Source organism: Fodinibius sp. SL11, assembly GCF_052060035.1.
GTDB lineage: Bacteria > Bacteroidota > Rhodothermia > Balneolales > Balneolaceae > Fodinibius.
In genome coordinates, this window is the sequence record NZ_JBPOEA010000003.1 from 1 (window position 1) to 115,343 (window position 115,343).

General features: G+C 42.3%; 99 protein-coding genes (1 of these 99 running past the window's edge). 47 read left to right on the forward strand and 52 right to left on the reverse strand.

From position 1 onward, the window contains the following. Window positions 1–279: 279 nt before the first annotated feature. Window positions 280–1,050, reverse strand: coding sequence for a queuosine precursor transporter (locus tag ACQ76V_RS05485; RefSeq protein WP_440999478.1), 771 nt, complete (start codon window positions 1,048–1,050; stop codon window positions 280–282). Between the two features lie 104 nt (window positions 1,051–1,154). Here ACQ76V_RS05485 and ACQ76V_RS05490 point away from each other — a divergent pair, with 104 nt between their 5' ends. Beyond that, window positions 1,155–2,438: a Y-family DNA polymerase gene (locus ACQ76V_RS05490; RefSeq protein ID WP_440999479.1), complete on the forward strand. Its 1,284-nt coding sequence runs from the start codon at window positions 1,155–1,157 to the stop codon at window positions 2,436–2,438. A 10-nt stretch (window positions 2,439–2,448) separates the two neighbouring features. Here ACQ76V_RS05490 and ACQ76V_RS05495 read toward each other — a convergent pair whose 3' ends face one another. Continuing rightward, window positions 2,449–2,955, reverse strand: a complete 507-nt coding sequence (locus tag ACQ76V_RS05495) for a DUF4174 domain-containing protein (RefSeq protein WP_440999480.1) — start codon at window positions 2,953–2,955, stop codon at window positions 2,449–2,451. A gap of 2 nt (window positions 2,956–2,957) precedes the next feature. Here ACQ76V_RS05495 and ACQ76V_RS05500 point away from each other — a divergent pair, with 2 nt between their 5' ends. Continuing rightward, window positions 2,958–3,887 (forward strand): 2-hydroxyacid dehydrogenase, encoded by a 930-nt coding sequence (locus ACQ76V_RS05500; RefSeq protein ID WP_440999481.1) that lies wholly within the window; start codon window positions 2,958–2,960, stop codon window positions 3,885–3,887. A 10-nt stretch (window positions 3,888–3,897) separates the two neighbouring features. On the opposite strand, the gene ACQ76V_RS05505 is transcribed toward ACQ76V_RS05500, so the two are convergent. Then, window positions 3,898–4,971: a branched-chain amino acid aminotransferase gene (locus tag ACQ76V_RS05505; protein WP_440999482.1), complete on the reverse strand. Its 1,074-nt coding sequence runs from the start codon at window positions 4,969–4,971 to the stop codon at window positions 3,898–3,900. A 216-nt stretch (window positions 4,972–5,187) separates the two neighbouring features. On the opposite strand from ACQ76V_RS05505, the gene ACQ76V_RS05510 reads away from it, so the two are divergent. Further along, window positions 5,188–6,537, forward strand: coding sequence for a M24 family metallopeptidase (locus ACQ76V_RS05510; RefSeq protein WP_440999483.1), 1,350 nt, complete (start codon window positions 5,188–5,190; stop codon window positions 6,535–6,537). A gap of 81 nt (window positions 6,538–6,618) precedes the next feature. Next, complete coding sequence (locus ACQ76V_RS05515; protein ID WP_440999484.1) at window positions 6,619–7,305, forward strand: uracil-DNA glycosylase; 687 nt, start codon at window positions 6,619–6,621, stop codon at window positions 7,303–7,305. Between the two features lie 44 nt (window positions 7,306–7,349). Here the strand turns inward: ACQ76V_RS05515 and ppc are convergent, their stop codons facing one another. Beyond that, window positions 7,350–10,145, reverse strand: coding sequence for a phosphoenolpyruvate carboxylase (gene ppc / locus ACQ76V_RS05520; protein ID WP_440999485.1), 2,796 nt, complete (start codon window positions 10,143–10,145; stop codon window positions 7,350–7,352). 69 nt (window positions 10,146–10,214) lie between these two features. Between ppc and ACQ76V_RS05525 the strand changes: the two genes are divergently transcribed. Beyond that, complete coding sequence (locus ACQ76V_RS05525; RefSeq protein WP_440999486.1) at window positions 10,215–10,790, forward strand: DNA-3-methyladenine glycosylase I; 576 nt, start codon at window positions 10,215–10,217, stop codon at window positions 10,788–10,790. Between the two features lie 141 nt (window positions 10,791–10,931). Next, window positions 10,932–11,141, forward strand: coding sequence for a hypothetical protein (locus ACQ76V_RS05530; RefSeq protein WP_440999487.1), 210 nt, complete (start codon window positions 10,932–10,934; stop codon window positions 11,139–11,141). Window positions 11,142–11,187: 46 nt separating this feature from the next. On the opposite strand, the gene ACQ76V_RS05535 is transcribed toward ACQ76V_RS05530, so the two are convergent. Then, window positions 11,188–12,615, reverse strand: coding sequence for an MBL fold metallo-hydrolase (locus ACQ76V_RS05535; protein ID WP_440999488.1), 1,428 nt, complete (start codon window positions 12,613–12,615; stop codon window positions 11,188–11,190). 191 nt (window positions 12,616–12,806) lie between these two features. Here ACQ76V_RS05535 and ACQ76V_RS05540 point away from each other — a divergent pair, with 191 nt between their 5' ends. The 4 genes from ACQ76V_RS05540 (at window position 12,807) to ACQ76V_RS05555 (ending at window position 17,679) form a co-directional block, all read left to right on the forward strand. Beyond that, window positions 12,807–14,342, forward strand: a complete 1,536-nt coding sequence (locus ACQ76V_RS05540; protein WP_440999489.1) for a M16 family metallopeptidase — start codon at window positions 12,807–12,809, stop codon at window positions 14,340–14,342. 43 nt (window positions 14,343–14,385) lie between these two features. Beyond that, entirely contained in the window at window positions 14,386–16,485 is a 2,100-nt protein-coding gene (locus ACQ76V_RS05545; RefSeq protein WP_440999490.1) for a M16 family metallopeptidase, read from the forward strand. Between the two features lie 125 nt (window positions 16,486–16,610). Further along, window positions 16,611–17,159, forward strand: a complete 549-nt coding sequence (locus ACQ76V_RS05550; protein ID WP_440999491.1) for a DinB family protein — start codon at window positions 16,611–16,613, stop codon at window positions 17,157–17,159. Window positions 17,160–17,220: 61 nt separating this feature from the next. Continuing rightward, window positions 17,221–17,679, forward strand: a complete 459-nt coding sequence (locus ACQ76V_RS05555; RefSeq protein ID WP_440999492.1) for an OsmC family protein — start codon at window positions 17,221–17,223, stop codon at window positions 17,677–17,679. A gap of 64 nt (window positions 17,680–17,743) precedes the next feature. Here the strand turns inward: ACQ76V_RS05555 and gcvP are convergent, their stop codons facing one another. Continuing rightward, a complete protein-coding gene (gene gcvP, locus ACQ76V_RS05560) occupies window positions 17,744–20,656 on the reverse strand; it encodes an aminomethyl-transferring glycine dehydrogenase (protein WP_440999493.1) in 2,913 nt (970 codons plus the stop codon). A 307-nt stretch (window positions 20,657–20,963) separates the two neighbouring features. On the opposite strand from gcvP, the gene ACQ76V_RS05565 reads away from it, so the two are divergent. Both ACQ76V_RS05565 and ACQ76V_RS05570 read left to right on the forward strand, forming a co-directional pair. After that, window positions 20,964–21,803, forward strand: a complete 840-nt coding sequence (locus ACQ76V_RS05565) for a ZIP family metal transporter (RefSeq protein WP_440999494.1) — start codon at window positions 20,964–20,966, stop codon at window positions 21,801–21,803. Between the two features lie 81 nt (window positions 21,804–21,884). Continuing rightward, a complete protein-coding gene (locus tag ACQ76V_RS05570) occupies window positions 21,885–22,274 on the forward strand; it encodes a response regulator (protein WP_440999495.1) in 390 nt (129 codons plus the stop codon). An 83-nt stretch (window positions 22,275–22,357) separates the two neighbouring features. Here the strand turns inward: ACQ76V_RS05570 and ACQ76V_RS05575 are convergent, their stop codons facing one another. The 4 genes from ACQ76V_RS05575 to ACQ76V_RS05590 form a co-directional block, all read right to left on the reverse strand. Continuing rightward, window positions 22,358–23,845: a PH domain-containing protein gene (locus tag ACQ76V_RS05575; protein ID WP_440999496.1), complete on the reverse strand. Its 1,488-nt coding sequence runs from the start codon at window positions 23,843–23,845 to the stop codon at window positions 22,358–22,360. Continuing rightward, the gene (locus tag ACQ76V_RS05580) at window positions 23,838–24,329 is read right to left on the reverse strand and encodes a PH domain-containing protein (protein ID WP_440999497.1); all 492 of its coding nucleotides are present in this window, start codon (window positions 24,327–24,329) and stop codon (window positions 23,838–23,840) included. The genes ACQ76V_RS05575 and ACQ76V_RS05580 overlap by 8 nt, the downstream gene beginning before the upstream one ends. Before the next feature lie 92 nt (window positions 24,330–24,421). Then, window positions 24,422–24,598 carry a histone H1 gene (locus tag ACQ76V_RS05585; RefSeq protein ID WP_440999498.1) on the reverse strand — a complete coding sequence of 59 codons (177 nt, stop codon included), beginning with the start codon at window positions 24,596–24,598 and terminating at the stop codon, window positions 24,422–24,424. A gap of 122 nt (window positions 24,599–24,720) precedes the next feature. Further along, a complete protein-coding gene (locus ACQ76V_RS05590; RefSeq protein WP_440999499.1) occupies window positions 24,721–26,013 on the reverse strand; it encodes an MFS transporter in 1,293 nt (430 codons plus the stop codon). A gap of 102 nt (window positions 26,014–26,115) precedes the next feature. On the opposite strand from ACQ76V_RS05590, the gene ACQ76V_RS05595 reads away from it, so the two are divergent. Next, window positions 26,116–26,688, forward strand: a complete 573-nt coding sequence (locus tag ACQ76V_RS05595) for a hypothetical protein (protein ID WP_440999500.1) — start codon at window positions 26,116–26,118, stop codon at window positions 26,686–26,688. Between the two features lie 118 nt (window positions 26,689–26,806). Beyond that, complete coding sequence (locus ACQ76V_RS05600; protein ID WP_440999501.1) at window positions 26,807–27,940, forward strand: adenylate/guanylate cyclase domain-containing protein; 1,134 nt, start codon at window positions 26,807–26,809, stop codon at window positions 27,938–27,940. Between the two features lie 23 nt (window positions 27,941–27,963). On the opposite strand, the gene ACQ76V_RS05605 is transcribed toward ACQ76V_RS05600, so the two are convergent. Beyond that, on the reverse strand, window positions 27,964–29,439 hold the full coding sequence (locus ACQ76V_RS05605; RefSeq protein WP_440999502.1) for a sensor histidine kinase: 1,476 nt from the start codon (window positions 29,437–29,439) through the stop codon (window positions 27,964–27,966). 174 nt (window positions 29,440–29,613) lie between these two features. On the opposite strand from ACQ76V_RS05605, the gene ACQ76V_RS05610 reads away from it, so the two are divergent. Together ACQ76V_RS05610 and ACQ76V_RS05615 are read left to right on the forward strand one after the other, a co-directional pair. Continuing rightward, window positions 29,614–31,080, forward strand: coding sequence for an SDR family oxidoreductase (locus ACQ76V_RS05610; protein ID WP_440999503.1), 1,467 nt, complete (start codon window positions 29,614–29,616; stop codon window positions 31,078–31,080). A gap of 81 nt (window positions 31,081–31,161) precedes the next feature. Beyond that, the gene (locus ACQ76V_RS05615; protein WP_440999504.1) at window positions 31,162–31,962 is read left to right on the forward strand and encodes an alpha/beta fold hydrolase; all 801 of its coding nucleotides are present in this window, start codon (window positions 31,162–31,164) and stop codon (window positions 31,960–31,962) included. A 32-nt stretch (window positions 31,963–31,994) separates the two neighbouring features. Here the strand turns inward: ACQ76V_RS05615 and ACQ76V_RS05620 are convergent, their stop codons facing one another. After that, window positions 31,995–32,435, reverse strand: a complete 441-nt coding sequence (locus ACQ76V_RS05620; RefSeq protein ID WP_440999505.1) for a 5' nucleotidase, NT5C type — start codon at window positions 32,433–32,435, stop codon at window positions 31,995–31,997. A gap of 16 nt (window positions 32,436–32,451) precedes the next feature. Continuing rightward, window positions 32,452–33,477, reverse strand: coding sequence for a zinc-binding dehydrogenase (locus tag ACQ76V_RS05625; protein ID WP_440999506.1), 1,026 nt, complete (start codon window positions 33,475–33,477; stop codon window positions 32,452–32,454). Between the two features lie 171 nt (window positions 33,478–33,648). Between ACQ76V_RS05625 and ACQ76V_RS05630 the strand changes: the two genes are divergently transcribed. Then, window positions 33,649–34,845: a CynX/NimT family MFS transporter gene (locus ACQ76V_RS05630; RefSeq protein WP_440999507.1), complete on the forward strand. Its 1,197-nt coding sequence runs from the start codon at window positions 33,649–33,651 to the stop codon at window positions 34,843–34,845. Between the two features lie 69 nt (window positions 34,846–34,914). Here the strand turns inward: ACQ76V_RS05630 and ACQ76V_RS05635 are convergent, their stop codons facing one another. Both ACQ76V_RS05635 and ACQ76V_RS05640 read right to left on the reverse strand, forming a co-directional pair. After that, entirely contained in the window at window positions 34,915–36,480 is a 1,566-nt protein-coding gene (locus tag ACQ76V_RS05635) for a DEAD/DEAH box helicase (RefSeq protein WP_440999508.1), read from the reverse strand. Between the two features lie 571 nt (window positions 36,481–37,051). Beyond that, a complete protein-coding gene (locus ACQ76V_RS05640; protein WP_440999509.1) occupies window positions 37,052–37,615 on the reverse strand; it encodes a DUF420 domain-containing protein in 564 nt (187 codons plus the stop codon). A 329-nt stretch (window positions 37,616–37,944) separates the two neighbouring features. Here ACQ76V_RS05640 and ACQ76V_RS05645 point away from each other — a divergent pair, with 329 nt between their 5' ends. The 15 genes from ACQ76V_RS05645 (at window position 37,945) to ACQ76V_RS05715 (ending at window position 54,873) form a co-directional block, all read left to right on the forward strand. After that, window positions 37,945–38,598: a cytochrome c3 family protein gene (locus tag ACQ76V_RS05645; RefSeq protein WP_440999510.1), complete on the forward strand. Its 654-nt coding sequence runs from the start codon at window positions 37,945–37,947 to the stop codon at window positions 38,596–38,598. 51 nt (window positions 38,599–38,649) lie between these two features. Continuing rightward, the gene (locus tag ACQ76V_RS05650) at window positions 38,650–41,700 is read left to right on the forward strand and encodes a TAT-variant-translocated molybdopterin oxidoreductase (RefSeq protein WP_440999511.1); all 3,051 of its coding nucleotides are present in this window, start codon (window positions 38,650–38,652) and stop codon (window positions 41,698–41,700) included. An 18-nt stretch (window positions 41,701–41,718) separates the two neighbouring features. Beyond that, the gene (nrfD, locus tag ACQ76V_RS05655) at window positions 41,719–43,152 is read left to right on the forward strand and encodes an NrfD/PsrC family molybdoenzyme membrane anchor subunit (protein WP_440999512.1); all 1,434 of its coding nucleotides are present in this window, start codon (window positions 41,719–41,721) and stop codon (window positions 43,150–43,152) included. A gap of 12 nt (window positions 43,153–43,164) precedes the next feature. Continuing rightward, window positions 43,165–43,713, forward strand: coding sequence for a DUF3341 domain-containing protein (locus tag ACQ76V_RS05660; protein WP_440999513.1), 549 nt, complete (start codon window positions 43,165–43,167; stop codon window positions 43,711–43,713). 36 nt (window positions 43,714–43,749) lie between these two features. Then, window positions 43,750–44,739, forward strand: a complete 990-nt coding sequence (locus ACQ76V_RS05665; protein ID WP_440999514.1) for a c-type cytochrome — start codon at window positions 43,750–43,752, stop codon at window positions 44,737–44,739. Between the two features lie 44 nt (window positions 44,740–44,783). Then, window positions 44,784–45,968: a hypothetical protein gene (locus tag ACQ76V_RS05670; RefSeq protein WP_440999515.1), complete on the forward strand. Its 1,185-nt coding sequence runs from the start codon at window positions 44,784–44,786 to the stop codon at window positions 45,966–45,968. Window positions 45,969–46,026: 58 nt separating this feature from the next. Continuing rightward, complete coding sequence (locus ACQ76V_RS05675; protein WP_440999516.1) at window positions 46,027–46,581, forward strand: transposase; 555 nt, start codon at window positions 46,027–46,029, stop codon at window positions 46,579–46,581. A 10-nt stretch (window positions 46,582–46,591) separates the two neighbouring features. Beyond that, the gene (locus tag ACQ76V_RS05680) at window positions 46,592–47,431 is read left to right on the forward strand and encodes an SCO family protein (RefSeq protein ID WP_440999517.1); all 840 of its coding nucleotides are present in this window, start codon (window positions 46,592–46,594) and stop codon (window positions 47,429–47,431) included. After that, complete coding sequence (gene coxB / locus ACQ76V_RS05685; RefSeq protein WP_440999518.1) at window positions 47,418–48,368, forward strand: cytochrome c oxidase subunit II; 951 nt, start codon at window positions 47,418–47,420, stop codon at window positions 48,366–48,368. The genes ACQ76V_RS05680 and coxB overlap by 14 nt, the downstream gene beginning before the upstream one ends. Before the next feature lies 1 nt (window position 48,369). Next, on the forward strand, window positions 48,370–50,115 hold the full coding sequence (gene ctaD, locus ACQ76V_RS05690; RefSeq protein ID WP_440999519.1) for a cytochrome c oxidase subunit I: 1,746 nt from the start codon (window positions 48,370–48,372) through the stop codon (window positions 50,113–50,115). A gap of 37 nt (window positions 50,116–50,152) precedes the next feature. Then, window positions 50,153–50,806, forward strand: coding sequence for a cytochrome c oxidase subunit 3 family protein (locus ACQ76V_RS05695; RefSeq protein ID WP_440999520.1), 654 nt, complete (start codon window positions 50,153–50,155; stop codon window positions 50,804–50,806). Window positions 50,807–50,829: 23 nt separating this feature from the next. Continuing rightward, on the forward strand, window positions 50,830–51,132 hold the full coding sequence (locus ACQ76V_RS05700; RefSeq protein ID WP_440999521.1) for a cytochrome C oxidase subunit IV family protein: 303 nt from the start codon (window positions 50,830–50,832) through the stop codon (window positions 51,130–51,132). 203 nt (window positions 51,133–51,335) lie between these two features. Beyond that, window positions 51,336–52,241 (forward strand): heme o synthase, encoded by a 906-nt coding sequence (cyoE, locus tag ACQ76V_RS05705; RefSeq protein ID WP_440999522.1) that lies wholly within the window; start codon window positions 51,336–51,338, stop codon window positions 52,239–52,241. Between the two features lie 73 nt (window positions 52,242–52,314). Then, on the forward strand, window positions 52,315–53,520 hold the full coding sequence (locus tag ACQ76V_RS05710; RefSeq protein WP_440999523.1) for an FG-GAP repeat domain-containing protein: 1,206 nt from the start codon (window positions 52,315–52,317) through the stop codon (window positions 53,518–53,520). 192 nt (window positions 53,521–53,712) lie between these two features. Next, window positions 53,713–54,873 carry a serine hydrolase domain-containing protein gene (locus tag ACQ76V_RS05715; protein WP_440999524.1) on the forward strand — a complete coding sequence of 387 codons (1,161 nt, stop codon included), beginning with the start codon at window positions 53,713–53,715 and terminating at the stop codon, window positions 54,871–54,873. A gap of 60 nt (window positions 54,874–54,933) precedes the next feature. On the opposite strand, the gene ACQ76V_RS05720 is transcribed toward ACQ76V_RS05715, so the two are convergent. The 6 genes from ACQ76V_RS05720 to ACQ76V_RS05745 all read right to left on the reverse strand — a co-directional run bounded on the left by ACQ76V_RS05720 (window position 54,934) and on the right by ACQ76V_RS05745 (window position 63,788). Continuing rightward, window positions 54,934–57,375 carry an alpha-ketoacid dehydrogenase subunit alpha/beta gene (locus ACQ76V_RS05720; RefSeq protein WP_440999525.1) on the reverse strand — a complete coding sequence of 814 codons (2,442 nt, stop codon included), beginning with the start codon at window positions 57,373–57,375 and terminating at the stop codon, window positions 54,934–54,936. A gap of 67 nt (window positions 57,376–57,442) precedes the next feature. Beyond that, a complete protein-coding gene (locus tag ACQ76V_RS05725; RefSeq protein ID WP_440999526.1) occupies window positions 57,443–58,837 on the reverse strand; it encodes a class II fumarate hydratase in 1,395 nt (464 codons plus the stop codon). A 168-nt stretch (window positions 58,838–59,005) separates the two neighbouring features. Then, the gene (locus ACQ76V_RS05730) at window positions 59,006–60,139 is read right to left on the reverse strand and encodes an N-acetyltransferase family protein (protein WP_440999527.1); all 1,134 of its coding nucleotides are present in this window, start codon (window positions 60,137–60,139) and stop codon (window positions 59,006–59,008) included. 3 nt (window positions 60,140–60,142) lie between these two features. Then, the gene (locus tag ACQ76V_RS05735) at window positions 60,143–61,387 is read right to left on the reverse strand and encodes an aminotransferase class I/II-fold pyridoxal phosphate-dependent enzyme (RefSeq protein ID WP_440999528.1); all 1,245 of its coding nucleotides are present in this window, start codon (window positions 61,385–61,387) and stop codon (window positions 60,143–60,145) included. 89 nt (window positions 61,388–61,476) lie between these two features. After that, the gene (locus tag ACQ76V_RS05740; RefSeq protein ID WP_440999529.1) at window positions 61,477–62,616 is read right to left on the reverse strand and encodes a glycosyltransferase family 4 protein; all 1,140 of its coding nucleotides are present in this window, start codon (window positions 62,614–62,616) and stop codon (window positions 61,477–61,479) included. Window positions 62,617–62,633: 17 nt separating this feature from the next. Then, window positions 62,634–63,788, reverse strand: coding sequence for a glycosyltransferase family 4 protein (locus ACQ76V_RS05745; protein WP_440999530.1), 1,155 nt, complete (start codon window positions 63,786–63,788; stop codon window positions 62,634–62,636). A gap of 103 nt (window positions 63,789–63,891) precedes the next feature. Between ACQ76V_RS05745 and ACQ76V_RS05750 the strand changes: the two genes are divergently transcribed. The 7 genes from ACQ76V_RS05750 (at window position 63,892) to rpsU (ending at window position 70,167) form a co-directional block, all read left to right on the forward strand. Further along, window positions 63,892–64,866, forward strand: a complete 975-nt coding sequence (locus ACQ76V_RS05750) for an NAD-dependent epimerase/dehydratase family protein (protein WP_440999531.1) — start codon at window positions 63,892–63,894, stop codon at window positions 64,864–64,866. A gap of 4 nt (window positions 64,867–64,870) precedes the next feature. Continuing rightward, the gene (locus ACQ76V_RS05755) at window positions 64,871–66,430 is read left to right on the forward strand and encodes a putative Ig domain-containing protein (RefSeq protein ID WP_440999532.1); all 1,560 of its coding nucleotides are present in this window, start codon (window positions 64,871–64,873) and stop codon (window positions 66,428–66,430) included. 34 nt (window positions 66,431–66,464) lie between these two features. Then, entirely contained in the window at window positions 66,465–67,559 is a 1,095-nt protein-coding gene (gene mutY / locus ACQ76V_RS05760; RefSeq protein WP_440999533.1) for an A/G-specific adenine glycosylase, read from the forward strand. Between the two features lie 48 nt (window positions 67,560–67,607). Continuing rightward, the gene (locus tag ACQ76V_RS05765; protein WP_440999534.1) at window positions 67,608–68,450 is read left to right on the forward strand and encodes a TIGR02757 family protein; all 843 of its coding nucleotides are present in this window, start codon (window positions 67,608–67,610) and stop codon (window positions 68,448–68,450) included. Between the two features lie 207 nt (window positions 68,451–68,657). Next, the gene (locus ACQ76V_RS05770; protein ID WP_440999535.1) at window positions 68,658–69,251 is read left to right on the forward strand and encodes a hypothetical protein; all 594 of its coding nucleotides are present in this window, start codon (window positions 68,658–68,660) and stop codon (window positions 69,249–69,251) included. A gap of 2 nt (window positions 69,252–69,253) precedes the next feature. Then, complete coding sequence (locus ACQ76V_RS05775) at window positions 69,254–69,874, forward strand: hypothetical protein (protein WP_440999536.1); 621 nt, start codon at window positions 69,254–69,256, stop codon at window positions 69,872–69,874. Between the two features lie 98 nt (window positions 69,875–69,972). Then, complete coding sequence (gene rpsU / locus ACQ76V_RS05780) at window positions 69,973–70,167, forward strand: 30S ribosomal protein S21 (protein ID WP_095607056.1); 195 nt, start codon at window positions 69,973–69,975, stop codon at window positions 70,165–70,167. A 40-nt stretch (window positions 70,168–70,207) separates the two neighbouring features. Here the strand turns inward: rpsU and radA are convergent, their stop codons facing one another. From radA to ACQ76V_RS05795, 3 genes are all read right to left on the reverse strand, one after another. Continuing rightward, window positions 70,208–71,572 carry a DNA repair protein RadA gene (gene radA / locus ACQ76V_RS05785; protein WP_440999537.1) on the reverse strand — a complete coding sequence of 455 codons (1,365 nt, stop codon included), beginning with the start codon at window positions 71,570–71,572 and terminating at the stop codon, window positions 70,208–70,210. A gap of 15 nt (window positions 71,573–71,587) precedes the next feature. After that, on the reverse strand, window positions 71,588–72,670 hold the full coding sequence (locus ACQ76V_RS05790; RefSeq protein ID WP_440999538.1) for a lysylphosphatidylglycerol synthase transmembrane domain-containing protein: 1,083 nt from the start codon (window positions 72,668–72,670) through the stop codon (window positions 71,588–71,590). 165 nt (window positions 72,671–72,835) lie between these two features. Beyond that, window positions 72,836–73,912, reverse strand: a complete 1,077-nt coding sequence (locus tag ACQ76V_RS05795) for a class I fructose-bisphosphate aldolase (RefSeq protein WP_440999539.1) — start codon at window positions 73,910–73,912, stop codon at window positions 72,836–72,838. A 190-nt stretch (window positions 73,913–74,102) separates the two neighbouring features. On the opposite strand from ACQ76V_RS05795, the gene dusB reads away from it, so the two are divergent. After that, a complete protein-coding gene (dusB, locus tag ACQ76V_RS05800; RefSeq protein ID WP_440999540.1) occupies window positions 74,103–75,095 on the forward strand; it encodes a tRNA dihydrouridine synthase DusB in 993 nt (330 codons plus the stop codon). A gap of 34 nt (window positions 75,096–75,129) precedes the next feature. On the opposite strand, the gene ACQ76V_RS05805 is transcribed toward dusB, so the two are convergent. From ACQ76V_RS05805 to serS, 4 genes are all read right to left on the reverse strand, one after another. Beyond that, complete coding sequence (locus ACQ76V_RS05805; RefSeq protein WP_440999541.1) at window positions 75,130–75,843, reverse strand: DUF72 domain-containing protein; 714 nt, start codon at window positions 75,841–75,843, stop codon at window positions 75,130–75,132. 307 nt (window positions 75,844–76,150) lie between these two features. Continuing rightward, complete coding sequence (locus ACQ76V_RS05810; protein ID WP_440999542.1) at window positions 76,151–77,014, reverse strand: mechanosensitive ion channel family protein; 864 nt, start codon at window positions 77,012–77,014, stop codon at window positions 76,151–76,153. Window positions 77,015–77,037: 23 nt separating this feature from the next. Beyond that, entirely contained in the window at window positions 77,038–77,808 is a 771-nt protein-coding gene (locus tag ACQ76V_RS05815) for a DUF432 domain-containing protein (RefSeq protein ID WP_440999543.1), read from the reverse strand. A 20-nt stretch (window positions 77,809–77,828) separates the two neighbouring features. Next, window positions 77,829–79,109 carry a serine--tRNA ligase gene (gene serS / locus ACQ76V_RS05820; RefSeq protein WP_440999544.1) on the reverse strand — a complete coding sequence of 427 codons (1,281 nt, stop codon included), beginning with the start codon at window positions 79,107–79,109 and terminating at the stop codon, window positions 77,829–77,831. Window positions 79,110–79,331: 222 nt separating this feature from the next. Here serS and ACQ76V_RS05825 point away from each other — a divergent pair, with 222 nt between their 5' ends. Beyond that, entirely contained in the window at window positions 79,332–79,808 is a 477-nt protein-coding gene (locus tag ACQ76V_RS05825; RefSeq protein WP_440999545.1) for an Lrp/AsnC family transcriptional regulator, read from the forward strand. A 14-nt stretch (window positions 79,809–79,822) separates the two neighbouring features. Then, on the forward strand, window positions 79,823–81,319 hold the full coding sequence (locus ACQ76V_RS05830) for a hypothetical protein (RefSeq protein WP_440999546.1): 1,497 nt from the start codon (window positions 79,823–79,825) through the stop codon (window positions 81,317–81,319). Here the strand turns inward: ACQ76V_RS05830 and rpoN are convergent. From rpoN to ACQ76V_RS05880, 10 genes are all read right to left on the reverse strand, one after another. Beyond that, window positions 81,312–82,808: an RNA polymerase factor sigma-54 gene (gene rpoN, locus ACQ76V_RS05835; RefSeq protein ID WP_440999547.1), complete on the reverse strand. Its 1,497-nt coding sequence runs from the start codon at window positions 82,806–82,808 to the stop codon at window positions 81,312–81,314. The genes ACQ76V_RS05830 and rpoN overlap by 8 nt on opposite strands. A 17-nt stretch (window positions 82,809–82,825) precedes the next feature. Beyond that, window positions 82,826–83,416, reverse strand: coding sequence for a DUF3109 family protein (locus ACQ76V_RS05840; RefSeq protein ID WP_440999548.1), 591 nt, complete (start codon window positions 83,414–83,416; stop codon window positions 82,826–82,828). 61 nt (window positions 83,417–83,477) lie between these two features. Further along, a complete protein-coding gene (gene dprA / locus ACQ76V_RS05845; RefSeq protein ID WP_440999549.1) occupies window positions 83,478–84,626 on the reverse strand; it encodes a DNA-processing protein DprA in 1,149 nt (382 codons plus the stop codon). Continuing rightward, window positions 84,601–85,611, reverse strand: coding sequence for a GTPase ObgE (gene obgE, locus ACQ76V_RS05850; RefSeq protein WP_440999550.1), 1,011 nt, complete (start codon window positions 85,609–85,611; stop codon window positions 84,601–84,603). The genes dprA and obgE overlap by 26 nt, the downstream gene beginning before the upstream one ends. 2 nt (window positions 85,612–85,613) lie before the next feature. Next, window positions 85,614–87,803, reverse strand: coding sequence for a S9 family peptidase (locus tag ACQ76V_RS05855; RefSeq protein WP_440999551.1), 2,190 nt, complete (start codon window positions 87,801–87,803; stop codon window positions 85,614–85,616). A gap of 102 nt (window positions 87,804–87,905) precedes the next feature. After that, window positions 87,906–88,757, reverse strand: coding sequence for an acetyl-CoA carboxylase, carboxyltransferase subunit beta (gene accD, locus ACQ76V_RS05860; protein ID WP_440999552.1), 852 nt, complete (start codon window positions 88,755–88,757; stop codon window positions 87,906–87,908). A 201-nt stretch (window positions 88,758–88,958) separates the two neighbouring features. Continuing rightward, a complete protein-coding gene (locus ACQ76V_RS05865; RefSeq protein WP_440999553.1) occupies window positions 88,959–91,550 on the reverse strand; it encodes a M14 family metallopeptidase in 2,592 nt (863 codons plus the stop codon). A gap of 236 nt (window positions 91,551–91,786) precedes the next feature. Then, complete coding sequence (gene tsaB, locus ACQ76V_RS05870; RefSeq protein ID WP_440999554.1) at window positions 91,787–92,446, reverse strand: tRNA (adenosine(37)-N6)-threonylcarbamoyltransferase complex dimerization subunit type 1 TsaB; 660 nt, start codon at window positions 92,444–92,446, stop codon at window positions 91,787–91,789. Between the two features lie 34 nt (window positions 92,447–92,480). Further along, window positions 92,481–94,445, reverse strand: coding sequence for a DUF3857 domain-containing protein (locus tag ACQ76V_RS05875; RefSeq protein ID WP_440999555.1), 1,965 nt, complete (start codon window positions 94,443–94,445; stop codon window positions 92,481–92,483). A gap of 65 nt (window positions 94,446–94,510) precedes the next feature. Next, window positions 94,511–95,809, reverse strand: coding sequence for a dihydroorotase (locus tag ACQ76V_RS05880; protein ID WP_440999556.1), 1,299 nt, complete (start codon window positions 95,807–95,809; stop codon window positions 94,511–94,513). A 124-nt stretch (window positions 95,810–95,933) separates the two neighbouring features. Here ACQ76V_RS05880 and xseA point away from each other — a divergent pair, with 124 nt between their 5' ends. The 3 genes from xseA to ACQ76V_RS05895 all read left to right on the forward strand — a co-directional run bounded on the left by xseA (window position 95,934) and on the right by ACQ76V_RS05895 (window position 98,326). Beyond that, a complete protein-coding gene (gene xseA, locus ACQ76V_RS05885; protein WP_440999557.1) occupies window positions 95,934–97,127 on the forward strand; it encodes an exodeoxyribonuclease VII large subunit in 1,194 nt (397 codons plus the stop codon). Between the two features lie 57 nt (window positions 97,128–97,184). After that, window positions 97,185–97,667, forward strand: a complete 483-nt coding sequence (locus tag ACQ76V_RS05890; protein WP_440999558.1) for a hypothetical protein — start codon at window positions 97,185–97,187, stop codon at window positions 97,665–97,667. A gap of 104 nt (window positions 97,668–97,771) precedes the next feature. After that, a complete protein-coding gene (locus ACQ76V_RS05895; RefSeq protein WP_440999559.1) occupies window positions 97,772–98,326 on the forward strand; it encodes an HDIG domain-containing metalloprotein in 555 nt (184 codons plus the stop codon). A 6-nt stretch (window positions 98,327–98,332) separates the two neighbouring features. Here the strand turns inward: ACQ76V_RS05895 and pheA are convergent, their stop codons facing one another. From pheA to ACQ76V_RS05965, 14 genes are all read right to left on the reverse strand, one after another. Then, window positions 98,333–99,484, reverse strand: a complete 1,152-nt coding sequence (gene pheA, locus ACQ76V_RS05900) for a prephenate dehydratase (protein WP_440999560.1) — start codon at window positions 99,482–99,484, stop codon at window positions 98,333–98,335. A 192-nt stretch (window positions 99,485–99,676) separates the two neighbouring features. Continuing rightward, on the reverse strand, window positions 99,677–100,795 hold the full coding sequence (locus ACQ76V_RS05905; RefSeq protein ID WP_440999561.1) for an ABC transporter permease: 1,119 nt from the start codon (window positions 100,793–100,795) through the stop codon (window positions 99,677–99,679). After that, window positions 100,792–101,901, reverse strand: coding sequence for an ABC transporter permease (locus ACQ76V_RS05910; protein ID WP_440999562.1), 1,110 nt, complete (start codon window positions 101,899–101,901; stop codon window positions 100,792–100,794). The genes ACQ76V_RS05905 and ACQ76V_RS05910 overlap by 4 nt, the downstream gene beginning before the upstream one ends. 25 nt (window positions 101,902–101,926) lie before the next feature. Then, window positions 101,927–102,673 carry an ABC transporter ATP-binding protein gene (locus ACQ76V_RS05915; RefSeq protein ID WP_440999563.1) on the reverse strand — a complete coding sequence of 249 codons (747 nt, stop codon included), beginning with the start codon at window positions 102,671–102,673 and terminating at the stop codon, window positions 101,927–101,929. Then, a complete protein-coding gene (locus ACQ76V_RS05920; protein ID WP_440999564.1) occupies window positions 102,663–103,586 on the reverse strand; it encodes an ABC transporter ATP-binding protein in 924 nt (307 codons plus the stop codon). The genes ACQ76V_RS05915 and ACQ76V_RS05920 overlap by 11 nt, the downstream gene beginning before the upstream one ends. A gap of 111 nt (window positions 103,587–103,697) precedes the next feature. Continuing rightward, window positions 103,698–104,600 (reverse strand): HlyD family secretion protein, encoded by a 903-nt coding sequence (locus ACQ76V_RS05925; protein ID WP_440999565.1) that lies wholly within the window; start codon window positions 104,598–104,600, stop codon window positions 103,698–103,700. 7 nt (window positions 104,601–104,607) lie between these two features. Beyond that, a complete protein-coding gene (locus ACQ76V_RS05930; protein ID WP_440999566.1) occupies window positions 104,608–105,888 on the reverse strand; it encodes a TolC family protein in 1,281 nt (426 codons plus the stop codon). Window positions 105,889–105,894: 6 nt separating this feature from the next. Beyond that, window positions 105,895–106,500, reverse strand: a complete 606-nt coding sequence (locus ACQ76V_RS05935) for a TetR/AcrR family transcriptional regulator (RefSeq protein ID WP_440999567.1) — start codon at window positions 106,498–106,500, stop codon at window positions 105,895–105,897. A 264-nt stretch (window positions 106,501–106,764) separates the two neighbouring features. Beyond that, entirely contained in the window at window positions 106,765–108,477 is a 1,713-nt protein-coding gene (locus ACQ76V_RS05940) for an ATP-binding protein (RefSeq protein ID WP_440999568.1), read from the reverse strand. Window positions 108,478–108,600: 123 nt separating this feature from the next. After that, complete coding sequence (locus ACQ76V_RS05945) at window positions 108,601–109,875, reverse strand: hemolysin family protein (protein WP_440999569.1); 1,275 nt, start codon at window positions 109,873–109,875, stop codon at window positions 108,601–108,603. A 92-nt stretch (window positions 109,876–109,967) separates the two neighbouring features. Continuing rightward, the gene (locus ACQ76V_RS05950) at window positions 109,968–110,744 is read right to left on the reverse strand and encodes an enoyl-CoA hydratase/isomerase family protein (RefSeq protein WP_440999570.1); all 777 of its coding nucleotides are present in this window, start codon (window positions 110,742–110,744) and stop codon (window positions 109,968–109,970) included. A gap of 8 nt (window positions 110,745–110,752) precedes the next feature. After that, the gene (locus ACQ76V_RS05955) at window positions 110,753–111,649 is read right to left on the reverse strand and encodes a hypothetical protein (protein ID WP_440999571.1); all 897 of its coding nucleotides are present in this window, start codon (window positions 111,647–111,649) and stop codon (window positions 110,753–110,755) included. 6 nt (window positions 111,650–111,655) lie between these two features. Then, window positions 111,656–112,111 (reverse strand): hypothetical protein, encoded by a 456-nt coding sequence (locus ACQ76V_RS05960; RefSeq protein WP_440999572.1) that lies wholly within the window; start codon window positions 112,109–112,111, stop codon window positions 111,656–111,658. A gap of 17 nt (window positions 112,112–112,128) precedes the next feature. Next, entirely contained in the window at window positions 112,129–112,917 is a 789-nt protein-coding gene (locus tag ACQ76V_RS05965; protein ID WP_440999573.1) for a PspA/IM30 family protein, read from the reverse strand. A 654-nt stretch (window positions 112,918–113,571) separates the two neighbouring features. Between ACQ76V_RS05965 and ACQ76V_RS05970 the strand changes: the two genes are divergently transcribed. Both ACQ76V_RS05970 and ACQ76V_RS05975 read left to right on the forward strand, forming a co-directional pair. Continuing rightward, window positions 113,572–114,522 carry an NADP-dependent oxidoreductase gene (locus ACQ76V_RS05970; protein WP_440999574.1) on the forward strand — a complete coding sequence of 317 codons (951 nt, stop codon included), beginning with the start codon at window positions 113,572–113,574 and terminating at the stop codon, window positions 114,520–114,522. 111 nt (window positions 114,523–114,633) lie between these two features. Continuing rightward, window positions 114,634–115,343, forward strand: partial view of an aldo/keto reductase gene (locus tag ACQ76V_RS05975; RefSeq protein WP_440999575.1) — the 5' portion only. It continues 328 nt past the right edge of the window; the window shows 710 of its 1,038 coding nt (coding positions 1–710); it begins with the start codon at window positions 114,634–114,636; its stop codon lies off the right edge, out of view.

A 115,343-nucleotide genomic window follows, 5' to 3' on the forward strand; every position in this document is an offset into this window, starting at 1 on the left:
TCCGCCCCGCCTAAACGGGGCTGACAAGGGCTCGACGTGCGATCGTCTGTATGTTCTCAGTCTGTCAAAGAACGAATTGTTCTTCCCAATTTTTGGCCTATTTCTTTGAGCCAAAAAAACGGAGTTGAACTCATTTGCTGCTGGGCTCAACCCCGTTTCAAATTGGAATCCTAATGTAAGACCAAACCGGGGTATATGTCAATCTTTTTTTGGTATTTATTTTACTTTTTTTGCCAACCTTAGCCAGCATCTCTTAAACCCCATTTACCATCTCTAAAACTACTCATATAGGCTATTACCACTCGGATCTTCCTCGAATTCTTGGAAGATTTTTACCCCTAAATAACAAAGTGGAGTATCGAACAGTGCGAAAAAGAATTTAAAGAGGTAAGAATTGATAATTAAGATAGCTAATTTGCCTATTGTATTTATATCCTGCCCCAGATTTCCGGCAAAATAAAGGATTGATAAAATCGCTGTTGAGTCAACTAATTGACTTACCGTTGTTGATGCATTATTGCGTAACCAAAGATGTTTTCCATCCGTCAAATCTTTCCAAAAATGAAATAATCGAACATCTACCGTTTGTGCAGTCAAATATGCAATCATACTGGCAATAGTATTGCCAATCATAAATTCATAGACTCCCTCGAACAGCTGGAGCCCACCGCTTACCCCAGCAGTACTAGGCAGCCAATGATTAACGGTCATCAGAAATAGCATAAAAGCATTCATCCAAAACCCAACCCAAACAACTAATTGGGCTTTCTTTCGCCCATATAGCTCAGATAACAAATCGGTTGCCAAAAACGTAAACGGATAGGCAATAACTCCGACGGGGACACTCATCGTGTAGATGCTGTTATCGCGAACAAGTTCCGGAACCAGCGCCAGCATCCAGTCCGAAAGTTCTACCGAAAATAAGGTGACAAACTTGGTTGTTCCTATGACATTACCAAGTACGAGCGAGGTTAAAAAGATACCGGCTAATGATAAAAACAAAGCATCTCTTTTATAGGTAGCAACTGGGGGCGTTTTTTCACCGTCCATCGTAAAAGTAATTAATTACCTCAATTTGAGATTTCTTTTTCTAATAATTGTTTCCAATAATAAATTAAATAAAAGCAATTTCCACTCTTATCGTTCAACTAACTATGAGCAAATCCGTTTACGCGCTGATCGACTGCAATAACTTTTATGCTTCGTGCGAACGTGTATTTGATCCACAGCTACGCGCCAAACCTATTGCCATACTTTCTAACAATGACGGATGTGTAATTGCCCGCTCTGATGAAGCTAAAAAAGCAGGCGTTGAAATGGGCATTCCTGAATTTAAAATTCGGGATCTAATCAAAGAAAAAAACATTGTATTAAAATCCTCGAACTATGCTTTATACGGGGATATGTCGCGGCGGGTGATGGAAACGCTCCGACATCTAACACCCAAGGTAGAACCATATAGCATAGATGAAGCCTTTATGGAATTTCCAAAACTCATTGTCGAAGACCTGCAAACTTTTGGGAACAAGATTAAATCAACAGTTAAACAATGGACCGGGCTTCCCGTGTCTGTAGGCATTGCGACTTCGAAGACACTTGCAAAAATTGCGAATGAAACCGCTAAATCAGATCCTCAATATGATGGCGTATTAAACCTGGTTGATAATCCCAAACTTGATGCCTTGTTGAAAAACACAAAACTTACTGACATTTGGGGGATGGGGGCAGGTTTATCACAACGTTTATTCAAAGAAGGAATCCAGAATGCCTTTCAGCTAAAACAGCAAATAAGTCGAAAGGAATGGGTACGCAGCAAGTTGAGTGTAACCGGCCTGCGGACAGTCATGGAGCTCAATGGCGAACCCTGCCTGGAGATTGAAAATATTGTAGATCCGCGAAAAGGCATTATGACTTCTCGATCGTTTGGAAAAGCCGTTACGGATTTTGGGGATTTAAGCGAAGCAATTGCCCAGTTTACAAGTATTGCTGCCGAAAAACTTCGTGCCCAAAATTCTGTAGCCTCCCTGCTGCATGTCACGCTCCGCACTAATAAGTATTCCGATTATAAATCCAAGTATAAATATGGTATGGAATTTCCCTTGCATGTGCCAACGGCTAACACCTCCCATCTCATAAAATGTGGACACGCCTGTCTGGATAAACTTTATCAGAATGACTTACGATATAAAAAGGCAGCTGTTATACTTACAGGAATCTTGCCAAAATCAGAGGTCCAGCAAGATCTGTTTAGCAAAAATCAATATACGGCAAGCGAGCACAACCTGATGCAAAAAGTAGATGACATCAACACAAAATATGGTTCCGATACCACACACTTTGCATCTACGGGTATTAATAAATCCTGGCAAATGAAACAACAATTTTTGTCTCCCAGATATACTTCACGGTGGGATGATATTAAGCAAGCACAAACTTAAATCATTCATGCTACTGCTTCATTTCTCGCTGTCGCATGGGCATGGCATCAATAACATTGAAAAGCTTATCCGTTAATAACAGCTCTTCCTCTCGCAACTTTTCAGTGCCATCTTTTCCAAGCAAAATAACACTAAAACGGCTTGACTCAACATTAAATTGCTCCTGTAGGTTTATGGTCTCCTGCCTGCTGATATCCTGACCTGCTACAAAAGAATTACCATCTGAAAACAAATGAAGCGTTATCAAGTCACGATCCTGAAATCCTGCTTCATGGCCGCTAAATTCTTTTAATTGTTTTTGATACTGCTCGTTTTCCTTAGAATCAGCAAAAACAAGGATTACCCGGTGCTGCCACTGATACTGGTCAAGATTAGCAGGAGAACCATCAGATTGTGCCATTAAAATCGGACAACAAGAAAGAAATAAAATAATGTAACTGGCAATTGCTTTTAGCATGAGGGCTCGGCCTTTATTATACTTTGGCTCTAAAACAGCAATATCAAAAAGACAGTTCATTAATGTCTCTTCTTTTTATCGCCCCCGATCGAGACCTTTCTTCCTGGGAAAATGCCATTCAAGATATTGATCCCAATATTGAAATTGATATTTGGCCGGCTATACAAGACAAAGAACGAGTTCAGTTTGCCGTGTGCTGGAATCATCCCAAGCATGTATTGGACCAATTCCCAAACCTTAAAGCCGTCTCTTCACTTGGTGCCGGTGCTGATCATCTGATTAACGACGAGCATCTTCCTTCTTCAGTTGATATTTCTCGTGTTGTTTCGCCTTCGCTTGTTCAGCAGATGAGAGAATATATCACGGCAGCAGTTCTTAACATTCAACGGAACTTTGTGCAATATCTCAGACAAAACGATCAGGGAAGATGGCAACCCCATAATCATCCATTGGCAACAGATTTACAGGTGGGAATTATGGGATTGGGAGAACTCGGCAGACCGACTGCCAAGCAATTAGCTCAGATGGGGTACCAAGTTTCGGGATGGGCACAATCAGACAAAAAAATCAAAGGGGTAAACATCTTTATCGGCCCAGATCAGTTGGACGCATTTCTCAATGACACACAAATTCTTATTTGCCTGCTTCCCCTTACCGATAAAACGGAAGGGATTTTAAATCTCGATACCTTTAAACAACTCAAGAATAATGCATGGATTATCAACGCGGCTCGTGGGGAACACCTAGTGGATGAAGATTTAATTTATGCGTTGGACAGTAATATCCTGCAAGGGGCATGGTTAGATGTATTTTCAGAAGAACCGCTGCCCGACAAGCATGCTTTCTGGAATCGGCAAAATATTATTATCACGCCTCATGTTGCCAGTATTACCAAACCAAGTGAAGTTGCCGATCAAATTGTGGAGAATTATAAGCGAGCGCTATCTGGTATGGAGCTAAATTATACCGTTGACCGGGCAAAAGGGTATTAAATAACGAAAGTCACTCAACCTCAACAGAAGTCACCCAGCCAAAAGGATCTTCAGCCTGCCCGCGCTGAATATCCGTAATAGCATCATAAAATTTCTGTCCCACCGGACCTCGTCCATCAATATCAAAAGTTACTGATTGCCCGTTGTGATGGACTTCTGCTACCGGAGCCACAACGGCAGCGGTGCCTGCTCCAAATACCTCATCCAACGTATCTTTTTTTCCGGCTTCCATTACTTCATCAATACTGATTCGACGCTCTTCGACCGGCATATCCCAATGCTTCGCCAGCTGTACGACCGAATCGCGTGTAACGCCCGGCAAAATGGTACCCCGTAAATTGGGGGTAACCAAGGTTCCATCAATCACAAAAAAGATATTCATGGTCCCCACTTCTTCAACATATTTGTGCTCCTCAGCATCCAGCCACAGCACCTGGTCAAACCCATCCTTTTTGGCCTGCTGCGCCGGATACAAGCTGGCTGCATAATTACCGGCTGTTTTGGCAGCGCCGACGCCTCCTTTTACTGCTCGAACATACTGCTGGGTAGTTGTTAGCTTCACCGGCCGATCATAATATGAACCAACAGGTGACATAATAATAAAGAATCGATAGGTATCTGATACTCGTGCTGAGATCACCGGATCAAAAGCACAGGCAAAAGGTCGTATGTAAAGGGTATTGCCTTCTTTTTCCGGAACCCATTGATGGTCAAGTCGAATCAATTCTTTAATGCCTTCCAAGAATATATCACGGTCTATTGTGGGAATACACATCCGTTCACAGGAACGCACCATACGCTCATAATTTTTTTCCGGTCGAAAAAGGTTGACCGATTCCCCATCTACATAATAAGCCTTGGTTCCTTCAAATACTGATTGGGCATAATGCAAAGTATTTAAAGCCGGTGTAATCTCAATCGGGCCATACGGTTTTATTTCAGGCTGCTGCCACTTTCCATCCCGGTATTCCATCTCAAGCATATGGTCTGCAAACTCACGGCCAAATCCAGGCTTATCCAAATCCACATTTTCAATTCGACTCGACGACGTTTTGGTAATATTGAAAATAGTATCAGTAGTCATAATAAATTCGTTAATTCAAACTGTGCTAAAAATACAATTTTTGTGGCAAAATCTCTTCACAAAATAAACCCTGTAACCGTATCACGATTTTTGCTCTGGCATTGATTCCTCATACTGGGCGTAACTATTTGAATGTAAATTTTGAATGTTGACAAACTTCTTTGCTTTCCGCTATTTAAAAGTCAGCTACTAATTATTAATCACTATCTAACCCTGATGAAAATATTCGCCAAATACCTATTCCTGATTTTAGTTTTCTTCGGTCCAACTCAGATCGCATCGGCACAACAAACTGCACCACCCAAAATATTGTCGATGCAGGAACGAGCCCATGTAACAAACAACTGGCTTGAATATCGCCTCAACAATATAATTCCCGAGCTGATGCAAAGGGAAAATGTTGATATGTGGATTATCATTGCTCGAGAATATAATGAAGATCCCGTTATCAAAACGATGCTTCCTGCCACATGGCAATCTGCGCGCCGTCGAACAATACTTGTTTTTTCTGACAACGGCAAAGAGACAGAGCGGATGGCCGTAGCTCGCTATGATATTGGCCAATTTTTTAAAACCGCTTGGGATAAGGACAAAGAACCCAACCAGTGGAAACGTCTGGTAGAGATTATCAAAGAAAAAGAGCCGAAAAATATTGCCCTTAACTACTCCCCTACTTTTGCCCTGGCCGATGGAATCAGCCATTCAGAATATAAAGCTTTCTCATCTGCTCTCCCCAAGAAATATCAAAAACGTATCACATCAGGCGAAGATCTGGCCATAGGATGGCTCGAGACCCGCACCGAGCCCGAGATGCAGGTATATCCAATGATCTGTCATATTGCTCACGATATTATTGCCGAAGGTTTTTCTGAAAAAGTAATTCAACCGGGCATAACCACAACAAAAGATGTAGAATGGTGGTATCGCGAGCGTATACGTGATCTCAATCTAACGGCTTGGTTTCATCCCAGCGTATCGGTTCAACGTGCCGCTGATCCAGATACTTCATTCCTAGCCAACTTTTCCAAACGACCCGCAGAAAATATTATCCGCCCCGGTGACTTGCTCCATGTTGATTTTGGCATAACCTACCTGGGACTCAGTACTGACACCCAACAACATGCCTATATTCTTAAGCCCGGCGAAAAGCATGCTCCCAAAGGATTGCAGGTTGCATTGAAGAAAGGTAATCGCCTGCAAGATATTTTGACAGATAACTTCAAGGAAGGTCGCAGCGGTAATCAAATTCTCGCTCAAAGCCGCAAGCAAGCAATAAGTGAAGGAATAAAACCCAGCATCTATACCCATCCAATTGGCTATCACGGGCACGGTGCCGGAACAACGATCGGACTTTGGGATCAGCAGGATGGCGTACCCGGTAAAGGCGATTACCCGCTTTATGCAAATACGGCCCACTCTATTGAACTCAATGCCACAGTTGATATACCCGAATGGGATAAAGAAATTCGCATTATGCTTGAAGAAGATGCCTTTTTTGATGGCGATTCAGTTCGATATATTGACGGGCGCCAAACGGAACTTTGGCTCATTCCGCGACAAGACTAAACATTGCCGTATTATCTTATCCATGTAGATGCTGAATTTTACAATCAATTCCACTATTAATAGAGAAATAGAATTTAAATAATGAGCAGTATAGATTCCTTATTGAACCTTCTTAAAGATACTCCTGATGGTGCTTTTTTTAACCCTTGGTACCAGAATGATTCTCAACATGATGTAGTTAATAAAGCGCCGGAGATCCGTAAAAATCAGCTCAAACATTATCTCGAAGAGCGGCTTGCCACTGCAAAATACCTGTTTATCGCTGAGGCGCTTGGCTATCAGGGAGGGCACTTTACCGGTATTGCGATGACCTCCGAACGAATTCTCCTTGGACATCACGAGTCGGTGCACGGCATTCCTGCCGATGGGGCTTTTCAATCTATTGAGCCAAAACGCACCAGTAAACCGGAAGTGAACGAAAAAGGGATGTCGGAACCTACTGCCACCATCATGTGGAAAGCTATCTATCAGCTGGGGATCGACCCGTATGAAACTGTGCTGTGGAATGCCCTGCCCTGGCATCCGTATGATTCTGATGATGGACTTCTCAGCAATCGTACCCCCACTGACCGTGAGCTTGAAAAAGGGTATTCCTCACTGAAATCATTTCTGAAACTTTTCCCCGATGGAGAAATTATCGCGGTAGGACGAAAGTGCGAACAGAGCTTAGATGCTTTTGGGATATCTGACTATACCCCGGTCCGCCACCCCGCCAACGGTGGTGCACCTAAGTTCCGGCGCCAAATGAAAGATTTAATTAATAGTTAGCAATTTTGAATTAGGAATATGAGCATGTTGTGAATTCCTAATTATCATCCCGTGCTTTGCATCGCGGCCGCTACCCCATTGATGCTTAAAAACAAGGCATCACGCAGCTGTTCTTCACTGTTTTCAACATCGGACTTACTTTTCCAGCGATCCAATAGTTCGGTTTGCATCATATTTAACGGATAGGTGAACGGATTTCTAAATCGAATCGATCTCTTGATTACAGGATTAATTTCGAGGATTTCATCTTGTTCTGTAATCTGCTTTATAGCATCCACTGCTTTGTCAAAATCTTCCGTAATTCGCCTGTGAAATTGCCCGCCATCGTTATCTTCATAAATATTCGCCGTTGGAATATGGGTGCGAGCCATTTCGCGCTGAGCATTATCAAGTACCGTCTTAAAAAAGATGGCATTATCATACCATTGCTGAAATTGTCCAAGCATTCCCTCTTTCTGTAGCATCTGCTGCAAAGCTTGGCCAATACCATACCATCCGGGCACATTATATCGTACCTGGGTCCATGCAAATACCCATGGAATCGCCCGCAAATTTTCAAAGTCAGCAGCTTTGGCACTGCCTCGTGATACCGGTCGCGAAGCAATTGGCAACCGACTAATATGCTCAATGGGAGTCTTAGCGGTATACCAGCTCCAGAAATCCTCATCATCAATAAGGTTGCGGTATCCTTGCATGGATTCGGCCGCCAGCTGTTCCATGGTTTCATCAAATTGTGACTGCTGCTTCATATCGGATTGCTCTGAGACCGTAATTCGAATCATCGCATTGACAATCTGCTCCAGATGTCGTCGCGTTATGGGCGCCAGTGAATATCGGAATGAAATCACTTCTCCTTGCTCAGTAAAACGAATACGACCATTATTACTAATGGGGGGTAATGCCAGAATTGCCTGATTTGAACGTCCACCTCCACGACCAACAGTGCCACCCCTGCCGTGAAACAGTCGGAAATCAATATTATACTCCCGGCATACCTTTCCCAGACTACGCTGCGCCTTTTCCAGAGCCCAATTAGCCATCCAATATCCTCCGTCTTTATTCGAGTCGGAATAGCCAAGCATAATTTCTTGAAGATTATCCCGTGCCGTAAGCTGCTTTTGATAAAGTGGGCTCTCATAAATGTCAGTCATTAACCGTCCGCACTCTTCCAGATCTTCAATCGTCTCAAAAAGTGGAACTACATCAATCTGACTTTCTACCCTGCCCTCCTCATAACTCCAAAGACCGGTTTCTTTAGCAAGAATTAATACTTCCAGCATATCGCTTACCCCATGGGTCATACTGATGATATAATTGCCAAAGCTGTTGGCATCGAGTATCAACATCCGATCAATAATTTCAAACACCTGCAACATCTGTTTGGTATTCTCATCCAAATGAGCCTGCACGGGAGAAAGCGGACGCGGATTTTTTAGCTCTTGGGTCAAAAGTTCAACTTTTTCTTCTTCCTGAAGGGATCGGTAGTTGTCGGTCACCTGCCCTATCTTGAGTAATTCCGCTACGGCCGCTTCGTGTTTTTCGCTGTGCTGTCGGATATCTAATCCTGCCAGGTGAAAACCAAATGTTTGAGCCCGCACCTGTAAATGCTTCAGCTTACCCTGAGATGCCACACACTGCAATCCCGACTTTTTTAAGCTTGTTGATATTAACTGTAAATCATTAAGAAAGTCTGACAGGCTGTATTTTTGTGCTTCCTCCAAGACTTCGTTCGGGCGTCCGTTTTTTATCATACTTAGCTGATGCTGGAGCTTGTGCATCATGTGGGTAACCTTTCGACGGTAGGGCTCTTGATTATACAGCCGTTTATAGCGATCTGAAAGCGGATCTGCCTGCTCCTCCTTTTCCAAAGAAGCTGATAATTCATCCGCTATCACAAACTTGTTTTGAGATATACTAAGGTAGCGGCGCAAGTCGTCAAGCTCCTCGAGATATAACTCCATTACATTTTTACGCTGCTCCAATATCGTTTGCCAGGTCACCTCTGGAGTAACATTGGGGTTTCCATCCCGATCACTTCCAATCCACGACCGGTACTGTAAAATGGTATCAAAATCGGGCACTTCATTGTAATAGGTTTCAAACGCGTTACAAATATCATCATACAAAACCGGGATAGTCTGCCAGATAGCATTACGGAAATAAAAAATCCCGTTTTCGACCTCATCCTCAACAGTTACGCGTTCCGTACGGACTTCATCGGTGGCAAGCAGCAAATGTATCTCATTAAAGATATCCAACTTTAACGCCTTACGCTCATCCGGGGTCAAATCACCGGCTTTAAGCTGCTCAATCATCTCTGTAATATGTTGCTGCTTGATAAGTACGCTGTGGCGCCGAGCTTCGGTGGGATGGGCTGTTATCGTAGGCTGGATATCGAGCTTAGCTATTACATCGACAGCTTCATCAGCCGAGAAGCCCTGTTCTTTTAAGTGATAGATAGCTTCAGCTATACTTTCGCTGCGCGGTGTATCGGGATCTGATTTCATAGCCCGTTCCCGGTTAATACGCGTAATTTCTCGTTGCTCCTGAGAATTCATCAAGTGAAAAAATACCGTAAAATATCGCAGGAACTGGGCTATTTGATCGGTGGAAAGATCCGTTATCTCAGATTCCAGCCTTGCCAAGGCATCCTCATCCTCCTCATCAAAGGCTTGGTGGGCAACCTTGGGAAATGCAACAAGTAACTCTAAAAACTTAGCATCTTCTTTATCTTCAATAATTCGCTCCAGAAAATCAGTCAACAGTTCCAACCGCGCCGTAAGCTTTTCACTAATGCCACTTTGATTGCTGCGTTCCTTAATCAGTTTATCCCACTTCATGACTTTACTTTTTTGTATTTTTTAAATGCCTACATCTAAGATGATGTTTTAATTGCTAAAAACACAATTATGCCTAAACGATGCGACTGGTGTGAAAATACTTTTGAAAAGTATATACGTTACCACGATGAAGAATGGGGTGTTCCTGTTAGAGATGACCAGACCCAATTTGAATTTTTGGTACTCGAAAGCTCTCAAGCGGGATTAAGCTGGAGTACCATCCTCAAAAAACGTGAGGGCTACCAACGCGCATTTGCTAACTTTGATCCACAGAAAGTAGGCAAATTTGACGAACCGAAAGTACAAGAGCTGCTCTCAAATCCTAATATCATTCGCAATGAAAACAAGATTCGTTCAACCATTAATAATGCCCGTCAATTTTTGCAGATCCAGGAAACGTACGGAAGCTTTTGCAACTACATCTGGGATTTTGTCGGTGGCAAATCTAAACACAATCACTGGAGAACAATGGAACAAGTTCCAACAACCACAGAAACTTCGGACCAACTAAGCAAAGACCTAAAAAAACGTGGATTTAAATTTATTGGCAGTACTACAATATATGCTCATATGCAAGCTACAGGTCTGGTTAATGACCATTTGGTATCATGCTTCCGACATGAGCAGATTATAGATGAATATTAATCCCGTAAATAATGCACAGAATTTGTACTTATTTTAATATTTGTTCTAAAATGGCCTTTTAAGGGGTAGCAAAAAAGTTGATTTTTTCTATATTTGAGGCAAAATAACTTAACCGGCTAACTTTAAAGAGATACTATCGTTATGCGCTCAATGTTTTCACTGGAAGAGGTTGGAGAAATGTTGGATATGAAGACCAGTGATGTGGAAAAAGAAATTGAAAGTGGTCATCTAACATACTCGTTCCACGAGGGTGAAAAAATGATCACACTCTACGATCTGGAAAAATATATGGGAGCCGAACAAACACGTAAAATAACCAACGAATATTTGGAGGAACAAGATACCGAATAAACCGAGTTAATATCCTTTTACTGCATCTTAGCAGGATAGTACACATCTATTCTTTTACTTTTGCCAACTCCTTATTAGCCAGCCACGGCTCAACATTATCATCTACATACTTAACGTCAAAGCCATCCCGGCGTAACAGGGATGAAGCTACCGATGCCCGTGCTCCCGTCCGGCAATAAACAAGCCAGGTTTTATCTTTATCCAATTCTTTTTTGCGCTCTAACAAACGGGTATGGGCAATATTTAATGCCCCTTCAATATGTCCCTCATTATACTCCGTCAATTTTCTCACATCCAGCGCCTGATATCGGCTGTCTTCAATCAGCTTAGCCACATCATCGAAGGTGATGGTTTCTATTTGTTCTGCATGCTCACTGCTATCTAAATACTGCTCCAATTCATCCGGTGTCACATATCCTTTTATGTCATCCAAACCAATTCTGATCAGATCGCGGACCGCCTCCTCCAAATTATCTTCACTAATGATCAAGTAAATATCCTCATCCTCTGTGACATACGAACCTACCACCGTATTAAATGCGCTGTTAAAAGTCGATAGTAATGATCCCTTCACGTGTCCATTCATAAAGGCAGTGCGTTCGCGGGTATCAACCACTGCACTTCCCGCTTGTTCAGCACGATTCACCAATCCTTCAACGGTCACTTTTTGTGGATTGGGAAGACTCCCAAGCACCTTGGGTCCGCCCCGGTTATCACGCTTCATGCGAGCAAAATAAAGGGGCGGTTCGGGCTGCCCTTCCAAAATAAAATCGACAAACGCTTGCTCACTTTCCGACGCTCTAATTGATGGATTAAAGCGAAGTTCGTAGCCTACGGTTGATTCAGGCACAGAACCCAACGCTTTTCCACATGCACTGCCCGATCCGTGTCCCGGCCATACCTGTAAATACTCGGGCATGGACTTAAATTTCTCAACTGAATTAAATAGGGTTTGCGCCGATGATTGCATAACCCCTTTTTGACCAGCCGCCGTTTCAAGCAGGTCGGGGCGCCCCACATCGCCAACAAAAACAAAGTCACCAGTCAGCATACCCATGGGACCACTTGCAGCAGCTCCGTCCGTAACAGTGTAACTAACATGCTCCGGCGTATGTCCCGGAGTATGTTTTACTTCAAAATGGATATTCCCAATACTAAATTGGTTTCCGTCTTTAACTAACTCATAATTGTACTCGCTGTCTTTGAGCCACTCATATTTCCAATCCTCATCACCTTCATCAGAAGCATATACCTTTACGCCTTCTTCGGCGAACTCTCGCAAGCCGGTCAAATAATCTGCGTGGATATGAGTATCGGCGGCAGCAACAATTTCCAACTCTTCATCCTCCGCCATTTTTTTGTACCGATCGATGTCTCGCATGGGATCAATAATAATGGCTTCTCCCGTAGCCTGACATCCAATTAAGTAGGAATATTGTGCTAATTTTTCCTCAAAAATCTGCTCGAAATACATAAGTAACAACTGCAACTGGGTTCAAAATTTCGGTGTAAATATAACATTCCAATATGAACTTAACACATTGGGTTCTTTTGTAAAGGTTAAAACTATTTTATACTCTTGTCGTTCATTTCAAAATTCAATATTGTACAACACTACTGGATTTATAATATCATTCATTTAATCATTAATTAAACAGGAGAAAAATGCTACGACGCGTTCTCATGTCGCTTACGGCAGTGCTGCTTGGCTTCTATCTCGCTACGCCGCCTGTAAATGCGCAATCATTAGACGAATTTGAAGAAAAAGTTACTAAATTTACACTTGATAACGGTTTAACCTTTATCATTATTGAGCGGCCGGTCGCTCCGGTTGTCAGCTTTGCCACTTATGTAAATGTAGGTGGTGTCAACGAACCGGTGGGGCATACCGGCATGGCTCATATTTTTGAGCACATGGCCTTTAAAGGCACCCACACCGTAGGGACCACTAATTGGGAAGAAGAAAAGAAAGTACTTGATAAACTTGATAGTACTTATCAGGAATGGTTAGCTGAAAAGTATAGTACCCAACCCGATTCTGCCCGTATGGATACCCTGTGGAAACAATTTGAGAGCCTACAGAAAAAAGCAGGCGAATATGTTGTCAATAATGAATTTTCACAAATTATTGACCGTAATGGTGGAACGGGTATGAATGCCAGTACCAGCCAAGACCGGACTAACTACTTTTACAGCCTGCCCGAGAATAGATTGGAACTGTGGTTTAGCCTCGAATCCGATCGATTTAAAAATCCAGTGTTCCGTGAGTTTTATAAAGAAAAAGAAGTCGTCCGCGAAGAACGGCGTATGCGCTCCGAATCACAACCCATTGGCCGACTGATTGAAGAGTTTGCGGCTGTAGCATTTACAGCTCATCCGTATGGACGTCCAACCGTTGGCTGGCATTCTGATATTACGGCCACGACCATGGAAGATGCCCGGAAATTTTATGACACTTACTATGTCCCCAATAACATTACATTTGCTATTGCCGGTGATGTAGACCCCCAAGAAGCAAAACGGTTAGCCGAAGAGTATTTTAGTGATATGGAAGAAGGGCCAAAACCGCCTCCCGTTTATACCCAAGAACCAGAGCAGCGCGGAGAACGTCGATTTACCATTCAAGGGCAATCACAACCATTTTTCATCATGGGATATCACACGGTAGCACAGGATCATCCCGATTCAAAAGCCCTTCAGCTTTTGGGAAGCATTCTTTCCGGCGGACGAACCTCCATCCTATACAAGCGGATGGTCGAAGAAGAGCAAACCGCCCTGCAGGTTAGCGCATTTAATGGATATCCCGGCCAAAAATATGAAACGCTCTTTGCAACACTTGCTATCCCAAATCAGGGAGTAGGTGTTGATACGATGGAAACCTCCATTTTAGAAGAAATTGAGAAAATTAAAAATGGAGAAATATCGCAAGAGGCGTTGGATCGAGCCCGCACAAATGCTCGTGCCAACCTCATTCGTAGTTTGGATTCTAATTCAGGATTGGCTTCCGCTCTTGCATCCGCCGAAAACCTACGTGGTGACTGGAAAAAAGTATTTACCGACATCGAAGAACTCAATGAGGTAACGGTTGATGATATCCAGCGCGTAGCCAATGAATACCTCACCAAAGACAATCGAACGGTGGGAGCTATCGTCACCAAAGAAAATAGTTCATCTGAGGAGGTTGCCGATGCAAATAACTAACTCATCATTTTCAAAAATTTTGAACAACCATAATACAACTATTATGAAGCGGTTAAGCTTATTTTTACTTATGGCTGTTTTTGCATTCGCCTGTTCGCAAACCGAACAAGTGGCTGATTCGCAACAGTCTGACAATAATTCAACGAATCCATATGAGAATATGGACTTCCCGGAACTCAATGACTTCCAGAAACCACAGGTAGAAACCTTTACGACCGAAAATGGCATGACATTTTATTTGGTGGAAGATAAAGAACTTCCCCTCATAAATGTTAGTGCTCGTGTTCGTACCGGTGGGGTCCTTAATTCCAACGAAAAAACAGGCCTTGCTTCTATCACCGGTACTGTGATGCGCTCCGGCGGTACAGAAACTTACCCTGCCGATTCGCTTAATACGCTGCTTGAAAACCGTGCTGCCAGCATTGAAACCGGCATCAGTTTTACCAGCGGTAATGCCAGCATGGATGTTCTGAAGGAGGATTTCGATGCTCTTCTTCCCGTATTCATCGATGTGTTAACGAATCCTGCATTTCCAAAGGATAAGATTGAGCTGGCTAAGACACAGCAAAAATCTTCCATCTCGCGCCGGAATGATAATCCCCAGCAGATTGGTATCCGTGAATTCCAGGCTTTAATCTACGGCGAAGATTCTCCCTACGGCCGAACAACGGAATATGCCACCATCAACGAAATTACGCGGGAAGATTTAGTCAATTTCCATGACAAACACTTCTCAGCGAGTAATATGATGGTTGGCATTGTTGGTGATTTCGAAATAAAAGAGATGAAACAGAAACTCCGGAAGACCTTTGGTGAGCTCCCGTCCGGAGATGAAACTACCCTCAAGTTCCCCAAGGTAGATTACGAACCTCAAAGCTCTATTAACTTTATTGAAAAATCCGACGTGAACCAGAGCTTTGTAATGTTAGGGCACATCGGCGGAATGCGTAACAACCCCGACTATGCCAAAGTACAGGTTATGAATCGTGTACTTAGTGGTGGGTTTTCCGGTCGACTCATGCAGGTTGTTCGTACCGAAATGGGACTGGCTTACTCGGTATTTGGCCAATATGGAATGAACAGCTTTTATCCCGGAATGTTTTATGCCGGTGTAATGACTAAAAGCTCTACAACAGCCGAAGCTATCGATGCTATCATTGAACAAATTGAACGCTTGCAAAACGAACCCATCACAAAACAAGAATTACAGGATGTTAAAGATCAGATTCTGAACTCCTCCGTTTTTGAGTATGACAGCTACGAAGAAGTACTAAACGAACGCATGTCGAATGAATATCGGGGGCTCCCTGCTGATGCCTTTGAACAGTATATCGAAGGTGTTAAAAACACAACGATTGAAGATGTACAATCGGTGGCACAAGAATATTTAGACCCCGGAAATCTTCAAATTCTTGTGGTCGGGAATAAAGAGGAAATCGGAGATCAGCTCAAAAAATACGGAGATGTTAATGAGATAGATATTAGTATTCCTGAACCCGTCAGTGGCGAACAACAAATGGTTGAAGGGGATGCTAAAAAAGGCAAAGAGTGGTTATCTAAAATGACCGGTGCTGTTATTGATGGCGATACAGACCTTAACAGTATTTCTCTTAATGGTGAAATGAATATGCAAGGTCGAAAAATGCCGATGTCGACAACAATCACCTATCCCGATGCCATTGAACAAACGATTAAAGGCCCCATGGGCGAAATAAAAATAACCTACAAAGATGGATCGGGTAAAATGATTGCCGGTGGACAGGAACGCCCCATCCCTCCACAAATGGCTAAAAATCTAAAAAGCACCCTTAACCGAAGCTTTTTGTCTATTGCTCTCAATGCCGATAAACTCAATCCTCAATACACTGGTGAAGAAGAGGTTGACGGAACGAGTTACGCCAAAGTAAATGTGACTGTGGATAATTCAAATATTACCCTCTTACTGGATAAGGAAACATACTATCCGGATGTGATCCGCTACAAGCAATTTAATCCGCAGATGGGTGAACAGGTCACTGTAGAAAACCACCATTCTAACTGGCATGTTGTGGATGGGGTTGCCTATCCATATCTGCAGAAAACAATGGTTGATGGCAATAAATCTGGTGAGGCTGTATACGAAAGCCACGATGTTAATGAGTAACAAGACGTCTCACATGCATTAATTTTCTAAAGGCCGAAATATTTCGGCCTTTTTTTATTTTACATTGAGGCTAATTCAGAAGTACTTTCACCAAAGATCACATTATATAAAATCAACAGATACCAATGGCACTTTTAGATTGGGAAGATAATAGGCCCCAACCCGACGAATATGGCGATTTCTATGAAGGTTATATTAACCTTGTTAACGAACCAAACGTGATTGAAGCACTAATTCGGCAGGGCCAAAAAGTATATGCCCTCATTCAACAACTCACTGATGAGGAGGCAAAGTACCGTTATAGGGATGATAAATGGAGTGTTCAGGAGATTATCGGGCACCTGGTAGATACCGAACGCATAATGGCGTACCGAGCACTGTGTATCAGTCGCGGAGAACAATCCCCACTGCCGGGTTACGATCATGAATCCTACGTGGAGCAGGGTAACTTTGATCAACGAAGTCTGCAAAGCCTGTCTACAGAATATGATGCTTTGAGAAATGCCAACATCAGCATGTTCAGCAGTTTTACAGAAGAGCAAATATCTCGCAAAGGAACAGCTAATGGGGTTCCTGTTTCGGTACGTGGTTTAGCTTTTATCATTGCGGGACATGAAAGACATCATCTGAATATCTTGGAGAACAAATATGAAATAACCATCGATCATAAATAGTAGCAACTGATTTTGTACGTTTGTTGATCCTAATTCATCACTTCAATCAAATACAAAAACCATGGCTAAAGATCCTGACAAAAAGAAAATTGTCCACGCTCACCTACCCAAAAAGGAAACCTACACCACAACACTCACAGCCGGCAAGCATGAATTTATGGGAGATGAACCTAAATCTGTTGATGGCGGCAAAGATAAAGGGCCTGATCCCTACGATTACCTGTTGATGTCTCTTGGATCATGTACGGTAATGACTATAAAAATGTACGTCAACCACAAAGGATGGGATCAGGTTGACGATATCTACATGGAGTTACGCCATAACAAACACCATGATGAGGATTGCAAAAACTGTGAAGATCCCAAAAGCCGAATTGATGTCATTGAAAAGGAAGTGGTCGTGGAAGGTGATGTGACCGATGAACAGCTCGACAAAATTCTGGACATCTCTCAAAAATGTCCCGTTCATCGTACCTTGATGAGTGATATACAATTAGAAAGTTCGATCACACGTAAATAAGTTTAGCCACAGATTTACACAGATAAAACCTGTTATAATCAGTATAATTCTGCGGCTATCAATATTACTCTACCGCTGCTGGTTCTTGTCCTTCACTATACGCATCAATAGGTACACAATTGCACATCAAGTTGCGATCACCATAGGCATCGTCAACGCGACTGACGGCCGGCCAGAATTTATTAAATCGCAGATAATCGAGCGGAAATATTGCCTTTTCACGGCTATAGGGTCGACTCCAATCCTCAGCCATTGCAACACGCATCGTATGGGGCGCATGCTTAAGCACATTATTTTCGGGATCGACATTGCCCTCTTCGACCTCTCGAATCTCTTCGCGAATAGAAATCATCGCCTCACAAAAACGATCAAGCTCTCCTTTGGTTTCACTTTCGGTTGGCTCAATCATCAAGGTTCCCGGCACCGGAAATGACATCGTAGGTGCGTGAAATCCATAATCCATAAGACGCTTGGCCACATCAATCGACTCAACCCCGGCCGACTGTTTAAAAGGACGTATATCCACAATAAATTCGTGGGCCGTTCGCCCATTTTTACCGGTATATAAAATCGGATAATGATCTTTCAATCGCTCCTTTAGATAGTTCGCATTCAAAATTGCGGTCTCCGAAACTTTAGTTAATCCTTCCGCTCCCATCATTTTGATATACGCATACGAAATGGACAAAATACTGGCGCTGCCCCACGGCGCCGCCGATATACTTTTTATAGCATGCTCTCCCCCTGTATCAACAACGGGATTACCCGGCAAAAACGGAGCTAACTCTTTTGTTGCAGCAATAGGTCCCATTCCCGGTCCACCACCACCGTGAGGAATGCAGAATGTTTTATGCAAATTAAGGTGACAAACATCTGCCCCAATTTCGGCGGGACTCGTAAGCCCAACCTGTGCATTCATATTAGCTCCATCCATATATACCAATCCACCATTATCATGGATAATCTGGCAAATCTCTTTGATATCTTCCTCAAAAACACCATGTGTTGACGGATAGGTAACCATCAGCGCAGCCAGATTCTCCTTGTTGGCCTCCACTTTTTCACGAAGATCATCAAGAGCGATATTACCGTGTTCATCACACTCCGTAACCACCACATCCATGCCAGCCATAACAGCACTGGCAGGATTTGTGCCGTGAGCAGAATCGGGTACAATAATCACATTGCGATGTCCTTCACCGTGATGTTTGTGATAAGCGCGAATGGTCATCAATCCAGAAAACTCGCCTTGAGCGCCCGAGTTGGGTTGTAGCGAAACAGCCGGAAATCCGGTAATTGCTGCAAGCTGATGCTCTAATTTATCGAACAATTCATGATATCCTTCGGCCTGATCTTCGGGGGCAAACGGATGTAATTTACCAAACTTGGGCCAGGTAAGAGGAATCATCTCCGAGGTGGCATTGAGCTTCATCGTGCATGAGCCCAGCGAAATCATCGAATGAACCAATGATAAATCTTTATTCTCCAGCTTCTTCATGTATCGAAGCATTTCATGCTCAGAGTGATATAAATTAAATACCGGGTGTTCTAAATAATCAGATGTCCGAACTAAGGACTCCGGATAGTCAACCTCTACCGTTTCCGACAATTGATCAATATTGATTGCATCACCGGATGTGAGTGAAGAAAAAATATCAAGCAGTGTTTGAACATGATCCAAGTCCTTAACCTCATCGAAAGCAATACCGACTGCAGGTTCATCGAAATAGCGAAGGTTAATATTCTGATCAAGTGCCTTCTGGCGAAGTTTTTCTTTCTGATCATCAGACTTCAGTGAAACCTTCAACGTATCAAAATAAAGATCATTGGTCACCTCAAAGCCGAGCTTTGTAAGACCTTTATCCATTACTTTCGCTAACCCGTGAATACGTTCTGCTATTCGTCGCAGCCCTTTGGGACCGTGATAAACGGCATAAAATCCAGCTATTACCGCAAGCAATACCTGGGCCGTGCAAATATTGGAAGTTGCTTTTTCGCGCCGGATATGCTGTTCCCGTGTTTGCAGTGCCATCCGGTATACAGGATTCTCTTCCGTATCCTGGGTAACCCCGATTATTCGTCCCGGCAGCTTGCGCTTGTACTTTTCACGGGTCGCAAAATAGGCGGCATGCGGTCCTCCATAACCCATAGGCACTCCAAAACGCTGAGTAGAACCAACCACAACATCGGCTCCCATTTCTCCGGGCGGTGTTAACAACGTAAGACTCAATAAATCAGCAGCGACCACTGATTGCACATTATTCTCTTCGCAGGCAGCAATTAAATCCGAATAATCTTCTACCGTACCATCCGTAGCAGGATACTGTAATAATATTCCAAATAGCTCTTCATCCGTGACATCAAGCTCATGGTGGTCGCCGACAACAACCTCAATATCAAGCGGTTCGGCACGTCCCTCTACAACATCTATCGTTTGGGGATGACATAACTCTGATACAAAAAACTTTTCGGCATTCTTACGTTTGGCTCCGCGTCGCATGGAATAAAGCATCGACATCGCTTCGGCTGCTGCTGTTCCCTCATCTAATAGCGAAGCATTAGCCAATTCGCACCCTGTTAAATCTGAAACCATGGTCTGGAAGTTGATCAACGCTTCGAGACGCCCCTGGGCAATTTCAGCCTGGTATGGCGTATAAGCCGTATACCATCCGGGATTCTCAAGCACATTACGCAGAATCACATTGGGCGTTAACGTATCATGATACCCCATCCCAATGAAGGATTCATAAATTTCATTCTTGTCAGCCAATGCTCGAAACTCTTCCAAAAATCGATATTCGCTCATCGGTTCCTCCAGATCCATCTGGTCTTTGAGTCGAATACCTTTGGGAATGGTCTCATCAATTAGTTCATCAACTGAGGAAGCCCCGATGGCCGATAGCATTTCACGCTCCTGCTCTTCATCAGGACCGTTGTGGCGGTGCATAAAACGTTCTTTATCGAAATTGATACTCATTTAGCGCAATTTTAGAATTGGATTTTTCTCGAAATGGAGCTACTGCCGATTTAAGTTTTGGTAATATTTCTAAGTACATTTAATATGGCAATATAAATGTAAATACAAGTGCGGGAAACTAAGCAAAACTGATAAAAATTAACAGCTAATTTCCGTGATTTTAATGGCCTGACAAGCTTTTATAAAAAGTCAAACTGAGTTCCCAAAGTTCCATTTTTATGCTTTTTAGTCTTGGCTAAATATTTTTTTAATATCTATTACACTTTGTATATTTTAGTTATTTAATAACAAAGAAAAAGATTGACTAATGTTTGATCCGATTGCTATTAAAGAAACCTTTTATGGATTGGATCCCATAACTCAAAGTTTATTTGGAGGATTGTTCACCTATGGATTGACCGCCATGGGCGCAGCGCTTGTATTTTTTACCAAATCTGTAAGTTACAAGGTGCTCGATGCAATGATGGGATTTGCAGCAGGAGTAATGATTGCCGCCAGCTTTTGGTCGTTGCTGGTTCCATCTATTGACATGGCCGGTGCGCAAGGCATGATCGAATGGCTTCCCGCAGTAATTGGATTTCTCTCGGGCGGTATTTTTCTTCGAGTTTGTGATGCCTACCTGCCCCACCTGCATATTGGACTACCGGTAGAAGAAGCAGAGGGAGTTAAAACCTCCTGGCGACGAGCAACACTTTTAGTTCTTGCTATTACACTTCATAATATTCCAGAAGGGCTTGCTATTGGGGTTCTCTTTGGGGCTGCAGCATCCGGTATTGAAGCTGCGGGCGGTGCTACTGTGATTGGAGCGATCACTTTGGCCATTGGGATTGGTATTCAAAACTTTCCGGAAGGAACGGCCGTTTCAATGCCCTTGCGCCGCGAAGGGTTATCCGTAGGAAAAAGTTTTTGGTATGGGCAACTTTCAGGTATTGTTGAACCTATTTCAGCTGTTATCGGGGCCGCTGCTGTATTAATGGTGCAACCTCTCTTGCCTTATGCCCTTGCTTTTGCGGCTGGTGCTATGATTTATGTAGTCGTCGAAGAACTTATCCCTGAATCTCAACTTCATGGTAACACCGATATAGCCACATTGGGCACAATGATCGGTTTTAGTGTTATGATGATTTTAGATGTTGCCTTAGGTTAAATACAAAAAAATTATCTTTTTACTTCCCAATTTATTTTATTACTTCCTAATTGTTAAAGACGGGATTAGGTTTTAAAAAAGATGAGTGATTCATTAACGGGTAAAAAAGTTCTCATTGTTGAAGATGATATGATCATCTCGATGGTGTTAGAACGGATGATCAAGAAACTCGGACATCAAGTAGTCAATAAAGTCATTGCCGGACAGGATGCAATCGACTCTGCCTTAGAACTTGAGCCCGATCTTATCCTAATGGATATACAGCTTAAGGACAATATTGACGGCATTACAGCGATGCAAAATATTCGTGAACAGTCGGATGTGCATGTAATTTATATTACTGGAAACTCGGACCAGTATAACCTTGAGCGTGCAAAGAAGACCGATTTTGTAGACTATCTGATTAAGCCCATTCAAATGAGTCACTTGAAGAAATCAATCAATAAAGCTTTTGCTGAGCAAATGTCTTGATTGTACTCCCCGCTCGATGTCCTAAGGATTTTTAGACCTTCGTTTCATTTCTGTAAAGAATTCCTTAATTCCTCACTGAAACTTTACTGTGGAGTATCTGATTTGTGACAATTCTCATTTGCGGTTTTATATTCATCATGGGCCGGTAACTTATTATTCCCATTGGATAACCATCGTCGATAACCTGTTGCCTTGTCACTATCAATATCTCTTACAGTAAATGCCCGCCCTTGATTTCCACTGGCAACATGTACAGTCAGATTACTCAAGCCCAATCTTTTTTGGAAGGGATTTTGCTGGACCTGGCACGACTGCATACGATATTTTTTAACGACAGCAGTTGTTTTGCTCAATAACCGAAAAGTCAAAATCAACGTATCTTCTCCTCTGGCTATCTCCGCATCTCTATACTGCTGATATCCTAACAGTAAAGCGGGTATCAACAAAAACCAGCTATATACGCCATAAGGAATACTGTTCCAGGCAATTAAAATCACTGGCACTGATATCCAAAGCATTCGAAACAGATAGCGACGCAGGGCTACGGATGGCACCTTACTACTTTTTGATATTTCGGTATTGTAATCCGGAATAACTTCATCAACAAAGTTGTAAATTTGCGGCTTTGCCAATAAGGGAAATAGCGTGGTAGAATTCCCTTCGCTTTCCCCATAACCGGCACTTTCAATAACTAACGAAGCGTATCCCAGCGGCTGACGCAGTAGTTCTTCTTTAATTTGCACTGCCTGTATACGATTAAAAGGGATGGTCAGTTGTGTGCGCTCAAAAAGTCCACGACTTATTAACAACTCAGTTTCGCGAACCTCGACTACAAAGTCATAATATTTAATAATAGTGCTGGCGAATGAAAACAGCCATGCTATAGCAATAATCGCAAAAATAGACACGGCAATCATCGTTGCATCAGTGCTTTGGGGTATAACTTTTTCTACGAAATAAATTATCTGCTCCTCAGAAATAAGCTGCTCAACCTGAGAAAAAGCAACACCAACTACCGATAGAGCCACTCCAAATCGTCCCGATGTAGATGCCGCGATGAGCAGGTCTTTCGTATCTAATGCATACACTTTCCGCTGTTCAACAGACTCAGCATGCTTCGCTTCATCCGTATTGTTAGATTTCTTGCGGAGTAGTGCTTTTAGTTTTTCCGCTTTATTCCGGCTGATAGCACTAATCTTTGCCTGTTTTGAACTACTGCCTGCAGTTTTAACTTCAACGGCAACTAATCCGAATAATCGCTGGATTACTCCTGCCGAAATATCAATCACCTGGATGCGATCAGAAGTAAGATATAACTTCTTTCGTACAAAGACTCCCTGCTCAATCCGAAGTTCTCCTTCTTCAACACTAAATTGAAATCGATACCATGAAATAGATCCCCAAATCAACAAAAATAGGAAAGTGCCTAAAATCCAGTAAAGCGTAAAGTTTGCTTCCCGACCTCCACTTCCCACAAAAACAAGAATCACGATAGTAATAAAGTTCGCCCGGATAATATCGAAGGCATTCGCCAGGGCTGCCGCAGGGTGTTGTCGTTGTAATTCAAACATCTTCTTCGGCCAATCGGGCAAATTTAGAAATTTGATCGCGTACCTGATCTGCAACCGTTTCATCTAAAGCCGGAATGCGATGTGTTGTAGCCGCCGTGGAAATTGTCACATCTGCCAAGTTATAAGATCGTAAAATAGGCCCCTGACGAGTATCCACGTGCTGTACCCTTTTGATAGGAACTAATGTTCGGGTGATAATAAAAATACCGCTCTGCAGATCAATTTCATGTTCATCAACCTGGTAAGACCACCGTTGCCAGCGAATTTTGGGAATAAAAAATATCCCAAGAGCTGTAATTACAACCAGCGTTAAGGATATGGCTATGAGAGTCCATGTTGAAATAAAACCCGATTCCGGCGATAGCAATTTATATCCCCAAAGAAAAAATAATCCCAAGACTAAAAAGAAAATAAATATTGACAAGGAAACTCGCCATGCTTTAATGGCATCTTTTGATAATTTCTTTTCCGGAGATGAGCGCATAAGCTGTGATTATTCAAAAGTTTTGCAGCGAAAAAAGCGTATATAAAAAAAGCCACTATCAGGTGGCTTTTCAAAGAAAGATAGGAAAAATATCATCCGTTATTTTTGATATCTTGAATTTCAAGACGGACTTCCTGAGCAAGTTTTTTCAATCCTTGTAATTCTTTGCGTGCACGAGTTCCGGCCGCTTTATTTCCTTTCTCATAAAATTTTACCATATCATCTTCCATTCCTGTGATGATCCCTTTAATTTCGTCTAATCGACTCATTTTATTCTCGGTTAATTGGTTAATAGTTAAATGGAGATTTTCTCCACCCCGGATTCTTACATCCTGAAAAATATGGGCCTAAGTTAGCATTTTCCGGATTAAAAACACGTTTTATTTTAAAATTATGCAGTTTGCCCTTCTGGACGTGCGTCTTCGGCATCGGGCACGAAATAGAGAATTGTAAAACCTATCACAAATAAAACCACAATTACGCTCATTCCAATACGCTGGCTATCCGCAATAAAGGTGAGCCAACCTACCAACAAGGGTCCTGCAAAAGAGGTTACCTTGCCCGAAAGCGCCATTAACCCAAACATCTGGTTTTCTAAATTTGGTGGAGATACACGAGCCATATATGTTCGACTGGCGGCTTGCACGGGACCTACAAATATTCCTAACACCAAACCAAATACCCAAAACCACTTAAGCTGTGTTACGATCAAAACACCGGAGGTTGTAATAATAAGTCCAATCAATGATAGTAACATGGTTGTGCGGCTGCCCAGTTTATCATCCAGCCAAGCGAATAGAACCGCTCCCAGCCCGGCCGTTACATTCAGTCCAATACCAAATATTAATACCTCTCGTTCGCTAAAATCAAAGGTTCCGGCCGCATAAATACCTCCAAAGGCAAAAACAGTAGCAAGCGCATCAATAAAAATCATTCTTGCAATCAGAAATCGGACGATATATTTATACTTGCGCACATTTGCTATGGATTTTTTAAGCTGCTGCCATCCCGATTTAGCCGCTTTTTTCAATGAAATACCTGTTCGCGGACGATCGTCTGAAAAACTAAACAATGGGAGAGAAAACAGGGCATACCAAACAGCAACCATCAAGAACGTAGCCCGTACATGTTCAGCCATCCCTTTATCCAATCCAAAGGGTGGACTTTCCACATCCACAAAAACAAACAGCGCTACAACCAAGCAGGCAAGACCACCGGCATACCCCAACCCCCATGCCCAACCGGACCATCGCCCCATTCGTTCTTTCGAAGCTAAATCAGGCAGCATAGCATTATAAAATATGACGGCAAACTCAGAACCGACCGTTCCTATGAATACTAACACTAATGCCAATATCACAAAATCTTGCGACGGTTCTACGAACCAAAGGCCGGCAGTAGCCAAGATGCAAAGCAGTGAAAACCAGGCTATCCACGGTTTCCGGCGTCCCATTTGATCAGCAATAGCCCCGACAAAAGGAGCAGAAATAGCAATTAAAATACCAGCGGCACCGATGGTATTTCCCCATAATGTACTACCCAATGTTTCGTCTTGCACCACCGATTGCATAAAATAGGTAGCAAAAACAAAGGTCTGTATAACCGTAAAAAAGGCACTATTCGCCCAATCAAAAAGCGCCCATGAAAACAGAGAGCGTGTCTGATCTTTTTTATGTTGAGACATTTTAAAATCTAAGTTTCTAATTCTGACATATTATGGATGGAATAGTTGGGAAATGCAATTTGTTATTGTAAACTCAAACACAAGCGAAGAAACAAATTTTTTATGAAGCACAAAAAGCAAGATCTGATTTACATATACGATACGGAACATCACAAAATTATTGTGATTGATGGTGAGACAGGAGATCGTATTAAAGAAGAAGATGATCAAGTTACCTCATTACTTAAATATCTGTACCAACAAGACCATCCCATTCTTCTGCGTAAATTTGCCGTATGGTGTGCCCGCCAAATAAATGATGAATTAAAGCCCATACAGAAAAAAATACTTGATCTTGCAGAAAAAGCTATACAGGAAGAAACGGATAATAAAGCACTGCAAGAACTTTACGAGGAAACCGAGGGCACTGCTATTGCTACTGACACTACAGGACTGATGCAGGGTAATGAAAATGCACCGGCTTACCTCGCTGCCCGTGAATCTATCAATCCTGATCCTCTTGATGGTGCTATACAGGCTGCTCGCTTTCACCGACTTTGGGCTGAGATGCAAGATAAAGAAAACGAACTTGACGATGCGGCTCTAAAAGAAGTAAAAGCCAAAGCAACAAAATCCACAATTCAACAAACAGAGCAACAACAAATCGACTATCTGCTTGATTTGATGAATGAATAGTCGAACTATCCGGAAATCAGTCTTCGAAGCCTATAATCGGCCATTTCCCGAAAATTGGTAAAATAAACCCCTTTACCTATATTTGTGGATACGTATATATTTATCATTCGTGGACTATATGTACCAAAACAGCGGAAACATATTATTTATTGCTGATGAACAGCCGTCTTTAAGCCGGTTCCGACAGGCCTATGTTGATTCATATAATGTGTTTACGGCATCTTCTATCAAGGAAGCACACCAAATCTTGACCGAATATGATATTCATGTAACCGTTGTGCAACAGATGATGCCGCAAATGAGCGGATTGCAATTCTGCGAAAGTATTTCTCACGAGTTCCCGGACTTGACGAATATCATCATTAGCTCATCAGAAGATACCAACTCCCTTCAACGAGCTTATAAAACAGGACTTATTTTTAGATTTATTTCTGAGCCGTTTTCAAACCTGGATCTACAGATGGCCATTGATAATGCATTACAGATTCAGAAAGCTAAATTTGAGAATAACTTGCTTTCACAAAAAATTTCTTCATACGAAGACAAACAGCAAGATATTCTCGATCTCTTTAAGAAATACGTCCCGGGCGAAGTAGTCTCTCAAGCGTTAAATACCAAAAAGGAAGATATGATGAAACCCGGGGAATCGCGGGTTGTATCAGTTCTTTTTGCAGATATGCGTGACTTCACTAAGATGACGAGCGATTTACCTCCCTCAGAAGTTGTTCGATTTTTAAATGATTATTGGGATATCCTGTCTGTAGCCATCAAGGATAACAAAGGATCAATTAATAAATATATCGGTGATGGATTGCTTGCTGTGTTTGGAGCTCCTGTCTCTTACATTAATAATCATGAGAATGCCATATCAGCAGCGCTTCAAATGGTCGCCGCACTTGAGGAGGTCAACAAAAAATACAGTGAAAAGTTAGGCAAAGAAATTAGTATTGGCATTGGTATTAACAGCGGAGAAGTAATTGTCGGTAATGTGGGAACAGACGATTTTATGGAATATACTGTTATCGGCAATACCGTTAACACGGCCTCAAGATTGGAAAAAATCAGCAAGGATAAGTCGAACTCTATTATTATAAGTGAGCGAACCTATAATCTCGTAAAAGACTCGTTCCAAACATCGGAGTTTCAAGAAGTAACACTTTCCGAAAAGAATGAGGTTATAAAATATTGCGAAATAATCGGCCCAAACCCCCGCAATGTTTTCCCGATGAACTCAAAGAGTAATATGCATTAGCTGGCACCTCGTCTTCTGTTTCATTAGTTCTTGGAAAAGGTGAAAACAAATTTTGATCCCTTCTCTGTATTTTCAATATCTATCTCTGCATCTAATTGCGAAGCAAAAGTATCAATAAGCATTGATCCAAGATTACCTTCCCCTTTAAAGTCAAAATCCTTGGGAAGTCCAGGGCCATTATCAGCCACACTTAACGTTATACTTCCGTTTTCTTTGGAAAGACCTACCTCTAATACTCCCTTTTTATTCTTGTTAAATGCATGTTTAAATGCATTTACTACAAGCTCATTAACCAAAAGTCCGCAGGGAATAACACGATCAACATCCAGCTCAATCTTATCCAGGTCAAACTTCAAGTCGACCGCTTTTTTATATTCTGTAAACGTGCCATGGATAGCTTCTACCAACTCTTTTAAATAAATATCCAACTCAATATCCGAAAGTGATTTAGTCTGATAGAGTTTTTCATGAATCAAAGCCATTGATCGTATGCGTGTTTGGCTATCCTGAAGGATATGTTTTGCCTCGTCACTATCCGTGCCATCCAACTGGAGCTCAATAAGACCCGATACAATAGCCAAACTATTTTTTACACGATGATGTATTTCCTGAAGCAATACCTCTTTCTGTTGCAGTGACTGCTGAATTTCACTTGTTTTATTATCTACTTGTTTGCGCAATACCAAGACCCAACCCACGATAAGTGCTGTTACTATTCCTAAGCCTCCAAGTAGCAGGAACATGTAATACTTTGGGAAATCCACATATTCCAGATCTTCAGGTGTTCGCAAAAAAAGTTTATAGGTTCGTTCTTCCGGAAATTCGGGATTATATTCAGATATTATACCCTTGACCGATATTTTATCCCCAACACTCAACACATCAAAATTGAAATCTCCATACATTGGGTGAAAATTGGAAACATACACCATGATAGTGCCACCCGTTAGCTCTCCTGGTGATATCCTCAGATACTTCCCATTAAAGGTACTTCCTTTTTCTATAATATTTCCATCCCCTTTCACCAGCATCCCCAAATACTCAAGCGGATTGGCGATAGCCTTTTTTAGGGATTTGGGTTCCGGTACGTTGGCTGCATTTCTAAAAACCTTGTACGAATCCACATTCACTTCTGCCAAGCCGTTGTAGCGCTGTATTTTACCGCTTGCAACCAAACTGTCACCGGGTTGAAAGGGATTGTCAATTGCCATCGAAAAAATTGAGATCCCGGCACTGTCGTTTTGAACAAATGCCTGCAGGTAATGCTCATGAAGCAGACCACTACTGATATTAGCAATTCCCGTTATAGTTACTTGTTTTCCAAGAAAATCGAGCTCATTATCAGCATTAATGTCAGCTCTTATTTTGGGATATGACCAAAGAGAATCATCAGATACCTGGCCAATGCAGTAGTCAATTGAAGATAAAAACACTATTAAAAATAATACCAGATATAGTCCTATCTCCGGTAAGTATTTTTGCCAACCTATTTTTTTCATAGCCAATGATGATAAAATTCTCCTAAAGCAAATACTTTAACTAATAGTAAAATTGTATTTGCTAAAAGTCGAGCATCTATTAAAAATAGAAGCAATAATATTATTTTTATTCTACAGGACTTTTTTTACCCATCCTGCTGTTACATTTTTCAACCATAACTAACCAAGTTTATCTTGAAAGAAAATTTACGCTGTCTTGTTACTGGAGTCACTGGCTATATCGGTGGACGCCTTGTCCCGGAACTGCTCAAAAAAGGATATCAGGTTCGTGTACTGTCTCGAGACACCGATCGCTTGCAAGGACGTCCCTGGATTAACGATGTTGAAGTAGTAGAAGCAGATGTTTTGCAAGCTGAGACATTGCCAACAGCCTTACAAGATATTGATGTTGCTTATTACCTCATTCACAGCATGAGCGGAAAAAGCAGCTCAGAGTTTTATAACCGAGACATTCAAGCTGCCCGCAATTTTGGCCAGGCCGCCAGCCAACAAAATGTAGATCGAATTATCTATTTAGGGGGGCTTGGTGATCCTGATGATGAATTATCTGAACATCTGGCCTCGCGACAAAAAACGGGTTCTATCTTAAGGGAGTCCGGTATTGCAGTAACTGAATTTCGTGCAGCCATTGTGGTAGGTTCCGGCAGTAAGTCCTTCGAAATGGTCCGTTACTTAACAGAGCGCGTACCTATTATGATCTGTCCCTCATGGGTATACAGCAAGGTGCAACCTATTGCCATTCGCAACGTTTTGCAGTATTTGATATCTGCTATTGATAAACCGAAAACCAAAGACATGATTGTTGAGATCGGGGGCAGTAGTGTTATTACCTATGCTGATATGATGAAAATTTATGCAAGTGTAAATGGTCTAAAACGAATTTTAATTCCTGTACCCGTTCTCTCACCAACTCTTTCTTCGCACTGGGTGCACTGGATGACCCCGATTCCTGCCTCGTTGGCACGACCACTGATTGAAGGCTTAAAGAATGATGTGATTGTTCAAAGTGAAAAGGCAAAAGAACTTTTCCCCGAAATAACTCCTCTTTCCTACAAAAGAGCTGTAGAACTTGCTATGGCTCGCATTGATACCGACGATGTGGAAACGACATGGAATGATGCTCTGATCAGTAGTAAGGGGGATGAAGAACCTGTCATATTAAAAACAAAAGAGGGGCTTACCATTGAACGACGAATCCGAACTATACACAGCTCACCACAACGGGTTTTTGAAACCTTTTCAAGTTTGGGTGGAGAAAAGGGCTGGCCGGTTTTCCAATGGGCTTGGAAGCTGCGTGGGATCATGGATCGGCTTGTCGGGGGAGTAGGTTTTCGGCGCGGTCGTCGACATCCAACCGAATTGCGTGTAGGTGATGCCCTTGATTTTTGGCGCGTCGAAACTATTAATCCAGGTAAATTACTACGCCTGCGAGCCGAAATGAAGGTCCCCGGAAAAGCATGGCTCGAATTTCAGGCTATTGAACAAGATGCCCAGACAACAAAGTTAGTACAAACAGCTTATTTTGCCCCAAAGGGATTATTTGGTCTTGTTTACTGGTATGGATTATATCCATTCCACTCGCTAATATTTTCTCGAATGATTGAAGCACTTGCCCGACAGGCAGAAAACAATGAATCATAATTCACCTTTGGTAAGCGGACAAGCTTGTCATTTGAAACCTAACCAGCAATTTGTAGCTTTCAGGTCATTTAAAGAATAGCCATGCTTTATTACAAAACATTTTTTAAAAACGACGAAACCGACTGGGTCGTGTTTGTGCACGGTGCGGGAGGCAGCTCTTCGATCTGGTTTAAACAACTGCGAGCATACAAAGAAGAGTTTAATGTATTGATGGTGGACCTACGAGGCCATGGAAAGTCAAAAGGGATGCTTCAGAAATATTATGAGGATGAATACTCTTTCAAACTGGCCAGTCAGGATATTATTGATGTTCTGGACGAGATCGGTATTGAGAAAGCACATTTTGTAGGCGTTTCACTGGGTACCATTATCATCAGAACAATTGGCGAAATGCAGCCTGATCGCGTGCAATCGCTGGTAATGAGCGGCGCCATTATGCGCCTTAATGTGCGGTCGCGATTTTTAGTATGGCTGGGACACAAATTCAAAAAAATTGTTCCCTTTATCTGGCTCTACAAACTTTTTGCCTGGATCATCATGCCTCGGAAACGGCATTCCGAATCCCGAAATCTTTTTATCCGTGAAGCCAAAAAACTCTATAAAAAGGAGTTTTTAAAATGGTTCAATATGACTCACGAAGTAAATCCACTCTTGAAATACTTTCGGGAAAAAGAACTCAAAATCCGCACATTATATATTATGGGGAGTGAAGATTACCTGTTTTTACCCCCAGTTAAGAATGTGGTTAAAGAGCATACCAAATCTGTGCTCGAAGTTGTGGATAAGTGTGGACACGTCGTAAATGTAGAAAAGCCCGAGGTTTTTAACCGCATATCTCTTAATTTTCTCAAATCTGACACCGTAGCTACCAATACGCAGTAAGAGGGACAACATTGAATCTGATCCCAAAAAACCTATGGTAGCAGGTACTCAAGCACCGCATCCCAATCCTGAAAGGGCTCTTCCCCAAAATGAATATGTTCACCCGTAAACTCTCCCGCACCGTTCGCCGTTCGGTCATCGATAAGGTAGTCGCCTCGATTCAGGTGTTTGTTATGACTTAAAATTAGACGTTTGTGAGCAGCATCGGGCAAATGTTTTTTAACCCAGAGCAATTTGTCAATCCAAGCAGAGGGGTTTCGCCACGGAGCAGTGGATAAAATATAGAGATCATAGTGCTCGCTTAACTTGTGAAAAGCTTCAAGGGCTCCCTCTATAGGCGGCAGATCTCGAAAGAAACCGGGCACTTCGTCAAGGTCATCCTCATATTCCCGGTAGGTTTCCTTGGAAAGCTGACCAACTCCGCGTTCGAAATCGACCAATACGTTATCCATATCTATGTACACAATTTCCATACCTGATAATTGTATGCTACGGTCTTAAAATAACTTTTCCGATATTTTTACGCTCTTCGATATAGCGATGCGCCTCAGCCACTTGGTCAAACTGGAAAGTCGCATCCACATGGGGATTAACCCAGTCTTCTTCTACTCCTTTTAGTATTTGATTCATCCATATCTTTGCTTTTTTCGGCTCGTGCCATAAGTGACCCAGATTAACACCGAACACACCGCGATTTTTCCCCAGTAAGGGTAGCGGATGAAAAATGGGCATTTGCAGTACGGTTTTGAGCATACTCCACATTGCTCCAATTCCACCGCCGGTCCCTTCACTGGCCGATGAGATTCCAAACATACCTAATCGTCCTGTAGCACGAAGCGCTTTATAGCTTCGCTTCCATTCTTTTCCGCCCAATGGATCGGTAATCAACTCAACACCCCTACCGTTAGTCAGATCCATCAACTCCTCGTACCAATCCTTGTTGCGATAGTCAATGGCATAATCCAATCCGCGATCGGCTAAAAAATCGTGCTTTCGTTTACTGGCAGTGCCATAGGTTTTGGCACCAATGTGCCGTGCGATATCCAAAGCAGCAATACCTACCCCTCCACCAACATTATGAATCAGAATAGATTCATAAGATTGCAGAGATCCCATAACCGTTATCAAAATATAAGCTGTTAAATAATTAACCGGCAGAGCGGCCGCTTCCTCGAAGGATAATCGTTCCGGCTTTTCAAATAATTGTGATTCTTGAACTACCACTTGTTCGGCCTGACCTTTGAACCGTGTAGTGGCGATGACCTCTTTCCCGAGCCATTCCTTATTAATCGCATCGCCAACCGAACCGACCACACCCGACACTTCATATCCCATAACGCAGGGTTTCGAAGGCCCATCGGGATACTGTCCTTTACGAGCCAGGATATCCGCAAAATTCAACCCCGATGCTTTTACGTTAATTACAACTTCATTTGATTCAGGCTCGACGTCAGCAACTTCCTGTACTTCCAGCACTTCGTATCCTCCATTCGACGTATTTACAATTTGTCTCATAAATATTCAGTTCTTATATGTCTGTTTAACTTGGGATTTTACAGAGCAATTGTATCTGCGATACACTGCCAAATAGTAGAAACAATATTACTCATGATTACTTATTTCAGTTTTGTATCTTTGGCCCGCTTTATAATAACCATATAAATCTTAGATTCCCGAATATTACAAATGGCAGCTTCCTCCCCATTTGAGCAAAATACTCGTTTCAAAAATATTTTACTTATATCCGGCATTGTGCTTATTGCCTTAAATCTACGTCCCGCACTTGCCGGTGTTGGACCATTAGTAAGCACGATTCGAGAAGCAACCGGACTGTCTAATGCCATGTTGGGATTACTTACCACTCTGCCCCTGCTGGCTTTTGGCGTTCTTTCAACTCTGACTCCCCTATTTACAAAACGGTTGGGAATCGAAGGAACCTTGGCTCTGGCCATGGCTTTGCTTACCGGTGGCATTCTTCTTCGAGTTATTCCTGCAAACTGGGCTCTTTTTGCAGGTACGTTATTATTAGGCATTGCAATCGCTTTTGGAAATGTATTGCTTCCCAGCTTGGTAAAACGCGACTTTCCCAATCACACCGGTATTATGACGAGCGTCTATTCCAGTATGCTGGGACTTGGAGCCACTTTAGCAGCTGGTGTTAGCGTACCATTGGCAGATGATTTAGGATGGGGCTGGCGATGGTCTCTCGGTTCATGGGCTGCACTTTCTATTTTTGCCTTTTTTATCTGGCTTCCTCAGCTAAAAGATTTGACAGTACCAAAACAAGAGCGAAACTTTTTAACCTCCATGAAAGAGCTTGGGGGATCACTTGTAGCCTGGCAAGTAGCACTTTTTATGGGACTGCAATCTTTAGCTTTCTATGTGATATTGGCATGGCTTCCTGAAATTCTACAAGATCGGGGCCTTTCTCCAAATAATGCCGGATGGATGCTTTCTCTTTCGCAGGCTATGGGAGTGGTTGGAACTATCTTTATCCCGGTATGGGCTGAAAAAGTTAACGATCAGCGAAAGTTAGTCTGGGCCCTAATGATTGCTGAATCCATAAGCTTGGTCGGATTGATGTTCCCCGATCCGTTTTTGGTTGCGGTCTGGGCATCATTAATTGGGCTGGCACTTGGGGGGAGCTTTGGATTAGCCCTCTTGTTTATTGTGCTTCGGTCATCCAACAGCGAAACCGCTACTGAGCTTTCAGGCATGGCACAATCTATAGGTTATTTACTTGCCGCCATTGGGCCTACGCTATTTGGGGCTATGCACGACTTTACCGGAGCATGGTTTGTACCGCTGCTATTTCTGCTAATTATTGTGGGAGCTAAGCTTATCTTTGGCCTGGGAGCCGCCAAACCCCAAGAAGTAAAATAGCAACCATAAAAAAAGTGGATACCCGTTGCCGGATATCCACTATAAAAAAATTACAAAAATATGCGGGTGCTAAGCGACCTTAACGTGCACCTTTTTGCCCTTCACTCTGTTTTTATTCATCCCACTAAGCACCTGATTGACATATTGCCCCGGAACATCCACAAAAGAGTGCTTGGGAAAAATATCGATATTGCCGATTACTTTTCCTGGGATTCCAGATTCACCTGCAATTGCTCCTACTAAATCGCCGGGATACACATTATTCTTTTTCCCCACGCTAAAGTGAATTTTGATCATAGCCGAATCATCATACTGTGTAGCCTGAGAATCATCCTCTGCAATTTCTGCGACTGCAGTATTCATTTTAAGTAATGCAGCTGCAATTTCGATGGTCGTAAAACGATCATCAGTAAAACCTTCAAGCTGTTCTATATAGGGTCGCAAACCTCCCTTTTCAAGCACTTCGACGACTTCTTCCATACGACCGGCCATTTGTGATATTCGAACATCGGCTGTTGAAGGCATTTCCAATGGATTTAACTGATTTTTAATCTGTTTTTCAATGGCGTGCAATTCCTTCCTTTTACGACGTGTTGTAAATGTAATAGCCATGCCTGATCGCCCAGCACGTCCCGTTCGTCCAATGCGGTGTACATAATATTCTGGATCTTGTGGAATATCATAATTAAACACTGCCTCGATATCATCGATATCCAAGCCACGGGCAGCCACATCGGTGCCAACCAAAATATCAATGGCGCCGGAACGAAATTTTGCCATCACACGGTCACGCTGATTCTGATTTAAATCACCATTAATATAGTCAGATGAATACCCTCGTGACTTAAGTTCCCGCGTTACCTGCTCAGTTTTACGTTTCGTGTTACAAAAAACCAGTGCCAGTTTAAAATCATTAATATCCATAAACCGGCAAATGGCTTCGGTACGCACCGAGTCGCGCACTTCTACCACATACTGCTCAATATTAGGTGCCGTAACTTTCTTGCGTTCAATCGTTATAGTCTGCGGATTGTTCATGTAGCGATTCATAATCTTGCGAATCCCTTTCGACATTGTTGCAGAAAACATGATGGTCTGAACCGGCTGATCTGCATAAGAAAGAATCTGTTCCATATCATCCCGAAAACCCATATTGAGCATTTCGTCGGCCTCATCAAAAACAACGCGTTGCAGGTTGTTCAACTTCATTGTACCCCGACGAAGGTGATCAATGGTTCGACCCGGTGTCCCCACAACGATATGGGCACCACGCTTCAGCGCTTTTATCTGTCGTGATATGGATTGGCCGCCATAAATGGGAATGACATTCAGTCCATTAAGATGCTTCCCGATTTTGATAAGTTCTCCCGTAACCTGAATCGCAAGTTCACGAGTAGGACACATAATAATGGTCTGCACATCTAAAATCTCAAGATCGGTCTTTTGTACTACCGGAATACCGAATGCGGCTGTTTTTCCTGTACCCGTCTGGGCTTGCCCTACAACGTCTTTACCTTCTAAAAGTGAAGGGATACATTGGGCCTGGACCGGCGTTGGACTTTCGAACCCCATCTGTTCAATGCCTTTTAGAATGGGATCGGAAATATTAAGGTTATTAAAATCTAAATTGGTCATAAATAAAATTAAATGAGTATTAATGAATATCTGACGCCACAAAAACATACTTATAGTACCGGTCTTCTAAACCGCTATCCAAAAACCGTATATATTAGAGGCGCCGACAGACCAAAGAAAGGATTGTAAGAACCTGTTTAACGAGTAGGTGGGATAATTAAGCAACACCAGTAAACGAGGAGAAGATAAGGAAATATATACAAAAGAACACTTTAATTATTTATCAGGAAAAATAGGCCCCAAAATGATGAGGTTTTATTCTTTATATATTTCGTAATTATTACTGAATAATTCTATTTAACACTCATATAGGGGACAACAGCAACTGCTTTTAGTCATTTTAATAACTGTTCTCGTGGAAGTAGCAGCCGTCGTTACTATTGATGCGATGCAAAAAGCGTATAGCAATTCAAATAAATCGGCAGTTGGTCAACATATTTTGACGGCGATAAATGATGCTCAAATCTATTATAAGAAACCTCAAATAATAAGCAGAGAGGCAACTCTTCTGACGGAATGGAAGTCGTATGGCCCACTCCATAGATCGCGATTGAATTGCAACTCTATATTCTCAGGAATACGCTCGTAACATAAAGAAAATCATTACTCCCGTTACCGAAACATACAACCATACCGGTAAGGTGACTTTTGAAACTTTGCGATGCAACTTCAACTTTCCGGAAAATGCCAGGTAAAAGCTGGACAAGATCATTGGTACTACCAGAGCTGATAGTATAATATGTGATATCAGGATAAAGAAATAGATGGGACGAATTATGCCCTGCCCCGTAAATGGCGTGCTGCCATGAAAATTGTGATAGATCACATAACTGATCAGAAATAATGTAGAGGTTACAAATGCGGTAAGGTTAAACTTCATATGCCGACTAAAATCTCGCTGGCGAATAGCTTGGTAACCAAATAACAAAAGAACAGTGCTTGCACTATTCAATAAAGCATTCAAGGCAGGCAGGCTTGTAATAATATTTGAACTATAATCACTTCCTCCTTTATAATAAATAAGCCAAATTAAAAAACCGAAGGCTACAGCACTGATTAATAGTATTACACCAACCGCCTTAGCTAAGCTGATGTTTTTTAAAAGGTCAATCGTAACCGGTTTCTCTGAATTCATACACTGATATTCTATCAAACAATTCTAAGAAGGCAGAAGATACATATTATTCATTATTTCTACAGGTTCATTTCAGTCTTAAAAGACTGTCAAGATTACAGATATAATTCCTGCGATTTCTCAAATTCAATTAGACATTTTTGATAAATAGATTATATTTTAAGCCACTAATTTTCGGGCATGAATCGGCGACCCATTCTATTTAGATTCGATTTAAATATGATAAAGGTCATTTTTAATGGTTCTAAAAGAGTTGGATTTTCCATACTTTCATGCCGAAACTTTTTGAGGACAACTGTATAAAAGTAACGATAAATTTTACTTAACCCATGGCTCAGATTTTTCCCCGATGGGCAAATGAAGTTCCCCAACGTATTTTGCTCGGGCTTATTATTTTCGCGACGGCAACAGTAGCAGGAGTTTGGTATTACTTTTCTCCCGAATATACCGATGTAGGCTATGCTCCCGAGCAGCCCATCCAATACAGCCATAAACTGCACGCCGGGCAGCTCGATATTGATTGTCAATACTGCCATACTAATGTTTTTGATTCAAAACATTCTAATGTGCCGGCTACCCAAACTTGCATGAACTGTCACAACCAAATTGATGGCAGAAAAAATCCGGAGGAAGTCCAAAAAGTTCGTGACAGTTGGCAAAATGATGAGTCTATTGAATGGGTTCGCGTGCACAACCTGCCGGATTATGCTTACTTCAATCACGCAGCGCATGTTAACGTTGGCGTAGGTTGTGAAACATGCCACGGGCGTGTAGACCGTATGGAAGTGGTCTTCCAAAAAGAACCTTTGAGTATGAGTTGGTGTCTTGATTGTCACCGAAATCCGGAACAAAATGTTCGTCCGGTTGAAGAAGTCACCACAATGGGATATGAACCGGAAAAAGATCAGATTGAAATGGGACGCGAGCTTGTAGCAAAACACAATATTGCTCCCCCTACCTATTGTCAAAGTTGCCACTATTAGTAAGAAGGAATATTTAACCGAACGAATCTGAATTAACGCAATCGTAACGGAATGAGCGAAGAAGTAAAAAATCCCAACTATTGGAAAAGTCTTGGCGAACTTGCTCGTAACGAAGAGTATGAAAAGTTTGTTGAGCGTGAATTTCCTGAAAATGCCACTGAACTTAATGATAAAGTATCACGACGCAGTTTTCTGCGTGTGATGGGCGCTTCTATTGCGCTTGCGGGATTTGCTGCCTGCCGACGACCGGTGCAAAAAATTATTCCCTTCAATAAACAACCTGAAGATCTCGTAGAAGGCGTACCTGAGTTTTATGCCTCCGCATCACCGTTTCAAGATGCCTTGAATGGTATTGTTGTTGAAAATAATGAAGGCCGACCGTCCAAGATTGAAGGAAACGAGATGCACCCGGCCAGTAGCGGGAATACCAGCATCTTTAGTCAGGCGGAAATACTAAATATGTTCGATCCTGACCGGTCGCGTTACGTCCGAGAAGACGGTGAGCGCTCTTCGGTTAATGCTTTTGCAGAATTTTGCAGCAATCATTTTTCTAACACTGATCAAAACATCACTTTTGTTTCTGAAGCAAATTCTTCTCCTACTTACAATAGGATGAAGGAGCAGGTATTGAATCAATTTTCCAATGCGGATTGGGTTACGTACGAACCTTTTGGTGAAGACAATGCCCTTGAAGGCACTAATCTTGCATTTGGTCAGCGATTACGCACATATAATAAGTATGATGAAGCTGATGTGATCGTAAGTTTTGACGATGATTTTTTAAATCCGGCAGCTGACAAAAATAGTGTTGAAAACACCAAGCGTTTTACCGATCGACGTCGAGTAATGTCTGAAGATGACGACATGTCTCGATTCTATGCTGTTGAAAGCACTTTTAGTCTTACCGGTTCCAACGCTGATAACCGCTTGCGTATTAAATCAGGCGAAATTGAACTCTTTATATATGCCCTGGCTGCTAAGCTTTCCAATTCAGTAAATGGCTTATCGGCATTTAGTGGTTACAGCAACAAGTTTTCTGATCACGAATGGATTCCGGTTCTGATTGAAGAGCTGCTCGATAATAGAGGTAATTCTATTTTAACCGTCGGGCGCGACCATAAGCCGGAACTTCATGCCACAGTTGCTGCTATTAACGTGGCTCTTGAAAACGAAGGGCAGACAGTTGATTATCTTGAACTTCCACATGCTGATGATCAAAGTAACCGTGAAGCTTTTGCCGGATTGGTTGAAGACCTTAATAGCGGCAATGTTGATACCGTGGTTCTTGTTGGAACGAATCCTGTATTTACAGCACCGGCTGATTTGAATTTTGATGAAGCCCTTGACAAGGCCGGACAGGTAGTTCATCTCTCTAATTATTACGATGAAACTTCAAAACAAGCCAACTGGCATATAAATCGGGCTCATTTCCTTGAAGCCTGGGGCGACGGTTACTCTTATTCCGGAACCCGTTCTATTATTCAGCCTCAAATTGAGCCGCTGTACTCTGGAATCAGTGAAATCGAATTTCTGAATATCATTCTGACCGGGAACCAACAAAAAGGTTATGACTTGGTTCAGAATACATGGAAAGATTATTACTCAAATAACTTCGAGAGTCAGTGGAATAAAGCGCTCCATGACGGATTAGCGGCTGAAGAAACATTTTCTGCTGCTTCTGTAAGTATTTCAAGTGCTTTTAATTCGCAAGTTAACAACTTCATTAGCAATGCAGGATCTGCTGATGGTATGGAGCTTGTCATTAGACCTGACTCAACCGTTTTTGACGGTCGCTTCGCTAATAATGGCTGGCTGCAAGAGCTTCCCAAACCCATGACAAAGATTACTTGGGACAACGTTGCGCTGATGAGCAAGAAAACAGCCGACGAACTGGGCGTTAAAGAAGCCGGCCTTGGAAAATCAGAAGTTGAAGTTGTTTCTATTACTGTTGACGGTACCACTATTGAAATTCCGGCCTGGGTTCAACCCGGTCATGCCGATGACAGTATCACTATTACAGTGGGATATGGTCGCGAAGGCGTTGGCAGCGTAGCTAATAAAACAGGTGTTGACACCTATCCACTTCGCACAACAGCTAATATGCATTTTGCCAGTAATGTATCAGTCGAAAAAACGGGCAAAACATATGAAATAGCCTGTACGCAAGACCATAACACTATGGAAGGGCGATCGCTACTGCGACATGCTACCCTTCAAGAATATCGTGAGGATCCCAACTTCTCGTCATACGAATCTTCTTATGATGCCGAAATGCCGGGTGTAGCTTTTGCGGAAGAACATGGCGAAGATGAACCGGTATCCATTTTTAATTCAATTGATGAGCAACAATATCCCGAAGAAGAACCACAATGGGGTATGTCTATCGACCTAAATACCTGTACCGGGTGTGGGGTCTGTACTATTGCATGTACGGCTGAAAATAACATACCGGTCGTAGGTAAACGCGAAGTAAGTCGCGGTCGTGAAATGCACTGGATCAGAAATGATCGCTATTTTGATGGTGATGTCAATGATCCGAACGCTTTACACCAGCCTGTGCCCTGTATGCACTGTGAGCTGGCACCTTGTGAGCAGGTATGTCCGGTAGCGGCAACCACCCACAGCGATGACGGTATGAACCAAATGACCTACAATCGCTGTATTGGAACCCGTTATTGTGCAAACAACTGCCCATACAAGGTTCGTCGATTTAACTTCTTCAACTATTCAAAAGAATTTTTGACAGGTGGAGATGATCCGGAAATTATCCAGATGGCAATGAATCCGGAAGTAACCGTACGTTTCCGCGGTGTGATGGAGAAATGCACCTATTGTGTACAGCGTGTTAACCGCGCCAAAATCAATCGCAGCATTGAAACAAACGGGGAAACCAAGAAGCCCGAAGATGGCACTGTAGAAACAGCTTGTCAGCAAGCTTGTCCAGCAGATGCTATCTACTTTGGCGATCTGACCGATCCTGAAAGCGAAGTGGTGAAAACAAAGAAGAACAACAGAAACTACTTGCTACTTGAAGAAGTTAACACGCGACCCAGAACGTCGTATCTTGCTAAAGTTCGTAATCCCAATCCCAAATTGGCTTAATTTTCAACATACTTTACGATGAGCACAGATTATCAATACGTACCAGAGCCAAAACTCGTAAAAGGAGACCATTCTTTTGGGAGCATAACTGATCTTATTGCAAAGACTCCCCTATCTCCTACTCCTAAATTATGGTATTTAGCATTTGGCCTTGCCAACATTCTTCTTATTACACTTTTAGGAGCTATCGGATATCTCATTTGGGATGGTGTCGGAATTTGGGGACTTAACAACCCGGCCGGATGGGGTTGGGCTATCATTAACTTTGTTTGGTGGGTTGGTATTGGCCACGCCGGAACACTTATTTCTGCTATTCTTTTTCTCTTTAGGCAAGGGTGGCGAACGGCTATTAACCGTTTTGCGGAGGCCATGACTATATTTGCCGTAATGTGTGCCGGAATCTTTCCGGCCATTCACGTGGGACGTATCTGGGTTATCTACTGGGTATTCCCGATTCCCAACCAAATGGCGGCTTGGCCGAACTTTTCAAGTCCACTGCTTTGGGATGTTTTTGCTGTCAGTACTTATTTTACTGTTTCACTACTCTTCTGGTATGTTGGATTAATACCTGACTTTGCCACACTACGTGACAAGGCTAAGAGCAAGGTTGCCAAAATTTCATATGGAATTGCCTCGCTGGGCTGGACAGGCAGTTTTCGTAATTGGTGGAACTACGAAAAGGCCTACATGATTCTTGCTGGCCTTGCAACTCCACTCGTACTCTCGGTTCACACTATTGTATCTTTTGACTTTGCCGTTTCGGTTATTCCGGGCTGGCACAGTACTATATTCCCACCCTACTTTGTTGCCGGTGCTATTTATTCCGGTTTTGCCATGGTATTAACGCTGATGTTGATCGCTCGAAAAATATACAAGCTTGAAGACATCATGAACATCGATATCATGGAAAAAATGAACCTTGTAATGATGATAACAGGTAACCTGGTTGCTTTTGCTTACCTGATGGAAGGTTTTGTAGCCTGGTATAGTGGGTACATTTATGAACAAGGAATTTTTTGGCTTTATGTCGTTGGCCCCTATGCTTGGGGATTCTGGATCCTGATGTTCTGCAACGTGGTAACCCCGCAGTTCCTCTGGTTTAAGAAAATACGACGTAACGTTGCTATCACATTTGTTATTTCTATCATTGTAAACATCGGAATGTGGTTCGAACGCTTTATGATTTCTGTTGCTTCACTTTCAACAGACTTTATGCCTTCTGCGTGGGATTATTATTCTCCCACCTTCTGGGATATCATAACGTATGTAGGAACATTTGGATTATTCTTCACTTTCTTCCTGCTATTCCTGCGCTTCTTGCCAATGGTTGCCATTGCAGAAGTAAAAGGAGTTATGCCGCAGGCCGATCCGCATAATTACGATGAAGAAACCAACGAATTTGATATAGAGAAAACCAAACCTGTTGTTGTTCAACAAGAGCAAACTGTTTAGTAACTGATATTTATGGACGCAGAAAACAAACAAATATACGGTGTGTTAGCCGAGTTCAGAAATCCCAAGGAACTCGTTGATGCTGCTTCTTCGGTTAAAAAGTCCGGTTACAAGGATTTTGACACCTATGCTCCCTTTCCCATTCATGGGATGGAAAAAGCCATGGGATTAAAGAAATCTCCCCTTGGTTGGATTGTATTGGGTGGAGCCCTAACCGGTATGATTGGTGCATTAACGTTAATGATATGGGTGATGGGCTATGAGTACCCGATGAATATTAGCGGTAAGCCCTTTATAAATTTTCCAATTTATATACCTATAACATTTGAGTTAACTGTTCTGCTGGCTGCTTTTGCCACAACATTTGGAATGCTTGCTCTTAACAAGCTTCCACGTTTGCATAATCCGTTATTCAGCGTAGAACGATTCTCTAAAGCGTCGGATGATGGCTTCTTTGTCCACATTGAGGCTTCTGATGATCTTTTCTCTGAAGAAAAGGTAAAAAAACTGTTCCAAGATAATGGGGCAACACATATTGAAACCGTTTACGATTCGGAATAATTGACCACAAAAATCTTTAGTTCGCAAAACGATCCGATGAAAGTTTCTAAGTACTTATTATTTGTAGTAATTGTTCTTCCACTGGCTTTAGCCGGGTGTAGGGGTGAAAAGTTCCAATCTCAGCCGGTCCACCCGAACCTGAATATGGATCAACAAAAACGCTTTGAGCAACAAGAAAAAAATAAGTTCTTTGCTGATAACCGTGCCATGCGTATGCCGGTTGAGGGGACCATCGCACGAGGAAACCTTAAAGAAGACAAGGCATTATATCAGGGAATTAATGAAGACAGCAGCTTTGTAAATGAAATTCCTGTCGATGTTACGAAGTCCTTTATTTATCGTGGAAAGGATCGCTATGAAGTTTTTTGCACACCCTGTCATGGGATTGCAGGGGACGGTAACGGCATTGTAATGGCCAACAACTATGGATATGTGCCTGCACCAAGCTTCCATATTGATCGTTTAAGAAATCAAAGCGATGGATATTTTTATTCTGCTATTGCCAATGGAATTCGGAATATGCCCTCATATGCTACTCAAATACCTGTAAAAGATCGATGGGCTATTGTGGCTTACGTTCGTGCATTACAGCAAAGTCAGAACGTTTCTGAAGATGAAATTCAAGAATACGATGTAGATCTTTCTGCCCTTGAAGATGACTTTCAGGAAAAATTAGCTGCAGAACAAGCTCAAAAAGAAGCACAGGCTGCAAGCGGGGGCGGGGAAGTTTCTGTTGATCGTGGTAAAACGGTAGCACAAAATAACGGTTGCGCCACCTGTCACTCAACTGATGGCACAAAATTAGTAGGACCAACATGGCAAAACCTTTATGGATCAGAAAGAACTTTTGATGATGGATCAACAACTACCGCCGATGAAGACTACCTGAGAGAATCCATCATGGAACCATCAGCCAAGGTTGTAGAAGGATTTCCACCATCGATGGTTCCCTATGATTATTTAAGTGATAGTGAAATTAACTCGCTGGTTGCATACATAAAATCATTGAGTGAAAACGCAGAATAATATTTTAAAACGATTTTAACGCATACAAACGATTGGTTTAATCTATGAGCAAGCCCAAATTAACTGACACACTGGATTTTCCTTCTGATCTGAATGTAACCAAATCTTTATTTGGAGTGGGGATCGTAGGTCTGCTGGCTACCGGTGTCGGATATTTTCTAAATCATGACCAGTTTTTCTTCTCCTACCTCGTTAGTTTTGCCTTTTTCTCCAGCATAGCGCTGGGAAGTTTGTTTTTTGTGATGGTTCAGCATTTAACACGATCAGAATGGAGTGCTGTACTGCGACGAATTCCCGAAACATTTTCATCTTATTTCTGGATCTGGGGATTGTTTTTTATCCCCCTCCTATTTGGAATGCATTCTCTCTACCACTGGACCCACGCAGATGCTGTTGCTGCCGATCCGGTATTACAGGGTAAAGAGCCTTATTTGAATACAACCTTCTTTATCATTCGCCAAGTTATTTATTTTGCTCTTTGGAGCTTCCTTGGTTACCGCCTGTATTCAAAATCAGTTGAAATGGATAACACCGGCGACTGGGGACTGCAAACCTTATTACGGCGAACCAGTGGCCCAGGACTGTTTTTCTTTGCTATAACGCTTGCTTTTGCCTCTTTCGATTGGTTGATGTCGCTCGATCCTCACTGGTATTCTACCATATTTGGTGTTTATTACTTTGCAATGAGCTTTCAGGGATTATTTGCAGCAATTATTCTTGTAGTATTTTTCTTGTGGAAGCATAACTTGCTTACCAATACCATCCAGAAAGGACATATATATGATCTGGGCGTGCAAATGTTCGGCTTTACCGTATTTTATGCCTACATAGCGTTCAGCCAATTTTTGTTGATTTACTATGCTAACATCCCCGAAGAAACCGTTTGGTATTTAGAGCGGCTTACCGGCGGATATGAGTATCTTGCATGGTTCTACCTGTTTGGTCGTTTTGTAATTCCATTTGTGGTTTTACTCCCCAAAGGACCCAAATCCAATTCGAAAATTGTTGGAAGTATCGCTGGTTTGATTTTAGTGTCACATCTAGTTGAACTTTATTGGCTTGTAATGCCAGTACTCAACCACCATGGATTCCATCTTAACTGGATGACTATTACAAGCTTTATTGGGCTTGGGGGTATCTTTTTAGGATTGTTTTTCCACAAGTTTAAGCAAAATAAAATGGTACCCGTTAACGATCCAAAATTAGGAGATTCTCTAAACAAACATTAATCCTATAGCTAACACACTAACGCAGTAAAGCTGTCACTGCTAAAAAGCTTTTATCTTCATGGCTAACGAGAAGCAAAATTATTCTGCTGATTTTAAAAAGGAAGTTGCGCAAAAAGCATTAGATCAGTCCAAAAAAAATCTGGACAAATTAGCTGAAAAGTATGAGGTCCCAGTTTCAGTTATTTTGATGTGGGCAACTGAACTGGAGAAAGGTGGCAACGATGTTTTTGAAACTGCAGAAGAAGATGATACCTCCTCTTCTGAAGAATCTGCTGAAACTGTTGAGGTTGAAATCAATGATGATGAGTTAGCCGATTCTGTTGAGCATGGCGTTATGGCAGACAAGCTCAATTATAAAAGACTCATTTTTTGGAGTGTTGTCGGTACAATTTTAGTTATAGTATTTGTACGCGGTCTTATTGAGATGTATCAATACAATGTGGAAGTTACTCAAGACCGTGTATCATCCGAAAGTGAATATTACCAAGTCAATCAGATGAAACAAGAATCAAGACAACAACTCGATAGTTTTGGTGTTGTTGATCTTGAAAATGGTATTTACAGAATTCCTATCGACAGTGCAATCAACCAGATGGCTGCCGATGAAGATTAGATAGCAATTTATGAAATATTTTGGGCTTGCAATAGCAACATTAAGCCTATTCGTACTCCCGAACTCTTCCGAAGCTCAATTGAATAAACAAAAACCAAAGCAGCTGGAAGATGTAGGAGTTGAAGAGCGGTTGGGTGAACAGATACCGCTCGATTTAACATTCGCCAATGCAGAAGGCGATTCTATAAAACTAAAGGAATTATTTGCTGATGGTAAACCGGTACTGTTGAATCCTGTTTACTACGAGTGCCCGCAGCTTTGCTCAATGATTAAGGAAGCCATTTTTAAAGGAGTTAAGGATTTAAAATGGTCGCCGGGCAAAGAGTATAATATTGTTACCTTCAGTTTTGATCCCCGTGAAAAGGCAGGATTAGCTGCTGAAAACAAGGAACGTTTTTTGAACAAACTGGCCAGAGAAGGTGCTGGACAAGGATGGCACTTTTTGACGGGTAATAAAGAAACTATTGACAAAATCACTGAGGCCGTTGGGTTTGAAACGAAGCGTCTCCAAAACGGGCAATATGCACATGGGGCCGCTATTATTTTTCTTAGCCCTGAAGGCGTCATAACACGCTATCTATATGGCCTCAAGTTTGACGAATTTAATTTACGGAATGCGCTATATGATGCAGCTGACGGTAACATCGGAAGTGCTGCAGAACAAGTGTTACTTTATTGTTATCAATACGATGCGGATTCCAACACATACGTGCCGGTAGCCTGGAAAATCATGCAGGTTGGCGGCTTTGCTACCATGTTTATTCTGGGTATATTCCTCGGTTTTATGTGGTTACGGCACCGATATTCTAATAATGAAAAGAAAATAAAAGATACGAATGGACGCGATTAAAGATTTCTTGTTACCCCCGGCAAAATCTACGCTGGCCGAACAAACCGACTCGCTTTTTTGGTTTGTACATGGCAGTAGTCTTATTTTGACGATTGGACTCATTGCAGTCATAGTTTATTTCGTCTACAAATATCGTCGCAAGTCAAAGGATGAAACAACTCCACTCATTACTCACAATAATGCTTTAGAAGTTACGTGGTCAGTTATTCCTCTGATATTAGTTCTCATCGTTTTTGGATGGGGATATCAAGTATTCATGAATCAAACCGTAGTACCTGACGATGCCTACGAAGTAAATGTTACGGCACAAAAATGGATCTGGCAATTTAAGTACGAAAATGGTGCCCAATCCACCGGTAAACTACACGTTCCTGCCGGTCGTCCCATCAAATTGATTATGAGCTCCAATGATGTTATTCACTCCTTTTTTGTACCCGACTATCGGCTAAAACAAGATGTTGTACCGGGACGTTATACCGAAATGTGGTTTAATGCCCCCGAGCCAGGAACATCTATTATTTTTTGTACCGAGTATTGTGGTGATGGCCACTCCGATATGTTAGGTGAAGTTGTTGTGCATGAGGAGAAAGAATTTAAAAACTGGCTTGCAGAAAATGCCGGTGGTGGTTCCAAACCGGAAGACTTGGCTCCTGAAGAATGGGGTGAACAGTTAGCACAGGAATGGGCCTGCACCACCTGTCACTCCACTGATGGTAGCCAAATGACGGGACCGACCTGGCAAGGAAAATTTGGCAACGAAGAAAATCTTGCAGATGGTTCCACGGTAACTATTGATGAGAATTATTTACGAGAATCTATTCTGGAGCCCAATGCAAAAATCGTTGAAGGATTTCCTGCAGTCATGAATACTTACCAGGGTCAGCTTAACGATGAGCAGATTAATGCGATTATCGAATACATCAAAACATTGAAGTAATATGGACACAGCAGAATCAAGTTCAACATCAAAAAAAATCCAGGTTCAGCGGTATAAACCCGATGATAATCCTGATAAGCACTATCTGAATGAAGAAACGGGACTGTGGTCTTGGTTAACAACGGTCGATCACAAGAAGATCGGCATCATGTTCCTGGGAGCCATTACCTTTTTCTTCTTTGTAGGTGGCATCATGGCGCTTTTAGTACGTACGGAACTTTGGACGCCTGCCAAAACTTTTATTGAAGCTAATACCTACAATCAGCTTTTTACGCTGCACGGGGCAATTATGATTTTCTTATTCCTTGTGCCCTCAGTACCGGCAGCGCTTGGTAACTTCATCTTACCACTGCAACTCGGGGCTAAAGATGTTGCCTTCCCAAGGCTTAACTTGATGAGTTTCTATCTTTATTTAACGGGGGCGGGAATTGCTATTTATTCCATTCTCAATGGTGGAATTGATACCGGATGGACGTTTTACACTCCCTACTCCTCCACTACGGGTGGTGCAGTAACAACGATGGTCTTTGGAGTATTTGTTATTGGATTTTCATCCATTCTAACCGGGGTAAACTTTATTACAACCATCCACAAAATGCGTGCGCCGGGCCTTACCTGGGATAAACTTCCGCTTTTCTGTTGGGGCCTTTATGCCACAAGCATTATTCAGATTTTAGCTACACCGGTTCTTGCTATTACCCTTGCACTCGTAGGGATGGAGCGAATACTGGGAATCGGAATCTTTGATCCCGCAATGGGCGGTGACCCGATACTGTTTCAGCACTTCTTCTGGTTCTACAGTCACCCCGCAGTGTATATTATGATTGTACCGGGCTTTGGAGTCGTTTCAGAAATTATCACGACATTCTCACGAAAACACATCTTTGGATATTGGGCTATTGCCCTTTCATCTCTGGCCATTGCCTTCATTGGATTTCTTGTTTGGGGGCACCACATGTTTGTATCCGGTCAGGCGTCAATAGCTTCTATGGTCTTTTCATTCTTAACCTTCCTTGTAGGTATTCCCACAGGAATTAAAATGTTTAACTGGACCGCAACCTTGTACAAAGGTTCGATCGACCTAAAATCACCAGTACTTTATATTTTTGGATTTTTCTTCCTCTTCTTGGTAGGCGGCCTTACCGGTATCGTGCTCGGATCCATCGCACTCGATGTCCACTTACATGATACTTACTACGTGGTTGCACACTTCCACTTTGTAATGGTTGGAGGTATGGTGATGGCATTCTTAGCCGGACTACACTATTGGTGGCCAAAAATAACCGGTCGCATGTACAACGAAACCATGGCTAAAATTGCCTGTGGAATTATCTTTGTAGGCTTTAATGTGACATTCCTACCCCAGTTTGTTATGGGGTCTCAGGGCATGCCTCGCCGTTATTTTAACTACATCGAACAGTTTCAGCCATTCCATCAAGTTTCAACTGTAGGATCATTTGTCCTTGGACTGGGCTTCCTGATGGTATTCTATTACTTAGTTAGATCACTGTTTAATGGTAAAGCGGCTACAGCTAACCCCTGGGGAAGTCGTGCACTCGAATGGCAGATAAATACACGTCCTCCACTACATAACTTCCATCACACCCCCGTCATTATTAACGGTCCCTATGATTACCACAAACCAATGGAAGAGTTCCAGTTAGGTTTAGCTGAATCCAGCAATGGACATGGTCATGAAAGTGATCTCGAAGTAACAAGTGATGGCAAAGAAATTAACGCTGAGTAAAAACGTATTTTAATCTGAAAATCATTAATAACTGATTATGGCAAATCATTCATCATCCACATCATCAAAATTTTTTCAGCACCATTTTGTGGACGCCGACCAGCAGTTTGATGCTGCCAAGATGGGCATGTGGATATTTCTGATGACAGAAATATTAATGTTTGGTGGGCTCTTTGCAGCTTATATCGTCTACCGGCTTCTTCATCCTGAACTATTTACACTTGCTTCCGAAGAATTAAATACACTCTGGGGCGGTGTTAATACGGTAGTACTACTTGGTAGTAGCTTAACTGTGGCAATGGCTATTAAATCAGCACAGCTCAACCAGAAAAAAAATATTGCCATCAATCTGGGTATTACCCTTGCCCTTGCAGCTGTATTTATGGTGATTAAATATTTTGAGTGGACACATAAATTCCACTTGGGAATATTTCCAGGTAAATTTTACTCCTTTGAAGGCATTAATCATCCCCAAGCTAACGTATTCTTCAGCCTTTATTATCTCATGACCGGCCTGCACGGCATTCACGTACTTATAGGTATGGGATTAATAACCTGGCTGCTGGTCCGTTCCTTAAAAGGGCATTTTGACAGCGAGTACTATAACCCCATTGAAATTACAGGCCTTTATTGGCACTTAGTGGATATCATCTGGATTTTCTTATTCCCACTGTTCTACCTAATTGAATAATAACTTTAAAACGATTTTGGATCATGAGCGTACATCATATTTCAACTGATAAAACCCTACTGGGGGTATTTAGTGCCTTACTGGTATTAACTGTTTTAACGGTAGGTGTTCATTATATTCACCTCCCTAACCCATGGGCAATCACTGTAGCTATGGCTATTGCTACATTTAAAGCTGTCTTGGTAGCACTATTCTTTATGCATCTTTACTGGGATCAACGTTTCAACAGTATATTACTGGTGGCCTCGCTGGTATTTTTGGTCTTATTGGTAGGATTCACTTTGCTTGATACACTTCTTAGACCCGAAATCATGCCAACGTTTTGATTGTTATATATCTTTAAATCCAAAGCCGATTGAATAGAATTCGATCGGCTTTTTTTATTAAGCCCATTTTCAAAAAAATTTTTATTCCCGAGATCAACTACTTAACAAAGTAGAAATCAAACGAATAGTATTTTTATGGTCTTGAAGTAACAATTTTCAATATAAATCAGTACATTTGCATCTGATTAAATTACGAACTTGGCATGAAACTAAGCACACAATTTTCCCCTTCAACGTTGTTTGATACCCAAACCATTGGCGCCTACTATGAGCTTACCAAACCGGGTATTACTCTTACCGTATTGGCCAGCATGCTTATCGGCTTTGTGTTGGGCTCAGCCGGACAAATAGATTATATAACGTTGATCCATGCCACTCTCGGAACCTGGCTTATCGCATCCGGTACAGCTGCTCATAATCAATTTTTGGAATGGCGATATGATAGCAAAATGAAGCGGACCCAAGAACGTCCAGTACCGGCAAGTAAAATATCGCCTCAAAAAAGTGTATTCTTTTCACTCACCTTAATTACTGTTGGTTTAGCATATTTACTATTGGCTGTTAATGCTGTTGCCGGATTGGTCTCACTGCTAACAACACTTATCTATTTGGGAATATATACGCCTATGAAGCGTATATCGGTTGCGAATGTCTTTATCGGAGCAATACCCGGAGCATTACCACCGGTAGGCGGTTGGGCTGCGGCTACAGGCCATTTAGGAAGTACAGGAATGTGGCTGCTGTTTGCTATTGTATTTATGTGGCAAATTCCCCACGTAATGGCCATTGCCTGGGTCTGCAAAGATGATTACAGCAATGCAGGCTTCCAGATGCTTCCCAAAAATGATCCCTACGGTATTAAAGCAACAGTCCTAATTGTTGGATGTTTAGTTGCGTTGGTTCCGATCTCATACGGTCTCTATTATATTGGGATGAATAGCTGGATCTATTTAATCGGCGGACTCTTGAGCAGTTTCGTTTTTCTTTATTACGGATTGGTCTTTGCCAAAGATCGCGACAAACCATCCGCTAAAAAATTGATGTTTGCCTCATTTGGGTACCTGCCTATCATCTGGGCATTTGTCATTATTGACCTTCTGATCCTGTAATAGGTTTCAAGTTCTGTTATAATTACTAAAAAGTTTTAGTGAAGAGTCGAAGAAGTAAGTAACTTTACTTCTTATGGAACGACAGATGTTACTTCTTTTTATAACAGGGTTGCTAATAAGCTCATGTGGGTGGAATTTAAATGCCCCTGATAACGGAAATGGCGGATCTGATCCTGGAGATGAAACACTCTATTTTGAAGATGTAAGCTCCTCTAACCTACCCGATAGCGCAAACTTACGAACCAATGCTTCCACAGCCGTTGATAATAACAATAACGGTAATATAGATCTTGTTTTAGCCATTGAATCAAGCAATAATAAAATTCTCATCAATGACGGCAATGCAAAATTTACCGATGAGACTTCTAATCGATTGACAACCCAGAATACAAACTCACAAGATATCACTGCTGCTGATTTCAATAACGATGGCAACATCGACCTTTTCTTTGCCAGTGAGCAAAATCAATCAAGTGGACTTGCTATTAATAATGGATCGGGAACCTTTTCTGATTTATCTAACCGCATTCCGGTAACCGGTAATTTTACTTCGTCTGGATCACTCGATTTCGATAATGACGGATCAATAGATCTGTTTATTGGGAACCGGGGACAAAATCAACTTCTTGCTAACAACGGTAACGCCTTTTTCAATAACCAAACTTCTCAAAGGCTCCCTCAAAACTTCGACAATACTTTCGATATCGCAATCGGAGACATAACCGGGAATAACCTAATCGATCTTTTGACTGCTAATCAAGGTCCCAACATTGTACTAATTAACACTGGAACCGGCTTTTATACCAATCAATCAGGCAATCGTATTCCGTATATAAATGCGCCCGAGGAAAGCCGAAGTATCTTACTTGCTGATATCGCCAATGACAGTGATCTTGATATCTATTATGGCAACTCTGCTTTTCAGGAAAACGCCAACCCAAAAGACCGCTTGTTAATCAATGACGGTCGCGGATACTTTTCCGATCAAACGGCTGACCGGCTGCCTGCCATTACTACCCATACATTTACTGCTGAATTTGCTGATCTGGATAATGACAGAGATTTAGATTTAATAGTCGGCAACTATGACGGAGGCTTGCGGATCCTCCTTAACAATCGAAATGGGTATTATTCAGATCAATCAACCGATTGGCTGCCCGATAACTTTACACCATTAGCATTAGATATAGAAGTCAATGATTTTAACGGTGATAATCTGCCGGATATCTATATTGCAACCCAAGATGGCCAAAATCGGCTTTTATTGCAGAGAAACTAATAAAGGGCAATAATTTCTGCCACTCGTAAACAAATTCTTGATAGCCATTCAAACCATCATTTATCCCTATCATTGCTAATAGATTTCCCGTCAGAACTGAACGGGATTGGTTTTTAAAACTTTGGGCAATCGCATTTCCAAAATATCTTCTGTATTATCATTTAAACGATATCAACAAAAAGCCATTTTACAATGCATCAATGTAAGCCCCTTGCTCTGCTATTAGCATTTCTACTGTGTTCCACTACCGTTATTGCTCAAACTGCTGATACCTACTTCCCTTCTCGCTTTCACTGGGAAACAAAATCACCGGAAGAAGTGGGAATGAATTCTGCTGATATTAAAGCAGCTATCGAATATGCTAAAGCAAATGAATCCACTAACCCCAAGGATCTCAATATCCACTTAAACACCCGAAATAATGAACCTTATAATAATATTATTGGTCCTGTAAAAGAACGCGGAGAGATGACGGGCATAATCATCAAAGACGGCTACCTTATTAAAGAATGGGGTAATCCGCGTCGTGTGGATATGACTTTCAGCATCACCAAAAGTTTTCTTTCTACCGTAGTTGGAGTAGCATGGGATAAAGGTATGATCGAGAATATTGATGATCGTGTCCAGAAATATTCTCCGGTTGAGCATTTTAATTCAGAGCATAATTCAAAAATAACATGGAATCATCTTTTGAGACAAACAAGTGATTGGGAGGGAGAGCTTTTTGGCAAACCCGACTGGGCCGACCGGCCTGAAAAAGAGTTGACTGAAAACGTGATAAATCGAAAAAGAAACGAACCCGGTTCCAAATGGAAGTATAACGACGTTCGGGTAAACCTCTTAGCTTTGGCAGCTTTAAAAGTATGGCGAAATCCCTTGCCCGCAGTACTGCGAAAACATGTTATGGATCCGATTGGTGCTTCCAATACCTGGCGCTGGTATGGCTATAAAAATTCATGGGTAAATATTGACGGCATCAAAATGCAATCGGTCAGTGGTGGCGGACACTGGGGCGGCGGCATGTGGCTCAATGCCTATGACCAAGCTAAATTTGGTTATTTGTTCCTAAGAAATGGTAATTGGGATGGCAACCAAGTTATTTCTGAAGAATGGATTGATAAAGCTCGCATCCCCACCAAAGCGAACAATGGTTACGGGTTTATGAACTTTTTTCTGAATTATGATCAAAAACGACTATCCAATGCACCTAAAGAAGCCTATGTATTTCTCGGATCCGGTATCAATATGATTTATATCGATCAGGAGAATGACCTTGTAATTGTTGGCCGTTGGATTTCCGATTACGACGCTATGGACGGTTTCGTGAAAAGAGTGATTGAAGCAATTGAATAATTATCCTTAAAAAAAATGCCAATCCCTCATCCCTTTGCTAAGAGTTAGGCTATAATAAATTTATTCATAAATCGGAGGATATTTCACGGGATTGGCCTCACTCATCAACGCATAAACGGCCTCAAAGATATCTTCGTCGTTGGGCTTGGAGAAGTAATCCCCATCAGAACCATACGCGGCCCGATGTTCTTTGGCCGTCAGACACTGCGGTTCAGAATCCAGATAGTAATATCCTTTTTGATCCTGAATTACCTTATTCATCATAAAGGCTGAAGCACCACCGGGAACATCTTCATCCACAAATAAAATACGGTTTGTTTTCTTAAGGGATTCTACGATATCGTGATTACGATCAAACGGAAGTAGCGTCCGTACGTCAATTAATTCAGCCGATATGCCTACTTCTTCCAATTCCGGTAATACGGCTTCGCATATATTACAAGTTGATCCGTACGAAACAATCGTGATGTCCGTGCCTTCAGATACCACATTCGGAATACCCAATGGCACCGTAAATTCGCCTAAGTTTTCAGGCAAATCTTCTTTCAACCGGTATGCATTGAGCGGCTCTATAACTAACGCCGGATCATCACCCCGAAGCAGAGTGTTATAGATTCCCGCTGCATCCGTAAGGTTTCGAGGAACACATACATGTACACCTCTAATACCATTAATAATCATGCCCATGGGTGAGCCGGTATGCCATATTCCCTCCAGGCGATGACCGCGCGTTCGCACAATCAGCGGGGCTTTTTGTCCGCCCATACTGCGATAACGTACAGTCGCAAGATCATCACTTAATCCTTGGAAACAGTAGAGCAGGTAATCCAAGTACTGTATCTCGGCAATGGGTCGAAGCCCTCGCAGGGCCATTCCAATGCCTTGTCCCAGAATAGTAGCTTCACGAATACCGGTATCACTGACACGGAGCTCTCCGTATTTATCCTGCATATTTTCGAGCCCTTTATTTACATCACCCAACTTTCCGGTATCCTCACCAAAAACTAACGTCTCCGGATACTTCTCAAATAGCTTGTCAAAATTGTCGCGCAGTACCACGCGCCCGTCTACACTTTTTGGATCATCGCTATATGCCGGAGGCTCTTCCTGCACATTTAACGGGGACTGTTCCCCTTCGCTATACAGATGACTGTCATATCTCTGACTGTTGGCTTCCTTACTGTCCTCAAGCCAATTCTGAAGCTTCGCTCGAGTTGAAAGTTTTTCATTCCTCGTTATCCGAAGTGCTTTACGTGCGCCTGATACAATATACTTACGCAACGGTACCAACGGCGCCTTCATATCATTAATGACCGCTTGAAGCTCATCAGAGTTACTGCTTTCTGCAGCTACATCTTCTACCAGCTTAACAACTGTGTTCAGTTCTTCTTTCAGTTCTGATTTAAAGGACTTCCACGCAGCTTTCTGGGCTTCTTTAACTTCTTCCTCTGCTTCTTCCTCAACCGTTTCAATTTCATCCTCTGAAGCAATACCCTCTTCGATTAACCAACTTCGGGTTTTATTGAGACAGCAATACTCTTCCTCCCACTTCAGACGTTCGTCAGATTTATACCGCTCGTGCGATCCGGAAGTCGAATGCCCCTGTGGTTGTGTTACCTCCGTAACATGCACCAGCACAGGCACGTGTTCTTCTCGCGCTATTTGGGCGGCTTTTTCATAGGTATCCATCAGGGCGGGATAATCCCAAGCATTGACTTTCAAAATCTCGATACCCTCCTGCTCGTCCGTACGTTGGAACCCTTTTAGAACTTCAGAAATACTCTCTTTTGTAGTCTGATACTTCCTTGGCACCGAAATACCGTAGCCATCATCCCAAACCGACATCACCATAGGCACCTGTAATACTCCCGCCGCATTGATGGTCTCCCAAAAAACTCCCTCAGATGTACTGGCATCACCAATGGTGCCCCATGCAACTTCATTACCATCTTCGGAAAATTTTTGGAAATGCTCCTCATCCAAAAGCGATTCGTGATTGCGATAGACTTTTGAAGCTTCCGCCAACCCCAGCAAACGCGACATCTGCCCTGCTGTAGGAGAAATATCAGGAGAGGTATTTTTCATTGACGTCAGGTCTTTCCAACTGCCATCATCATGAAGACTACGCGTGCTAAAATGCGCATTCATTTGACGTCCCCCGGAATGAGGCTCCTCCTCAACATTCGCGTGGGCATAGAGCTGGGCAAAAAACTGCTGTACCGTAACCTGACCAATAGCCATCATAAAAGTTTGATCACGATAGTAACCGGCACGGAAATCTCCCTCCTTAAAATATTTAGCCATTGCAATCTGTGGCATCTCTTTACCGTCACCAAAAATTCCAAATTTGGCTTTCCCGGTCAGGGTTTCTTTGCGCCCAAGATATGATACCTCCCTACTTTTGAAGGCTAACTTATAATCGTACAGAATCTCTTGCTTCTGCTCTTGGGTGTAAGAATTATCTGACGATTTTTTCTCTTTTTCAGTCTTTGTAGGTGCCATAGTATCCGTTTTCAGTTAAAACTTTGCAGCAGTATAAATTATTATCAGATAGCCCTTCTTTATAAGCCTACTCCATAAAACCGCCTTTTGTCATTTTAATGGGATCCAACGCCTGATCCAGCTCCTTATCGCTCAAGTCGGTCATTTCACGCGCAACTTCCTTAACAGGACGACTTTCTGCAAATGCTTTCTTTGCAATTTTTGCCGCTTGGTCATATCCGATCAACGGATTTAAGGCCGTAACTAACACCGGATTGCGACCAACCATATCGGCCACACGTTCCTTGTTCACATCTAAACGAGACACAGAACGATCGGCCAAGTTTTGCACAGCATTTCCTAAAATATTGATTGATTCTAATAAATTATGAGCAACAACCGGCAGCATAACGTTCAGCTCAAAGTTGCCGGACTGTCCGGCTACCGTAATGGCAGAATCGTTGCCGATTACCTGGGCGCATACCATCGTGATAGATTCTTCAATCACAGGATTTATCTTACCGGGCATAATTGATGATCCAGGCTGCAGCGCTTCAAGTTTAATTTCACCTATTCCACTATTTGGTCCGGAATTCATCCAGCGCAAGTCGTTTCCGATCTTCATCAAGCCCGTTGCAATAGTTTTAAGCTGACTGCTCAATTCAACAGGAGCATCAACGGTTGCCTGAGCTTCAAAATGATTTTGGGCCTCACTTAGTTCAGCACCCGTTTCTTCAGACAACGCTTCAGCCATCTTAGCACCAAACTCGGGATTTGTATTCAATCCTGTGCCCACTGCAGTGCCACCCTGTGGAAGCTCCGTAACGCGATCTAATGCCGACTCTAACCGCTCAACGCCAAGTTCCAGCTGACGTGCATATCCGTCAAATTCTTGCTTAATCGTTACCGGCATTGCATCCATAAGATGAGTACGACCGGTTTTTACAACCTCAGCAAACTCTTCGCCCTTTTCTTTAAATGCATCTTGTAGCTGCTCAAGAGCGGGAATTAAATTATTTTTTACTGCTAATATTGCAGCAACACGAATTGAGGTAGGAATAACATCATTTGAGCTCTGCCCATAATTCACATGGTCATTGGGATGAATTTTGGTATCAACATCATCTCCCTTAAGCTCATTGGCTCGTTTAGCAATAATTTCGTTGGCATTCATATTTGTTGATGTACCCGATCCTGTTTGGAAAATATCGATGGGGAAATCATCATCAAATTTACCATCTGCTACCTCTGTTGCCGCCTTTTGAATGGCTTCAGCAACTCCTTCTTCAAGTTCACCCAAATCTGCATTTACTTTTGCAGCATTTTTCTTAACCAATCCAAGTGCTTCAATAAATCCACGGCTAAACCTAATACCGCTTACTGGAAAGTTATCAACAGCTCGTTGCGTTTGTGCACCGTAGTAAGCATCACTTGGCACTTTAACTTCTCCCATGGAATCGGTTTCAATACGATAATTACTCATAATACTCGATTTTTTAGTCAGAAATTCTTTTCAATGCTGCAGAAAGTACGTTCTGCACAAGCATTCAAAGGTAGGAAATTTTTCGGAGATTTCGGAGTCTGGGAGAGCAGTAAAATTGGCTTCGAATCAGATCATTCAAGAACCACATAACGTAAACTGAATGTGTCGCTACAAATCCTTTTGATACATACGATAGGTTTTTTCAATGCTCGCACCTAATTTTTCAGCAACTCGAATCATATTTTTATTGGTTTCCAAAACCCAGCTTAATTCAGATGAATTATAACCGACCTCTCTACCATTAATAATTGCCTCTTTATGAAGCAATGCATCAATGCCCTTGCCCTGGTATTCTGGAATAACTCCCATTAAAGCAGTACGAATTTGGTCGATATTTCGACGGTGCCAAAGCAGTTTAAAAATGCCGGTCGGAAACAGTGTCCCATCAGTATATTTTAACGCTTGATTTAAATCAGGCAAGGCAATTGAAAAAGCCACAGGCTCCCCATCTACCTCGGCAATATGAGCAACTTTGGGATCCAGTATAAGTTTCAGGTCATTGGCCAGTTCTTGTAACTCTTCTTTTGAAAGCGGGATAAACCCCCAATTTTTTGACCAAGCCTGATTAAATATATTTTGGACAATCTCTACTTCCTGATCAAGGTTCTTCGTATCGATTTCGCGAATCTTAAGCTTAGGCAAGCGACGACGAACAATCTCCTCAGCCCGATAAATCCGATCCAGTGTAACCGTAGCCTGCGTTACTCGAAAGGCATACAAATCCATCTCTTTCTTTAGACCGGCATTGGTAATCAGGTCATCATAGTAAGGCTTGTGATACGGCATCATGATACTGGGCTCGTACTCAAAACCGTCCACTAAAATACCAATCTCATCCATCATACTGGGATTAGACGGTCCCAGCACATCCGTATGCCCACGTTGCTTTAACCAGTCACCGGCAACTTTAAACAAAAGATTAGTTACAGACTGATCATCAATACACTCAAAGAATCCGAAGAAACCGGTCTTATTATTATGATGCTCATTATAGCGCCGATCTTGAATTGCGGCTATCCTGCCACAAAGTTCACCATCCTGCTCGGCTAAAAACAAGGCGATATCACCATTCTCATAGAAAGGGTTGTTCTCCGTATCAATGAGCTTTTTCTGCTCCATTTTCAACGGAGGAATCCAGTTTTCATCTTCTGAGTAATGCTGATAAGGGAAGTCTATAAACTGTTTACGCTCTTTTTTGGTAGTGGCAAGCGTAATCCCATTTATGCGCTGAGTGGTTTTCACAACTTAATCCATTTCGAGCAGTGAGTGGCCGTTCTGATCAATAATACCTTGTTCAATTCCTACTTTCCGGAAGGCTTCAAGAATGCGATCCAAATGGTCATCGGTGTGTGTGGCCATATAACTGGTACGGACAAGTGATTGGCCGCGTGGTACGCCTGGAGGCACTACCGCATTTACATAAACGCCAGCCTCAAAAAGTCCTTTCCAGAACTTGAAACAATCCATCATTTCACCGATCACCACTGGGATAATAGGAGTTTGACTGCTCCATACATTAAAGCCCATGTCACGAAGCGATTCGCGCATGTAATTGGAAATTTCGGCCAGCCGTTCCAATCGCCAGGTTTCTTCTTTTAAGATTTCAAGTGCTTTAAGAACGGTTGCAACATTGGCAGGAGGCATTGAAGCACTGAAAATATGGGCCGGAGAATTATGGCGGATATATTCTATCACTTCATGATCACCAACCAGGAATCCTCCAAGAGAAGCAAATGATTTTGAAAACGTCCCACTAATCAGGTCTACGTCATCCATCATGCCAAACGTAGATGCAGATCCCCGTCCGCCTTCACCGATAACCCCGATTGCATGGGCGTCATCGAGATATAGCCGCGCGCCGTGTTTCTTTTTCAAGCGTACAAGCTCAGGAACATTGGCGATTGTTCCTGACATTGAGAAAACACCGTCACTAACAATGATTTTCCCGGCATTTTCATCAGCACGATCCATCAGCATTTCCAGCTGCTCCATGTCATTGTGCTGAAACCGCATGGTCTTGGCGTTGGATACAAGCGTGCCGGTTACGATACAAGCGTGATTATCTTTGTCAGAAAAAATGACATCCTTGCGACCTGCAATCGTTTGTATCGCGCCTTCATTTGTTTGGTACCCTGTGCTAAATAACACACAGGAATCCTTACGCATAAAATCTGCTAATTTCTCTTCAAGCTCGATGTGCAAATCAAGCGTCCCATTTAAATATCGGGATCCTGTACAACCTGTTCCATAAACTTTCAAAACTTCAGTAGCAGCCTCAATAACACGCGGATCGTTCGTCAATCCCAGGTAGTTATTGGAGCCGGCCATAATTACTTCTCGGCCATCGATTTGAACCGTTGTACCGTCAGTAGCTTGAAGGGGTTTAAAATAGGGATAAAGACCCTTTGATTTGATTTCCTCAGCTTTAGTAAAGTCGTAAGCCTTGGCAAAAATATCGTTTGGTTTTACATCTGATTTAGAATCAGCCATTCGTTCCATTTTTCGGCTTTTAAAAAAGTGCTTATCGTTGCAAATATACTTCCATATTAACCGTCAATCAAATTATCGATAAGATAATATTAATTTTGGCGTGATGGGGCATATCTGTTGATTATAGTTTGAAAAAAATCGATATACTGTTGTGCTACGTGCTTCCAGCTGAATTGCTCTTGCACATAACTACGCGTTTGCTTCGAAAATTGTTCCAAATTATTTGAAAGAATATCCTTTACTGTTTTGGCAAACTCGTTGGCATCGCGAGTAGGCACACGGTAACCGTTTTTGCCCTGCCTAATGACATCTTTGATCCCTTCCAGGTCAGCGGCTACAGCTGGCGTCCGTGCCATATTTGCTTCGAGTAAAACAATGCCAAATCCCTCCATATCCCCTTGTACCGGAACATTAGGCATCACAAATAAGTCGGCTGCAGCATACGCCTGTTCCAAAACTTCATCGGGTTGTCGTCCCAATAGAAAAATTCGATCCCTGCATTTTGATTGATCGACCGCTTCGTCGATATTATCAAACTCCGGACCATCACCAATAGTTACATAAACAATATTATCATCAAGCTTGGGCATCACCTCGCGTATAAACCACTCGTGTCCTTTCCGTTTCACCTTTCTACCCACCGTAAGAAGCAGAAATTTATTATCCAGTGGAATACGAAAATTTTGCTGAAGTCGATTCCTCGATTCCTTTTTGTCAGGGAAATTGTTCAGCTTCTTAAAATCAAATCCGTTCGGCAATGCCACTCCTTTTTCGGGATCCATGCCCCGCTTGATACATTCTTTGCGTGTAGCCCGGGAAACAGAAATAACACCATCCAGATTTTTAAAAACCTTGGGGACAAACCACTGATAAATTTTAACCGGCAGCGTAACATCACGACCGTGATTAATGGTAATCATCGGCACCTCAACCTTATTCCTTATAAAGTAGGCCAAGCTTGCCGTAACCATAGATGAGAAAACAATTATATCGGCATTATATTCACGAACTTTATGAGGCAGCTCAAACAAATTTCGAAAGAGGAAACCAGACGTTTGTAAAACTATTTTGCCTTCTTCAGAAACATTGATTGTTTCTGGAATAACTTCTACATCGTCTTTACGTTTGAGCTCGTTGATCAACTGTTGACTTACCCGTTGCATGCCGCCGACATTTTCGAGGATCTCACCTTCCGGTGGATGGGTATGTGAGACGTATAAAATTCGCACAATAACTGATTAAGTAGCTAAAATTTAAGTTCAGGTCGGGGTTCCTTCAAGGCTTCCCTGTAATTTTCCAACAACTTATTGTTTACATTTTCCCAAGAATAAGCCAACGCTTTTTGCCGTGCCGCCTTACTCATTCGATCCCAAAGTTCTTCATCATTTGCAATATCGGCCACACATTCTGCAAATCTCTGTGTATCTCTTGGAGGGGCTAAAAAACCGTTCACCCCTGACTCTACCAGTGATCGACTTCCAGTTGCATCAGCCACCACACACGGTAACCCGCTCGACATTGCTTCGAGCGTTACATTACCAAATGTTTCTGTTTCGGATGGAAATAGAAATATGTCACTGCTGGCATACGCTCTGCTCAACTCATCCCCTGTAATAAAACCAGTAAAATGTGCTTCGGGCAACATGTGTTCGAGCTCTTTTTTAGCTGGCCCATCACCTACAATCATTGCTTTAATATTCGCATGATCTTGTTGCAAACGCTTGATCGTATCAACAAAGGTCTGGAGGTTTTTTTCCCAAACCAGTCGCGAAACAAAGGTCACGACCTTGTCGTCATCATCAAACCCAACTGATCGCCGCCATTCCATATCCCTCAACTCGGGATTAAACTGATCCGTATTTACACCGCGAGCCCAAATGCGAATACCCTCATCGATACCCTCCTCATTCAGTTCATCAGCCATAGAGGGAGACGGCACGTAAATATGCTTACACTGGCTGTAAAACCAGCCGATATACTTCCATCCAAGTATCTCCAACATATCCAGATTATAATACTTCAAATAGCTGGTAAAATGCGTGTGATATGAAGCTACAATTTGGATTTGATTGGCCTGAGCCCAGCGCATGGCTCGAAATCCTAGTACATCGGGAGTAGCTAAATGGATGAGCGTTGGTTCAAACTCTCGAAGTCGCCGCTGCGCTCTTTCGGGAAATCCAACCGTAATGCGATACTCCGATCGTCCTGGTACCGGAACCGATGGAACGGGGACAAATTCTCCTTCGTGGTCAATAGCCGGCTCATCAATGGTCGGGCCAAAAATAATTACCGGAATACCCTTTTCTTCCAAAAAACCAACTAATCTATTCAGGGTCAACGAAACACCATCCTGAATATGGTTATAATTCCCGGTAAAAATGGCGACTCTAAGTTCTTTCATAAATTTTCCAATACATCTTTGATATTTGTATCTTTACAACTCTTTAAACTTGAGATGTTTTGACGATCACAGTTTAATATAGCCCCCAAATATACAAAATTTGATGAAAGCCTTCGTAACCGGCGGAACAGGTTTTATTGGAAGTCATCTGGCTGATAGATTAATCGATTCTGATGATTACTCTGAAGTTCGATGCCTCATTCGAAACAATGAAAAATGGCTTAAAGATAAAGATTTTACTCGCATCCACGGCGATTTGGATGACCTACCCGTGCTTAAAAAAGCAGTTAAAGATGTCGATGTAATTTTTCATATCGCGGGACGAGTTAAAGCTCCATCCTACGAAGAACTAAAGCATGCCAACGTGGATGCAACCGAAAACCTCCTGCGTATTGCCCAAAAAGAGGGTGTTCCCAAAATAGTAGTGTTATCATCTTTGGCGGCGGCCGGTCCCAGTGAAAACGGACCCGTTACCGAGAACAAACCCATGAATCCAATCAGCAATTATGGGAAATCAAAAAAAGAAATGGAGGAAATCATCCATGAAGTTTCAAATGGAACAACCTCTATAACAATTTTGCGTCCACCGGCTGTTTACGGTCCGCGTGAAGATCAGATATACAGCTTTTTTAAGATGGTTAACAATCGCATATGCCCTATTATTGGCAATGGTGAACATCCCAAAATCTCAATGATTTACGTTGGTGATGTCATCAATGGCATTTTTAAAGCAGTGGCCCAAAAAACAAAAGGAGTGCATACATATTTTATCTCTGGTCCGGAAATTTACACCTGGAATCAAATTCGCGGAACTACCTCTAAAGTCTTAGGTAAAAAAGCGTTACCTATTTATGTAAAACCCAAACTTGTAAAAACCATCGCTGGTACGGTTGAAAAAGCTGCATCATTTTTTGGTGTGTATCCCGTTCTTAACAGGGAAAAAGCAAAAGAATTAATCTTAGAATGGACATGCTCCAGCGAAAAGGCACACCGCGAACTCGGCTATACCCCGCAATATGCATTAAGCGAAGGTATTTCACGCACAATCCATTGGTATCAAAAACATCACTGGCTATAAATTTATGAAGAACAAACTATTCACGTTCCTTATCGGCTTATTGTTTTGTATCACAATAAATGTGACGGGTCAACCAACCCTGCAAAAAGATTTTTCCTATGTATTGGAAATTCCATCAACAATAACCATAGGTAGCTCTGCGGCCCATGTTTATGTGCTATCCGACAGTGAAGGAATGGCTGTATTTCGCACCCGGAAGGATACCCTGCAATGGCTCTACTCATCCACCGGCATGGAACAACGAGGACATACTCTTACGGCTGATATTCGCTTTGCTTACCTCTGGGGAGACAGTCGACGACTCACCGTCCTGGAACCGACCTCTGTTTTGGGCGTTTATTCCTCTACGCTATTGCCCGCTAATCCACGAGATGCTGAAAGGATAGATAATAACTTATATGTAGCGCTGGGTGACAAGGGACTCGGAAAGATTTCGCTGCGTACCCCGGCCACTGTTGATTCCACCATGGATTATGTAGAACGTTCTCGCTTAAGCCGAGAAACTATTATTGATCTCGAAGCTTCAAATGATCAACTTTTTGCTCTTTCAACCGGGCAAAAGCTATTTCATTTCGATTATGAGAACGAGCAATTATCGATAGCCAAGGAAGTCGAACTTTCGGAAGATATCACCAAAATATATCTGATTGATAATACGGTTTACGGCTCGGACAGCAACGGTAATATCTACGAGCTCGACAGTTCCGGTAATACCTCACAACTCGGCAGTATTGAAGAACCCGTTGTGAAGATAGCTTCTTGGAAAAACTGGCTTATCATTCAAGGAAACTCTAACAGAATCTGGACGTCATATCAGAATCGAAGTCCAGAGTTATGGAAGGATGATGGAAAAGCTGGCAACTATTTTACTGTTACAGGAAATAATCTCTGGCTATTGGAATATGAGAAGCTAAGTCGGATCGTGACCTCCAACCCCGGAAACGTTGAAGAAAATAATTCTACAACTATGAGCGGCGATTACTCCGGTGAAATTTCACTGGTGAATATTTCCGATAAAACGATTCCTCATACCAAGCCGCTGCTGTTCCCCATCAAATTTGAAGAAAATATTCCAGTTGATGCTGTTCAGATATCTTATCAATCTGATGATATTTCACATGCCGAAATTCGAGGCCAGAGTTTCTACTGGCAGCCCACGGCTGATGATGTTGGTAGTCATCGTATTAAAATTATTGCCTCAACAAACAGGGGCAAAACAGACAGCAGCAGCTTCAATATTGAAGTTACATCATTTAATTCTCCACCGCGATTTGCCCCTATACGACCGATAAGTATCCCCATCAATGAAGAATTTTCACTCCCCATAAAAGCAACTGATCCTGACGGAACTAATAAGGATCTTATCCGATATCTTGGTGTTGACTTACCCGAAGGCGCATCCATTAACGAAAAAACGGGTGAATTTACATGGTCACCGACACCTCGTCAGTTGGGTGAAAATCAATTCCGTGTGATTGCAACCGATCAGTATGGAGCAGCAAAATCGATTGATATTACTATTAAGGTTGTTGAAAATCCACGCAGCGAACAGACCGAGAATTAACAAATCATTTAAACTTTACAGATTTAACGTATCCTTGGATAAAAGCGAATTTCAACGTGCCTTATTGAATTGGTATGATCAATATAAGCGGGATATGCCATGGCGCGATTGCACTGATCCCTATAAAATTTGGGTCTCCGAAATCATGCTTCAGCAGACCCGCGTGGATCAAGCTACCCCTTATTTTAATCGTTTTATAGAGCATTTTCCTACCGTTTATGATTTGGCGAAAGCTGACCAACAAGAAGTGCTCAAAATTTGGGAAGGGCTCGGGTATTACAGCCGCGCTCGTCACCTGCATGCCGCGGCTAAGCTTGTGGTCGATAAGTTTGATGGCACGGTTCCCGACAATTGGGATGATATTAATGAGCTTAAAGGGGTGGGACCTTATACGGCTTCGGCTGTGCTAAGTATCGCTTACCAGAAAAAGCATGCGGTTGTTGATGGTAACGTCATCCGTGTACTCAGTCGATACTTGGGTATTGAAGATGATGTTCGAAGTTCAACCACAAAAAATACCATACAGGATGCTGCGGATGAGCTTATTTCCGAGCAACGACCCGGCGATTTCAATCAGGCCGTAATGGAATTGGGCGCAACAATTTGTACGCCCTCCAATCCAAACTGTGAAGAATGCCCCATTCAAGCTAATTGTGTGGCTTTCAAAACAGCTAAAACCGAAGAAATCCCCTACAAATCATCGGCAAAAAAGCGTCCGCATCACCAAATAGGCGTCGGCATTGTGATGAATGAGGATGAAGAAGTGCTCATTGCCCTGCGTCCCGATGATGCCATGCTTGGTGGCATGTGGGAATTCCCCGGCGGCAAACAGCAAGAAGATGAACAGATCGAAGAAACGGTAAAACGAGAACTAAATGAGGAGTTGGATATTGCTGTTTCAATCACAAAGCCTTTCATGAAACTCGATCACGCCTACTCACACTTTAAAATAACAATGCACGCCTACCTGTGTGAGTTAGTCGAAGGTAATCCAAAACCTAAAAGCAGCCAGGAAATTCGCTGGATCACTATTGACGATCTTAAAGATTATCCCTTTCCAAAGGCCAATAGAAAACTTACCGTAAAGCTAATGAATCTGGATAAAGGTCAGCAAGAGCTGGAGATTTAAACTGTATTACATTTGTAATAATCTTTGACAAGGTAAATATCTTAATCAATGTCACCGGAGCTTAAAAAACGATCATCCGCGGAGATCAAAAAACTTAAACCTTTTCTGGATAAATGGGTGGAAAAAGTCGAGCAGCCCAATTATATCGATGAGGACCCTATTCTTTTCATGCACGCTTTCAACCAAAAGGAAGATCAGCTGTTAGCGGGATTTTTTGCGGCTACTATGGCGTGGGGGCGTCGCGATATCGTCATCCGAAAAGTACGCGACTTTCTCAATAGGATGGACAATCGTCCCACCGAGTTTATAACCCATTTCGAAGATCGCGATGCTGAGCGTTTCGATGGATTCAAGCATCGAACGTTTAAACCCATTGACATGAAGTGGCTGGTAAAAATTTTGCAGTCTATACTTCAAGATTATAATTCTTTTGAGAATTTCTGGGCGTATTGCTATCAAAAAGCTTCAGAAACCGATCAACCATTGATGTCGGTTTTTCATGAGCAGTTCTTTGCCCAGCATCCCGAAGCCCCACAGCGCACCCGCAAACATGTTTCCAATGCTGATAAAAAAAGCTCTTGTAAACGATTGTATTTGTATCTGCGCTGGGCGTTGCGCCATAACAGTCCCGTTGACTTGGGAGTGATGGATTTTATGCCTCAGTCTGAACTCATGATTCCGCTCGATGTTCACGTAGCACGGCAAGCGCGGGGTTTGGGTCTTCTTTCCCGAACCTATAACGACTGGTGGGCGGTGCAAGAGCTAACCGAATCACTTCGGCTATTGGATCCCCAAGACCCTGCCAAGTATGATTATGCGCTCTTTGGGCTGGGCGTCAATCAAGATAAGATCCCAGAAAAGTTCCTCAAGAATCCGGTCGTGTTGGATTAAATTATTACCCCCCCTTATTTTTGTTATAATTTAGTATGATTAATCATCATACATTATTTGAATACCCCTTATCACTAATTATGCGAGCTCATAAAATTATACTATACGTAATCTCTCTCTTTATTACATATTATATGTTCAACTACCTCTACTATTTCTCATGCTCAAACTACCTATAAGCAAGAACCGGGATTCTTCACGCCGGTCGTGGAATCATTATATCTGCAGGGAGGCATTTTTGAAGATGCACAACTTATTGGTCCCGCCGTTGGATATCGATTCAACAGCAACTATGATATTAGTCTGCACACCGAATTCCTATTTTCTGAGTGGAAAGCGGGCAATTCAAATAACCCACAATTGTCTATTTTAAACCTTGGGGTAACAGCAGGTCAAACCAACCGTTGGGATAATAACCTGCTACTTCGAACAGAGCTATCTGCATATCAAAGCGTTAATTTAAAGCTCAAAAATTATCAGGGATTAACCACTCCTTCATTAACCTCTGTGCTTGGGGTTTCATCCATATATAAGAAACTCTCTATTTCTGAGGCTATTACGTTTATGCCAAATGTCGGAGTATTAGCAGGAATGGGTGACTATCAACCGCCCTTTTCATCCGGCAATTTACGCCAAGGGTTTGACGGTTTTGTTGCTGGTCCACAGTTGAGGCTTGATACCAAATTTAGCATTGGAGACTCATTCTCTATAACCGCCAAACCCCAATATCGGCTCCGATATAACTTCACCCACGAACAATCAACGGGTACACTCACTTTTAACGTATTGTTCAATTTTTAATAATGATACGAATATGCATTGTAATTTTATTTTTTCTTTCAACTTGGCCAGCATCAGTTTTAGCTCAAAATGACAAAGTACCAAACCTTTGGGTTGGTATTCAGGCTAATGCCATTCCTACTTTTAAAGTCAATAGCACTGAAAACACAAGTGCTCGATCGCAAGGAATTATTCTTTCCATATCAGATTTCAAAAAATCTGGTTTTGGTATAAATTTTCAGCTTTTTCGGGGATTCGATTCTGCCGTAGATTTCTTATATGGTGCCGGAATCTTTTATGCCGTTATTAACAATGACTCATTTAGACTTAAAAGTGGTATTAACATAAGCCGGTTTGCAGTTAATGATTACAGAAGAGAAGGTGATGTTGTGGGCGGCAAGATTGAAGATCAATTTTCGGATACTTTTAAACCCTATCTTGAAATTGAATGGCCTTTTGCAAAATCCATCTCACTTATTCTGCAAGGTGGGTACCGATTGATGAGAAGTGATATAACCACAATAGAAGAAATTCTTGAAAGGTATCCGGATGGAAATCCTTATAGAGTTCATGCCACAGATAATCAAAGATGGTACAGCTCTGGCTGGGAGTTTGGCTTGGGATTGCACATCAAAATCTATTAGAAATGATTAGTACTTTTTCTTTGTTATAGATATGTACATTTACAAAAGAATCCTTATATTTCGCGTCCGAGAATTGAAAGTAAAACAATTTATAATCTATGGTTGGAGTAAAAGTAAAAGATAACGAGAGTATTGACCGAGCCGTTAACCGGTTCAAAAAATTGGTTGCACGTTCACGAATTCTCAATGAATACAAAGAGAATCAACAATATACTAAGCCTTCGAAGGAACGTCGTGAGGCCTTGAAAAAAAGTATCCGTGAACAGCGCAGACGAGAGCGCAACCAGTACTAAAAATTATTTTAGTGATTTTTATAAAGCTCTTTAGCTCTTGCTAAAGGGCTTTTTTTATCGCGCTCGATATATTACCCACCCCGTTTACTTCCAGATCTATATTCTGCTCAATCGTATTTGATTGAGGGACTACTGCTTTTTTAAAACCCAGCTTATTAATTTCAGTCAGACGGTGATCAATTTTATTTACCGTTCGCACTTCTCCCCCGAGTCCCACTTCTCCTAAAAATGCCACCTTATTTGAGATAGGTTTGTCCAGGAAACTCGATACCAATGCCATGGTTACGCCCAAATCAGCAGCCGGATCATTCACTTTCAATCCACCTGCGATATTCAAATATACATCCTGTCCTGAAAATTGATATCCTCCCCGTTTCTCCAAAACCGCAAGCAAAAGTGAGAGGCGGCGATGATCAAAGCCGGTAGCCGTGCGCTGAGGCGTGCCATAGTTACTGGGTGTTACCAGTGCCTGTACTTCCACTAATAAAGGCCTTGAACCTTCGATTGAGCAAATAACTGCATTACCACTGACCTTGCTGTTATATTCTGATAAAAATAGCTGAGACGGATTTAGCACATCTTCCAAACCAGATTCTTTCATCTCAAAAACACCTACCTCTTGTGCCGGTCCAAATCGGTTTTTGATACTTCTCAGCATGCGGTAATTGTAATTACTGTCACCCTCGAACTGAAGCACCGTATCTACCATGTGTTCCAACACACGGGGACCTGCAATCGTACCTTCCTTGGTTACATGTCCTATTACCAACGTCGTAATATCTTGCTTTTTAGCCAGCTGCTGCAACAACGCTGCACATTCTTTAACCTGCTGAATGCTGCCGGCCATACTCGTCAGCTCAGTGCGATATACCGTCTGAATAGAATCGACCACTAACAGATCGGGATCCAGCTTTTGTGCTTCTTTAAGCACCTTGTTAATATCGGTCTCGGTATAGATATAAAAATTATCTGAACTAACGCCCAACCGCTTGGCACGCTGTTTAATCTGTCCGGCCGATTCTTCGCCAGCGCAATACAAGATCTCCAAATCCGGGTTGGCTTTCCCAATCTGCAGCGTAAGTGTACTTTTGCCAATGCCGGGATCTCCACCAATCAAAACAAACGAACCGGATACAAACCCACCGCCCAATACACGATCAAACTCTTGGATGTTGCTTAAAAACCGCTCCTGAGAATCCATGTCAATATCGTCGAGCTTTTGCGGGGGCTCGGAATCCTCAATGCCATCAACTTTGCCCTTATGCTCTTTCTCAGACTTTGTCTTCCGCTCTACTTTAAATTCCTTGAAGGTATGCCATGCGCCGCAATTCGGACAGTTTCCCAACCACTTTGTTGAAGTGTGTCCACAATCGCCGCAAACGTACTGTATTCGATCTTTAGGCATTAGTTTATTAGTATTTTAGGATGAAAGATCGCCCTCGACAGCTTCTTCTTTAGATTCATCTTTTAACGTATCTACCATAGAACGGTTGATATACCAGGTTGTAGCCATCATTCCCAATCCGATACTGATATAATAACTGATTACACGCCAGGCAAAAACGGCCAATCCAATAAATGCTTTACGATCCATCAGCGGTCCCTGGAAAATAGCAAACAGTCCCTCAACACCACCACTTCCACCGGGCGTAGGCATAATTAAAAAGGCCAGATTCATTGCAAGACTCCTAAGCACTGATAAGATCACATCAGCGGGAAGCAAACTCAGTACCACAATTGTTGGAAGCGCAATTCTACATAACCAGGACATGGTGGATAGGAAAAATGCTTTAAGCAGGAAACTTTTAGGTTTCTTGCGAAGTTCATGCGCATATTCAACCAAGTTATCAACTTCTCCTGCAACCTTGTCTCTCCAACGACGCAGAAATGGAAGTTTAAACAACCAGTTTACAACTTTTCGAATAGCATTAGGATTTTTTAGCACACCGTAAGCCATCAAACCGGCATAACTCAACAAACCAACATAAAGCACCATCATTGAAGCATGGCCAACAAATCCCGTATTATTGGGGACGACCTCAAAGAAAATTCCTGAAATCAATAGAATAGGAACGGCCATTGCAAACCAAAGCTGATCGAGGAGTAGGCTATAAAGCATTATGGCTGTAGATTGTCCAAAATTAAATCCCTCTTTTGTCATTGCATAAGTGGCCATTGGTGCTCCTCCCACAACCGATGGCGTAACCGAAGAGGTGAAATCCCAGCTCAGCATTACCCTGAATGATGCCATCCAATCCAGCGCCTTTTCAGATAAATATCTAATCTTGGCAGCTGAAAATCCCAATCGCATAAAAGAAACAACAATCGCAATGATGATTCCCGGAAGTCGCTTCGCCTTAAGATGAGTCAATACCCCGGGTGTGTAGGTTAACCAAATGACAAATGCCATTGTTGCTAAGCTTAACCCAAGAGAAATAAAGAGATATTTTTTGGAAAAATACCGTTTGGGGTCTTCTTGTATTTGTTCTTCTTTTTTAGGCAAAAAAGTAGTTCTACAGTAGAATTAAATAGTATCTAAAGTTTAGGATATGGTATAAATCAATGAAAAATAAGTGAGATACACCACAAAGTGAATACAAAACTGTTATTGCATCATAAAAAAGGCCTTATGGAAAACTCCATAAGGCCCAAAATTTAGGCAGGTTTGCTATGCCACCGTAATATCATCATCAAGATAAACATCTTGAATAAAGTTTAGTAGCTGAACACCCTCATCCATCGGCCGTTGAAATGCCTTCCGACCACTAATCAGCCCCATACCACCGGCACGTTTGTTAATTACCGCAGTACGCACTGCTTGAGCAAAGTCATTTTTGCCGGAAGCACCACCTGAGTTAATCAATCCTGCACGGCCCATATAATCATTGGCCACCTGGTAACGTGTTAGATCGATTGGATGATCACTGGACAATTTATCGTAAATATCTTCATCCAACTTACCATAAGAAGAATCGCCCATATTCAGCGCTTTATATCCGCCGTTTGTGGTCGGTTGTTTCTGCTTTATAATATCCGCCTGAATAGTAACACCCAGATGGTTCGCTTGGCCGGTAAGATCAGCAGCAGCATGATAATCTTTACCGTCCACTTTAAATGCAGAATTTCGAGTGTAGCACCATAGAATGGTAGCCATACCCAACTCGTGTGCCCGTTCAAATGCTTTAGCCACTTCCTGAATTTGTCGGCTTGATTCTTTAGATCCGAAATAAATGGTGGCTCCTACGGCAACAGCGCCCATATCAAAAGCACGTTCTACCGACCCAAACATAATCTGGTCGTACTTGTTGGGATAGGTCATCAACTCATTGTGATTAATCTTCACAATAAAAGGGATTTTGTGAGCATACTTTCGGGCAACAGATCCTAAAACACCAAACGTAGATGCAACCCCATTGCATCCCCCTTCGATTGCAAGTTGTACAATTTTTTCGGGATCAAAATAATCGGGGTTCGGTGCAAAAGAAGCCCCAGCTGAATGCTCAATTCCCTGATCAACCGGCAAAATCGAAAGATATCCGGTCCCACCTAATCGACCATTGTCCAACAATGTTTGTAAACTTCGCAATACCCGCGGGTTGCGATCCGATCCACCTAACATATCATCTACATACGATGGACTGGGTAAGTGTAACTTTTCTTTTGGAATGGTCTCACACTTATGTGTTAACAGATCTTCTGCTTCATCACCAAGTAATTCTTCAATACTTTTTTTTGCTAAAGCCATAGCGTAGCTCCCGGGTTTAACTAAAATTATTTCGTTTTAAAGGATAATTAATATAAGTGATTCAATGTGAAATGACTAGTCAACATAGTAAGCAATATGTTTCAGAACCTCGAAAATTCGACCTATCGATGTTCAACAAAAAAATCAATATCTTTGTCAGTTATTTGAAGGAATTAAATAGATAATCTTTATGATAATAGGCGACATCGATCTCGGCCATAAACCCATTCTACTGGCTCCTATGGAGGATGTGACAGACTCTCCCTTCCGTACCATCTGCCGACGTAAAGGAGCGGCTGTGGTATATACCGAATTTATTAGCTCAGAAGCTATCGTTCGCGACAACGACCAAGCTTTACACAAGATGCATTTTACCAAGGAGCAGCGACCCTTTGGTGTGCAAATTTTTGGTGGTCGTGAAGAAGCTATGGAAGGAGCAGCAAAAACAGCTGAGAGTGAGAATCCCGATATTGTAGATATCAATTTTGGCTGCCCCGTCTATAAAATTGCCAAGAAAGGCGCCGGGGCCGGCTGCCTGCGCGATCTTGATATGATGGAGCGTATGGCTAAAAGTGTAGTCGATGCCGTTGACGGTATCCCTGTTACCGCCAAAACGCGTCTTGGGTGGGATGATCGAACCATTAAAATTCGAGAAGTCGCCCTTCGCCTGCAATCTGTTGGCATTAAAGCGCTTGCCATCCATGCTCGAACACGTTCTCAAAAATACAAGGGAGAAGCACGGTGGGATTACCTGAAATATGTCAAAGAAACACCCGGACTTGAAATTCCCATCATTGGTAACGGTGATGTTTCTTCGCCTGAGGATGCCAAACGAATGTTTGATGAAACCGGCGTTGACGGCGTAATGATAGGACGCGGTGCTATCGGCAATCCCTGGATTTTTGAACGTACTCGACACTACATTGACACCGGTAAACTACTGCCCGAGCCCACCATCGAGGATCGCATTGATCTTTGTGCCGAACAATTGCAACGATCAGTCGAACACCACGGAGAACGCTATGGTGTGATCATCATGAAAAAACATTATGGCCAATATCTAAAGGGAATCCGCAACAGTCGGCAACTCCGCGCCGATATTATGAAAGAGTCTGAGATGGAGCCGATTATCGAGCTGCTCATGAACTTTAAAGAGCAGGAAATGTTCGCAGTGGTATCATAACTACTTTCCAAAAAAGTACTACGAATCAGCAAGATCAGCTGAGGAGTTTCCGCATCATTTGTGCGCTTTCTATAGCATTCCCTCCCGGGTTGTTAAAATAGACTTGCACATCCCGGCCTTCATCCAGTTGGTTTTGCACAATTTCTGCCCAGGGCTCCAAGTCCGATTTTTTATAGGAATACCGGTACCCTGTGAGACCATGAAATCTGATGTATATAAAATCTGCCGTAGGAGTACAGTCGTTCGGAAAATTGCCTGAACTCTGCCAGACAATAGCCGCATTTTTATCTAACAACAGATCATATACCTCTTCATCTAACCAAGAAATATGCCTGAATTCAAAAGCAAATTTTTGATCATCAGGAAGTTTATTCAAGAACTTTTTTAGCCGTTCAGTATTCTTCTTAAAATTGGGCGGAAATTGCCAATAAATTGTCTTTAGAGTATCTCCAAGCAGTCGAATACGGCTTAGATATTGATTTAAAGGCTCATCAATATCTTTCATTTTATTGTAATGCGTAATACGTCGATGACCTTTTACAGAAAAACGAAAATGGTTAGCAGCTGTTTTTCTCCAATTATTCACCGTTTTTTCAGAAGGGAGATTATAGTAAGTGGCATTAGCTTCTACAGAGTTAAATCGATTGGTATAATATTTAAGGTAATCTATTTTAGAAATATCCTCCGGAAAAAATTCGCTCCAATTTTTATATGACCAACCGCTGGTGCCAATCAATAAATCAGGCATAAAATCTATTACTTAGATTTCTTTTGAATCAATATGTTCTGGGCATCGTAATGGTATAGGTAAAGGATCACCAAAAAAATTGAAGACCAATGTTAAACAGAATCCTTCGCCTGCTTTCTACCAGTATCAGTGCCTACAGCTTCTATTCTAATCCGTTGCGATTTTTTATCAGCATACTCTGTGTAATATTCGTCCCTTACCTTGCTTATATCTTTTGGGGTGCTGCTGTAATCGTGGTATTAGCAATAGCAGGGGGCTATTTCATTTACAAAGCTGTTCGAACTTCCATTGAGAACAGATCTTCGTACTATTGATTATTATTTACCGACGATGACTCCCTTTTTTGTATTAACTCAATAGGTAAAGGTTTAGAAGCTTCTCCGGTATAAAATGAAACGTGCGGAAATGGAATTTCAATTCCTTCGTCATCAAATCGTTTTTTAATCTCTTCCTGTATAGTATTCTTTAAGAGAATCCACTCATTAACAGGTGCCCAAATTCTAAAATCAAGATCAATAGATGAAGTGCCAAAAGCTTCAAAAATAATTTGAGGCTCCGGCTCACTTAGTGAATACTGATTTTGTTCAGCCACATCCATCAAAATTTCTCTTACTTTCTCAATATTCTCTTTATAAGCCACTGATACTTTTGCATTAAAACGGCGGATGGGAAATCGCGTTAAATTAATAACTTGTGTCTTGATAATCGTCTCATTGGGGATACGCACAAACATATTATCAAACGTTCGCAGCTTTACCGAGAGCACGTCAATCGACATTACAATTCCAATAGTGCCTCCTACATTAATAATGTCATCCACCTTGAACGGCTGTTCAGCAATTAAAAACAACCCACTGATGATATTCGAAACACTCGTTTGGGATGCAAAACCAAGTGCCACCCCAACAATACCCGCACCTGCAAGCAGTGGTGCCAGGCTTATGCCCAACTGACCCAGCACGGTTATAATCATCAAAATAATACCGGTATAAAAAACGACCTTGCCGGCCAACATTCCGTAATGAGGGGCATACTTTTTCGTAAAAAAACGCCGCGCCCATCCTCTCAATAGCAAAAGGACAGGAATACTGATAACAATAATCAGCAGCACTCTTATTACTTGGTGTAGCGTTTCTTCTGATAAATAATTGTAAATATTAAATAGATCCATTAGCGAAAAAATTTATCAATCAGTCAGAATTGTATCTTTGAAAAAAGTTTAAATGTTCGAGTAGCCAAACTCTTGTGCACTTCTTTTCTTGGCTTGGTAAGCAGCTGTTTTCTGGCGATCCCCTCAGGGAGTTTACCTGTCATCACAACTTCACTGTGTAGATCTTCGCCCTGATAAATAATTTCCGTTTCATCAGCCCACAGCTCGTTGTCATGCAGATACATGCTCAACCGTTCAACCCGGAAACAAAAATTAGAAAAGGTAAGCTCTTCATCAGATTTATTAACAATTTTTATCGGGCAACTTACCAAAAAAGGTTTTTTATCAACTTGGGATAAATCTCTGCGAGCCTTGGTAGTAGCATGAAAACAAAGTTCTCCCTCCATTGGTGTACCAAACCAAGTTCGCGATAGCTTAACTGTAGGTAATTCGATCAATTGATAACCATTATGAGCCAGCGAAATCCGAACCCAGATGGGTATGCGTGCAAAAATCTGTATACGGGTTTCTGGACTTACTTTCAGGTTATACTCCGAATGCACCAACAATGGTTTATCAGGATAAACCGGCGAAACTGAAACTTTGGAAGAGCTAGTTTTATGGGCCCAGCGTGTCCATTCTATCTGTTTGGGAGGTTGATCGGAAGCGGATTTACGTTTAATCTCATCTTTGTAGGCATGGGCAATCCACACCTCCTCATTCCTGTATTTTATCCACAAATGCAGATCTCCAATGGTCATATACTCTACCCGATCCTCTGCAAGTGATCGGCTTCCCCAAATATCGTGCTCCATAGATTCTTTTTATTGCTTGATTAACTTTCAGGTGTTATGACATCAGTGCCCATAAACGATTGCAACACTCGTGGAATCTCAATACTACCATCTTCTTGCTGATAGATCTCCAAAATAGCTGCTACTACGCGTGGTAGGGCCAGACCCGAACCGTTAAGCGTATGCACAATTTCGGTATCCCCATTTTCTTTTCGACGACGTAGCATCATCCTACGCGCCTGGAAACTGCCAAAGTTCGAGCAGGAGCTTACCTCTAACCAACGCTGCTGACCGGGGCTCCAAACCTCTAAATCGTACTTTTTGGATTGTGTAAATCCCATGTCCCCGGTACACATTAATAGCGTACGATATGGAATATTCAGCTCCTCGAGCAGAGATTCAGCATGTTCACAAAGACTTTCAAGCTCATCATAAGCTGTTTCGGGATGAACGATCTTAACCAATTCCACTTTGTCGAATTGATGCAAACGGTTAAGACCCCGAACATCTTTACCGTAAGAACCTGCCTCACGTCGCCAACAAGGCGTATAAGCCGTATAATAAAGTGGGAGCTGCTCATCTTCTAAAATCTCATCACGATGAAAATTCGTAACCGGCACCTCGGCTGTGGGTATGGTGAAAAACTCATCACGTGGAATTTCATACATCATGTCTTCTTTGTCGGGTATCTGTCCTGTGCCCCTTGCCGAATCTTCATTCACAAAATACGGCACCTGCAATTCAGTATAACCTGCCTCAGCAGCTCTATTCAGAAAGTAATTGATTAATGCACGCTGCAATCGGGCTATCGGGCCAACATAAAATGGAAATCCCGCTCCCGTTACTTTGGCACCCCGGTCAAAATCAATCCAGCCCTGTTCCTCAACCAGTTCCCAATGTGGCTTGCGCCAGTCTTCTTTATCAGGATCGCCCCATGTTTTAAACACCTCATTGTCCTCTTCTGATTGCCCAACCGGTACCGAATCGTGTGGAACATTGGGAATTTGGAGCAACAAATCTTCGCGTGCTTTTTTAAGAGAGCGTAACCTTTCTTCTTTTTGTTGTATTTGTTCTTTCAACTCTGTGGTATAAGAAATAATCTCTTGGGCTTTCTCTTTCTTACCCTGGCCCATCAACTCACCAATCTTTTTGGCTTTTGTATTACTCTCATTCCGCAGATTATCTGTCTCCTCAACCAACGAACGCCACTGTTCATCAACATTTATAACTTCATCAACAATTTGGGGATTCTCCTCCCCCTTATTTTTCATCGCTTGCTTAACTAAATCGGCATTATTTCTGATAAAAGTGACGTCTAACATCGAATAATGTATTTGAAATTCTATTGATAGTTTGGCTAAAGATAAGAGAGTTTGGCTAAAGATAAGAGAGTTTGACGAAAGGTTTGAACCAAAAATTCCAAGAATACTTCATTCTCTTAACCCCAAAAGATCTTTGTAGAAAAATACTTTTAGAGCTTGACCTCCTAATTAATTTAGGCTATTTTCAAAAAAAAATAGAAAATTAAGGACATATTACAGATCATGGCTCAAGGATTAGACGAAATTGATATCAAAATATTAAAACATCTCCAAAAAGATGGCCGCTCACAGCGCAATAAGTTGGCTGAAATTGTTCACCTCTCGGTTCCTTCCGTATCAGAACGTATGCGCAAGCTCGAAGAAAAAGAGTTAATACAAGGTTATACCGCCCTCCTTGACTCCAAAAAATTCAATTTTGATATTACCGCATTTGTATTTGTTGAAGTAGACGGATCGGATAATTACCCAATATTTATTGAAAATGCAGTGGCAGAACCTGAAATTCTGGAATGCCATTCCATTACCGGAGATGGTTCACACATTCTAAAAATACGAACTGAAAACACCGCTTCTTTCGAGAAATTACTCTCAAAAATTCAATCCTGGGATGGGGTTAGCAAAAGCCGATCAAACGTAGTACTCAGCAGTTTTAAAGAAACGACTGAACTACCTATTGAAAAGACGATCGATCCCAAATAATTTTCTCCCATATATTGATCATCTCTAAATTACGCTTTTTGTTCGTTGCGCTTTTATTGCTTGTGGGGACACACACGGCCTTATATGCTCAGTCGACGCTGGGCGTTGTTTGGGATATACCAAGTGATGCTGACTCTGCACATACACAGCTGCAACAATTTCACAAAACCGGTATCTCAATTCTGGAAATAGATCATCCTCCGGCACCTGAGATATGGGACCAAATTGACAGTTTGGGATTCACCGTATATGGCAATCTGGATATCAATTTCCCGGTCACCTATACTTTTACCCAAGCTGACTCAAGTCTCCTTACTTTTATAGAAAATAGTGTCTCAACTTATCTTTCAGAACCTTCGGTAAAAGCAATAGGCCTATTCAATTACGGTAACATTTGGCAACCCACATTTTGGAAGGCAGTAGCCCCTTATGCAAACAAAATAAATCAAGCCCAAAACATAGCGTTATATCATAAAACAAATACTTCCTCTCAGACCAACCCACTATATATTTCCTTTCCGATAATTAATGTCCCTGTTACAGCCACAAACTATAATTCAATGGCAGCTCCTTTGGGTAAGGGACCCTATCTTTATGATCCGTCAACAGAGTTAAGATCGATGTTAAAGCCGTTCAAAAAGTTTACGGAAGCGGTCAGCCAATCAGGAAAAAAAACTATTTTTGTCAAATCTGGATGGCTTCTTATGATGATCGAAAAGCATCCTCAATTTTCAGAAACCCTATTAAGCCTTTCTTCAGATTCAGAACCGATTTTTCCTCTGCCCAATGAAAAAATACCCTCCCCCAGCAACACAATTCTGCCTATCGTTTTGCTTCTGTTTATTTGGGGAACTATAGCCATCCATTACAATACCAGTCCACTATACCGCAAATCTTTATTTAGATATTTTACTGCTCACAAGTTTTTTATTGATGATATTTTCCAGCGTTTTATCCGCTCCCCGATGCCTGCTGCCATCATCATTTTGCAAAATGCATTACTACTGTCAATATCCAGCTATGTGTTATTTTCAGTGTTACTATCTCCAATGGGACAACAGGCTTTTTTCTATCATTTTGCAGGAGTTGCAATAGCGGGAGATAACCCATCATCAATTTTTGTGTGGACTTTTGCAATCGTATTACTGCTCAGCCTAATAAGTATTACCTGGCTCTATTTTAGCCATAAAAAAATAAGATCCTTTACTCAGATAGCCACCGTCTACGCATGGCCCCTGCAGCTTAATTTTCTATTTTGTACTGCCGTAATCACCTTTTCCTACAGTGTAGGATCTCAATATATTACCTTCTTTACAGCTTTTGCACTGCTATTATTTTTGTCAAGCTACATCTTTGCGGCAATGGATGTCAGTCGATTTGCAAAATTTAAAATCAAACACCTTTTTAAAACCATTATACCATACAGCCTAATAATTATTGGGCTTCTCGGATGGTTTTTTACACATGATCATTGGACAGAGGTTCTTTCTTTAGCGTTGAACCTTACATAATTTGCTTTCGAAGGCGAGCAACAGGAATATTCAATTTCTTTCGGTATTTACTAACCGTGCGCCGGGCTACTTTATATCCCCTTTCTTTAAGCTTTTTTACGATGGCCTGGTCGCTGAGCGGCTTCTGTTTATTCTCATTATCAACAATCTCTTGCACAGCATTTTTCACTTCCGTGCTTGAAACCTCTTCTCCGTCTTCAGTTTCAATGCCTTCACTGAAAAAATATTTTAGCTCAAATACACCAAAATGAGTCTGCACATATTTCCCATTTACCACTCTTGAAATCGTTGAAATATCAAGATTTACACGCTCCGCAATATCTTTAAGAATCATCGGCTTTAAGCCTTCGCCATGTTTAAAGAAATCCTCCTGAAGAGCCACAATAGTTTTCATGGTATTCATGAGCGTATTTTGCCGCTGACGAATGGAATCAATGAACCACTGTGCCGATTCTATCTTGTTCTTAATAAAGTTCTTTGTTTCTTTGGTCTGCTTGTTAGACTTTTTCTTCTTTTTGAGATCATCCCACATCTCTTTATACCGTGGTGATATGTGCAGTGGGGGCACATTTCCATTATTGAGCGTGATCACAAAATCACCTTCTTCTTCTCCTTCAACATCCCCTTTCTCTGCAGGTTGATAATACACTTCAAAATCAGGCTCAATATAATTTGAAGTATCATCAACCGCCGTACCAACCGCACCCGGTTTGGGATCTAATCCCGTGACACAGTCAAAGGCTGTCTGGAGTTCTTCATCACCGATATCCAGTTTCTTTTTAAGCTTCTTGAAATGTTTTTTCTCAAAAAGACCCCAATGATCGCGCAACATTTTAATAGCAGTATCCCGTCCTGCTTCGTCATCCATCAATTCAAGCTGCACGAGCAGACAGTCGCGCAGATCACGTGAAGCAATACCCGGTGGATCCAACTGTTGAATCTGTTTTCGTACCTTTTCAACTTCCTCCTCGTTGGTCAATGTACCGTGATTGAAGGCAATATTATCGACCACAGCCTCTATTTCACGTCGGAAATATCCATCCTGATCAAGCGAACCCAAAATCTGATTTGCGATCAACTTTTGCTCTTCATTAAAATCGAGCAAACTAACCTGGTGCTCGAGCTCCTCTAACAACGATTCATGATAAGGATTCGGCAAATCGCGCCAGCTCTCGTCGCCTCCGCCCCCGGAATAGCCAGAGCCCCCGCTATAATTTTCGCCGTCGTACTCGGTATTCTGCATAAACTCATCCCAGTCGATTTCTTCATTTTGATCGACCGGATCCAACTCCTCTTCTTTCTGTTCTTCCCATTCCGACTGCTCCACCTCATCGAAAGAATCTTCCGGCTCTCCTTCTTCCAATACCGGGTTTTCTTCCAGCTCATCTTTGATACGCTGTTCCAACGCCACCGTCGGTAACTGCAGAAGCTTAATATACTGTATCTGCTGAGGTGACAGCCGCTGTTGTTGCGACTGCTTCTGATTCATTTGTTGGCCGGTTTTAATCATAATACAGCGGCCTCATCATTTTTGATTCTCATTTCTTTGCATTTTTCTTCAAAATCATCGTACCAATCTTGCCCATAACGACGGACAAGCGGTTTCTTCAAAAATTCAGACAAATAAACATCCTCCTTTTCACCCTTCATGCAAGCTGCAGAGCACAACTTATTAACATATTCAAAATTAGCATATTCTGTTTCCCCCACTTTTTTCAAACGGATGGGATAAAGATGACAACTTATCGGTTTTTCCCATTCTATGCGATCTTCCAGAAAAGCTTTTTGAATTGCACAATAGGCTACATCGTCCTTATAAGTGACGAAAATACATTCTTCATTATCTCTACACGATAATTCTAATCCATGTCTTGATTGCTGTACAAGACCCTCTTTTTCAACTGTTCGTTTAGCGTCAGGATGCAATTCTCGCTTTAAAAGATCAAAGGCATGCTCTAAGTGAGCAACCTCATCTTTTGAAACAGGAGCCCCCGCATCTCCAACTACACAACATGCACCTTTGCACTTTGACAGATCACAAGCAAAGCGCGTCGTGGCTATATCGTCAGATAATATGGTGTCTTGAACTCTAAACATTTGAAATTAAAATAGCTTATCTGACGACTAATTTAAAAACAGAATAGAAACAATATGAGATTTATAATAATTCAAAATTTTTACCGGCTGTCTGACGGATAGCTCCCTGCATTTCCAACTCCAAGAGTTTTGGCATCAACTCGTGCGTATTTTTTTCTAACCGTTCAGCCAGTTGATCGATGTGTAACGATTGTTCATCAAGTGCTTCGCAAATAATTGTCGACATTTCATCCATCTCCATCGATTCCCATGCTTTCTGAGAGGCTACAGGAGACTTTTCAACTTCTCCTTTATCATTTTTATGAGCGATATGTACTTCAATTTCGGCAAGAATATCATCAACATTTTGTACCAGCTTACCCATTCCCCTCTTGATCAAACTATTACAACCGGGGGCGTTTACATGACCTATGGGATGTGGAATAACAAATACCTCTCGATTTTGATCCAAGGCCGACTTTGCTGTAATCATACTGCCCCCTTCCAAGCCCGATGCCACTACCAATGTACCAAGGCTCATCCCACTCACAATGCGATTTCGAACAGGAAAATTACCCATTTCAGGGGCTGTTCCCAATGGGAATTCAGAAATGACAGCCCCGCCGGTTTCTACAATGGCCTTGGCTAACCCTTTATGATCGCTCGGATAAATCCAATCTATACCGGATCCAAGTACAGCAACTGTTTTGCCACCAGCATCTACTGTTGCTTGATGTGCAGCTCCATCAGTGCCAAATGCCAGCCCGCTCACAATAGTTAAATCATGATCAACCAACTCCCGGGCAAACTTTTGAGCCATCTGTCGGCCATATTTACCAACACGACGTGTGCCAACAATAGAAATAGCATCGGTATCAAGTACCGAGCGATCCCCTTTAATCCATAAGATAAGGGGCGGATCATAAATTTCGCGCAGTAAACGGGGATAATCTTCATCCCAATAAGTCATTATTTGAGCACCGGTACGCTCGGTTTTATCAAGAATACGGTCAACTTCGCCCCATTCGTTAAAAGCAAGAACTTCATCGGCTGTTTTGGGTCCAATACCTCTAATGGATTCCAATTCATGGCGCTCAAGGCGAAAGATAAGCTGTGGATGTTCAACGGCTTGTAAAAGCAACCGAATACGTTGTGCACCCAGATTATCCAATAAATGTAAGGCTACAAATTCTCTTACCGGCGGATTATACGTCTTCTCTTGTTGTTTCAACTTCTTGTAATTTCTCCCAGATGACTTCTTTTAGTTCATCTATATGGTAGTTGGTTGCAGACGAAATTTCAACTACCGGAATATCTAAATCAACTTTTTTTTCATCTTCAAGCTCATAATTCTCCTGAAGATCCATCTTTGTGATCGCCAAAATGCGTGGTTTATCCAACAAATCAGACCGGTATTGTTTCAGTTCTTCAAGCAGCGCATTGTATTCGTACTCGATATCCTGCTGCGAACTCACCATAAAAAGAAGCACATTATTGCGCTCAATATGTCGTAGAAACTGTATTCCAAGGCCTCGTCCGCCGTGCGCCTCCTCAATAATTCCTGGGATATCCGCCATTACAAACGTACGGTAATCGGGCATGGTAACCACCCCAAGATTGGGCTGCAATGTTGTAAAAGGATAGGAGTCAATTTTTGGCTTGGCACCCGATATTGCTGACAAGAGTGTACTTTTTCCGGCATTAGGAAATCCGACAAGTCCAACATCGGCAATAAGCTTTAGTTCAATCTCAATCGCTCGTTCTTCGCCTTCTTCTCCATCCTGAGCGTGCTGTGGTGTCTGATTAGTAGCACTGCGAAAATGCCAGTTTCCCAGGCCGCCTTTGCCGCCCTGCGCAACCACAATTTCTTGCTCATGCTCAGTAATTTCTCCAAGACGCTCTTTAGTATCGGCATCATAAATAACACATCCCAGGGGTGTTTCCAGGATCTCGTCTTTCCCGTCCTTGCCCTTCTTTTTGCTTGATCCGCCACGCTCTCCATCTTTCGCATTCACGTACTTGCGGTACCGGAGATCAAGCAATGTATTCAACTGTTCATTTCCTTTCAAGATGACATCACCACCATCGCCGCCGTCACCGCCATCCGGACCGCCCCGGGGAACATATTTTTCCCGGCGAAAGTGTACCGAACCTGCTCCGCCATTGCCACCGGTGACATAAATTTTTGCGTAATCAGCGAATTGAACTCGTCCCATACTTATAGATTTTCTAAAATAAAATTGCTCATCATTTTATAGAGGTGCTTGCGCGTATTGCCTCCATAAATTGCATGACTTCTATTTGGATAATACATCGACTCAAATTGGACATCTTCTTCCACCAATTTATTGACCAGCGCCACAGAGTTTTGAAAGTGCACATTATCGTCCCCTGTACCATGAATCAATAAATAATCACCATTAATCTGGGCGGCATATGTTATTGGTGATCCTTTGCGATATCCTTCTGGATTCATTTGCGGCGTCTGCATAAACCGTTCGGTGTATATGGTATCATAATAACGCCAGTTTGTTACCGGAGCAACCGCAATGGCAGTATTAAAGATATCACCACCTTGCGCCAACACCAAGCTCGACATATAACCGCCATAGCTCCATCCCCAAATACCCAAACGTTCCTCATCAATAAAATCATACTGTTCCGTCAGATATTTGGCCGCGTCAATCTGGTCTTTCGTTTCGTACTGGCCCAGTTTTTTGTAGGTCTGTTTCTCAAAATCACGGCCGCGAGCCCCCGTACCACGGTTATCAATACTTACCACAACATACCCCTGTTCGGCAATATATTGATGCCACATTGCCCGCTGCCCTGCACTAAATTCTTTTGTAACCGTTTGGCTGCCAGGTCCGCCATAAACATAAAACAACGTTGGATATTCTTTTTCAGGGTCAAAATCGTGCGGTTTCATGATGTATCCGTTAAGTGTAGCTTGCGTTAACGGAATCTCAATATATTCTTTTGACGGCATCGCATATTGTGAGAGTCTATTTGCTAATACTTCATTTTCTTCAAGGAGACGAACTTGCTCACCATCCGACTTATGAAGCGTGTATTTGGGCGGAATAGTCGGTGAAGAAGAGGTCTGTATATAATACTTGTGATCACGACTCATGTTGATCTCATTCCAGCCCTCTCCCTCAGTAAGCTTTTTCTTACCTGATCCATCAATATTGATCGAATACAGTTGACGCTCCAGTGGCGACTCTTCGGTACTCACGTAGTACAGGGTTTGGGACTGCTCATCATATCCTAAAAAGTTCGTTACTTCCCAGTTGCCCTGCGTAATTTGATGTACCATATCACCCGACATATCATACAGATAGATGTGATTATAGCCCGACTCTTCACTGGCATAGAAAAACTGTTCGCCATTTTCTAAAAATTTCAAATCATCATTCACATCCACCCAGGTATCGGCCGTTTCTGTTTTGATGATTTCTGTTTTGCCGGTATTTACATCAGCCAACATTAAATCCTGTTTATTCTGCAGGCGATTCATCCGCCGAACAGCCAATAAATTGGAATCTTTGGTCCAGTTGATACGCGGGATATACTGGTCATTCTCAGATCCTATATCCATCCACTTGGTTTCTTGGGACTGCAAATCATACACCCCAATTTTCACTTCCGAATTTTCTTCGCCCGCCTTAGGATATTTAAAGCGCGTTAAACCAGGATAGAGGCTTCCCCAATCCGTCATAAAAAATTCTTTCACATCAGATTCATCAAAACGGTAAAAGGCAATCTTTTGTCCATCGGGCGACCAATACCAAGCCTTAGCAAAACCAAATTCTTCTTCGTACACCCAGTCGGTTGCACCGTTAATAATATGGTTGAACTTTCCATCATCAGTGATTGCCTTCTCTTCACCGGTCGATAAATTCACTAAATAGAGATTATTATCTTGTACAAAAGCTGCTTTATTTCCTGATGGAGAAAGTTGAGCATATTGCTGTTTTTGATCCGATTGGGTCAGCTTCTGAGTTTCTCCCGTTTCCAAATCATATACAAAGTAGTTTTCCCTGGTACTGCGACGCCAAATCTGTTCGACATCCGTCTTTATAAGCACTTTTTTCTCATCCGCCGAAAACTGATACCCCTGAATAGCAATAGGCTTGGTTCGACCCTCAACCTTCATATCAGAGCTGGCGATCAACACTTCATAATCTCCGGATAATATGTTGTACTTTCGAAGTTCAATATCATTTTGGGTTTGTTGCAGGGCCGTATAAAATTGCCCGTCCTGCATCCAGTTGATATCACGGATACCCTCGGGAGAAAAAGTACCGTCAACCACATGATTGAACCTCAACGAGTCTTTCTCTTGAGCAACAGCAGGTTGGAGTATCCATCCAAAAACAAAAACAAAAATCAATAGTTTTTTCATGTCAAAGGTCTTTAATAAAATGAATGGCGCTCCAAATTTTAGGAGTGCCATTCTAACAATTATTCTTTAGCTGATATATCCTTACTATTAAAAGCTGATTAATTACTCCTCGTATTTATGAAGAAGAATTTTTATCAGGTTGGTAAGCTTATTTTTTATTTGGGGACGAGGTGTTATAAAATCCAGAAATCCGTGATCAAGCAGGTATTCTGATCGCTGAAATCCTTCAGGCAGATCACGACCAATCGTCTGACGTATTACACGCGGGCCGGCAAAACCAATAAGTGCTTCGGGCTCGGCAATATTGAAATCACCAAGCATCGCAAAACTTGCCGTTACCCCACCTGTGGTCGGATTGGTCATCAGCGAAATGTAAGGCACGCCGGACTCTTCCAACTGCGCCAGTTTGGCTGATGTTTTTGCCATCTGCATCAGGCTCAATACACTCTCCATCATACGCGCGCCGCCCGACTGTGAAATAATAATCAGCGGCTTTTCATTTTTTCGAGCATGATCGATCGCCATACCAATGCGTTCACCTACGACCGATCCCATACTTCCACCAATAAAACTGAAGTCCATACAAGTTATAACGACATCGAGCTCGTTCATCTTTCCAATACCTACTCGTACAGCATCCGTTTTACCCGTTTTCTCCTGGTATTCATCCAGGCGATCACTGTACTTCTTGCGATCCTCAAAATCCAGCGGATCAGTAGGCTGGATATCTTGGCCGATTTCCTCAAACTCCCCGTTATCAAACAGAAATGAGAAATATTCGTCACTGCCTATGCGAAAGTGGTATCCACTCAACGGATCCACCCAGTAATTGTCTTCAAGCTCACGGCGGTGAACCGTCTCACCGGTTTTAGGCACTTTTATCCAAACCCCTTCCGGCATCTCTTTACGCTGATCGGTTTGTATGTTCTTGTCCTTACGTTTAAACCAAGCCATGTGTTTCCTAATTTCTTTTTAAATGATTCACAAAAATAACGATTCTGGGTAGAAGCTAAAATCTTTTATTTGTGTAGTTCTTTCGTCTGCATGCTGTATGTTCCGCAGCAGAGCTATGGAACGAGATTTAAAAAGGTGCATATCTTATTGATTATTACATTTTTATTCATCCCTCTACTCCCGGTAAAATACTTCTTATCCTTACAAACTCAGATTCTGACCAAAGAAAATAGCATTCAGAAACAGGCGACTGGTCGTATACCAGTAACTGCGGAAGTTAGGATCATCCGCAAATAAAATGACATTACCACTGCCCTCACTTTTAGCTACTATAGCCGAGGTACCTCGCACCTTATCCAAATTCTCATCATTAATATGTCCGCCTACAAATGGTTTATCTATATATTGGGCAACGGTTCCATATGGGTTTTTACTTTGATCCAAAAACAAACTGCTGTTTTTAATAAATAACTGACGTCGGCCTGATGTGCCGAAAGCAATGGGATTAGATGGATCAATATCCGCTTCTAAAATTGTACCCGGGATAGTACTTGCTCTCCAGCGATCAGCCTGTTCTTCATAGTCATAACGTTTCTTGGATGCGATGGTATCTTCGGGAAAGGTTTTAATTAAATCCTCGCTAACCAACTCTTTCTTGATTGCCCACTTGGAGGCATCTTCGTTGGTGATAAGTACTCCGCCAGAGCGAACCCATCGCTTTAGCTTCTTCACCGTCTCTTTTCTCCAGTTGCCGTAGTTACCATCAACCAGTACAATGGTATTATAACGCTGCAGGTCGGTACCTGGGAATTGACGGCTGCGAATTTTAGTAACATCCATACCTACATGCTTGTTGAGCAAAAACCAGACTTCTCCCACCTCGTAACTGCTGGTACCTTCACCTATGACCATAGCAACTTCAGGTTTATCAATCGGACGAATATTATTGCTCCCCAAGTCGATACCTGAGGGCGTCATTCCAGTATCTACGGAATAAAAAGTAACATTATGACTCTTGGCAGCAGATCGCAGCTTTCGGTAAAGTTCTGCAGGCTTCATGCCCTGTTCACGGACCGATATCACAATAGTGCCATAACCAAATTCCTCTTCACTGCTTGGGGAAATATTAGCTGTGAACGGTTTATGGGCTACCCGCACCGTAAGATCTGAATCCAATAAATCATATAGTGCCGGAGATGCGTTATAATCCGACCATTTTAACAGGTAAGCATAGTCCGTTGCGCCTCCTTTTACGGTTCCACTTCGTTCGGGTAGTTTGGTAACTTTTTGACCTTGAGTAGCATTTTCGTATGATTTTAATTCTTCATATTGAATGCCATATCCATGTACCAGCGACCATCCCGTAATGTCATAAAACACGCTGTCTGGGAAGGAGGTATTGGCTTCAAAAATATCATGAATTACCCGGTATTGAATTTGATCCGTCGGTACCATATAACTGCTTCCGGCTTCGAATTCCTTACCATTTTGTTCTACATCTGAATCCAGCTCATATACATCGAGGAGATGTTTTAACAATAAATCTAAAAACTTCTGCGTCAGTGATGGATCATCTTCATCTCCAAAAACATAAGCTTTTGTGGGTTGTGACCGGGCTTCTTCGAGTGCTGACTGAAAGAAATCTTTCTGATATTCAAACAGTTTTCGTTTCTCATTCACAGCTGCTCGAACAGTAGCAATACCGGTATGCAAGTGTTTGCGAATCGTCGATCGAAATGTAACTTCCCCGGCATTACTTTCCTGAACCAAGCCGCGCGAACTTCCCACTTCAAAGGTTACCCCCACGCCACCTTGAATATCAGGATAGGTTGATCCATAGATTGGAGAAATATTATCAAAAATCTCTTTTGTCCAGTACAGTGATCCAAGCTTATCAAGCGCTTCAGTCTGATATTCAGCAAGCAATGGATTCATTACTTCATAATGGTATTCGGGGATAATCGGATTCCACGTTCGAACCGGTTGCGTCGGCTCTAAATAATAAGTGCTATTCGTTCCCATCTCATGGAAATCAATTTGCACGTTGGGGTACCATCGGTGATAAAAATCGACCCGATTCTCACTCTCTTGCTGCGTTACAGCAAACCAATCTCGATTTAAATCATGAAGAAAGTGATTCGTTCGTCCACGTGGCCAAGCTTGGTTATGCTCAGCATCAGCGGGATCTGCAACCGCAGGGAATGATTTATAACTGTTATGCCAATGGGCCGCGCGATCTCGTCCATCAGGATTCTGAGCAGGATCGATATGGATGACCGACTCATCCAAAAACTCTTGTGTCTCTTCGTTTTCATTGGCAATAAGGTAATAAGCGGTAAGCATCGCCGCTTCACCGCTGGAGGTTTCATCCCCATGAACACTATAATTCAATGCTACAATGGATTTTCCCTCAGCGAGATCCAATACCGGCTCATCGGGATCGAGCAACGTCAAATGCTGCTGACGTATCTTCTCAATATTTTCATGATTGTTCGGTGAAGTGACTGTCAACACTACCTGAGGACGCTTTTCATAAGTTTCACCGATTACCTGAAACGTTGCTTTATTTGATTGTTCAGCCAGCTCCTTCAAATACGCTACAATCCGATCGTGCCGGGTATAATGCGTGCCAATATCATATCCTAAGAACTGCTTTGGCGACGGAATGTTCTTATCCAGCTTCGCCTCATCCATATCCGGAAAATAATAATCATTCTGTGCCAATACCCCAGCAGGCAGACCAATTCCCAGCACTATGATCAAAATTGCACTAACCTTTCGTAAGTTTGTCATCCGTACATTCATTATGGTATCCTTTTATTTTTTTTGATCCGTTTTACTCCTATTTCCTGTTGAGCCTACAAGATAATCTATAGAATCGTTAGTCGAGTTCCCATCCAATGTCACCGATGCACGAACCTATATCAAGTTAATTTACATTTTTTGAAGGCTTTATGAGGTTGCAACCCCGGAGACCCATCCAACCCTGGCAGGGTTATCAATGTTGTAGAGTGACAAATATGAAACGACTAATTTACCTGATTTGAAGTGTAGTACTTGGGTTCAAAGGCTTCCGGATCTTCTTTCTGATAAAAATCATCAACGCCGGATTGGTATAACGCAATAAGCGACTTTGCTGTAATAACTGACTGGTCAAGCGTTTGAGTTTTATGAAGCGCATCCTCAGATATGCGATCCAGTCCCGTTCCAATGACCACATTTCCCGACTGAAGCATCTTTTCGAAAGCCTCAATCGGCAATACTTCTACCTCGTCGTCCGTCTTCAAAGCACCCTCTTGAAAAAGAAACTGCTGATGATATACGTGCACGCGTCGGGCATCAATGATGCTATGAATGGTTTGAGCGTTGGGATATTTTTGATGCGCCTGCATCGCAAATGACGCCAGTGTATTTATTCCGTACAGCGGTACCTCAGTCTGAAAAAGCAATCCTTTTACCGCGCTGGCGCTAATGCGTAACCCGGTGTACGATCCCGGCCCTTCGCTGACAAGTACGGCATCCAAATCCCGAACAGAAAAATTATGGTCATCCTTCAGTGCTTCAATGAACAAGAAAAGCTGTTCCGAATGTGAACCACGCTGCTCGGTGCGACGTTCATGAATATTTCCATGCTCATCGCAAAACGCCACCGAACAAACATCCGTCGCAGTTTCTAAGGCAAGAATCATAGTGCTATTTTAAAATTAGATGCAAAGAAATACGTTAATCTTCAATAAGCCATGCCGTGTTGCTGAGATCCACCCACCGTTTATATAGCTTGTAAAGTGATGGAAAATAATCCGCAGAGAAGTTACGCTGATCAATATTTATCTGATACCGATAGTTAAGCCGGCCGTTCTCCGTATCGTAACGCTCGACAAATTCCGCACCCGAAAATTTGATCGTCCTATCCTGACCCACATCAACCGAAAAACCGGATGGCAAACGTATCGAAAATGAAAGGTCAAGTTGTTCGGGAGCATCGAGCGTAATGGGAAGATTGCGATCAGGGCCTGAAAATGGATTCTCTGACCGGTATCCCACCACCAATGGCTGATATCGCAACCCATCCGTAAAACTTACTGCGTAATCATCAATTCTAAATTGAGCTGAAAGTTCTACCGGGGGTCCGAAATTCTCGATATTAGATACAGTTACCTCGCTGATTTCCATCTGCGGATAACCATCAAATAATGTTTGGCGAAGCAAGCCGGCATCCGATACTCCATCCGCTTTTTTTTGACGGGCTATCTGTGCAGGATAACCGCCCTGTTCGGCCTCAACAGTACCGATCAACGAACCATCTCTTTGCAGCTCAGCATCAATATTCACCTGAATATCAAACAAACTTTTATCAGGATTAATATCGATCCACTCATATGATTGACGCCTTAACACCAGCCCGCGGTTACCATAACTATCCATTGGAATAAGCCCCGGTTGACTATAGGGAAAACCGGCATCCATTATAAATACTTCATCCCCAATTCGCGACTGCACCATCAATCCGTTGAATTGATAAAAAGAGGGAAAATCCATATTAATTTTACCTGCCCGTCGCGTCGAAATAAGTACCGGGTTGGCCTCAATCCCAGCCCCATGCAGCATCGCTACCAAAACCTGGTTTATGGCCGCCTGATCAGCTGATTTTCCAGCCAAAACCTCCCGGTCCGCCATATCACTAAGCGGTGTATTGGCACCGGAAAAGTTAACACGATCATTAACGTACCGATAAATTGAACGCTGTATTTCAATTTGAGAAGAACCCTGCATACTTTGAGCGATTGAATCACCCACCGCCCTTGCTCGACTGTTTAACGCTATACGTTCCCATGGATTCGTTTTGTCACGAATACGAGCTACGACAACCTCCCAATTATTTTCCAGCTGTTGTCTTGGGATACCAAATTCACTCAGCAAAAACTTTATTTTTCCACGGTAATCATCCAGCGAAGATATATAGGCCTCTTCCTCCACAGCAGGGATATCACGTGCCATCCATCGCTCCTTAACAATAGGAGCAGGCTGTGGAATCGTAAACACCTTTGGAACCGAACTGGTATCAGTATACACAATATCGTTCTTCAGCTCCCCCTCAAAATTTTCGGTATATGACTCGTAACGCAGATATTTGGGATAGGTAATCGTAAGGCGGGCATTTTCAGTTGGCACCTTGTGGGACAAATAAAAATCGGGAAGCTCCTCGATGTATCGGCGCTCGATGGTGTACTGATATTCGATAACAGCCCCATCTTCAACCGCCGGCATAGCAAATTCTTTGACATTATAACGCGAATTAACGTTGATCGTACGAATGTCCTGTTCCGTTACTCCCATTCGCTGACCGGATGGCAAATAGGTATACGCCTGCAGCGAGGTGATGCGTTCCATATCATTTTTAAAGTAATAGGGAATTGCTATGATTGAAGCCTCCCGGACCGAAGCATCAAATATTTTGATACGAATATGATGCTCCAGCACAGCAACGATAGATTCTTCCGCTTCCCGGAACGATACATCCAATTCCTTATTGGTAATTTTATAAGGCACGCTGTCAGACTCCGAAACCTGCATTTGAAATAGCGAATCGGGAATAACGCCGAATTCCGCATCGGATATTTCTTGGGCAAAACCGTTGCCGATACTAATCCAAAACAAAAAACCAATAATAGCAGCGAGTCGAATCAAATAAAATAGTCTTAGTTTATAGTTAGAACAGAGTAACGCATAATTGGACAGATCATTCTCCGAGATTAAATTTCATTGATCTCGAACTGCCCTTTGTTATAAATAGCCTCGGCCCGCCCTTTTAGCGTTTCTCCCAAGTATGGGGAGTTCTTTGATTTGGAATGAACCCTGTCTTTATCAAAGGTCCACTTCTCATCTACATTAAAAAGCGTAAGATTTGCCGTTGCACCTTCTTTTATTTTTGGGATATCCAGATTTAAAATCTCCCGCGGTTTATCCACAAATTTTGTCACTAATGTTTGCAGATCAAGTACATCAGAATCAAGTAACCGTTTTACGCTAATGCTCCAAGCGGTTTCCAAACCAATAATTCCGTTCGGCGCATAAATAAATTCCACTTCTTTTTCTTCGATGGCATGCGGGGCATGATCCGTGCAAATAGCATCAATCGTTCCGTCCGCCAATCCCTCAATCATGGCATCTACATCTTCCTGAGTTCGCAGCGGGGGATGCATTTTTACATTTGTATCAAAATCTCGGCGCTCAATTTCCTCATCTGTCAAATCAAAGTGATGGGGACAAACTTCGGTCGTTACGTTGATACCATTGGCTTTTGCACGCCGAACCAGCTCTACCGCTTTAGCCGTACTGATATGAGCCACGTGAATATGTCCGCCGGTAAATTCAGCGAGCAAAATATCACGGGCAATCATCGTCTCCTCAGCAATGGCGGGCGTCCCATCAATACCAAGTCGCGCCGACACTTTTCCCTCATGCATATGTCCCGGACGTGAAAGTTTAAGATCCTCCTCATGATTGATAATTGGCATATCCAACATCGAGGAATACTCCAGGGCCACACGCATCAGCTGCGAATTATATACCGGATCACCATCATCACTGAACGCAACGGCACCGCCCTCTTTCATGTCCCCCATCTCCGCAATCGATTCACCTTCGCGCTCTTTTGAAACGCAACCGATAGGATGAACTTCTACAGCCAGATCTTCTGCTTTTTTCTTGATAAACTCTACCACATCACGCGTATGGATGGGCGGATTCGTATTGGGCATGCAAGCCACCTCCGTAAACCCGCCAAAAGCCGCGGCGGAACAACCTGTTTCGATGGTCTCTTTGTGCTCGTAGCCCGGCTCACGCAGGTGGACGTGCATATCCATCCACCCACCTGAAATATAGGCACCCTCCGCATCATGGATTTGCTCATCTCTATCTTTGGAATCCAGATCGGTACCAATTTCAATAATGGTTCCATCGGCAATACGGATATCGACCGTATCCGAACCGTCGAAATCACCGCCGACGGGATTTACGTTCTGAAGCAGTAAATTAGGCGTGTAACTCATAAAAAATTTCCGTTATTTTTGTGAGCAAATATACATGTTTTCTACAGAATTCAATAATAGCTATAGATCTACACCGATAACGCAATCTGTTTTCATCCGTGTACATCTGTGACCTAAATTTGTTATGGCTCAATCAGATCTTTTTACGCCAAAAGTCCTCTCGGTTTCTGAATTAACCGGTGAAATTAAGGCAATGCTGGAGGGGAACTTCCTCGATATCAAAGTCGAGGGCGAAGTCAGTAATGCCTCTACCAGCAGAGCCGGACATACCTACTTTACCATCAAAGACGAAGATGCCCAGCTGTCAGCTGTAATCTGGCGGGGCGTAAATCAGCGATTGGGCATTGAACTTGAAGACGGCCAGCAAATCATAGCCGGAGGTGATATCCAAGTCTATCCGCCACATGGTAAATATCAGCTTATCGTGCGGTCTCTGGAGCAAGCAGGCAAAGGGGCTCTGCAGGAAGCTTTTGAAAAGCTCAAAACAGAACTCAAGGAAGAAGGACTTTTTGATGATGAGCATAAAAAGGCCTTGCCGAAATTCCCATTTAAAATTGGCGTTGTTACTTCGGCAACGGGTGCCGCTTTTCATGATATCCGTGATACACTTGAACGACGCTGGCCGGTGGCAGAAGTACTACTCCATCACGCAAGTGTACAGGGCGTCAATGCTGCACCGGAGCTCGTTAAAGCCATTAACTGGTTTTCGGATCGACAAAATGTGGATGTGCTCATTATCGGACGCGGCGGGGGATCGCTCGAAGACCTTTGGCCCTTTAACGAGGAGGCAGTCGCCCGAGCGTTGTTCAACTGTAAGGTTCCGACCATCAGTGCCGTGGGCCATGAGGTGGATTTCAGCATCTCGGATTTTGTAGCTGATACCCGTGCGGCCACGCCTACCCAGGCTCCAATCATTGCCACACCGGATATCAATGAAGTACGCATGTTTGCTGATGATTTAACCACGCGACTCCACGATATCGTCAAGCAGCGAACCACCGATCAAAAAGAGCGTATTCAGCAGCTGGTGCAATCACACGCCCTGCAAGCGGTGCAACAGAAGGTGAACAATAACCATGAACGGGTAAACAATCTGGTTGAACGCCTACAACATCGGCGGGAAGTTCATTTCATAAAAAAGCATGATAAGCTAAAAGAGTTACGTCACCGGTTAGAACTAAAAAATCCCAATACCGCCCTTAATCAGGGGTATTCACGTATCTGGCAGGATGATGAATGGATTCGGTCGGTTGATGATTTTGATGCTGAAAAAGAAGCAACCATTGAGTGGAGAGATGGCCAATCCATCGTTAATTAAGGAAATTTCATTTAAAAAACGCTATGTTGAAATAACCATTATAAAAAAGTCGGAATTATGTTTGAGCAATATCGCATACAGATCAACTACAAAAACCGTGAGCGCCAAATTCTTAATGCCCTGCTGGCTTTAGCCACCGGCTGCCTCACCCTTATTTATCCCAACTTTTTGTACTTAATTGCAGGTGGGTACCTCCTGGCCTTGGGATTACTGTTTATCACATTTCGTATTTCCCCCACACTTTCGGCCATACCCATCGTAACCGGAATACTTATTTTCATTTTTCCTGAGCTTATCCCGGTTATGTTTGCAGCCTTTTTAGGGTTGTTCGGTTTTGTACTGTTATTCGCGTTTCAATTTTCCATTATGGGGGTACTTACGCTAATCATAGCATTGCTAATCATTACAAATCCCGATTCGGTAGCCTACCTGATTGCTACATTTTTACTTATTTACTCGGTCTCTAATCTGATTCGACTTTATCAGGACTGGCAAAATAAGGGTGGTGGCCCCGGCAGTGGAGAAGTCAGGGTTCAATAATGCTTTAGTTTTAAAATCATTCGACAGAGTTCACAAATTTTTATTACTCCAAAAGTAATCGTAACTCAGTAATTGAAATACAATCAGCCAAAGAGAATACTATTATGAAGAACCGAGATGAATCTGTAGCATTATTACAGCAATATATTGAAAACGAAAATTTAAGGAATCATTGCCACATGGTTGCCGCTGCCATGGAAGCCTATGCTCACAAACTGGATAAATTCCACGAAGAGGTCGAAGCATGGTGGACGGCCGGCCTGCTTCATGATCTGGATTGGGAGAAGTTTCCCAAAGACCATCCCCAAAAAGCTGTTGAGGAAATTCTTCCGGAAGAAGGATATCCAGAGGCAATTATTAATGCGGTTGAAGCACATGCCCCTGAACGTACCGGACGCGAACCGGAAACCGAAATAGAACGTTACCTATTCGCCTGCGATGAACTGTCCGGATTTATGAATGCCGTTTCCCTGGTACGTCCCAACGGCTTTGCAGATATGCGCATAAAATCAGTGACTAAAAAGCTTAAAGACAGTAGCTTTGCCGCGGATGTGCCGCGCGAGGATATTAAAAAAGGTGCAGCGTTAATTGATACTGAGCTTAATGATCATATCGCCTTTTTAATCGAAGTGTTCAAACAAGAAGCTCAAACTGAATAGAGGTGTTTACTCATTCAGAGCTCCTACCTGTGCAGGATAACAACCCAGCACTTTCAGCGAGCTGGCTTCCTGCTCTAACTCTTGGAGGGCCACGCGAATCTCAGGGCTTGCAATATTTCCCTCTATATCCAGATAAAATTGATACTTCCATGGTTCATTGGGCTTGGGACGTGATTCAAGCTTCGTCATATCAATGCCATGATCGGCAAGAATATTCAGGCAGCCGACCAGCGCTCCCTGCTCGTGGGTAGTCACCATTAAAAGCGATGTTTTGCATGGAATTTGTCGATCAATTTCTACCGCCTGAGGTCCTACCACTACAAAACGGGTAAAATTCTCGGATTGATTGGCTAAATCCCGTTTCAAAATTTTGAGTCCATAAATTTCAGCAGCATAACTTCCGGCAATGGCGGCCTGAGATAGATCCCCGTCCTCGAGTACTTTCTTCGCTGACATAGCCGTATCGATATACGACTCCACCTTACAGTCATGCAGTGTTGCCAAAAAGTTACTGCATTGTGCTATCGCCTGAGGATGTGACATAATGCGACGAATCCGATTCATGGGAACTTCCTCTAATGCCAGTAGGCAGTGAATGATCCGTATAGCCTCTTCCCCCACTATATGCAATTCGTCATCCGCCAATAAATCGTAGGTTTCGCGAATGGAACCGGCCGTGGTATTTTCGATAGGTAAGATCGCATAATCTACTTTTTGCTCTTTCACTGCCTCGGCGGCTTGACGAAAGGTGTCGTAGCCAAAACAATCGACCTGCGCGTAACGCTCTTCGAAATGACGAAAAGCTGCCTGATGACTAAAGGCTCCATCCGTCCCCTGATAAGCCACTCGAACGGTATCTGCATTCTTTTGTTCATTCTGATGATCAACCAGCGAATGGGTCTGAAATCGTACTGAATGATGGATAATATCCTTAAAAAGCTGCTCGGCAAAATAGCGATCGAGTCCCTCTTGACGAGCTAATTTCGTTATTTTTTCCAACAGTTCTTCTTCCCGCTTGTTATCACGAATCCTGGATTTTTTGTCAAGTTTTAGCTCCGATATTTCGCGTACCAGTTTTTGTCGTTTTGCCAAAGCCTCAACAATGGCCTTATCGGTTTCATCGAGCAGTTTTCGGATGGAATCGAGTTTATCAGACATTAAAATAAATCACAATTAGATTGAATGAGAAAAAGGTAGAATATTGTATTGCCAACTTTAATAAAAATATAATTATCTAAGCCCCTTTGACTGAATATAAATCATCAGGCTCCAATATTAAGAATAAAGCTCCCCATTTGAAGGAGCTCCATCCAATTGGTAATTAATGAGGAGATATATCAGAGCAAAATATCAAGATGTCGACTTGCGATACCTGAAGATTGCAGCGGGCAGAATAACCCCCGCCATAACAGTTAACAAGCCAACCAAGTGCTGTACTTCACTCCAACCGGCACCTTTCAGTAAAACCATCCGCATAATTTTAATAAAGTGGGCGACAGGATTAAATAATGTCAGCTCTTGTGCCCACACCGGCATACTTTCTATGGGGGTGAACAGTCCGCCCATGAGGATGAAAACGACCATCAGGAACCAAGCAATGAACATGGCTTGCTGTTGCGTATTAGTGATGGTGGATATAAAAAGCCCCAATCCTTCCACCACAAGTAAATAGATTCCCGCTATTAAAAATAGTAGCCAAACACTTCCAACGAAGGGTATTCCAAATCCAAACCGTGCAATTACCAACCCCAGGGCAAGTTCAAATAACCCGATAATCCAGAATGGCAATAATTTTCCCGTAATAAATTGATACCGACTTATAGGAGTTACATTTAGCTGTTCAATGGTGCCAATCTCTCGTTCACGCACAATATTCATCCCCGATAAAAACATCCCAATCATCGAAACAAGCACCACTAAAATGCCGGGTACCATATATTGTATATAATCAAGATTAGGATTGTACCAGCTGGCGGGTATGACTTCAATACTCTGCCGGTTGGTAAACTCCATACTTCGTACGTTTGGACGAATTTCGGTGTTAAAATCCTGTATAATTGAACGCCCATAGCCTTGGATGAGTCCTGCCGTCGTGCCGTCCACGGCGTCAATATTCATTTGTACTGAAGTAGCCCCTCCCGATTGTAAATGTTGTTCGAAATCCTGTGGAATCACCAACGTCAACCGTACATCATTACTACGCATTTTCTCAGTCCCATCTCCCACATCAAATGAACTGCTTTCCAGGGTAAAGTATCCCGATGCCTGAAATTTCTGTACCAATTCGCGGGAAGCAGACGATTGATCAAAATCGACCAAATGGAAGTTTACTTCCCGGAGCTCATATGTTGCCGCAAAAGATAGGATAACTAACTGCACCACCGGCATCAGGAAGATAATTGGCAGCATTCCCTTGTTACGGAAAATCTGCAGGAACTCTTTTTGTAAAAGAAATTTTACCGTTCTCATTGCAGTCTCACCTTAAAATTCTTTACGCTAAGTGCTATAAATCCTAAAGTCATCAAAAACAATATCAGCGTTTCTTTCCACAGCAGAAGCAAACTTGAATCTTTAAGCATAATGCTGCGCACAATCACCAGAAACCAGCGAGCCGGAATAATATTACTGAACCATTGTAGTGGCCATGGCATGCTGGAAATGGGGAAGATAAAACCCGATAAAAGTACCGTTGGCAATAATAAACCCGCCAATGCTACCATCATTGCTGTCTGCTGATCATTGGCCTTCGTAGAGATAAATACTCCGAGCGCCAATGCAGTAAAAATGAAAAGCAATGATTCCGCCATAAAAAGACCGTATGAGCCACGAAACGGAACCACGAACACCCACGCTGCCAGTGCTAATACGGTGAGCACATTTACAAAAGCCAATACCAGATAGGGTAACACTTTCCCAATAATAATCTGCGCCGGGCGCAATGGCGAAACGAGTAAAATCTCCATATTTCCCATCTCTTTTTCACGGGTGATTGAAATGGACGTCATTAATGCAGATATTAGCATCAATATTACGGCTATAAGTCCCGGCACAAATAAGTTTACACTTTCCAGCTGCGGATTAAATAACATATTGGCATTTGCACTTACTCCCTTATTGTTCACATCGGGCAACCCACTTCCCCGCTGCTGCCAATCTACAATAATGGAGGTCGAATACTGCTGTATAAGCTGTGCTAAATTAGGATTGGAAGCATCGGTGATAATATTGACCGCAGGCTGTTCCCCGCGCTCTAATTTCCGGGCAAAGTCAGATTCAAAAACAACAACTTCATTTATTTCGCCCTGCTGGAACAGCTCTTCAATTTCATTATATCCCCTTATAGCCCCTTCCACCGAAAAGTAATTGGATGCATTTATTTTACTCGTAATCTGACGCGTTACCGCATCATGGGAGTTATCAAGGACCGCCACTTTCGCATTCTCGACTTCATTGCGAATAGCAAAACCAAATAAAAGCATCTGGATAATGGGCATACCAAACAACACCAACAACGTCCTCTTGTCGCGGTAAATCTGTTTAAATTCTTTGACTACGAAACCTTTAAATGAGCTCATAATTGGGCTATGCTAAGTACTTTTTCTATCCTTCGCCTCGCTTTGCTCCTCGTGCCAGCTGAATAAATACTTCCTCAATATCAACAGCCTTAAACTCCTCTTTTAATGCGGCCGGATTATCTAAGGCATCAATACGACCATCTACCATGATGGAAACCCGATCACAATACTCCGCCTCATCCATATAGTGTGTTGTCACAAATACGGTTGTTCCTTCCTCTGCCACTTTATAAATCTGCTCCCAGAACTGTCGTCGTGTTATCGGATCAACCCCACCCGTGGGCTCATCCAGAAAAACGATTTGAGGCTCGTGTATTAACGCCACAGAAAAAGCCAGCTTTTGCTTCCATCCCAATGGCAAGGAGCCTATTTTCTTTTTTTGAAGCTCCTGCATACCCAGCCTCTCAATCAGCTGTTGTGACTTTTGACTAATCACATTATTTGAAAGTCCGTAAATACCCCCATACAGCCGAATATTCTCACGCACCGTCAAATCCTCATACAGCGAGAACTTTTGACTCATGTATCCAATCTGCTTTTTGACCTGCTCGGCTTGCTTTTCCACGTCAAAACCGGCTACCCATGCCTTTCCTTCCGTTGGAGCCAACAAGCCTGTCAACATGCGCATGGCCGTTGTCTTTCCCGCACCATTGCCCCCCAGAAATCCAAAAATTTCTCCACGCTCCACCTCGAATGAGATGTGATCCACAGCCGTAAAATCACCGAACTTTCGCGTCAAATTTTCTACCTTTATTATAGAATCATCCATCATCAACCTCCTGCATCATCAACCGCATAAATGTATCTTCAATATCCGGTGCAATTTTCTTTACCCGGGGATTATTGATTCCATTAGCCTTCAAATAATTCATCAATTCATCCCTGTTAACATCGGTTCGCTGATCGGTGTAGTGAATATATTCTCCAAACGGCTGTACCGATTCCGCATATTTATAATTTCGGAGAACTTGTATTAATCGATATTTATTAGCGGATGCGACTGCCCACAGATCATTATCAAATTGATTGGTGATCGCTTCAGGGGTATCGATGGATAGGATGTTGCCCTCCTGCATTAATGCTACGCGATCACACTGTTCGGCTTCATCCATATAGGGCGTGGAAACTAAAATCGTAATATTTTCTTCTTTGAGGTGATGCAGCATCTGCCAAAATTCCTTCCGCGAAACCGCATCCACGCCTGTGGTGGGCTCATCTAAAAACAGTACCTTCGGCTTATGGATGAGCGCACAGCTCAGCGCCAGTTTTTGCTTCATGCCTCCGGAAAGCGCTCCGGCCATTCGATCCTTAAACGGTTCAAGTTGGCTGAATATCGGTTTTATGAGATCATAGTTGGCCTCAATGGTCGTACCAAAAACGGAAGCGAAAAAAGAAAGATTTTCTTCTACCGACAAATCTTGGTAAAGCGAAAAACGCCCCGGCATATACCCTACTTTGGGTCGTATCTTTTTATAGTCAGAAACGATATCCAATCCCAATACCGATCCGTTCCCGGAATCAGGTTTCAGCAATGTCGTAAGAATCCGAAACAGCGTTGTTTTTCCAGCCCCATCGGGCCCAATGAGTCCAAAGAGCTCTCCCTCTTCTACTTCAAAAGAAATTCCCTTTACAGCTTTGGTCTTGCCGTAGGTTTTAATAAGATTTTTAATCTTGATCGGTTTCATATCGTTGTCTTAAGCAAGATGTCATGCTGAATTAATTTCAGCATCTATAATTAAATTATAAGTGATACTTAAGATCCTGAAACAAGTTCAGGATGACACTATACCCTGTGACTAAAAATTCACCTCTCCGGGCATGCCAATTTTTAGTATTCCATCCGGGTTCGGCACTTTTATCTTTATGGCATAAACCTGAGTGACACGCTCCTCTTTGGTTTGAATCATTTTGGGAGTAAATTCAGCCTGCGATGCAATCCAGCTAATCCTTCCGCCAAGTTGCTGATTCTCGTCTGCATTTTTATCAACCACCACCTCTACCTGTTGTCCCAGTTTTATTGAAGGCAGCTGAGCCCCGCTTACATACGCCCGGAGTTCCAGCGTATCTAAACTTGCAATTTTGTAAAGCGGCTGGCCCTGTCCCACAAGTTCATAGGTTTCTACAAAAGTAGTAAGCACTGTCCCACGTATAGGATTCATCACATGAGCATCCCCAAGCTGTTGCTCTACCTGCTTTAAGCGTGCGTCAACGGATTTTATATCTGCGCGAATCGCCTTTTTCTGGGTTTCCAAAGCCTGAATCTGTTTCTGTATGGTCTTGACATTCCCTTCTGCGTCATCCAACTGTTGCTGGGTCGCCGCAGCGTCCTTTCTCATTGCACGTATTCTATTCAGATTCTTCTGGGCTGTCTCCAGTTTTTGTTGCTGAACCGCAATTTCTGCATCAACATTATCAATTTTGGATTCTGCAGCTTCCTGCTGGGATAGCAGTTCATCCCTCTTCAAACTCAACTGCACCGTGTCGATTACCGCCACCTGTGTTCCCGCCGCCACAGTTTCTCCTTCTGATACCGAGAAAGACAATAGCTCTCCGGAAGTCTGAGCTGAAACGGTCGTTTCTACGGCTTCAAATTGTCCGTACGCATCTGATTTTCCATCATTAGCACACCCGGTAATCACCAAAAGAAAGAACATGCTAATCCATACACCAAATAGCTTACTTTGCTCAAATCTCATCATGCTGTCTTTATTTATATTTTGAAATACCCACTGTTGTTTGATACTCAATTTTTGACTGCACCAGCTTTGTACGGTGTATCATCTGCGACAATCGAGCCTGGGTAACCTTACTCAATTCAGTAACATATTCCGTAGCTGTAACACTGCCATTTTTCATCTGACTTGATTTCTCATCCACCACTTTTTCTCGCAGAGCAATAATCTGTTGATCCTGTTTTAACTGCTCCTCAAATAATTCTATCTGTTTCCTAATTTTACTCAAACTGGCTTTTAGCTGGCGTTCGAATGCTCGTTCTTCTTGGGTAACTGTTTTCTGCTTCAGCTGATAAATCTGCTGTTTTTTTGCGGCATTTTGAGTGTTCCAAAAATTCCATTGTAGTTGAAGTCCTACCATGTAAAAGGCATGTAACTCATCGTCAAACACATTATAACCCGGTCGTCCGTAGGTAGCACTGCCAAATGCTAAAAAGGAAGGCCATTTCTCAGTTTCAGCCAATTCTTTTTGGTAACTCAACACTTCCCTGTTGTTTTCAAAGAGATCGAACTCGGGACGCTGCCTCAGTATTTCGTTCCCGGCAGGTACATTTACTTGCGGCATCTGAAGTTTAGTATTGGGAGCGATCTTCTCACCAATAAGATTACTCAACATTTGATATCCGGAGGTGATATTTGATTCTATTGCTGCAGAATCCTGTCGGACATTGATCAGCTCTGCTTCCAGCGTGTATTTTTGACTCGGAAGAAGCACGCCGTGCCCTACCTTTGAAGATACTTCTTTAATTTGGGCTTGGAGGTTTTTCATCAGCGTGCTGATAACTTGAAGCTGCTCCTGTGCTAACAATATCCCAAAATATACCTGATTGACCTGCTCCTTTATTTGGTGTAATGCTACCTCTGTAGTTTCATTCTCACCTTGGCCACGGATTTCCTCAAGTTTTTTCCTGATGGCCACTGCTCCACCGTTGTAGATTGTCTGAGATGCCTCGGCCGTAGCTTTGTACTGATCTCTGCTGAGTTCGGGCGCCATAAAAGATCCGCCCGATGGAAATGGTAGTTCTGTTACTTCGGATTGGTAGGTGGCGGTTGCCCCAAAATTGAGTTGGGGATATGCCGCAGTACCAACAATCTTCCTATTCAGTTCCGTGACCTCGTTCTGCAGAGCAATCTTTCGAGCCAGCGGATAGTTGTTTTCAATCTGCACATGGATATCGCTGAGTGAAAGTGTGTCTGTGGAAGTAGGCAGAACACCTGTGATCGTTAGAATAGAAAGCAATATTGTGGTCAACATATCAACTTACTTTTTTACAGCGTTGAGAATAAATTTGGGCAGCTCTTTTTTACGTTGCTCTAAAAATTGCTGGTACTGTTCATCATTCATTTCAAAGACCGTTTCAATCATCGGACGTGCAATTAATGGAAACACACAAAGACCAATGGTATTGATGATAAATTCGCGAGGATCAATCTTTTGCATTGTGCCCGCCTCAACCTCTGCCCGGATCTGTTTGATAAATTGCTCCGGCATTTTGAATCCTTCTTTTGTTACAAAGTTCTTAAAGCGATCAGGATGCTGGTTCATCTCATGAATCACAAATCGCGGCAAATGGGGCTGTTCACGAAACATTTCGTAATAGGTTTCCACCAGCTTTTCGATCTTGGGGACAAGTGCCAAATCTGCATTTAGTACTTGTAGTATTTCAGGAAAAAACTGTCGGATACTCTCTTGAAAAACTTGTTGAAACAACTTGTCCTTACTGCGAAAATAGTAGTGCAACATTGATTTGTTGATCCCCGCCTCATCTGCAATTTCTTGCATTCGCGCGCCGGCAAATCCTCGTTCTTGGAAAATCTGTTTTGCCGCTTCCAAGATCTGCTCTTCGGTCTGTAATTCTTCTGACATAATTCAATTAATTTCAATTTCTTGAATAAACTAAAACATTCAACCATATATTTCAACTATTTGGTTAAATTATATGGTTGCAATATTGATTTGGGATGGAATTACTTTTAAAAGCACTCAAAACAATACTAGGAAGGCGTTAGAACGTTCATAGTAATTCCTTGACCATCAGTTCAAATTCTGTCAAGGTTCAGTCTAAGAAGAGTATCTATGTTATTAGCCTGAAGAAAAACTACATTAGTAAATGAGCATAAGCCTTACTGCTTATCCGATACGATATTTTAACTCCTCAATTTTACCGAGTATTTCGCCGCGATCCATTTCTTGGTAGCGCTCTGGTAAGAGTTCTTTAGAGGTGCATTCAATAACGGCGCTAAGTGTTTGCAATTCAATTTCTTCGGGATAGGTAGGCGGAAGAAAATCATTGAGTGCTAAGTCCAGAATTTCAGGTGTCACTTTGTCGAGATCTTTTGCAGCGGCCCTGAATTTAGCTCGGGTCAATGCGGCTTCCATATCGGCACCGGAGAAGGTTTTCAATCCCTGCTCAATAAGTTTTGGGGTATATTCTTCGGTCATTCTAAGACCTGTTTTCTTTTTCATCGCATCAAAAAGCTCAACGCGCTCTTCTTTGGTATGTGGAGGAAACAACGCCAAGTGTTCTTCGGCACGCCCCTGGCGTTTAAGATCTACCGGCATTAAATCAGGACGCGCCGTCATTAAAAACCAGATAATTTCGCCGCGATTTCGGGTGTCACTCATAAAAGTAGCAATCTGGGAAAATACCCGACTGGATACACCACTATCACCGCTGGCATCGCGATCACCGAGATAAGCATCAGCTTCGTCAATCATAACCGCAACAGGCGACATTGCTTTAAGCAAGCCTAAAATCTTTTCGAGGTTGCCTTCAGTCACGCCCTGCCACTGGCTCCGAAAGTTTTTCAGTTTCACCATGGGAATTCCCACTTCACTGGCAAAACAGGTCACCAAAAATGTTTTTCCTGTGCCAACTGGACCGCAAACCAGATATCCCATCGGCAGCACATCCTGACGCCCACTTTTTAGGGCCTGCACAGCGTGTCGGAGATGCTCTTTTACTTTTGTATGTCCCGCCACATTGTCCAGAGTATATTCGGTTTCAACAAATTCCAGTAGTCCATACGCCTCGGCCTCGATCAATTCTTTCTTTGCCTCAGACAGCCGATCATGCGTTATTTTCTCTCTATTCTCTCGAGCATTGGAAAGGATACTACGCAGATTGATAAAATTAAGTCCCGCTGTTTGTTGAGCTACCACCTTTTCACTAACCTCAGAAAACGCTTCAAACTCCTCATCAGTAGACTCAAAATCGATAAACTGCTGGCGCTGCTGCTCGTCGGGAATATTAATTTTGATATCGGTGGTGTACGGATTTTGAACCAGCGTTTTATTCAGATCTGCCAGATTTTCTGTAAGTAATACAGTAGTAAAATCAGCCGCTAAAAACATGGGGTCATGCGCCCATCGAGATAAATAGACCATCGAAGTACGATCCTCGGATCCACTGGAACCTGCTTCATTCATCGGTACAATGGTATCAGCATAATCGATAATCAGGGCAATGCTCTTTTTATCGTCGATACGTACCCGAAAATATTGCTCCAAAAGTGAAAATACCCGCACCGGATCTTTAGGCATCTTGTTGGCATAATCTGTACCCATCAATGAATCACGCCCCGACAACGCCCGGTTAAAATCTTTCTTTGATTCTCCGTCCCGAAAATAAATTCCGGAGGAGCGATCATAGAAAATGACGTAGTCACGCGCTCCGAAGAATTCTTCCGATAGAAAAGATTTAAGACGTACGAAATCAGTTTGATCTTTACGCTGGAGTGAAACTAAATCATGCACATTTCCATGCAAGATGAATTGATTGATCGTGCGACTAAGATATTTTTGTGCAAATTGCTGTGCCCAACTGGGATAATGGTCAAACATACCGTTTTATTATTTAATTTGGTTTGAGTCCACTCCTTATAATAACGTTTAAATCAACAGATTTCGCCCAGCCTTCCTGCTTTTAAGCGTTGACAGAAAATATTAATCTCCTTTTACAACTGATTATTCCAACACGACCAATTTTACCGTCTCAATGCGACTGGGTGTTGCTTTACTAATGATAATCTTCTTACCGGCAATTAATAGTTCTTCATTCACTTTAGGGATACGTCCCAGTTCATTAATGATGTATCCCGCTATCGTTTCGTACTCGGTAGATTCCTCGGGCAGATCAACCTCGGGAAATTTACTGATAAGATCCTCAATCTCTACACTGCCACTGAGGATATAGGTGTTGCCGGATAGTTTTTTCAGGATTCGATCTTCCGTATCATATTCATCTTGGATATCACCGACTACTTCCTCCAAGAGATCCTCAATCGTAATCATCCCAGCCGTTCCGCCATATTCATCGATAACAATAGCCACCGAAATATTTGAGCTGCGAAATTCTGAGAGCAGATCTTTCGACTTTTGTGATGCCGGAACCAACTTTATGGGACGTACTATTTCGGATAAATTATCAGGATTGCTAAAGAGATCGTAAGCAAAGATAACCCCAATAATATCATCAATAGATTCTTGGTAAACAGGAAGCTTTGAAAAGCCTGAAGAGATAAAAAGTTTTAAGGTTTCATCAATACTGGCATTTTTTTCAACCGCAACAATATCGGTACGCGGTATCATGGACTCCTTCACGCGTTTGTTGGAAAGCTCAAGCACGTTATGCAGGATTTCGGAGTCATCCTTATCCAGATCGTGGCCGCCAGTATCACGCAGTTCCTGAAATATCAGTTCAACATCTTCTCGTCGAAATATTTTCCCTGAACGATCTACCTCCGGATTAATAAGTTTAATCACAAAATCAGAAGACTTGTCAGCTATAAAGACAAGTGGCTTAAATAACTGGTTACATATCTTTTGAGGAACGGCTATGATCTTCATCCACCAATCGGCATGTATACGAAATAATGCTTTAGGGATAATTTCACCAAAAAGCATAATCACAACCGAAGCAATCACCGTTTGTATTACTAATACCAACGCTTCGGAAGGCAGCGACCCCATCCAACTCTGATAAATCTCGGTAATGGGGCCTACTAAAAAAATAGTCATCAATGTAGCATAAACCACATTAACTATGTTATTACCCACCAACGTAGTAGTTAGAAAGGTTTCCGGTTTATGGATAAAATCATTTACCACACGACCGGTCCATGATCCTTTGCGAGATTCAATCTCCAGCTTGAGCTTATTTGAACTGACAAAAGCTATCTCTGACCCCGAAAAGAAACCGCTAAGTAGAATAGTTAATATTATAAGGAGTAGTTCAGTCAATACGGATAAAATATAGAGCTTTACCGGTCAAGTAATTTTGACCGAAGGTTGTTGAAAATGGTATTAAAAAGGTGACAAAAAGAATCAGTAATCTATTTCCCCTTAAACTCAGGCTTTCTTTTTTCGAGAAAGGCAGAGGTCCCTTCCATGCAATCTTCCGTTTCACACAGTTGCCCAAATAGATCTGCTTCTACCTGATACCCTGAATGGTGATCAGAATGATAAACCGCTTTAATGGCATTCCTGATAGCAATTGGACCATTTTTTAAAATGTTATTTAGCAACTCCTTTGAAGCTTCCACAGGTGTAGCACTCACCTCATTAACCAAGCCAAGCTGTAGTGCTTCTTTCGCCTTAACTTGCTTACCGGTTAAAATCATCTCCAAAGCACGAGCTCTACCTATTAAACTGGGAAGTCGTTGCGTACCGCCATATCCCGGGATTAATCCTAATCCAACTTCCGGCAAACCAAACACGGCATTTTCACCGGCTATGCGCAGGTGACAAGCCATGGCCAGTTCGGCCCCACCACCCAATGCATATCCGTTAACAGCAGCAATAACCGGCTTGCGGGTATCCTCAATAAGTTGAAAAATTTGCTGACCTTTTTGAGAAGCCATTCGACCGGATCGATCATCCAATTCGCGAAGCTCTTTAATATCAGCGCCAGCTACAAAAGCCTTATCGCCGGCTCCTTTTACGGTAATAGCATTGATATCCTCATCTACCTGAATAACCTTGAAAAGATCAGCAAGCTCATTTAATACGTTGTCATTTAAAGCATTTAGTTTTTTGGGGCGATTAATCGTGACTGTAGCTATGCCCTTCTCATCCGTTTCTAATGTAATAGTACTATATGATTTACTCATAAACTGAATTATTCTTTAACTCGACTTGAAGAATCAACTTCCGAGTCGACGGCTGTTTGCTGTTTTAATTCATCTTCGACATCCAAAAAATCAGAATCTAAATCAATTTCCTCAAGATCGGAGCTATAAGGTAAAATATCTCTATCTAAATCATCAATAAGCTGTGATGTTTCTTCGACTTCTTCAAGTAGGTTATCGAGTTGAAATCCAATTTCCTCTGGATTACTCATCGTCATAGATTGCTCATAAATATATCGAATGGCATCTTCTATCGTTTCAAGATGTGTTTCACAGATTAAGTACTTTTCTTTGGCCATCTCAAATTTTTTGAGACGCTTTTTCAAAATCCCCACGCGCCGGGCAGTTGTTCGTTTCAATTGTTCCGATTTCATATTCTGTATTTCGCGTTCGGCTTTTTGAACTTCCTGCTTCAAACTTTCTTCTACCGAAGTATTCATATATAACCGATAGCGCTTATGGAGATCCAACAAAGTAAGATAATTAGAAAGGAGTTCTCCAATTTTGTTGCGAATGTTTTCCAACAACCCCTGTGAACTATAAGGCAACTTATCAAAATTCTCCTTAATTAACTTGGCAAGATGCTTTAACACCAAAAAGCGTTTCTGACTTTTTTTATCAAGCTCCTGAAAAGTAGATTTTTCTTTCGCTGCAGGATTTTGTTCCCGTACTTTTTTCAACTTTATATTCTTTCGGAATCGGGGCAATCTTGGTACGATTCCCAGATACATAAGCTCAACAGCAAATGTCATCGTTAGAATCAAGCTTGAAACCAAACCCATGCCACTCATTGCAAACGCAGAAATAGCGGCAACCAGCAAGACTCCTAAATTGAGGGGATGCAAAAATGCTTCACGCGTAAAATTAATGGAGTTTTCATCACTCATAATCACTTACTCATCTTCAAGTTCATTGTCAGCTCGATCAGAAAGGGGTGTTGAATCCCTGCCAATTGTTTTATTTACCTTGATGTTATTCGCTTGTTCTTCGATCTCATTATAAAGGAGTCCCATCTCCAGTTTAACTTGCTTCAGTGTATCCTTAGCCTTGGACCTTCTAATCTCTTCATCCATTTCTTGTTCAGTAATCCTATCCTCACTTTCATCAATAAGACTATCCATTGCCAAATCAAGCCTTGCCTCGACCGAGGCCAATTTATGCTTCACCGAATAAAGAAAGTCATCGAAAGAGTTCAGCATCTCTGTTTTATCCATACTTTTGAGCGCACCAGCAATATTCTGTGTACGCTTGGCCCGCGAGGAACGCTCTTTTATTTCGCGCATTTTACGATAATGCGCCTTGTATTCTTCTTTAAGACGTTCGCGTTCACTTCTGCTGTCATTAGCCATGGCTCAAGACCATCTTTTTAAGATTTCGACTTCTCTTTATTGCCAATTGTTTTATCCTGTTGTTTCTCGGATGTTTGTTCATCAATTTCAATCTCTTTCTCACCATCAGATGCACCTATACTTTTTTCCTTTTCAGGTGCATCCACTTTACCCATTTCGGCCTTAAATTGCTCTACCAATTCATGAGCACGCAGCTTTTCAGCATTGGCCTCGATTTCCATGGTTTCAGTGTCAATACTATCCAAAGCTAATTCCATGCGGGCTTCGTTCTTTGCCGTTTTTTCATTAAGTCGATTGACCATCTCATCATGAGTCTGGTCAAGTCCTCCGGTTTCAAACTGCTCCAGCGCATCGGCAATTTTGCCCTGCCATTCAGCACGTTCACTGGCACGCATGGCTTCTTTGGCTTCCTGAATCTTGCGATCCTTCTCACGCATAAAGGCTTTTTTCACTTTCAACGCCTTCTCATAAGCCTGCTCCGCAAATTTTAACTGCTCTCTTGAGGTCGCTAAATTTTCTTTAGCCGTTTCAAGCTGCATAGCATATCCTTCGGCAATATCGTCTCTATCAGCCTGGATGGCAGATTTAATTTTTGCTGTTAAATCCTCAATCTTTTTTTCCAGCTTATTTACCTCTTTCTGGAGCATGATTTTATTCGCCTTAACGGTAGCGATATTTTCATTCATCTGCGGAATCTGATCATTAAGATCCCGGATATTCTGCTCCAGAATAAGTTTTGGATCTTCCATTGAGCTTACGAATCCACCAAACAGCGACTTGATTGCACGAACGAATCTTTTAAACATAGTATTATTTATTTTATTAGATTTTGCCCTACCCTTAGTACTTAGACTTACATTAATTGCGAGTTAACTATCCATATACTTAAATGCCGTATAGAGGCTATTAATACAAATTCCGTCAAAAGCGACCACTCATATACGACGTAAAGTAAACTTAATTAACTCAACTTTTTTATCTTCTACACAATATAGCCAAATCTTCAACAATTAATCATCTTTTGGGTTTGGATAGAGCTTACGAAAAGTATTCTAAAATGTTAGAGATAAATTAAATCCCCTACTCTCAATTTGAGTATAGAGGCTTTTTCTATTGGTATCATCATAATATTATATCCTATTCAACTTTCTATTAAAGTACTGCCAATACCTTTCACGTCTGACTTCTCAAAGACTAACTTAAATTGGGTTCCGTTTTTATTAGAAAAGTGAACTTCGCCTTCTAATTGCTGTTTTAATAGATTTATTAATGTCATACCGATAGTTGATAAATCCCCTTGCTTTACATTATCAGGTATGCCCCCTCCATTGTCTGTGATTTAAGTGAGTAATTTTCGCATTACCACAGACTGATATCGCTAAAAACCGAAACGGATCCCTTCTAAAAAACGTTTATCAACCTACATATTAACGATATGAGTAAAAGCAATTATTACCTATATGAGCATACAGATGAAAGCATCTTATTTTGAAGAATTTGGAGAGTTGGATCAAATAAAAACCGGAACTCTTGAGCGACCTGAGCCTGGTGAAGGAGAAGTGCTTGTTCGCGTGAAAGCAGCGGGGGTAAACCCTGTAGATGCAGCGGTTGCTCGGGGAATGCTTAATGAAGTTATCCCAGCGGAATTTCCAGCTGTTCCGGGTTGGGATATGGCGGGTACAATTGAAGAATGTGGTTACGCCGCCCATCGATTTCAAAAAGGAGATCAAGTTTACGCCTACGCCCGTCGCCCTACCGTACAACATGGAACCTTTGCAGAGTACATATCTATTCCTGAAAGCTATGTTGCAAAACGCCCTCAACAACTTACAATGGTAGAATCTGGAGGCATCCCTTTGGTCGGATTAACTGCCTACCAGGCCCTGTTCCAATTTGGTGATCTGCAAGAAGGACAAACATTGTTGGTATTGGGCGGTTCCGGAGGTGTTGGAACGATGGCTATTCAGCTGGCAAAAACCGTTGGAGCTAACGTTATCGGTGTAGCCAGCGAACAAAATCAAGACTATATGGAGGAACTTGGAGCCGACAAGACAATTGATTATAAGGCAGGCAATATAGGAAAAGCTGTTCAAAACGTGGCACCGGATGGAGTTGACTTTATCTTCCACTGCTCCCGAGGGAATTCACTGAATCAAAGTATTGACACCCTCAAAAGTGGTGGACAATTGATTTCTATCACTAACAGAAGTCCGGAAATTCCGGATGATATTAAATTCCAATACGTATTTGTTGAACCTAATGCCAAGCAATTAACACACATACAGCAGCTGGCTGATGATGGCCATATTAAGGTGCCGGTTTCCAAAACGTTTGATTTGGATGAGGTGGCAACAGCATTGCAAGAGATTGAGTCTTTGCATACGCAGGGTAAAACCGTGATTACCCCCTAAAAAAAATTACGCTCGAATAATAGAAATCAACCCTCTTCCTTCATTTTTTAACACCTATTCCTATGAGTTTGAAGTGTAATTAATGAGAAAATCATAAACCATATAAATATTATGAAGTATAATTTATTAGGAAATACCGGTTTACTTGTCTCAGAACTTTGCTTTGGAACTATGACCTTCGGCGGTGAAGGATATTGGGAAGCTATTGGACAACAAACTCAGGACCAAGCCGATAACCTCCTCAAAAAAGCTATTGACTCTGGTATTAATTTTATTGATACCGCCAATATTTACTCCTTTGGTCAATCGGAAGCAATATTGGGAAATAGCATTAAAAACCTGAACCTTAATCGCGAAGAGCTCGTTATTGCTACAAAAGTAAGAGGGGCAATGGGCGAAGATCCTAACAACCAGGGCCTTTCACGTTACCACATCTTTAACTCCGTAGAAAACAGCTTGGAACGCCTGCAGCTGGATCATATAGATATGCTGTATGTGCACGGCGTTGATTCGGTGATGCCTATTCGAGAAATTATGCGGGGACTCAATGATGTTGTTGAAACAGGCAAGGTGCGTTATATCGGCGTTTGCAATTGGCCGGCCTGGATGGTGATGAAAGCTCAAAGTATAGCCCGACAAGAGGGATGGCATGAATTTAAAGCCATGCAGTATTTTTATTCGCTTTCGGGACGTGATGCCGAGGATGCTTTGATACCGCTAAGCCAATCCGAACAGATGGCATTTCTTCCCTGGAGTCCGCTGGCCGGTGGCTTTCTTGCCGGAAAATATACGCGTGAGAACCAAAAAGCCGGTGATGGCTC

Coding starts and splice junctions, on each gene's coding strand:
- ACQ76V_RS05485 (WP_440999478.1), bottom strand. CDS start 1,050: ATGGACGGTGAAAAAACGCCCCCAGTTGCTACCTATAAAAGAGATGCT.
- ACQ76V_RS05490 (WP_440999479.1), top strand. CDS start 1,155: ATGAGCAAATCCGTTTACGCGCTGATCGACTGCAATAACTTTTATGCT.
- ACQ76V_RS05495 (WP_440999480.1), bottom strand. CDS start 2,955: ATGAACTGTCTTTTTGATATTGCTGTTTTAGAGCCAAAGTATAATAAA.
- ACQ76V_RS05500 (WP_440999481.1), top strand. CDS start 2,958: ATGTCTCTTCTTTTTATCGCCCCCGATCGAGACCTTTCTTCCTGGGAA.
- ACQ76V_RS05505 (WP_440999482.1), bottom strand. CDS start 4,971: ATGACTACTGATACTATTTTCAATATTACCAAAACGTCGTCGAGTCGA.
- ACQ76V_RS05510 (WP_440999483.1), top strand. CDS start 5,188: ATGAAAATATTCGCCAAATACCTATTCCTGATTTTAGTTTTCTTCGGT.
- ACQ76V_RS05515 (WP_440999484.1), top strand. CDS start 6,619: ATGAGCAGTATAGATTCCTTATTGAACCTTCTTAAAGATACTCCTGAT.
- ppc (WP_440999485.1), bottom strand. CDS start 10,145: ATGAAGTGGGATAAACTGATTAAGGAACGCAGCAATCAAAGTGGCATT.
- ACQ76V_RS05525 (WP_440999486.1), top strand. CDS start 10,215: ATGCCTAAACGATGCGACTGGTGTGAAAATACTTTTGAAAAGTATATA.
- ACQ76V_RS05530 (WP_440999487.1), top strand. CDS start 10,932: ATGCGCTCAATGTTTTCACTGGAAGAGGTTGGAGAAATGTTGGATATG.
- ACQ76V_RS05535 (WP_440999488.1), bottom strand. CDS start 12,615: ATGTATTTCGAGCAGATTTTTGAGGAAAAATTAGCACAATATTCCTAC.
- ACQ76V_RS05540 (WP_440999489.1), top strand. CDS start 12,807: ATGCTACGACGCGTTCTCATGTCGCTTACGGCAGTGCTGCTTGGCTTC.
- ACQ76V_RS05545 (WP_440999490.1), top strand. CDS start 14,386: ATGAAGCGGTTAAGCTTATTTTTACTTATGGCTGTTTTTGCATTCGCC.
- ACQ76V_RS05550 (WP_440999491.1), top strand. CDS start 16,611: ATGGCACTTTTAGATTGGGAAGATAATAGGCCCCAACCCGACGAATAT.
- ACQ76V_RS05555 (WP_440999492.1), top strand. CDS start 17,221: ATGGCTAAAGATCCTGACAAAAAGAAAATTGTCCACGCTCACCTACCC.
- gcvP (WP_440999493.1), bottom strand. CDS start 20,656: ATGAGTATCAATTTCGATAAAGAACGTTTTATGCACCGCCACAACGGT.
- ACQ76V_RS05565 (WP_440999494.1), top strand. CDS start 20,964: ATGTTTGATCCGATTGCTATTAAAGAAACCTTTTATGGATTGGATCCC.
- ACQ76V_RS05570 (WP_440999495.1), top strand. CDS start 21,885: ATGAGTGATTCATTAACGGGTAAAAAAGTTCTCATTGTTGAAGATGAT.
- ACQ76V_RS05575 (WP_440999496.1), bottom strand. CDS start 23,845: ATGTTTGAATTACAACGACAACACCCTGCGGCAGCCCTGGCGAATGCC.
- ACQ76V_RS05580 (WP_440999497.1), bottom strand. CDS start 24,329: ATGCGCTCATCTCCGGAAAAGAAATTATCAAAAGATGCCATTAAAGCA.
- ACQ76V_RS05585 (WP_440999498.1), bottom strand. CDS start 24,598: ATGAGTCGATTAGACGAAATTAAAGGGATCATCACAGGAATGGAAGAT.
- ACQ76V_RS05590 (WP_440999499.1), bottom strand. CDS start 26,013: ATGTCTCAACATAAAAAAGATCAGACACGCTCTCTGTTTTCATGGGCG.
- ACQ76V_RS05595 (WP_440999500.1), top strand. CDS start 26,116: ATGAAGCACAAAAAGCAAGATCTGATTTACATATACGATACGGAACAT.
- ACQ76V_RS05600 (WP_440999501.1), top strand. CDS start 26,807: ATGTACCAAAACAGCGGAAACATATTATTTATTGCTGATGAACAGCCG.
- ACQ76V_RS05605 (WP_440999502.1), bottom strand. CDS start 29,439: ATGAAAAAAATAGGTTGGCAAAAATACTTACCGGAGATAGGACTATAT.
- ACQ76V_RS05615 (WP_440999504.1), top strand. CDS start 31,162: ATGCTTTATTACAAAACATTTTTTAAAAACGACGAAACCGACTGGGTC.
- ACQ76V_RS05620 (WP_440999505.1), bottom strand. CDS start 32,435: ATGGAAATTGTGTACATAGATATGGATAACGTATTGGTCGATTTCGAA.
- ACQ76V_RS05625 (WP_440999506.1), bottom strand. CDS start 33,477: ATGAGACAAATTGTAAATACGTCGAATGGAGGATACGAAGTGCTGGAA.
- ACQ76V_RS05630 (WP_440999507.1), top strand. CDS start 33,649: ATGGCAGCTTCCTCCCCATTTGAGCAAAATACTCGTTTCAAAAATATT.
- ACQ76V_RS05635 (WP_440999508.1), bottom strand. CDS start 36,480: ATGACCAATTTAGATTTTAATAACCTTAATATTTCCGATCCCATTCTA.
- ACQ76V_RS05640 (WP_440999509.1), bottom strand. CDS start 37,615: ATGAATTCAGAGAAACCGGTTACGATTGACCTTTTAAAAAACATCAGC.
- ACQ76V_RS05645 (WP_440999510.1), top strand. CDS start 37,945: ATGGCTCAGATTTTTCCCCGATGGGCAAATGAAGTTCCCCAACGTATT.
- ACQ76V_RS05650 (WP_440999511.1), top strand. CDS start 38,650: ATGAGCGAAGAAGTAAAAAATCCCAACTATTGGAAAAGTCTTGGCGAA.
- nrfD (WP_440999512.1), top strand. CDS start 41,719: ATGAGCACAGATTATCAATACGTACCAGAGCCAAAACTCGTAAAAGGA.
- ACQ76V_RS05660 (WP_440999513.1), top strand. CDS start 43,165: ATGGACGCAGAAAACAAACAAATATACGGTGTGTTAGCCGAGTTCAGA.
- ACQ76V_RS05665 (WP_440999514.1), top strand. CDS start 43,750: ATGAAAGTTTCTAAGTACTTATTATTTGTAGTAATTGTTCTTCCACTG.
- ACQ76V_RS05670 (WP_440999515.1), top strand. CDS start 44,784: ATGAGCAAGCCCAAATTAACTGACACACTGGATTTTCCTTCTGATCTG.
- ACQ76V_RS05675 (WP_440999516.1), top strand. CDS start 46,027: ATGGCTAACGAGAAGCAAAATTATTCTGCTGATTTTAAAAAGGAAGTT.
- ACQ76V_RS05680 (WP_440999517.1), top strand. CDS start 46,592: ATGAAATATTTTGGGCTTGCAATAGCAACATTAAGCCTATTCGTACTC.
- coxB (WP_440999518.1), top strand. CDS start 47,418: ATGGACGCGATTAAAGATTTCTTGTTACCCCCGGCAAAATCTACGCTG.
- ctaD (WP_440999519.1), top strand. CDS start 48,370: ATGGACACAGCAGAATCAAGTTCAACATCAAAAAAAATCCAGGTTCAG.
- ACQ76V_RS05695 (WP_440999520.1), top strand. CDS start 50,153: ATGGCAAATCATTCATCATCCACATCATCAAAATTTTTTCAGCACCAT.
- ACQ76V_RS05700 (WP_440999521.1), top strand. CDS start 50,830: ATGAGCGTACATCATATTTCAACTGATAAAACCCTACTGGGGGTATTT.
- cyoE (WP_440999522.1), top strand. CDS start 51,336: ATGAAACTAAGCACACAATTTTCCCCTTCAACGTTGTTTGATACCCAA.
- ACQ76V_RS05710 (WP_440999523.1), top strand. CDS start 52,315: ATGGAACGACAGATGTTACTTCTTTTTATAACAGGGTTGCTAATAAGC.
- ACQ76V_RS05715 (WP_440999524.1), top strand. CDS start 53,713: ATGCATCAATGTAAGCCCCTTGCTCTGCTATTAGCATTTCTACTGTGT.
- ACQ76V_RS05720 (WP_440999525.1), bottom strand. CDS start 57,375: ATGGCACCTACAAAGACTGAAAAAGAGAAAAAATCGTCAGATAATTCT.
- ACQ76V_RS05725 (WP_440999526.1), bottom strand. CDS start 58,837: ATGAGTAATTATCGTATTGAAACCGATTCCATGGGAGAAGTTAAAGTG.
- ACQ76V_RS05735 (WP_440999528.1), bottom strand. CDS start 61,387: ATGGCTGATTCTAAATCAGATGTAAAACCAAACGATATTTTTGCCAAG.
- ACQ76V_RS05745 (WP_440999530.1), bottom strand. CDS start 63,788: ATGAAAGAACTTAGAGTCGCCATTTTTACCGGGAATTATAACCATATT.
- ACQ76V_RS05750 (WP_440999531.1), top strand. CDS start 63,892: ATGAAAGCCTTCGTAACCGGCGGAACAGGTTTTATTGGAAGTCATCTG.
- ACQ76V_RS05755 (WP_440999532.1), top strand. CDS start 64,871: ATGAAGAACAAACTATTCACGTTCCTTATCGGCTTATTGTTTTGTATC.
- ACQ76V_RS05765 (WP_440999534.1), top strand. CDS start 67,608: ATGTCACCGGAGCTTAAAAAACGATCATCCGCGGAGATCAAAAAACTT.
- ACQ76V_RS05775 (WP_440999536.1), top strand. CDS start 69,254: ATGATACGAATATGCATTGTAATTTTATTTTTTCTTTCAACTTGGCCA.
- rpsU (WP_095607056.1), top strand. CDS start 69,973: ATGGTTGGAGTAAAAGTAAAAGATAACGAGAGTATTGACCGAGCCGTT.
- radA (WP_440999537.1), bottom strand. CDS start 71,572: ATGCCTAAAGATCGAATACAGTACGTTTGCGGCGATTGTGGACACACT.
- ACQ76V_RS05795 (WP_440999539.1), bottom strand. CDS start 73,912: ATGGCTTTAGCAAAAAAAAGTATTGAAGAATTACTTGGTGATGAAGCA.
- dusB (WP_440999540.1), top strand. CDS start 74,103: ATGATAATAGGCGACATCGATCTCGGCCATAAACCCATTCTACTGGCT.
- ACQ76V_RS05805 (WP_440999541.1), bottom strand. CDS start 75,843: ATGCCTGATTTATTGATTGGCACCAGCGGTTGGTCATATAAAAATTGG.
- ACQ76V_RS05810 (WP_440999542.1), bottom strand. CDS start 77,014: ATGGATCTATTTAATATTTACAATTATTTATCAGAAGAAACGCTACAC.
- ACQ76V_RS05815 (WP_440999543.1), bottom strand. CDS start 77,808: ATGGAGCACGATATTTGGGGAAGCCGATCACTTGCAGAGGATCGGGTA.
- serS (WP_440999544.1), bottom strand. CDS start 79,109: ATGTTAGACGTCACTTTTATCAGAAATAATGCCGATTTAGTTAAGCAA.
- ACQ76V_RS05825 (WP_440999545.1), top strand. CDS start 79,332: ATGGCTCAAGGATTAGACGAAATTGATATCAAAATATTAAAACATCTC.
- rpoN (WP_440999547.1), bottom strand. CDS start 82,808: ATGAATCAGAAGCAGTCGCAACAACAGCGGCTGTCACCTCAGCAGATA.
- ACQ76V_RS05840 (WP_440999548.1), bottom strand. CDS start 83,416: ATGTTTAGAGTTCAAGACACCATATTATCTGACGATATAGCCACGACG.
- obgE (WP_440999550.1), bottom strand. CDS start 85,611: ATGGGACGAGTTCAATTCGCTGATTACGCAAAAATTTATGTCACCGGT.
- ACQ76V_RS05855 (WP_440999551.1), bottom strand. CDS start 87,803: ATGAAAAAACTATTGATTTTTGTTTTTGTTTTTGGATGGATACTCCAA.
- accD (WP_440999552.1), bottom strand. CDS start 88,757: ATGGCTTGGTTTAAACGTAAGGACAAGAACATACAAACCGATCAGCGT.
- ACQ76V_RS05865 (WP_440999553.1), bottom strand. CDS start 91,550: ATGACAAACTTACGAAAGGTTAGTGCAATTTTGATCATAGTGCTGGGA.
- tsaB (WP_440999554.1), bottom strand. CDS start 92,446: ATGATTCTTGCCTTAGAAACTGCGACGGATGTTTGTTCGGTGGCGTTT.
- ACQ76V_RS05880 (WP_440999556.1), bottom strand. CDS start 95,809: ATGAGTTACACGCCTAATTTACTGCTTCAGAACGTAAATCCCGTCGGC.
- xseA (WP_440999557.1), top strand. CDS start 95,934: ATGGCTCAATCAGATCTTTTTACGCCAAAAGTCCTCTCGGTTTCTGAA.
- ACQ76V_RS05890 (WP_440999558.1), top strand. CDS start 97,185: ATGTTTGAGCAATATCGCATACAGATCAACTACAAAAACCGTGAGCGC.
- ACQ76V_RS05895 (WP_440999559.1), top strand. CDS start 97,772: ATGAAGAACCGAGATGAATCTGTAGCATTATTACAGCAATATATTGAA.
- pheA (WP_440999560.1), bottom strand. CDS start 99,484: ATGTCTGATAAACTCGATTCCATCCGAAAACTGCTCGATGAAACCGAT.
- ACQ76V_RS05905 (WP_440999561.1), bottom strand. CDS start 100,795: ATGAGAACGGTAAAATTTCTTTTACAAAAAGAGTTCCTGCAGATTTTC.
- ACQ76V_RS05910 (WP_440999562.1), bottom strand. CDS start 101,901: ATGAGCTCATTTAAAGGTTTCGTAGTCAAAGAATTTAAACAGATTTAC.
- ACQ76V_RS05915 (WP_440999563.1), bottom strand. CDS start 102,673: ATGATGGATGATTCTATAATAAAGGTAGAAAATTTGACGCGAAAGTTC.
- ACQ76V_RS05920 (WP_440999564.1), bottom strand. CDS start 103,586: ATGAAACCGATCAAGATTAAAAATCTTATTAAAACCTACGGCAAGACC.
- ACQ76V_RS05925 (WP_440999565.1), bottom strand. CDS start 104,600: ATGATGAGATTTGAGCAAAGTAAGCTATTTGGTGTATGGATTAGCATG.
- ACQ76V_RS05930 (WP_440999566.1), bottom strand. CDS start 105,888: ATGTTGACCACAATATTGCTTTCTATTCTAACGATCACAGGTGTTCTG.
- ACQ76V_RS05935 (WP_440999567.1), bottom strand. CDS start 106,500: ATGTCAGAAGAATTACAGACCGAAGAGCAGATCTTGGAAGCGGCAAAA.
- ACQ76V_RS05940 (WP_440999568.1), bottom strand. CDS start 108,477: ATGTTTGACCATTATCCCAGTTGGGCACAGCAATTTGCACAAAAATAT.
- ACQ76V_RS05950 (WP_440999570.1), bottom strand. CDS start 110,744: ATGAGTAAATCATATAGTACTATTACATTAGAAACGGATGAGAAGGGC.
- ACQ76V_RS05955 (WP_440999571.1), bottom strand. CDS start 111,649: ATGAGTGATGAAAACTCCATTAATTTTACGCGTGAAGCATTTTTGCAT.
- ACQ76V_RS05960 (WP_440999572.1), bottom strand. CDS start 112,111: ATGGCTAATGACAGCAGAAGTGAACGCGAACGTCTTAAAGAAGAATAC.
- ACQ76V_RS05965 (WP_440999573.1), bottom strand. CDS start 112,917: ATGTTTAAAAGATTCGTTCGTGCAATCAAGTCGCTGTTTGGTGGATTC.
- ACQ76V_RS05970 (WP_440999574.1), top strand. CDS start 113,572: ATGAGCATACAGATGAAAGCATCTTATTTTGAAGAATTTGGAGAGTTG.